We start from the raw sequence: 112,522 nt of genomic DNA on the forward strand, positions 1-112,522 counted from the left end.
GCGGCGCAGGCCGCAAGCCGCCGGCGCGCGGGGCCGCCGGCTTCCCAAGAAAAAGCCCCGGCACGCGGCGCGTAGCGGGGCTGAACGGCCCAGGAGGCCAGGAGACAAACGTGGATCAGGCGGCGCGCAGCAGCGGCTGGCGCAGGCCGGCGTCGAACAGCGGCACGGCGCGCTCGGCCGCCAGCTGCAGCCGGGCCTGGAGCGCCGGGCTCGTCACGCGGTAGTTGTCGAAATCGCTGTTGGCGCCGTACACAGCGATCGGCAGCGTGAGCGCCTGGAAGAAGCTGAACAGCGGGCGCAACTGATGGTCCAGCACCAGCGCGTGGCGGTCGCTGCCGCCCGTGGCGGCCAGCAGCACGGGCTTGTCGATCAGCGCCTCCATGCCGACCAGGTCGAACAGGTGCTTGAAATGGCCCGGGTAGGCGCCGCGGTACACCGGCGCGGCCGCGATCAGCAGGTCGGCCGACTCGATGCTCTGCAGGTGCGCCTCGATCTCCGCGGGCAGTTCCTCGCGCGACAGGGCCTGGCCCAGCGGGCGGGCGAAGTCGCCGATCTGCAGGATGCGCGTGCGCGCCACCAGGCGCTGCTCCAGCTCGGCGGCCAGCGCCTCCACCAGTGCGCGGGTGCGTGAGGGCTGGTAGGTGCTGCCGACGACGGCGACGATGTCCAGGGGCTTGGTCATGGAAGAGGGGCTCAAATGGGACAGGAGCGGCCGACTCTAGGCCGGGGCCGCCGCGGGGCCAACGAACGAAAACCGATATGCATAGAAGCTTTTCGCGCCCAGTGCCAGCGTTGCGCTTCTGCGCAAACCGCATAAGCAGCGCCCGATTTGTTCGTTCACAGGCGGCCCGTGCCTGCCCACACTGGGCGCCCCTTGTCGTCCCTGCACGCCCCGCCCATGTCCCAACCCACCGCCGCGCCGCCCCTGATCCGTCTGGAAGGCGTGCGCAAGTCCTTCCGCCTGCCCAATGGCGAAGCCTTCGATGCCGTGCGCCGCACCACGCTGGAGGTGTCCGAGGGCGACGTGTTCGGCCTGGTCGGCCAGAGCGGGGCCGGCAAGTCCACGCTGCTGCGCCTGATCAACCTGCTCGAGCGGCCCGACGCCGGCCGCGTGTTCGTGGCCGGGCGCGAGCTGACCGCGCTGTCGCGCACCGAACTGCGCGCCGCCCGCCAGCAGATCGGCATGATCTTCCAGCAATTCAACCTGGTGCAGAACGCCACGGTGTTCGACAACGTGGCCTTCCCGCTGCGCATCCATGGCCGGCACGGCCGCGCCGAGATCGATGCGCGCGTGCGCGAGTGCCTGGACCTCGTGGGCCTGTCCGAGAAGGTCGACAGCTACCCGGCCCAGCTCTCGGGCGGGCAGAAGCAGCGCGTGGCCATCGCGCGGGCGCTGGCGCCGCGGCCGCAGGTGCTGCTGTGCGACGAGCCGACCTCGGCGCTGGACAGCGAGACCACGCGCGCGCTGTTGCAGCAGCTGCGCGAGATCAACCAGAAGATCGGCGTGACCATCGTGATCGTCACGCACGAGCTGCCCGTGGTGCAGGCGCTGTGCCGCCACGTCGCCATCCTGGAGAAGGGCCAGGTGGTCGAGCAGTTCGCCGTCGATGGACCGGTGGCTTCGCGCAAGACCGTGCTGGGCCAGGAGATCGACGCGCTGGTGCGCCAGCGCAGCCGCGAAACCCACCAGCAGCAGGCCGCTGCCCCCGTCCAGCTGCGCGGGGTGGCCCATGCCTGAGAACATTGCCGCCATCCTGCCCGAGCTGTGGCTGGCCACGGGCCAGACCTTCCTGATGCTGGCCATCGGCCTGTCGGCCGCCGTGCTGCTGGGCGGTCCGCTCGGCGTGCTGCTGTTCCTGCTGGGACCGGGCCAGTCGCTGGAGAACCGGCCGCTGTTCCTGGTGCTGAACTGGATCGTCAACACCGTGCGCTCCTTCCCGTTCATCATCCTGCTGGTGGCGCTGGTGCCGTTCACGCGGGCCATTGCCGGCACCTCCATCGGGCCGCTGGCCGCGGCCGTGCCGCTGTCGTTCGCCGCCATCCCGTACTTCGCGCGCCTGGTCGACCAGTCGCTGCGCGAGGTGCCGCGCGGCGTGATCGAGGCGGCCCACGCCATGGGCGCGTCGGAGCTGCAGATCGTGCTGCGCGTGCTGCTGGTCGAGGCCCGCTCGGGCCTGGTGCTGGCGCTGACCGTGCTGGCCGTGAGCTTCCTGTCGTACTCGGCCGTGGCCGGTGTGGTGGGCGGCGGCGGCATCGGCGACCTGGCGATCCGCTACGGCTACTACCGCTTCCAGACCGACGTGATGGTGCTGACCGTGGCACTGCTCGTGGTGCTCGTGCAGATCCTGCAGTTCGCCGGCAATGGCCTGGCCAGCAAGCTCGACAAACGTTGACCCTTCTTCTCATCCACACACCATGTCCATGATCCGCCGCACCACGCTGACTGCGCTGGCCAGCCTCGCCCTGGTGGCCGCACCCGTCGCCTTCGCCCAGTCCGCCGCCAAGAAGGAGCTGGTCATCGGCGCCACCGCCGGCTCCAACGTCGACGTGCTCAAGCTTGGCATCCAGCCGCAGCTCGAGAAGAAGGGCTACAAGGTCCGGCTCGTCGAGTTCAACGACTACGTGCAGCCCAACCTCGCGCTCGCCCAGGGCGCGCTCGACGTCAACTACTTCCAGCACATCATCTACCTGAAGAAGTTCGCGCAGGACCAGAAGCTGGACCTCGCGGAGATCGTGCAGGGCCCCATCGCACCGCTGGGCATCTACTCGAGCAAGCGCAAGGCGATTGCCGAGGTGAAGGAGGGCGACCGCGTCTCGCTGCCCAACGACCCGAGCAACCTGGCGCGCGCGCTGGTGCTGCTGCAGAGCCAGGGCCTGCTGACCGTGCGCGCCGACGTGGATCCGCTGCGCGTGACCGAGAAGGACATCACGGCCAACCCCAGGAAGCTCAAGCTCGTGCCGCTGGAGGCCGCGCAGCTGCCGCGTTCGCTGGGCGACGTGGAGTGGGCCATCGTGAACGGCAACTTCGCGATCTCCTCGGGCCTGAAGCTGACCGAGGCCGTGGTGCTCGAGAAGACACCCGACCACTACCTGCTGGTAGCCGCCGTCAAGAGCGCCGACAAGGCCCAGCCCTGGGCCCGGGACGTGGCCGAGGCCTTCAAGACGCCGGAGTTCAAGGCGGTGCTGGACAAGCACTTCGCCGGCTACGCGCGGCCGAGCTTCCTGCAGTAGACCGACGGAGGCCACCATGGTCGCGCTCGCACGCTTCGACACCGAGGGCCAGTGGGAAGAGACCTGGGTCTGCGATGGTCTGGTGCGCCAGAACCTCGCAGCGGCGGGCGTGCAGTTCGGCCGCTGGCCGCTGCGCCCGCTGCAGCTGCCGGCCGGCGATGGCCTGGCGGCCGTGCAGGCCGCCTACGGCGAAGAACTGGCCGCTCTGGGCGAGCACTTCACGCTGCGCAGCGCCGACCGCGTGGCCGTGTCGCCGGGCGACGCGCGCTGGCCCGCGCTGCGCGCGCAATACCTGGCCGAGCACCGCCATGGCGATGCCGAGATCCGCTTCTTCCTGTCCGGCACCGGCCTGTTCTACCTGCGCAGCGGCGCGGGCTTCCTGGGGCTGCTGTGCGAGGCCGGGGAATGGGTGGCGCTGCCCGCGGGCCTGGCGCACTGCTTCGACGCGGGCGAGGCGCCGGCCTTCGAGGCCCTGCGCCTGTTCGGCCAGCCCCAGGGCTGGGTGGCCGAGCCCACGGGCGCGGCGCTGCCGGCGCTGCCGCGGTACGACGACTTCGTCGCGCAGCTGCTGGAGCAGGTGGGCGAGGTGGCGGAGGAGTAGGGCGGGGGCACCGGCAACTCAGACCGACAGCAGCATCTGCATCAGGTTGGGAATGCCGCGGCCCTGGTGGTAGCGGTCGCGGTGGATGTCCACGCAAGCATCCAGCAAGATTTTCTTGACTTCGTCGGGACGGCCGCGGAACTCCCGGCGCACCGAGAGAAATGCCGCCAGCAGCCCCGAGACATGGGGCGCCGCCATGCTGGTGCCACTTTCCGGGTAGTAGAGGTCCTCGTCGCTGCGGAACCGCGAATTGCACGAGCGGATGCGTTCGCCCGGGGCGACGACGTCCGGCTTGGCGCGGCCGTCGGCGGTGGGTCCACGCGAAGAGAACGAGGACACGCCATACAGGTGCGGCTTGTCGGCGTTGACCGCACCGACCGCGATGCAGTCCTCCAGGTTCGCGGGGTCGCCGATGGACATGTAGTTGTTGATTTCGTTGTCGCCGTCCGAGGTGTTCACCTGGACCTGGCCTTCATTGCCGGACGCCACGACCACCAGCACGCCATCACGCCACAGTCGGCGCAGTTCCACGCAGACCGGCGAGAAGCCGCAGCCGTACACGGTGTTGTCGAAGGGGCCGCCCAGGCTCAGGTTGATGCCATGGATCGCCAGCCCCTCGGCGATGTTGGCGTTCTGCTCGGCGATGTGGTCCAACGCCTTGATGATCCAGGCGTCTTCGCCCTGGCCCTTGTCGTTCAGCACCTTGTAGACGACCAGCTTGGCCCGCGGCGCAACGCCTCGCTCCTTGGGCATGGAGCCGTCCTTGCGCGGGCGCTTGGGAGCCATGCCGGCGATGATGCCGCAGACATGGGTGCCGTGGCCATCCGGGTCCTGGTGGCCTTCCAGAAGGACCGGGCGCCCGCGCTTGGTGCAGTCCCATACCTCTTTGATGACCTGGTTGTCGAAGTGCGGATGGTCGGCTCGGGCGCCGGTGTCCAGCACCGCCCAGGTGATGTCGCTGCCATCGGCCGAGAAGCTGGTCAGTGCCGCGTCCGCCTTCAGCACGCTCATGGAGCGCCCTGTCAGCTTGGCCTTGCGCGAACTGCGCCAAACGGCGTAGATGCGCATCTTCTGGTGCTCACGGCCGATGGCGCGCAGTTCACCCGCTGTCAACCTGGCCGAGACGAAGCGGCGCAAGGGGTCGATGCAGGCCGCTGTCTCGGCCTCCTTGCCGACGAGTTGGCGCAGCTGCACGACCAGTTCGTCGATTCGGTGCTCCAGCCGCAATGGCGGCAGGTCATCGACGTCCTTGCGCTTCAATCTGGACTGTTCGCCCTTCTCCAGCTCCCGGGTCGTGGTGCGCTTTTCGTTCAAGGCTGGGTACCCTGGCTCAAGCACCTCGATCAGGACCGAATGCCGTGTCTGCGGTTCAGCGCCCAGCCGCTCCGCCACGTCGCGCGCGAGGACGAAGCGCGCCATCACGTCCATGCGCATGGCCTCGTTGACGACCCTGCGCACCTTGGGATGTGCCAGATAGCCCACAGCGGAGTGCGGGTTGAAGTTCCAGTCCAGGCGCGTCCTGTTGTTCAGCAGCGTGACGTCCTCAATGGCTCCCAATGGTGTGAAATCGCTTGCCAGCCCTTTGTCCAGGGCAACGGGGTCCAGCGGGTCTGCGAAGTTGTGCCATCGCTGAACGACCCCTGGTACCTGGAGCGGGTCGCCAGGGTCCAGGTGGTCCTGGACCTCGCGGACCCCGAGCGGTGAACCCAGCGTGACCAGGGCGTCCAGCTTGATCGCGTCCTTCTGCAACGCCGCCAGCACCTCGTACGCGATGACCGTGCCTTGGCTGTGCGCGACGATGGTGACCGGCCGCTTGCCGGCCGCGTTGATCTCTGCGGTCAACCGGTCCTGGATCTTCTTGCGCGCTCCCGGCTTGAAGAAGTAGGCCGCGGTGTCGGTCACCAGGCGTTCGATGAAGAAGCGGCTGATCGGCTTGCGCAGGGATGCCGGCAGGGGAAGGAACTTGGCGCCAACAGCTGACGCTTCGGCCTGCGCCTCGATGCCCATCTCGCGCAGCAGCTCGAGCGCCAACTGCTCGGCATCGGCCTTCTTCGATTTCGGCACGCTCGCGCCGTCCAGCACGGCGTTCAGATCCACCGTGCTGGCCTCGGCAACGGACACCTTTTGTGCGCCGACACGCTTGGCTTGCAACACCTCCGGCCGCACCACATCGGCCCAGTAGGCCATGCGGCTGCTCTCTCCCATGTCGCGACCGAACAGCGCCAGATCCCAGCCGAGCTTGAGTTCGCCGGGCGGGTCTTCCTGGGCAACGCCGTGGACGTAGATGACCAGCGAGTCCTGTGGGTCTGCTTTGGGCGAGGTGTCCGTCGGCGTGGCAGCTGCTGTGTCTTCCCCACGGTTCGACGATTTGCGCTTTCTTAGTCGGGCTGCTGGCACGCGGTTCTCCTTTGGTTTCGTTCGCGCTGAACAGATTGGGTGCAGCCGCCGCTACACCTCGCCGCCGGTGTGCTCGGGCTGCCCCATGTAGCAGGTCAGCATGTCTGGATCGCAGCCCACCGCATAGACCTGGCGCGGGTACTCGCTCGCCTGGATGTCGGCTTCGGAACGGAAGATGCGGTTGAACAGGGTCCGGTGCCGTTTGTCCATCTTCTCCAGCGCGAAGTAGCGGTGCCCGCCCAGGCCGGCCTGCGAATTGGTGAAGCTGACGTAGCGCATGTGGGGTGCGCGGTGGCGGTCCACGCCGGGCTCGGCGCCGAGCTTGGTCTGCATGCCATCGGCCACGCTCGCGCCGAACAGCACCGAATCGCCCTTGTTGTAGGCGATGAAGAACTGCCCCTTCGGCTTGACCGCGGCCACCCAGTCCTTGTGGCCGCTGGCGCGCACGCAGGCCGCCAGCAACGCGATGTTGTGCGCCGTGCCGGCCGCTTCGTTCGCGCCGGGCAGCGCCAGGGTGTACTGGAACAGGTGCGCGCCGAGGCTGTGCGCGGCCAGCGAGAACGGCTGCCGGTTGGCCAGCAGCCGCACGCCACCGACCATGCGCAGGAACCGTGCGAAGGCGTCCGTGGAGTCCAGTGCGTTGGTCTTCGCCTGGTGGTAGCGGGCGATCTTGCCCTGCACCGATGCGGTCTTGCGGTTGCTGCCCGTGACCGACTTCAGGTCCGACTCGTCGCCGTCGGCGGCGTCGCCGGCGTGCGGCAGCGGCTTGCCGTCCGGCAGGTAGCCCTCGGATGGCCAGGAGAAGGCGACCACGTTGACGTCGTACAGCTGCTCGAGCAGCGCGCAACGCCGGACCGCGTCGAGCGGCGTGTTGTTGTTGCCATGGACGTAGACGAGCACCGGCTTGTCGGCCGTGAACAGCGGGTGCAGTGCATGGGCTGCGTCGTTGTCGTCGACGTCGTCGTCCACGTTGCCGAAGGCCCAGCCCTTGCCCTTCTTCTGCACGGAGGCCAGGCTGAGCCGCTCGCTGCCGGGGGAGAAGGATGTCAGGAACACCTCGTTCGTCTGCGCGTCGGTACGGCGGTTGGAGAAGAGCAGCATGGCGGATCCTTTGCGGAGGGCCTGCGGATTGTGGTGGCCGCGCGCGCCGTCCGCGTCCTCAGTACAGGGGATGCAGCGCATCCTCGTTTTCCGAGCAAGCAACTGACGATCGCTTCGTTCCACCGGCCGGCCCGCGCCTGAAGAATGGGCTGCACCAACAACGCATTCGTCCTCCAGGAACCCTTTGCACATGTCTTCCATCCGTCCCCTGCACGACCGCCTGATCGTCCAACGCAGCGACCCCGAAACCCGAACCGCCAGCGGCATCGTGATCCCCGACTCGGCCGGCGAGAAGCCCGAGCAGGGCGTGGTGCTGGCCGTGGGTCCGGGCAAGCGCGACGAGCAGGGCCAGCGGATCGCGCCCGACGTGAAGGCCGGCGACCGCGTGCTGTTCGGCAAGTACGGCGGCCAGACCGTCAAGCTGGACGGCAAGGAAGTGCTGGTGCTGCGCGAGGACGAAGTTCTCGGCGTCATCGACAACTGATTCACAAGAACCAAGGAAACCAACATGGCAGCCAAACACGTCCTGTTTGCCGACGACGCCCGCGCCAAGATCGTGCGCGGCGTGAACATCCTGGCCGACGCGGTCAAGGTCACGCTGGGCCCCAAGGGCCGCAACGTGGTGCTCGAGCGCAGCTTCGGCGCGCCCACCGTCACCAAGGACGGCGTCTCCGTCGCCAAGGAGATCGAGCTCAAGGACAAGTACGAGAACATCGGCGCCCAGCTGGTCAAGGAAGTGGCCTCGCGCACCAGCGACAACGCCGGCGACGGCACCACCACCGCCACCGTGCTGGCCCAGGCCATCGTGCGCGAGGGCTTCAAGTACGTGGCCGCCGGCCTGAACCCGGCCGACCTCAAGCGCGGCATCGACAAGGCCGTCACGGCCCTGGTGGCCGAGGTCAAGACCCTGTCCAAGCCCACCACCACGAGCAAGGAGATCGCCCAGGTCGGTGCCATCTCGGCCAACGCCGACTGGGACGTGGGCCAGATCATCGCCGACGCCATCGACAAGGTCGGCAAGGAAGGCGTGATCACGGTCGAGGACGGCAAGAGCCTCGCCAACGAACTCGACGTGGTCGAGGGCCTGCAGTTCGACCGCGGCTACCTCTCGCCCTACTTCATCAACAACGCCGACCGCCAGGTCGCCGCGCTGGACAACCCCTTCATCCTGCTGTTCGACAAGAAGATCAGCAACATCCGCGAACTGCTGCCCACGCTGGAAGCCGTGGCCAAGGCCGGCCGTCCGCTGCTGATCATTGCCGAAGAGGTCGAGGGCGAGGCCCTGGCCACGCTGGTGGTCAACTCCATCCGCGGCATCTTGAAGGTCGTGGCCGTCAAGGCGCCGGGCTTCGGCGACCGCCGCAAGGCCATCCTGGAGGACATCGCCATCCTGACGGGCGGCAAGGTCATCGCCGAGGAGGTGGGCCTCACGCTGGAGAAGGTCACGCTGGCCGACCTCGGCCAGGCCAAGCGCGCCGAGGTCGGCAAGGAGAACACCACCGTCATCGACGGCGCCGGCACGGCGGCCGACATCGAGGCGCGCGTCAAGCAGATCCGCGTGCAGATCGATGAGGCGACCAGCGACTACGACCGCGAGAAGCTGCAGGAACGCGTGGCCAAGCTGGCCGGCGGCGTGGCCGTGATCAAGGTCGGCGCGGCCACCGAGGTCGAGCTCAAGGAGAAGAAGGCCCGTGTCGAGGACGCGCTGCACGCCACGCGCGCGGCCGTCGAAGAGGGCGTGGTGCCCGGCGGCGGCGTGGCCCTGCTGCGTGCCAAGCAGGCCGTCAGGAAGGCCGGCGTGCTCAAGGGCGACAACGCCGACCAGGACGCCGGCATCGCGCTGGTGCTGCGCGCCATCGAGGAGCCGCTGCGCCAGATCGTCGGCAACGCTGGCGAGGAGGCCAGCGTGGTCGTGGCCCGCGTGCTCGAACTGTCGGGCAACCAGGGCTACAACGCGGCCAACGGCACCTATGGCGACCTCGTGGAGCAGGGCGTGCTGGACCCGGCCAAGGTCACGCGCACGGCGCTGCAGAACGCGGCCTCGGTGGCCAGCCTGATCCTCACGACCGAGGCCATCGTGGCCGAGCTGCCCAAGGAAGAGACGCCGCTGCCCGCTGGGGGCGGTGCGCCGGGCGGCTTCGGCGGCGCGGACTTCTAGAAACCACGGCCCGCCGCGAGGGCGGGCCGGCGCGGTGTTCAGGCTGTGGCCGGTGTCGCGGCGGGCGTGGGGCTCGCGGGGACCGCGCCACCGGCCACGGCCCTGGACCTGCGCTGCCGGGAGACCCCATGCCATCGACCCGCCAACTGCACCTGGGCGCCTTCATGCGCCCGGTCAGCATCCATACCGGCGCCTGGCGCTACCCCGGCGCCTGGCGCGACGCCAACTTCAACTTCGAGCGGCTGAAGACCCTGGCCCAGGCGCTGGAGCGCGCCTGCTTCGACGCCTTCTTCATGGCCGACCACCTGGCGGTGCTGAACATGCCGATCGAGGCGCTGCAGCGCAGCCACACGGTCAGCTCCTTCGAACCATTCACGCTGCTGTCGGCGCTGGCCCAGCACACCACGCACCTGGGCCTGGTGGCCACGGCCTCGACCACCTTCGACGAGCCCTTCCACATCGCGCGGCGCTTCGCCTCGCTGGACCACCTGAGCGGCGGCCGCGCGGGCTGGAACATCGTCACCACCTCCAACCCCGACGCGGCGCTGAACTTCGGCCGCACGGACCACATGGAGCACGATGAGCGCTATGCGCGTGCCCGCGAGTTCCAGAGCGTGGTCACGGGCCTGTGGGACAGCTGGGCCGACGACGCCTTCGTGCGCGATGCCGAGAGCGGCCGCTTCTTCGACCCGGCGCGCCTGCACACGCTGAACCACCGCGGCACCTACCTCAACGTCAAGGGCCCGCTGCACATCGCACGGCCCGTGCAGGGCTGGCCCGTGATCGTGCAGGCCGGCGCCTCCGAACCCGGCCGCCAGCTCGCGGCCGAGACCGCCGAGGTGGTCTTCGCCGCGCCCGGAACGCTGGACAACGCGCAGCGCTTCTATGCCGATGTGAAGGGCCGCATGCGCGCCGTCGGGCGCGATCCGGACCACCTCAAGATCCTGCCGGGCGCCTTCGTGGTCGTCGGCCGGACGGTGGAGGAGGCGCGCGCCATCCGCGCCCGGCTCGACAGCCTGGTGCACGCAGACAGCGCCATCGCTTCGCTGTCGATCGCGCTGGGGCACGACGTGTCGGGCTTCGACCTCGATGCGCCGCTGCCCGAGATCCCGCCCACCAACGCAAGCCAGACCAGCCGCGAACGCGCCATCGAACTGGGCCGGCGCGAGAACCTCACGGTGCGCCAGCTCGCGCAGCGCCTGGGCGGCTATGCGGGCCTGGCCTTCGTGGGCACGCCGCAGACGATCGCCGACGAGATGCAGCACTGGCTGGAAAGCGGTGGCAGCGACGGCTTCAACATCATGTTCCCGTGGCTGCCGGGCGGCCTGCTGGACTTCGTCGAGCAGGTCGTGCCCGAGCTGCAGCGCCGCGGCATCTTTCGCCGCGCCTACAGCGGCCGCACGCTGCGCGAACACCTGGGCCTGCCACGGCCCGCCAACCGCTTCTTTCCCAACTGAACCACACCATGCCTTCTACCGACACGCGCCCCCATGTCCTCATCGTCGGCGGCGGGCTGGCCGGCACCGCCGTCGCGCTGCGCCTGCTCAAGGACGTGGAGCAGCCGACCCGGCTGTCCATCGTCGAGTCGCGCGCCACGCTGGGCCTGGGCACGGCCTACGGCACCACGCACCCCGAGCACCTGGTCAACGGTCTGGCCAAGCTGTTCAGCCTGTACAACGACGAACCCGATCACCTCGTGCGCTGGCTGCGCGCGGGCGCAGCCGCGGGCGGCTGGCAGCCGCCGGCCGGCGTGGCGATCGAAGACAGCATGCCGCCGCGCCAGGTCTATGGCGCCTACATCTTGGCCAGCCTGACGGCGGCCATCTCCGGCGCGGGCCGGCGCGTGGAGTTTCGCCACCTGCAGGCGCGCGCGGTCGACGTGGTGGCGCAGTACGACACCGGCCGCCCGCGTTACCGCGTGGTGCTGGACGATGGCCGCGAGGAGCTGGCCGACGAACTCGTGCTGGCCACCGGCATCTTCACCAAGCCGCTGGCGCGCCAGGCCTTCGCGGTCGGCGCGGGCGTGGCGGCTTCGCCGCGCTATGTGGGCGACATCTGGCATCCGCGGGCCTGGGACGGCGCGGCGCAGGATGCGCAGATCGTCTACCTGGGCGCGGGCCTGAGCGCAGTGGACAGCCTGATCATGGCCGAGAAGGCCGGCTTTGGCGGCCAGCACCTGGTGCTGAGCCGGCGCGGCCAGGGCGTGCGCGTGCGCGAGGACGTGCAGCCCTGGCCCGACTTCCTGCGTTACCAGCCCGAAGCCGTGTCGCTGCGCGCGCTGCTCGCGCAGATCCGCGTGCAGCGCCGTGCAGCCCTTGCCCAGGGCGAATCCTGGCAGCGCCTGGTGCCTGTGATCCGTGCCCATGTGCCGCAGCTGTGGTCGCTGGCCAGCGCGCGCGAGCGCCGGCGCTTCCTGGGCCGGCTGCGGGCCTACTGGGAGGCCTCGCTGCACCGCAGCGCCGCCGCACCGCTGGCCTGGCAGGCGCGCGTGCAGGCCGAAGGCCGGCACCGCCACGAAGCCGGCCGCGTGCAATCCATCGCCGTGCAGCCAGACGGCCGCCTGGCCGTGGCCTGGCAGCCGCGCGACGGCGGGCCGGTGCAGACCGTGATGGCCGACCGCGTCGTCAACTGCCTGGGCTTCGATTTCGACTGGCGTCACATCGACGATCCGCTGGTGCGCCAGCTCGTCGCGCGCGGTCTGGCCCAGCCCGACCCGCTGGGCTTTGGCGTGCAGGCCACGCGCGAGACGCACGCGCTGCGCGACGCGGCCGGCCAGCCGCAGCCCGGGCTGTACGCCGTGGGCCATGCGCTGCGCGGCCTGGTCTGGGAATCCAATGCGATCGGCGAGCAGGTGCCCCAGGCTGGCACCGTGGGGCGCGCGATCCTGCAGCGGCTCGCCCCTGCCGCGGCGGCCGAGGCGCTGGCGCGGGCCGCGGCCTCGTCGGACGAGGCGGTGCGGCGCCAGCGCGCCGACGCAAAGGCGCGCACGCCGCAGGGCTGAGAACGTGTGAACGAACCGCTCACACCCACGCGAGGCCCCGGATGAGCAGCCGTTTCCATCATGTTCGTTGCGCTCGGGGCCTCGCCCTTCGGGCCGGGGCGCGCCAGGCCGCATGCGGGCGTTGCGGTCCTTGCCCGGGCACAAGCCCGGGCTGCGGCCCGCGCCTACGCCTGCGGCCCGCCGCGCCCCGTCGTGGGCGCGATCGGTTCATTCACACGTTCTGAGTCAGTCGGTGTTGACGATGGTCTCGCCCCGAAGCGCGCCCATGTCGCGGATGTTGAAGCGGTGCCGCTTCCAGCCCGCGTAGGTGCGGCGCCAGTTCAGCACCGACACGAAGTAGTAGACCGCCTTGAACATGAACAGCGAGAAGCGGTAGGGCAGGCCATGCTGCAGGTCGGCGGCCAGCAGCGACATCAGGCCCTGCTTGACCTTGAACATGTTCTTGGGGTGCATGAACATGTCGCGGATGGTCGGGTTGGTCACGCGGTAGATGAACCACGAGTAGTCGCGCGGGCCCGCGCGCATCTGCTGCTCGAGCTTGCGGCGCGCGGCCGGGTAGTCGGCCGGGCGGTCCAGCGCCGTGGCCACGAGCTCGGCGCCGTTGAAGGCGCTGCGCATGGCCAGGTACACGCCCGAGGAGAACATCGGGTCGATGAAGGTGAAGGCGTCGCCGAGCATCACGTAGCGCTCGCCCGTGGCGTGCGTGCTGGAGTAGGCGAAGTTGCCGGTGGCGTGCACCTGGTCGTCCACCAGCGTCGCGTCCCGCAGCCGGTCGTGCAGCTCGGGGCACATGGCGATGGTGTCGAAGAAGTAGTCCTTGAGCGGCTTGTCGCGCGCCTTGAGGTAGTAGGCCCAGCACACGGCGCCCACGCTGGTCGTGCCGTCGGCCAGCGGGATGAACCAGAACCAGCCGTGCTCGAACCAGCAGATGCTGATGTTGCCCTCGCGCTTGCCGGGCAGGCGCCGGGCGTTGCGGAAGTGGCCGAACAGCGCCGTGCTGTTGTGCGCGGGGTTCTTCTGCTTGCTCTTGAACTTGTTGGCCAGCACGGTCTGGCGGCCGCTGGCATCGACCACGAAGCGCGCGCGCCAGCTGCGCTGGCTGCCGTCGTCGAGCCGGGCCTGCACCGTCGCGCCTTCGGCGTCGAAATCGACGGCGCGCACGGTGGCGCCCTCCAGCGTCACGGCGCCCTGGCGGGCCGCATTGCGGAACAGCAGTTCGTCGAGCTCGGAGCGGCGCACCTGCCAGGCCTCGCCCTTGTCCGGATTCCAGCCTTCGCGGAACTCCACGTAGGTGCGCGCATCGCTGTCGGGTGGCACGAACTCGATGCCGAACTTGGGCATGCCGATGCGGTCGACCTCCTCCTTGACGCCGAGCGCCTCGAACAGTTCGCGGTTGCCGGGCAGCAGGGATTCGCCGATGTGAAAGCGCGGGTGGTGGTCTTTCTCGAGCAGCACCACCTGGCGGCCCTGCCGGGCCAGCAGGGTGGCGACGCTGGAGCCCGCCGGGCCGCCGCCGATGACGAGCACATCGCATGCTTGGGGGGATGCCATGGAACCGAATGCCTCCTGAAACTGGATGCGCGGCATTCTGCCCGTGTCGCCGCGTGTTCTGCGCTTCGCGCAGATGCATAGCTGCAAAGCTTCGTAGCGCACGCGGTGCACGCGGGCTAAGTTCCACGGCTCCACAACTCGGGAGCCGCCCCATGGGCACATCCGCTTCGCACGCCGACCTGGCCACGGCGCAACAGATTCCGGCCGACGTGCTGGTCATCGGCGGCGGCCCTGCCGGCACCTGGGCCGCCATCGCCGCCGCGGCGCAGGGCGCGCGCGTGGTGCTGGCCGACAAGGGCTTTTGCGGCACCTCGGGCGCCACCGCGCCGGCCGGCACCGGCCTGTGGCATGTAGACCCGGACGGCGATGCGCGCGCGCACGCCAAGGCCAGCCGCTATGCGCTCGGCGGCGAGCTGGCCGAGCCGGCCTGGATGGACCGCGTGCTGGCCCAGACCTGGGACAACGTGGCGCGGCTGCAGGAGTGGGGCTACCCGTTCCCGACCGATGCGGCCGGCCGGCTGCGCTGCAACTCGCTGCAGGGCCCGGAGTACATGCGGCTCATGCGCAGGCAGGCCAAGGCCGCGGGCGTGCGCATCCTGGACCACAGCCCCGCGCTGGAGCTGCTGCGCGACGCGCAGGGCACGGTCGCGGGCGCGTACGGGCTGCGCCGCGCGCAGGGCGATGCCTGGGCGGTGCAGGCCGGCGCCGTGGTGCTGGCCACGGGCGGCTGCGCCTTCCTGAGCAAGGCGCTGGGCTGCGACCTGCTGACCGGCGACGGTGCCTTGATGGCGGCCGAGGCCGGCGCGCGGCTGTCGGGCATGGAGTTCTCCAACGCCTACGGCCTGGGGCCGGCGTTCTCCTCGGTCACCAAGTCGCTGTTCTACAACTGGGCCAGCTTCTACGACGCGGCCGGCCAGCCCATCGCGGGCGCCGGCTCGGCGCGCGGGCGCGGCATCATCGCGTAGCGCCTGCGCAGCGGCCCGGTCTACGCGCGGCTGGACAAGGCCGACGCGCAGATCCAGGCCTGGATGCGCGCGGCCCAGCCCAACTTCTTCCTCTCCTTCGACCGGCTCGGCATCGACCCGTTCACACGGCTGTTCCCCGTCGCGCTGCGGCTGGAGGGCACGGTGCGCGGCACGGGCGGGCTAGACCTCGTGGACGCCGACTGCGCGACCACGGTGCCAGGCCTCTACGCGGCCGGCGACGTGGCCACGCGCGAGCTGATCTGCGGCGGCTTCACGGGCGGCGGCAGCCACAACGCGGCCTGGGCGCTGTCCTCGGGCTTCTGGGCCGGCGCGGCCGCCGCCGGCTTCGCACGGGCGGCACGGCCGCGCGCCGGTGGCGCCGGGCGCGTCCTGCACCGCGCCGGCGGCATCTTCCTGCAAGGCCCCACGGGCCCGGCCGTGGACAGCCGGGCGCTCGTGCGCGCCGTGCAGGCAGAGATGTTCCCGACCGAACGCAACTGGGTGCGCGAGGCCGGCGCACTGCAGGACTCGCTGGAGCGGCTCGATGCGCTGTGGACGCGCCTGCGGGCCGGCGGCGCCCTGCCGGCGGGCCAGGACGCCGATGCCGTGCTGCGTGCGCGGGAGGCCGCGGCCCTGCTGGCCAACGCACGCTGGATGTACCGCAGCGCCTTGGCGCGCACCGAGACGCGCGGCATGCACCGGCGTGCCGAGCACCCTGCCAGCGATCCGGCGCAGCGCCACCGCGTGCTGAGCGGGGGCCTGGACGCCGTCTGGACCGGCCGCCAGGCCGTGAAGCAGGCCGAGCTGGAGGCCGCATGATCGAAGTCGTCGACGCCACGCGCTGCACCGGCTGCAACATCTGCGTGCAGGCCTGCCCCACGCGCGTGTTCGAGGCCGTGGCCGGCGGCATCCCGCGCATCGCGCGCCAGGACGCCTGCCAGACCTGCTTCATGTGCGAGCTCTACTGCCCGGAGGACGCGCTCTATGTGGCGCCGCTGGCCGACCGTGCGGCCACCGCGGAGGAACTCGAAGGGTTTGCCGCCGCCCAGGCCGGCGCCTACCGGCGCGCGGTCGGCTGGGGCCGCGGGCGCCAGTCCACGGCGCAGGACGACGCGAGCTACGAGCTGCTGGGCCGCACGCACTAGACCTGGATCAGCCCCCAGCGCAGCGCCACCAGCGTGAGCTCGGCCTGGTTGCTGGCGCCCAGCTTCTGCTTGATGCGGTACAGGTGCGATCCCACCGTGCTCAGCGACAGGTTCAGCGTGGCGGCGATCTGCGCCACCGTCATGCCCTGGGCCAGCTGCAGGAACACCGAGAACTCGCGCGCGCTGAGCGTCTCGGCCGGGTTGGCCTGGCCGTCGAACTGCGCGGCGGCCAGGGCCTGGGCGGTGGCGGCGTCGATGTAGCGCTCGCCGCGTGCCACGGCGCGGACCGCGGCGATCAGCGCCTCGGGCGCGCTGCGCTTGGCCAGGTAGCCCAGCGCACCGGCCTGCAGCATGCGGCGCGGATGCACCGAGTCCTCGTGCGCCGACAGCGCCAGCACGCGGGCCCGGGGGTCGTGCGCAAGCAGGCGCCGCATGGCCTCCAGGCCGCCCATGCCGGGCATGGACAGGTCCATCACCACCACGTCCGGCTGCACCTGCGGGTAGCGCTGGCAGGCCTGTTCGCCGGTGTCGGCCTCGGCCGCGACGGTGATCTGCGCGTCGGCCAGCAGCATGCGGAACCCCATGCGCACGAGGGCGTGGTCGTCCACCAGCATCACGCGGATCGGTGGGGTGTCGTGGGTCATGCGTTCTCCGGGGGCGCCGGCAGCGCCAGCTGCACCGTCAGTTGGGCGCCGCGCGGGGCGGCAGCTTCCAGGCGCAGCGTGCCGCCCAGGCTGTCGATGCGTTCGGCCAGCCAGCGCAGGCCGTAGTGGCCGCTGCCTGCGGCTGCGGCCTCGGGGCCGGGCGGGCCGCGCCCGTCGTCGCGCAATGTGAGCGTGAGGTGCTGCGCGTCGCATCGCAGCGCCAGCAGCAGCTGGCGCGCTTCGCCGTGGCGCAGCGCATTGGTCATGCCTTCCTGTGCGGCGCGGTACAGCACGAGCGCGGTGTCGTTGTCCAGGCGCAGGCCCTCGGGCGGCGCGTCCAGCCGCCAGTCGACCTGCAGGCCGGCATGGCTGGCGCGCGTGCGTTCCACGAGGTCCTGCAGCGCGGCCACCAGGCCGAACTCGTCGAGCACCAGCGGCGTGAGCCGCGGGATCATGCCGTGCATGGCCGTGTACAGCCGGCCCGACTCCTCGGCGATCAGCCGCGCGGCCTGCTCGGCCTGTGGATCCAGCGCCTGCACGCGCTGCGCGATCGACAAGGCCATGCTGCGCATGGCCGTGACCGACTGGCCCAGCTCGTCGTGCAGCTCGCGCGCGATGAGGCGGCGCTCCTGCTCGATCTTCTGGTCGACCCAGCGGCCCAGCGCACGGCTTTCGGACAACCGGTGCTCGGCCCGCACGGCGCGGCGCTCGGTGGCGATGTGCTGGCGCAGCATGCCGACCATGCGGTTGAAGGCCGCGCCGATGGCGCCGGCCTCGGTGCCGGGCAGGGCCGGCAGCGCGACATCGAAGCGGCCGTTCTCCAGCTGGTTCAGCGCGCCGACGATGTCGGCGAACGGGCGCGTGGCACGGCCCACGGCCCAGAACACGCCGGCATTGACGACGGCCAGCAGGCCGAGCGCACTGAGCGCGAGCCGCACGGCGTCGTCCCAGGCGTCCAGCACGGCGCGCGAGGCGTTGGCATGCACGACCAGCTTGCCGTCCGGAAAGTCGATCGACATCTGCGAAGGCTCCGGCGAGACGATGCGCGCGAACCAGTCGGGCGCATCGCGGTCGGCCTTGTAGGCCGAGGCCGGCGAGCGGTACAGCACCTGGCCGCCGGCATCGAGCAGCGTGATGTCGTTGGAACGCACGCGGCCCACGCCCTGCAGGAAGGCCTGCATGACCTGCATGCCCTGGGATTCCTGCAGCATGGCCGTGCGGTACAGCAGCTGCGCCGCCACGCGGTTGGCGGCCACCACCTCCTCGTGCACGGACTCGCGCATGGCGCGCAGCGTGAGCGCGAGCATGGCGCCCACGAACAGCAGCGTGAGCAGGCTCACGATGGCGTTGATCTTCAGGCGCAGCGTCATGGAATGGCGCCATCGAAGCGGGCCGTGCGCGCATAGCCGTCGAGCGCGGCCACCATGGCCGCCGCCATGGCCGGCGCGGCCGGGTCGTGGCCGCCGGTGGCGACCCAGTGCAGCCGGCTGTGCGCGATGCGGGCCTGCACGTCCTGCGCGGCCTGCGGCGGGCAGATGCGGTCGTCGCGCGCGTGCAGCAGCAACGTGGGCACGCGGGGCAGGGCGGCCAGGCGGTCCAGCAGCGGCGGCCGGTCCAGCCAGCAGGCGTGCCGCAGGTAGTGGCTCTGCACGCGGTAGCGGTCGACGAGCGCATCCAGCGCCGAGCCGTCGGGGCTGTCGGCCGCGCCGGTCGCCCCACCCAGTGCGCGTTCCCAATGCCACCAGGCCAGGGCGAGCTGGCGCTGCCGGGCGCCGCCGTCCGCGGCGTCGGCCTGCAGGCTGCGGGCCAAAAAGCCCAGCATGTCGTGGCGTTCGTGCGCGGGCGCCAGCGCGGCGAAGCGGGCCCAGGCGTCCGGTGCCCGGCCGGCAGGGTCCTGGAAGAAGGCGGCGATGGTGTCGGCGCGCGGCACGAACACCGCGCGCAGCAGCAGCCCCGCCACGGCCTGCGGTGTGTGCAGCGCATGGGCCAGGGCCAGCGTGGCGCCCCAGGAGCCACCCACGACCAGCCAGCGCGCGATGCCCAGGTGCTCGCGCACGCGCTGCAGATCGTCCAGCAGATCGGCCGTGCGGTTGTGCGCCGTGGCGCCACGCGGGCGGCTGCGGCCGGCGCCGCGCTGGTCGATGGCGACCACCCGGAAGCGCTCCGGATCGAAGAAGCGCCGCAGCAGCGGCGAGCCGCCCGAGCCCGGACCGCCGTGCAGCACCACGGCGCAGATGCCGTCGGCCGCGCCGCAGTCGTCCACCTGCAGCACATGGCCGTGCCCCACCTCCAGCGCGAAGCTGTGGCGCGGGGCGGTGGCGGGGTACAGGGGGCTGGCGGGCACGCGGCATGGTAATGGGCGTCCGCGGCCGTCCGGCCTGCAGGCGGCTCATGAAAATCATGAACTGCGAATCAAGATTTCAAGCCTGGGCGGGCGCCCGCCAGGCCGGCACCATGCGGCGCGGAACCCCATGGTTCCCGCAGCCGCCACCCGGTGCTGCGCCACGTCTTGAGGAGACACGACATGCAATGGCAACCCCCGACGGCCACGGATCTGCGCTTCGGCTTCGAGATCACGATGTACGTCACGGCGCGCTGAGAGCCCGGCGCCCGCCCCGGCTTGCCGGGGCGGGCCTTCTTCCTGCTGCATCTCTCCCACCATGCGCATCACCGTCCTCGGTTCGGCGGCAGGCGGCGGCTTCCCGCAATGGAACTGCAACTGCCGCAATTGCGCCGGCGTGCGCGCCGGCACGCTGCGCGCCAGGCCGCGCACGCAGTCCTCGATCTTCGTGCAGCCCGAGCCGGGCAGCGACGGCGTGCTGTTCAACGCCTCGCCCGACATCCTGGAGCAGATCCGCAGCCACCCGGCGCTGCAGCCGGCGCGCGCGCTGCGCGACAGCGCCATCGCCGGCGTGGTGCTGATCGACGGCCAGGTCGACCACGCCACCGGCCTGTTCATGCTGCGCGAGCGCGGCACGCCGCTGTCGCTGTGGTGCACCGAGCCGGTGGCCGAGGACCTCTGTCAGGGCAACCCCGTGCTGCGCGTGCTGTCGCACTACTGCGGGGTCGCGCGCCACACGATCGCGCTGGACGGTGGCGACTTCGCCGTACCCGGCGTGCCAGGCCTGCGCATGCGTGCGATGGCCCTGCAGGGCAAGGCCGCGCCGTACTCGCCGCACCGCGAGCACCCGGTGGAGGGCGACAACATCGGCGTGACCCTCATCGACGAGCGCAGCGGCCGGCGCCTGTTCTACGCGCCGGGCCTCGCGGCCGTCACGCCGCCCGTGTTCGACGCCATGGCCGGCGCCGACGTGGTGATGGTGGACGGCACCTTCTGGAGCGACGACGAGATGCTGCGCCTGGGCGTGGGCAGCAAGCGCGCGCGCGAGATCGGCCACCTGCCGCAGTCGGGCGAGGGCGGCATGCTGGAGTGGCTGGCGCGGCTGCCCGCCACCACGCGGCGGCGCCTGCTGATCCACATCAACAACACCAACCCCATCCTCGACGAGGACTCGGCCGAACACGCGGCGCTGCGCCGCGCCGGCGTCGAGGTCTGCGAGGACGGCATGACCCTCGATCTCTGATCGCACCCCACCATGCACGCCGACCGCATCCAGGACGCAGCGCCGTCCACCCCGCACGAGGCGCCCGCCTGGGACCGCGCGGCCTTCGAGGCCCAGCTGCGCGCACGTGGCCGCAGCTACCACATCCACCACCCGTTCAACGTGATGCTCAACAGCGGCCAGGCCCAGCCGGCGCAGATCCGCGGCTGGGTGGCGAACCGCTTCTACTACCAGATCGCGATCCCGATCAAGGACGCGGCCGTGCTCTCCAACTGCCCCGACCCCGCGGTGCGGCGCGGCTGGGTGCAGCGCATCCTGGACCACGACGGCTTCGAACTCGGCGGCCTGCGCGACGCGGGCGGGCTCGAGGCCTGGCTGCGCCTGGCCGAGGCGGTGGGCCTGGAACGCGCCGAGGTGCTGGACCTGCGCCATGTGGTGCCGGCCGTGCGCTTCGCCGTCGACGCCTATGTGAACTTCGCGCGGCGCGCGCCCTGGCAGGAGGCCGTGTGCTCCTCGCTGACCGAGCTGTTCGCGCCCGAGATCCACCGCCAGCGCCTGGCCAGCTGGCCCGCGCACTACGGCTGGATCGAGCCGGCCGGGCTGGACTACTTCCGCAACCGCGTGGGCCAGGCGCGGCGCGACGTGGAGCAGGGCCTGGCCATCACGCTGGACCACTTCACCACGCGCGCGCAGCAGGAGCGCGCGCTCGAGGTGCTGCAGTTCAAGCTCGACATCCTGTGGGCCATGAACGACGCCATGGCCATGCGCTACGGAGTGACGCCATGACGACACCGAGCCTGGCCAGCCAACCCCGCATCGGCCCCGGCTTCCGCCTGCAATGGGAGCCGGCCCAGGACTGCCATGTGCTGCTGTACCCCGAGGGCATGGTGCGCCTGAACGGCAGTGCCGGCGAGATCATGAAGCGCTGCGACGGCCAGCGCAGCCTGGCCGCCATCGTGGCCGAACTGGAGCAGCTCTTCGCCACCGAGGGCCTGGCGCCGCAGGTGCAGGAGTTCGTGGCGATCGCGGGCCGGCAGCACTGGCTGCGCTGGAGCGCGGAATGAGTGCGGCACCGCCGCGCCCCGGGCCGCCGCTCTGGCTCTTGGCCGAGCTGACCTACCGCTGCCCGCTGCACTGCGTGTTCTGCTACAACCCGGTCGACTTCGCGCAGCAGCAGGACGAACTGCGCACCGAGGACTGGTTGCGCGTGCTGCGCGAGGGCCGTGCACTCGGTGCCGTGCAGTGCGGCCTGTCGGGCGGCGAGCCGCTGCTGCGCGACGACCTGGAAGTCATCGTCGCCGAGGCCGCGCGGCTGGGCTACTACACCAACCTCCTGACCTCGGGCGTGGGCCTGACGGCCGAGCGCGCCGCAGCACTCAAGGCCGCCGGGCTGGACCACGTGCAGCTGTCGTTCCAGGATTCCACGCGCGAGATGAACGACTTCCTCTCGCACACCAAGACCTTCGGTCTCAAGAGCCGGGTGGCCGCGATCATCAAGGACCAGGGCTGGCCCATGGTGCTCAACGTGGTCGTGCACCGCCTCAACATCGCCCACATCGACCGCATCATCGCCATGGCCCACGCCATGGGCGCCGAGTACCTGGAACTGGCCAACACGCAGTACTACTCGTGGGCGCTGCTCAACCGCGACCAGCTGCTGCCCACGGCCGCGCAGCTGCGCGAAGCCGAGGCCGTGACCGCCGCCTGGCGCGAGCGCCTGGGCGATGCCATGCGCATCTTCTTCGTGGCGCCCGACTACCACGAGGGCCAGGCCAAGAAGTGCGTGAACGGCTGGGGCAGCATGTTCCTGACGGTGGCGCCGGACGGCACGGCGCTGCCCTGCCACACCGCGAAGATGCTGCCGGGCCTGGCCTTTCCGAACGTCAGGGAGCAGGGCCTGCGCGAGATCTGGTTCGACTCCGAGGGCTTCAACCGCTACCGCGGCACCGGCTGGATGCAGGAACCCTGTGCCAGCTGCGACCAGCGCGAGCAGGACCTGGGCGGCTGCCGTTGCCAGGCCTTTCTGCTGGCGCAGGACCCGGCCGCGACCGACCCGGTCTGCCGCAAGAGCCCGCAGCACGCGCGCGTGGCCGAGGCCGTGGCGCGGGCCGGCGCGCCCGTCGCACAGCCGCTGGTGTTCCGCGCGCCGGAGAACTCGCGCCGGCTGGGCGCGCAGGGCACCGCGCCCGCCTGAAGCACGGTGCCGGCTCGACTACGATGCCGGCTCCCATGACCTGTTCCACCGCCCCGCATGGCGATTGACGCGCTGGACCGCGTGCTCGACGCGCTCGACGGCGGCGACGCCGACCTGGCCCACCGACTGGGCATGCAGGCGCTGCAGGCCAGGCCCGACGACGCCCGGCTGTGGAGCGCTTGCGGCATCGCCGCCCGGCTCGGCGGCCATGCCAGCGAGGCCGAACGCTGCTGGCGCCGCGCGCTGGCCCTGCAGCCCGATGCGCTGGCCACCCACCATCTGGCCAGCCTGTTGCGCACGCAGGGCCGCGACGCCGAGGCCCTGGCCTGCTACCAGGCCGCCGCCGACGACGGCAGTGCCGACGTGCGCTGCTGGCTCGGCCTGGGCGTGCTGTGCGCAGCCAGCCGGCGCCCGGCCGACGCCGAGGCCGCCTACCGCCGTGCGCTGGCGCTGCAGCCCGACGACGTGGCCGCGCTGACCAACCTGGGCCTGGTGCTCGAGGCGCTGCGCCAGCTCGACGAAGCCGAGGCCTGCCAGCGCCGCGCGCTGGCGCTGGCGCCGGACCTGGCCGACCTGCACAACCACCTGGCCGGCGTGCTGGCGCGCCGGCCGGATGCGGGCCACGAGGCCGAGGCCGAACAGCACTACCGCGAGGCGCTGCGCCTGGCGCCGCAGGATGCGCGGCACGGTTCCAACCTGGGCACGCTGCTGTACGACCTGGGCCGCGTGCAGGAGGCCGAGCAGGTGCTGCGCACGGCCGTGGCGCAGGCGCCCGGCCTGGCCTCCGCGCAGATCAACCTGGGCCACCTGCTGCTGTCGGTGGGCCGCCTGCCCGAAGGCTTCGGCCATGCCGCGCGGAGCTATGCCCTGCTGCCGCCCCAGGCCGTGGTGCCGGGCTTTCCCGAACCGCCGCCACCCGGCGCCGCGCAGCAATGGATCGGCCAGCCGCTGCAGGGGAAACGCCTGCTGGTCTGGCCCGAGCAGGGCCATGGCGACCAGCTGCAGTTCTGTCGCTTCCTCCAGGAGGTGCGCGCGCAGCACCGGCCTGCGCACCTCACCTATGCAAGCACGCCATCCTTGCTGGGCCTCATGCGCGGCGTGGCCGGTGCCGATGCGCACATCGCTCTGCCCGACGCGCCGGCCGCCCTGGCCACGCACGACTTCTGGGTGCCGCTGCAGAACCTGCCGCTGTTCTGCGGCACGCGCGTTGAGTCCATTCCTGCGGAGACGCCCTACCTGTGGCCCGACCCCGCCAGCGTGGCGCGCTGGGCGCCGCGCATCCCGCCGGCCCCGCTCAAGGTCGGCCTGGTCTGGCGCGGCAACCCGCGGCACGACAACGACGCCGAGCGCTCGCTGCCCGGCCTGGCCACGCTGGCGCCGCTCTGGCAGGTGCCGGGCGTGGCCTTCGTGAGCCTGCAGAAATGGGCCGGCGAGGACGAGGGCCGGCGGCCGCCGGCCGGCCAGCCGCTCGTGCACCTGGGCAGCGCCATCGCCGACTTCGCCGACACGGCCGCCATCCTGGCCCAGCTCGACCTGCTGATCTCGGTGGACACGGCGGCCTGCCACCTGGCCGGCGCGCTCGATAGGCCGTGCTGGGTGCTGCTGCCGGCCTACCGCGTCGACTGGCGCTGGCTGCGCGGGCGCGACGACACGCCCTGGTACCCGCGCACGCGGCTGTTCCGCCAGCGCCGGCGCGGCGACTGGGCGGGCGTGGTGGACCAGGTGCGGCAGGCGCTGGGCGCGTTGCGGCAACAGGTGGCCGGGGGGCGGTAGCGGCGCGGCAGAGTCCGGTCGCGCCGCCGTCGACTGCACGGGGATTCAGAACGTGTGAATGAACCGATCGCGCCCACGACGGGGTGCGGCGGGCCGCGGGCGTAGGCGCGGGCCGCAGCCCGGGCTCGTGCCCGGGCAAGGACCGCAACGCCCGCATGCGGCCTGGCGCGCCCCGGCCCGAAGGGCGAGGCCCCGAGCGCAACGATCACGATGGAAACGGGTGCTCATCGAGGGCCTCGCGTGGGTGTGAGCGGTTCGTTCACACGTTCTCGTCCGCGCGTCGGTAGTGCAGGGCGACCGCGCCATTGCGCAGCGGCTGTGCCGAGACCAGCGCGAGCCGCCGCGTACTGGGCAGCCCGCCGGCGTACATGGTCGGGCCGTGGCCGGCGATCCTGGGGTGCACGAGGAATTGGTAGGCGTCGATCAGGTCGAGCCGGTCCAGCGCAGCCGCGAGCCGGCCGCTGCCGAGCAGCACGCCGGCCGGGGTCGCGTCCTTGAGCTGTTGCACGCCCGCGCGCAGGTCGCCGGCCACCAGGTGGCTGTGGGTCCACGGGAATTCCGTCCGGGTTGTCGAGACCACGTACTTCGGCTTGGTCTCCAGCTTGCATGCCCACGCGCACACGGCCGGGGACGCCTGCACCTCGCCACGCGCGACCGCCGGCCAGTAGCCCTCCATCAGCTCGTAGGTGGTGCGGCCCCACAGCATCGCCCCGTGCGCGTCCATGAGGCGGGTGAAGAAGGCGTGCGTCTCCTCGTCGGCGATGCCCTCCTGGTGGTCGACGCAGCCGTCCAGGATGAGGTTGAGGCTGAAGGTCAGACGTCCCATCGAAGGCTCCTTCCGCTGCGCGTCGTGCGGGCCTGCGATTTTGCGTCGGCCAGCTGGCCGGCTGGATGGCGCGCCGCATAGCCATTGCCTGACACGCGCTCACGTCCGCGTCGCGCACGGTGGGGCACCGCGTCCATGGGATCGTCCCCGTTCCTGAAATCAACCCACAAGGACTCCACCATGGACGCACAAGCACTTCAGCAAGCCATCGACGGCATCGAATCCGCAGCCGACAAGGCCATCGCCGCGCTCAAGAACGGCCAGGCCGACGCCAAGCTGCAGCAGGCCGTGCAGGACCTGCACCAGCAGGCCCGCACCAAGCGCTCGCTGACCGACAAGGCCGAACTCACCCAGGCTGTCAAGGACATCGAGCAGACCGCCGACCGCGCGATGGAAGCATGCCGCAATGCCGGCCAGGTCGACGCCGCCCTGAAGCAGGCCGTGCAGGACGCGCACCAGAAGGCTTCGCAGCTCAAGCACAGCGTGGAAGGCCAGACCGCCTGAGCGCGCGCCGATGACCGCCCGGCCCGGGTCTGTCCTGGAGGATGCGCCGGCCGGCACCGGGCCCGACACCGTCGCCAGCGCCCTGCGTGCGCTGCTGGCCTCGGGCGCCGACCGCCTGCCCTTGCCCGGCAGCGGCCGGACGTTGGCGCGGTGGCGCCGCCTGGCTGCGGTGGCCGAGCGCGATCTTGCCCTCGCCAAGCTCTACGAGGGCCACACCGATGCGCTGGCCATCCAGCAGGAACTCGGCTGCGCGCCAGCCCAAGCCGGTGCCTGGGGCACCTGGTGTGCCGAGCCGCCGCAGGCCCGACTGGCGCTGCTGCCGCAACGCGACGGCCGGCTGCGCCTGCAGGGCCGCAAGGCCTGGTGCTCGGGGGCGGCCTTTCTCGACCATGCCCTGGTCAGCGGCTGGAACCCCGACGGGGCGCCCTGCCTGGCCGCGGTGACCCTGCGCCAGCCCGGCGTGCAGGTGCTCGACGAGGGCTGGTCCGCCGTGGGCATGGCCGCTACCGCCAGCGTCGATGTGCTGTTCGACGGCGCGCTCGCGGAGCCGGTCGGCGCGCCCCATGCCTACGTCGGACGCCCCGGCTTCTGGCATGGCGGTGCCGGCATCGCCGCCTGCTGGTGGGGTGGTGCCGTGGGCATCGCCCGCGCCGTGCGGGCGGCGCTGGCGCCGCGTGCACCCGATGCGCACCAGCTGGCGCACCTGGGTGCGATCGATGTGGCACTGGCGGGCTGCGCGGCGCTGCTGCGCGAGGCGGCCGCCTGGATCGACCGCCACCCTGCGCAGGACGCGCAGGCCTGGGCCTTGCGCGTGCGGCTCGCCGTCGAGCAGGGCGCAGAAGCCGTGCTGCACCATGCAGGCCGTGCGCTGGGCGCCGGCCCGCTGTGCAAGCAGCCGGCCCTGGCACGCGCCATGGCCGACCTGCCGGTCTTCATGCGCCAGAGCCATGCGGAACGCGACCTCGCGGCGCTGGGCCGCGCCCTCGGACGCGAGGCCCAACCTTGGACGCTCTGAGCAGCCGCCGCATCGAGGCCGGCGACGGCACGCCCGAACCGCAATGGCAGTGCTGGCTGCAGGCGCGCGCATTGCCGCACCTGGCGCCGCAGGACCTGCTGCCACCGGGCGCGCGCGCCGTGGTCGTGGCGCCGCACCCGGACGACGAGGTGCTGGCCGTCGGCGGCCTGCTGGCCCATGCGGCCACGCTGCGCCGCCGCGCGCTGCTCATCGCCGTGACCGACGGCGAGGCCAGCCATGCCGGATCCATGCGCTGGCCGCCGGGACGCCTCGCATCCCGCCGGCGCGCCGAGACCCGCTTGGCACTGGCGCGGCTGGGCAGCGATGCAGCGGTGCTGCGCGCCGGGCTCGCCGACGGGCGCGTGGCCGCGCGGGAGGGCGTGCTGCACGCCTTGCTGCTGCGCACGCTGCGGCCTTCGGACCGCGTGTTCACCACCTGGTCGCTCGATGGCCATCCCGACCACGAGGCCACGGGCCGCACCACGCGCGCGGCCGCCGAGCAGGTGGGCGCGCAGGTCTACGAGGTGCCGGTCTGGGGCTGGCACTGGGCCGCCTGCGGCGATGCGCGCATGCCCTGGGAACAGGCCCGGCTGGTCACGCTGTCGCCGCAGGCCGTGGCGCGCAAGTGTGCGGCCCTGCAGGCCTTCGCTTCGCAATGGGAGCACGACCCCGACTGCCCGCACACGCCGGTGCTGCGCGACGCGATGCGCGTGCGCGCGCAGCGCCCCTTCGAACTGGTGTTCGCATGAGCACCGCCGGGCCGCCCCAAGGTGCTCAGCACCGCAGCGCGAAGGTACTCCAATGAGCACCGCCGGGCCGCCCCAAGGTGCTCTCCCAGCAGGCGAAACCGAGGGGCCGCTGTGAACATGCGCAGCTACTTCGACGCCCTGTACGCCGGCGCGGACGATCCCTACGGCACCCGCGCGCGCTGGTACGAGCGGCGCAAGCGCGCGCTGCTGCTGGCCAGCCTGCCGCGCCGGCGCTTTCGGCGCTGCTACGAGCCTGGCTGCGGCAGCGGCGAGCTGACGGTCGGCCTGGCCGCGCGCTGCGACAGCGTGCTGGCCGCGGACTTCTCGGCGCACGCGCTGCGATCCGCACACCAGCGCACGGCGGCGCTGCCGCAGGTGCGCCTGGCGCAGCACCGCCTGCCGCAGGACTGGCCCGTGGCCGAGCGCTTCGATCTCGTGGTGCTGTCCGAGGTCGGCTACTTCCTGCCTGCGGCGCAGGTGCAGCAGCTGGCGCAGCACTGCGCCGCCACGCTGGATGCCGACGGCGTGCTCGTGGCGTGCGACTGGTTGGCGCCGTTCGCAGAGCGCGCCTGTGCGACGCAGGAGGTGCACGCGCTGCTGGATGCCATCGGCCTGGCGCCGCTGGTGGTCCACCGCGAGGACGATTTCTGCCTGCGCGTGTGGGCGCGCGATGGGCGTTCGGTGGCGCAGCGCGAGGGCATCCGGTGATCGGCGTGGCGATTCCCGCGCACGACGAAGGCGCGCACATCGCTGCGGCCGTGGCTGCGGTGCAGGCCGCGGCGCGGCATCCGGCGCTGCAGGGCGAGGCCGTGGAGATCGCCGTCGTCGCCGACGCATGCAGCGATGCCACCGCCGCCAACGCCGCCGCCCAGGGCGCGCACACGTTGTCGCTGGCGTACCGCAACGTGGGCCAGGCACGCCAGGCCGGCGCCGAACTGCTGCTCGCGCGCGGGGCGCGCTGGCTGGCCTTCACCGACGCCGATTCGCTGGTCGCACCGGACTGGCTCGCCGCACAACTGGCGCTGGGCGCACGGGCCGTCTGCGGCTGCGTCTGGGTGCGCGACTGGAGCGCCCACGGCGCGCTGGCCGAGCGGCTGGCGCGGGCGTTCGACAGCCAGTACTTCCCGGTCGAAGGCCACCGCCACATCCATGGCGCCAACCTGGGCATGACGGCCGAGGCCTATCGCCTCGCGGGCGGTTTCGCGCCCCTGCCCAGCAGCGAGGACGTGGCGCTGGTGGCGTCCTTGCAGGCGGCCGGCGTGGACGTGGTGTTCAGCGCGCAGCCGCGCGTGTGGACCAGCGCGCGTGTGGACGCGCGGGCGCCGGGAGGTTTCGGCCAGGCCCTGCGCAGCATGTCGCAGGCGCTGGTGCGGCCCGGTCTGGAGCCGCGCACCGTCTGACGCGCAGGCGTGTCGCCGTCGGACACCGGCGGCGCGGCAGCGCGCCAGACTGGAACCAGTGCGGACATGGTGTCCGCGCAGCGAGCAAGGAGAGCACCATGCCAAGAGGCGACAAGTCGGCCTACACGGACAAGCAGAAGCGGCAGGCCGAGCACATCGAGAAGGGTTACGAGCAGCGCGGCGTGGCCGAGGGCGAGGCCGAGCGGCGCGCCTGGGCCACCGTCAACAAGGAAACCGGCGGCGGCAAGAAGAGCGGGTCGGGCCGCGGCAAGGCGGTCGACAAGTCGCCCTCGCGCAAGGGCGGGCAGGCCGGTGGCCGGGCATCGGCTTCGCGCTCGGCCGAGGAGCGGTCCGCGTCGGCGAAGAAGGCCGCCGCCACCCGCAAGCGCAACGCCGAGCGCTGAGCGCACGCGGGGCAGCGCGGGCCGGCGCACCTTCGGGTGCCCTTCCTACGCGCCCGGCGACGCGGCCGCGCCAAGCTTGCCGCATCGTCGATGCCGCCCAAGGAAGCGCATGCTGCAAGCCACTCTCCACCCCGAGCCCGTCCCGGTCTCCGCGCCCCTGCTGACGCCGCCGGCCGAGCCCGAGCCGCGCCGCAGGACCCGCACGCGGCGCGCACCCGCTGCCACACCGCTGCCCGCGCGCAGCGCGCGCCAGATCGAGCGCCTGCTGCAGGGGCTGTTCGGCCTGCAGGCGCTGCGTCCTGGCCAGCAGCAGGTGATCGCGCGCGTGCTGGCCGGCCAGTCCACGCTGGCGATCATGCCCACGGGCGCCGGCAAGTCGCTGTGCTACCAGCTGCCGGCGCTGATGCTGCCCGGCTGCACGCTGGTGGTCTCGCCGCTGATCGCGCTCATGAAGGACCAGTGCGAGAAGCTGCGCGCGCACGGCCTGGCGGCCGTGGAGTTCAACAGCAGCCTGGACGCCGAAGCCCTGGCCGCGGCCGAGGCGGCGCTGGCCGACGGCAGCGCCCGCATCGTCCTGGTCACGCCCGAGCGGCTGGCCGATCCGGCCTTCCTCGCCCTGGTGCGGCGCTGCCGCATCGCGCTCGTCGTCGTCGACGAGGCCCATTGCATCGTCGAATGGGGACACGACTTCCGGCCAGCCTTCCTGGAGATCGGCCCGGCGCTGCGCGCACTCGGCCAGCCGCCGCTGCTGGCGCTGACCGCGACCGCGCCCCCGGAGACGGCGGACGAGATCGGCCGGCTGCTCGGCATCGCGCGCAGCGGCACCATCGACGCCGGCACCTGGCGCGGCAACCTGCACTACGCCGTGCTGCCGCTGACCGAGGCCGACGACAAGCTGCAGGCGCTGCAGGACACCCTGCAGGGCTGCGAGGAGCCGGGCATCGTCTACACCGCCACCGTGCGCGCGGCCGAGGAGGTGCATGCCGCGCTCGCGGCGCGCGGCCTGTCCGTGGGCCTGTACCACGGCAAGCTGCGCGCGGCCGAGCGCCACGCGGCGCAAGAGGCCTTCATGGAGGGCCGCACGCGCGTGATGGTGGCCACCAGCGCCTTCGGCATGGGCATCGACAAGGCCGACCTGCGCTTCGTCGTGCACTACCAGATGCCCGCCAGCCTGGACGCCTACTACCAGGAGTCCGGACGCGCCGGCCGCGACGGGCTGCCCGCGCGCTGCGTTCTGCTGTACCAGCGGCGCGACCGTGCCGTGCAGCACTTCTTCGCGGGAGGCCGCGCCACCACGCAGGCCGAGCTGGCGCGGGTGCTGGCCGCGCTGTCGCCCGACACGCCCGCCGACCTTGCGCAGCTGCAGGCGTCCACCGGGCTGCCCCGGGCCCGTCTGGCCGCCCTGCTCGCGCTGCTGGCGCAGGCCGGCCACTGCCGCAAGGCGCGCGCTGCCAGAGGGCGTGCGGGCTGGCTGGCGGCGACGGCGCCGCGCGGCGCCCCGGCGCTGGAGGCGCTGGTGCAGACCGAGCAGGCGCGGCGCCAGGAGAAGCAGCGCAAGCTGCAGGCCATGGTGGACTACGCCGAAAGCGGCGCCTGCCGCTGGCAGGTGCTGCAGGATGCGCTGGAAGGCGAGCGGCGTGCCGAGGGTTGCGGCCACTGCGACAACTGCGCCCGCATGCTGCGGCTGGCCGCGCCGGACGTGCTGGTGCCGGCCATGGCCGGGGGCGCGCCGCCGCTGCGCCACTGAGGGGCGCCCGGGCCTGCTCTCAACATGGGCCCAGAAAGGGCGCCACATCCACCTCGTCGATGAGCTCGGGGCTCATGAAGCGACGGGCGTAGCGCAGATGGGTTCCGCTGGACAGGAACAGGTCGAACACGTCGGGGTCGATGTGCCCGCGGCGCTTGAAGCCCCACAGGATGCGCACGGCTTCGGACAGCGGCTTGGACTTCTTGTAAGGGCGGTCGGTCGCCGTCAGCGCCTCGAAGACATCGGCGATGGCCATGATGCGGGCGGGCACGCTGAGCTGGTCGTGGGCCAGGCCTTTCGGATAGCCCGTCCCCTTGAGGTTTTCGTGGTGCGTGCCCGCGATCTCGGGCACCCGGCGCAGGTTCTTGGGGAAGTGCATGGCCTCCAGCATCTCGATCGTCTGGATGATGTGTTCGTTGATCTTGTAGCGCTCTTCCGGCGTCAGGGTGCCGCTGCGGATGCACAGGTTGTACAGCTCGCCCCGGTTGTAGAGCAGCTCCGGCGGCTGCAGGTTGAAGCGGTCGCACGGGGCGTCCGGGTTCTTCGCCGGCCGCGGCACCATGTGCTGCGGTTTGTCGTCGAGCAGGAATTCCATGGCCGGTAGCCGGGCGGGCGGCGATGCCGCGGCGGCCTGCGCCGCCTGCGGCCCCAGGCCGAGCCGGTCGTCGAAATGCCGCAGCCAGGTGCGCTGCGCGATCTCGCGCAGGCGGGCCACGGCGCCTTCTTCCATCGATTCCGCGCCCAGGTTGCAGCGTGCGACGAACGCGAACTCTTCTTCGAGGACCGCGCATTGCTGCTCGAAGCGTTCGCATGCCTTGGCCGCATTGCCGCCGGCAATGAAGTTTCTGAGCAGATCGATCTCGGCATCGCGCCGGAGCACCTCGAAACGGGTGCGGATCTCGTGGATCCGGTCGTGGATCGTTTCGAGCTTGGTCGCCTTGTCGACCACGTACTCGGGCGTCGTGATCTTGCCGCAGTCGTGCAGCCAGGCACCGATGCGGAACTCGCGCCATTGCTCGGCGGTGTCGAAGCGGAAGTCGGCCAGCGGCCCGGTGTCCACGCGCACCGCCTCTTCGGCGATCATGACGGCCAGCTCCGGCACCCGGTCGCAGTGGCCACCGGTGTAGGGGCTCTTGGCGTCGATCGCCCCGGCCAGCAGCTTGACCATGGAATCCACGAGTTCGGCCTGCGCCTGCACCAGCTGGTGGTTGTCCAGCGAGACCGCGGCCTGGGCCGCCACGGCCGAGGCGATCCGCACGTCCTCCTCGCTGAAGGGCACGGCCTTGCCGCTGATCGGGTCCAGCGCGTTCATGAGCTGCAGCACGCCGATGACCTCGCCCTCGCGCGGCGCCAGCGGCAGCGCCAGCATGGACACCGTCCTGTAGCCCGTGCGCTCGTCGAAGCGCCGCGTGCCGCTCAGGTCGAACCGCGTTTCGGCGTAGACATCGTCGATGACGACATGGGTGTTGCGCAAGGCGACGTGGGTGGAGACGAACTGGTCGTTGTCCGAGCCGTCGGGGCGGACCAGCGGGATCTCCTCCTGCGGCAGCGAGTCGTCGCGCGTGCGCAGGGCAAAGCGCAGCGTCCTGTTCTCCGTCACCACGTACAGCGTGGCCGCGTCGCAGCGCGTCAGGCGCTTGGCGCCCCACAGGATCTGCTGGAGCAGGCTGATGCGGTCGCGCTCGCGCGACATCGCCAGCCCGGCAGCGATCAGCTCCTCCAGCCGCTGGCGCGAGCCGCGCAGCTCCTCCGTCCTGGAACGGATGGATTCGCGCATGACCGCATGCGCATCGGCCAGCGCGCTGAACTCCTTGAGGCGCGACTTGATGCGTGGCGACGGACCGAAGTCCAGGGTGCAGATCCGGATGGCATCGCGGGTCAGTTCGTCCAGCGCACCGACGATCCTCCGGGTGACCCACAAGGCCATCAGCAACGCGACCATGAGCACCAGCACGCCGATCAGCGCCATGCGGTCGCGCGCGGCGACCATGGAGCTGGAGAACGCCAGCAGCGGCGCATAGGCGACCACGCGCCAGGGCGCACCCGGGCCGAACTCCACGCTGGATTGCGCGAGCACGAATTTCTCACCGTGGACCGCCACGGTCGCCACCTGCGGGTGCAGCCCCCTGCCGGTCCATTGCGCGAGTTCGCGCAGCACCGAGAGCGTCTGCGCGTCCGCCGTGGCGGGGCCGTGCCCGCCGGGTGGCGCGAGCGCGCCCTGGCCAGCGCCGGAGACCAGCATGTCGCCCGTGGGGGCGACCAGGCCGCCGGCGACGTGCGGCGGATAGGACAGTGCCTGGAACAGCCGGTCCAGGCCGTTGGTGGCGATCTCGGCGAGCACGACGCCCGATCCGTCGCGCAGCCGCGCAGCGACCGTGATGCCCGCGTCACGCGTGCTGAAGAAGGGCGCAGGTCCGCTGACCAGGGGGCCGGCCAGTGCGGCGGCCGCGCTGGCGGGCCGGTCCTGCCAGGGGTCGAAGCGGGTGGCATCGCGGCGCTCGGCCAGCAGCTGACCGGCTTCGTCGAGCAGGCGCCAGCTCTGCGCGCGTGGCGCATCGCCGCGGCCCGCTTCGACCGACCGCGCCGCGAACCGCGCCGCAGCAGGCGCCTGCAGCGATGCAGCCAGTCCCGCGGCGTCGCGCAGCGCCACGACCTCGAAGTACCTGCCGTCGTTCAGCACCGCGCGCAGCGCGTGCAGGCTGGGCTCCACCGCCAGGGCCGCGACCCACTGCCGCTGCAAGGCTTCGCGCTGCGCCGGTGCCAGCGACAGCCCGGCCGACGCCTCCAGGCCCACCAGGGTCTGCGCGCGGTCGACCAGCCCGCGCAGCAATGCGGTGCCGCGTTGCACGTGCTGCGAGAAGATGACCTGGGCGTTGTCCTGCGCCATCTGCTCGAACTTGACCGAAGCGATCGAGGTGAACGCGATGGTCACCAGCAGCATGAGGACGGCCAGCGGCAGGCCGAGCGCGAGCTGCACGCGCCAACGCTGCGGTTGGCCCGCGCCGAGACGCTCTGCCAGACGGTCGGACGCCCGGCGGCCGAAGACCGTCTCGCGTGACGAAGGGGGAGGGGATGGGGCTTGCACGTGGTGTGTCCAGGGTGGGCCTGCATGGCAGCGCGGCCGGCGAGGGGGCGATGGCGGGACGGGTCCTCTGCTGCGCCGGCTACTTGGCGGTGAAGGTGACGATGTCGCCACCCTCGCCCTTGCGCAGCCGCTCCAGGTGGAAGCGGACCAGCGGCTCGTCGCCCTGCGTCTGCGCCAGCCGCTCGAACGCCGCGAGGGCCTGCGGATCGCGCGCCGCCATCAGCGCGTAGGCATGTTCATAGTCCGCGATGGCCTGCAGGTCGACCGCCAGGTCCAGCCCGTCGTTGGCCGGCTGGAAGACCAGCAGGGGTTTCGTCTTGCCTTTGAACACCAGCTGGCCCACGCGTCGCACAGCCGGCGCGGCCGGGGCGCGGCCCAGCACGGCCTCGGAAATGCACGTGCGCGTGCCCAGCAGCGCGTTGGCGCTCTCCAGGCGCGAGGCGGTGTTGACGGGGTCGCCCAGCGCGCGGTAGTCGAAGATCGTCTCGCCGCCGAAGTTGCCGACGATCACCTCGCCCGCATGCACGCCGATCCGCGTGTGGCCGAAGCGCACGCCGGTGCTCTGCTGCGCCTGCGCGAAGGCGGTGGCGAAGCGCTGCAGCTCCAGCGCACAGGCGACCGCGCGCTCCCTGTGGTCGGCCTGCGCGATGGGGGCGGAGAACATGATGGCGATGCTGTCGCCGACGATCCGGTCCAGCGTGCCCTGGTGCCGGAACGCGATCTCGATCATGCCGTCCAGATAGCGGTTGAGCAGCAGCACGGCTTCGGCCGGGTCGATGGCCTCCATGAGCGCCGTGAACCCGGCCAGGTCGGTGAAGATGAAGCTGCAGGTCTGCCGCTTGCCGCCCAGCACCAGCTGCTCGGGGTTCTGCACGATGTGGCTGACCAGGTTGGGCGAGACGTAGCGCGAGAACGCCTGCGACACCCAGCGGCGGCGCTGGTCGCTCGTGTGGTGGCGCTGCACGCTCGGAGCCAGGAAGGCGAGCGCGATGCCGATGCCCGGCGTCAGCGGGTCGAACAGCATCTGCTGGCGCGAGAACAGCCACCAGGACGCGCCGGCGACGGCCAGCAGTGCCACGGCCGAGGCGGCTGCGGCCAGCGCAGGGCGCAGGCACAGGGCCGCGGCGCAGGCCAGCGCGGCGCCGGCCAGCAGCACCAGCGCCTCCACCATGGGCGCCCATGCAGGCCGTTGCAGGAAGTGCCGGGCCAGGATCTGCTCGAGCGCCTGGGCATGGATTTCCACCCCCGGCACCAGGTGGCCCTGCGTGCCGAAGCGCAGGTCCAGCAGGCCCTGGGCGGAACTGCCCACCAGCAGGATCTTTCCCTGCAGCTCGCTGGCGGCGACCTGTCCGGCCAGCAGCTGCCACGCCGGCAGCGACCGGCGCGCGGACGCGGGCGCGTAGTGCAGCCACATCTCGCCGTCGCGCGTGGTCGGAATGGACACCGCGCCGATCCGCAGCTGCTCGATGCCTTCCTCGGTGCTGCGCACCAGGAGATTCTTTTCGTCCAGGCTGGCGCGCAGCAGCTCCGAGACCAGGCTGGGCACGGTGCGGTCGGCCACGCGCAGCAGCAAGGGCACCCGGCGCACGACGCCATCCGAGTCGGGCAGGAATGCGAGCGCCCCGTGCCCGAAGGCGTGCGCTGCGAGCGCGGGCACGGCCGCCACCGCCGCGGCGAAAGGCTGCAGGTGCGGCGCTGCGCCGGAACCGAGCTCGACCAGGCCGGCCGGGATGGGGGGCAGGGCCGCCGCCCCCGGCTGCGGCGGGGCCTGGCGGATCGCGAAGCCGAGCACGACCTTGCCTGCGTCCATCGCTTGCGCGAACACGGCGTCGTGGTCCGGCATCGCCGCGAAGGCCGTTTGTTGTTCGGGCGTCAGGTCCCAGTGCCTGGCCAGCTCCCGCGGCGAGCTGCGGTCAGCTTCCGCGAAGACGATGTCGAAGCCCAGCGCGGCGGCGCCGCCTGCGGCCGCCGCGGCGACCAGATCCGCCATGGCGGTGCGCGGCCACGGCCATTGCCCGATGCGCGCGAGGCTCTCCTCGTCGATGTCCACGATGCGCACGGCGGCGTCTTCGTACGGGCGCGGCTGCCAGCGCTGGTACTGGTCGAACACGGCGTTGCGCAGGGTCTGGAGCCAGAGCGGCTGCTGCAACAGCAGGCCGACGAGCAGCAGCAGACCGGCCGCCCATCCGAGGACGTGGGCAGCCCGGTCGCTGCGCGAGGCAGTGGGGGCGGGGCTGAACGCGGCGCGGCTCAAGGCTTGAAGACGACCGCTCCGGTGACCGTTCCCAGCCCGCTGTGGAAGCCGTACAAGAGGCCGGCCCGTGCGCTGTTGGCGCCACCCACCATGCCGCGCACGGCCGCGCCGTTGCCCAAGGCGCCGGTGCAGCCGGTGGCGCAGCCGCTGCCCGTGCTCGAGATCCTGGCGGGGCCGGCGAAACCGAAGCCGCCGGTCTGTGCAGCAGTGCCGCTCAACGAGAAGGTCTGGTCGGCGACGGGCACCGACAGGCTGAAGGTCGCGAAGCCTCCGGTCGCACCGGGGAAGGTGACGCGCAGGCTGCCGGTCGCCGCGTTCTCGCTGCCGGTGGCCACCAGCTGCCCGCGCGCCGAGGTGACGGTCGGCGCTGTCGAGGCGAACGCGCCGAACGAACGCAGCACGGGCAGCGTGGGCGTCCCGGCGAACGTGAAGTAATGCAGCGCGCGGGTGCGGCCCCCGCCGTCGCCGTCGTCGTCGTCGTCGCGGCCAGCCCCCGCCCGGTACCGGCCGTCGGTCCATCGGCCCCAGGCCACCTGGCCGTCCGCATGGGCCTGGACCGGGATGCCCGCATGCAACAGCCGCTTGCCCGAGCCATCGTGCTCGCGCACCTCGGCCAGTGCGCTTCCCGCGTAGGTGCGGTGGCCGGACACGGACACCGCCTGCGTGCCGCCCTCGCGGTCGGAGCTGACCGCCATGACGGTGCCCGGCCCGGCCCGCAGTGGCGATTCGACGAAGGGGGCCGCGGCAGGGGCCGGCGCGGGGGCGGGGCTCGGGGCCGCAGGCGTTCCGGGACCGGGGTCGGGAGCAGGCGCAGGAGCAGGAGCAGGCGCAGGAGCAGGAGCAGGAGCAGGAGGATCGACGAGATCCGGGGCGGGCGTGCCCGGTGGCGGAGCGAAGTTGCCTGGCGGCTTGGCAACGACCGTGTCGTCGGGCGCAGGAAGCGCCGTTTGCCCATCGCCCGGGCTCGGTGCGACCAGTGCGCGCAGGTAGGTTTGCACCTGTTCGCCGGAGGTCCGCTGCGCCGTGCTTGCGCTGGCGACCTGGGTGGCGCCGCCAGCGGCCGCGTCGGTGGCCTCGGCCATGCGGCTCGCGCTCGTACCGCCGCTGGGGGAGACGACCGCGGAGACCAGTTTGGACACGACGGGGGCCGCCGACCTGGTGGCGGCGAACGCCGTCATGCCGCGCGCCACGTCGGTGCAGCCCGTGTCGTTGCACAGCGCGATGCGGCCGCCGATGACGTTCACGGTCAGGCCGTCGCGCAGCGCCGCGGTGTACTCCGTGCCGCGGATGCCGATCAGCCCGGCCGGCGTGTCGAGCCGGTAGTCCTCCGGCCTCGCCTTGCCGATGAAGCCGCTGATGGTGCGCAAGCTGCCTTTGACCAGGCTCATGAAGCCCTTGGCGCCTTCGGCCCCCCCGTTCTGGCCCAGGTGGTAGGCATCGAGCCGCAGCACGGATCCGGGCTGCAGCGCCACCATGCCGCCGTCCACCATCTTGAGCTGCAGCGTGCCGTTGCCGGTCTCCACCGTGTCGCCCGAGGCGACGGCCATGCCGCGTGCGGCGGGCCGCCGTTGGCCACTGGCGTCGATGAGCGTGGCGCCGTCCGCCGCGAACACGATGGTGGCGGCGGGCGGCGACTGTGCATGGCCGAGGCCTGCGGCAAGCAGCGCGCCGCACAGGAGGGTCAGGCGCGCGCGTCGGGCCCAGGCGAGGTCGTGGGAGCGGTGGAATCGTGGCATGCGAACAGCTTCAGTTGAATTCCCGGCGCACGGCGAGTTGCCATACCACGCGGCGATAGTCGTACAGCACGACGGACGAGTCGGCGCGCACATAGGCGACCTGCGGCGATAGCCGCCACGGCGCAGAAGGCGTGATGTGCATGCCCAACGATGCGTCGAGCTGGCGGTCGACGCGCCGCGTGTCGAAGAAGGGCTCCGTGCCGCCGTACCGGCGCTTCTCGTACTGCACGGCGGCGAACGCGACGATGTTCTCGTGCAGCGCGCGCTCGCCGCCCAGGCGCAGTCCCAGGGCGTGGTGGCCGTAGTTGTCCACGCCATCGCGGCGCGGCTTCTCCTCGGCACGGTAGACGCTGGCATACGCCAGCTGCACATCGGACAGCGCGCGCGCGTAGCCTGCGCCGAACACGACGCGGTCCGCGTCGCGCGCACGGTCGTGCGCATAGTGCAAACGGCTGAGCTGCGTGAACGCGCTCAGCTGGGAGCGCGGGTCCAGCGTGCGTAGCCACTGTGCGCTGAGCCCCGACGCGCTGCGGTAGCCGCGGTCGTCGATGTCGTACTGCAGCGTCTGCAGCGCGGCGGAGAACCGGTTCGCGCCGCTGGTATAGGCCGCGCCGACGCTGCCGTCGTACTGGCGGTTGTTCATGGCCTGCACGCTGCGGTGCCACGTGCCGCGCAGGTTCGCTGCCGCCTCGAGTTCCCAGGCGGCTGCCAGCGGCTTTCTCCAGGCCAGGCCGGCACCCAGGCCTGCGAACGCATCGCCGCGCTTGCGGTTGTCGCGGTCCAGGTTGAAGACGATGCCGCCGAACGCCGGAAGCGCGAACTGGCCTGCCGCCGTGGCGCTGTTGACATTGCTGTCATGGCCCGCGACGCCCTCGACGTAGGCGCGCCAGGCTGCGGATGCGGTACTGGCCGGGGCAACGTCGAGCCCGCCGAGCACCCGATCGATCGCGGCGGCGGCCTCTTGCGGCATCTCCCCGCGTCTGGCGGCCTGCAGTTCGGTGCGTGCGCGCTCTGGCTCGCCCGCCAGCAGATAGGCGCGAGCGAGTTCCGCCCGCGCCAGGCTGTCGCCGGGCGCGATCGCCACCGCGCGCTCCAATGCAAAGACGGCGCGCGTGGCATGCCCCGCGTCCAGGGCCGCGATGCCGAGCAGGTAGCTGTACGACGCGTCGTCGGCGCGTTCGAGTTCCAGGGGCTCTAGCAGGCGGTAGGCTGCCTCGGGCTGGTGGCTGGCCATCAGGCGACGGGCCTCGACCACCACGGGGTCGGCCGGCTGGGCTGCGGCGGACAGCGCCAGCAGGGCGCAGGCGAGGAGCAGGGCCTTGCGGATCGGCACGCAGCTTGCAGAGAGAGTTCGTTGGGGCACGGCGGTGGGCACGCGGTTCTTGGAAGGGGGCCACCCAGGGGTGAGTGCTGACTCGCTCGTTTTTTAGAGCAAAATATTAGATTTTTACGCTCTTCATTCGATCGAATGAGGCCGATGGTTGGCCAAGCGGGCGGGCTGCGCATTAACCTGGGTTAAAGCCGGGCGCGTTTTCCGGCCAAGCGGGACTTCGGGCCTGGCGAACGGTGCCCGCCTGCGGCGAGGACACCACAGAGAACTGGATGATCCCGGGTCAATACCAAGTGGCGGCGCAGCCTGCCCTGGTGCGCCCGGTGTCGGCGCGCGGCGCTTCGGCCGGCTTCCTAGTGCAGCCGCGGATCGCTGCGCAGGGTCTCGACCGCCATGTCGATGAAGGCCCTGACCTTGTGCGGCGCATTGCGGCCTTCGCGGTGCACCACATGGATGGGCAGGGCAGGGCGTTCGAATTCCTCCAGCACCAGCGCGAGCTGGCCGTCCTGCACGGCCTGGGCGATCTGGTAGAGCGGCAGGCGTGTGATGCCCATGCCGGCTGCGGCCGAGGCGGCGGCGGCCTCGTTGGTCGACAGCGTGAGCCGCGGCTGCACGCGCACGGGCAGCGGGCGCCCCTGGTCGTCGAAGCGCCATTCCGAGGTGGCCGTGACGCCCGTGGCCGCGACGATGGCGTGCTGCGCGAGGTCCTCGGGCCGCTGCGGAGCGCCGTGGCGCGCGAGGTAATCGGGCGCGGCACACAGCACCTGGCGCACCTGGCCCACGCGCACGGCCTGCAGTGACGAATCGGGCAGTTCGCCCAGGCGCACGCCGAGGTCCACGCCCTCGTCGACGAGGTTGACCACGCGGTCCACGAACCAGCAGTGCACGTCCACGAGCGCGAGCTGCGCGAGGTAGCGGTGCACGATGGGCAGCACGTACATGCGGCCGAAGTTGACGGGCGCCGTGACCGTGAGCTGGCCGCGCGGCGCGGCATGGGTGCCGGCCGCCGCGCCGTCGGCGGCCTCGATCTCGGCCAGGATGCGGCGGCAGTCGTCGGCGTAGCCCTGGCCGGCTTCGGTCACGCGCACGAAGCGCGTGGTGCGCACGAGCAGGCGCACGCCCAGCCGGGCCTCGAGCTCGGAGACGGCGCGCGTGGCGACCGAGGGCGAGACGCCGAGCCGCCGCGCGGCCGAGGCGAAGCCGCCGGTGTCGACCACCGCGAGGAACGCCGCCATTGCCGAAAGCCGATCCATGGTGTCTTGCCGGGCTTGTTGCAGATCCGGCAAGAATGACTTGCCGCCGCCGCGGATTCTAGGAAGCGGCCGAAACCCGGACCATGCGTGCCGTGGCGCCGAGTTCCGGCGCCCTTGCAAAAGGAAGCACCATGAAGCTCTACCACCACCCGCTGTCCGGCCACGCGCACCGCGCGCGCCTCTTTCTCAACCTGCTCGGCATCGACCACGAACTGGTCCATGTGGACCTGGCCCAGGGCGCGCACAAGCAGCCGGCCTTCCTCGCGTTGAACCCTTTCGGCCAGGTGCCGGTGTTGGACGACGCGGGCACCATCGTGGCCGACTCCAACGCCATCCTGGTCTACCTGGCGGCCAAGCTGGGCCGGCGCGACTGGCTGCCCGACGCGCCCGCGGCCGCGGCCCAGGTGCAGCGGTGGCTCAGCGTGGCGGCCGGCCAGATCGCCTACGGACCGGCCGCGGCGCGCCTGGTCACGGTGTTCGGCGCGCCGTTCCGGCCCGAGGAGGTGATCCAGCGCGCCCACGGCATCCTGGCCCAGATGGAAGCGGCGCTGGCCGGGCGCGATTTCCTGCTGGGGGCCACGCCCACGGTGGCCGATGTGGCGCTGTACAGCTACACCGCCCGGGCCCCCGAAGGCAATGTGGACCTCGCGGCCTATCCGCAGGTGCGGGCCTGGCTGGGCCGCATCGAGGCGCTGCCTGGCTTCGTCGCGTTCGAACGCACGCCCGTGGGCCTGGCGGCCTGAGAACGTGTGAACGAACCGCTCACACCCATGCGAGGCCCCCAATGAGCTCCTGTTTCCATCATCATCGTCGCGCCCGGGGCCTCGCCCTTCGGGCCGGGGCGCGCCAGGCCGCATGCGGGCGTTGCAGTCCTTGCCCGGGCATCAGCCCGGGCTGCGGCCTGCGCCTTCGCCTGCGGCCCGCCGCACCCCGTCGTGGGCGCGATCGGTTCATTCACACCTTCTGAGCGCAGGAGCCGCCCCATGTCCGACCCCACCACCGTTCCCGCCTCGCCCTGGCACCGTGGCGAGCTGGCGCTGCAGCACAGCGTCGGCGCCGCCGAGCACATGGACCGGCCCGGCCGGCTGTACGTGCGCAACTTCCTGCTCGACCAGCACCGGGAGTTCTACCCGCTGCTGCACTACGTGGCGCTGGGCAGCGTGGACGCCGCGGGCGACGCCTGGGCCACGCTGCGGGCTGGCCGGCCCGGCTTCATGCACGCGCCCGACGCGCAGACCCTGCACGTCGGCGTGGGCCGCGATGCGGCCGACCCGGCGGAGGCCGGACTGGGCGACGGCCAGGCCATCGGCCTGGTCGGCATCGAGCCCATGACGCGCCGGCGCAACCGGCTCAATGGTCAGGTGCGGCGCCAGGGCGGGCACGGCTTCGACATCCAGGTGGTGCAGAGCTTCGGCAACTGCCCGCGCTACATCCAGAACCGGCATGTGGCCTTCGTGCGCGACCCGGCCGAACCCAGCCGCGCGCCGGCCGTGGAGAGCGACCGGCTGGATGCGCGCGCCCAGGCTCTGATCGCGGGCGCGGACAGCTTCTACGTGGCCTCCTACATCGAGGGCGAGGACGGCACGCGCCAGGTGGACGTCTCGCACCGCGGCGGCAAGCCCGGCTTCGTGCGCGTGGACGCGGACGGCGTGCTGACCATCCCCGATTTCTCGGGCAACCTGTTCTTCATGACGCTGGGCAACCTGCTCGTCAACCCCCGGGCCGGGCTGGTGTTCGCCGACCCCGCCACGGGCGACCTGCTGCAGATGACGGGCGAGGCCCGCGTGCTGCTCGATGCGCCGGAGACCGCGGCCTTCGCGGGCGCGGAGCGGCTGTGGACCTTCCGGCCGCGCCGCGTGGTGTTCCGACCCGACGCTCTGCCGCTGCGCTGGCAGATGGCGGAGAACGGCTGGTCGCCCAACCTCGCGATGACGGGCAGCTGGCCCGAGGCCGGGCAGCGCCTGGCGGCGCAGGCGCTGGCCGGGCAGTGGCGCCCGTTCCGCGTGGCGCGTGCGGTGGACGAGAGCACGACGGTGCGCTCGCTGGTCCTGGAGCCCGCCGACGGCATGGCCGCCGTGCCGCCGCAGGCCGGGCAGCACCTGCCGCTGCGGCTCACGCTGGCCGACGGCACGCAGCTGCTGCGCAGCTACACGCTGTCGCTCGCGCCCGCCGACGGGGCCTACCGCATCAGCGTCAAGAAGGAAGGCCAGGCCTCGCAGCATCTGCACCAGCTGGCCGAAGGCGACCTGGTCGACGTGCGTGCGCCGGCCGGCAGCTTCACGATCGATGCGGCCCAGCGCCGGCCGGCCGTGCTGCTGGCGGCCGGCATCGGCATCACGCCGCTGCTGGCCATGCTGCGCCATGTGGTGCACGAGGGCCGGCGCACACGCAACTTCCGGCCGACCTGGCTGTTCCAGGCCGCACGCACGCGTGCGGAGCGGCCCTTCGATGCCGAGATCGCCGCACTCGTCGATGCCGCCCAGGGCGCGGTGCGCTGGGTGCGCGTGCTGAGCGCGCCCGGCGATGCGCCACCCGGCCGCGACCACGACCACGCCGGCCGCATCGACATGGCGCTGCTGAAGGCCACGCTGCCCTTCGGCGACCACGACTTCTACCTGTGCGGGCCCGCGGCCTTCATGCAGCAGACCTACGACGGCCTGCGCGCCTTGCAGGTGCCCGACGCGCGCATCCATGCCGAGGCGTTCGGGCCCTCGGCGCTGCGGCGCACGGGCGCGGCCGAAGGGCGCGCCATGCCACCGGCGGCCACGCAGCCGGTGCGCATCGTCTTCGCCGCATCGGGCAAGGAGGCGAGGTGGAAGCCTGGCGACGGCAGCCTGCTCGAGGTGGCCGAAGCGCGCGGCCTGGCGCCGGCCTTCGGTTGTCGCGGGGGAAGTTGCGGCAGCTGCCGCACGCGGGTGCTCACTGGGGCGGTCACCTATGCCGAGCCGCCGGCCTTTGCCGTGCCGGCTGGCGAGGCGCTTCTGTGCTGCGCAGTGCCGGCGGAGTCGGCGCAGGCCGTGCACCTGGCCGCATGACGGCGCGGCCCGGGGCCGCGCGTGCGTTCAGCGTCGGCTGCAGAGCAGGCCGACCAGCAGGCCGACGCCTGCGGCGACCGCGATGGTGCCCAGCGGGTTCTTGACGGCCGATTCGCGCACATGGTCGAGCGCGTCGCCGTACACCTGTTGGGCCTTGCCCATGGTCTCGCGCGCCTGGCCTTCCAGGTGCGTTGCGGTGTCGTTGGTGGCGCGTCCGAATGCGCCTTGCACCTTGCCGGCGATCTCGTTGACGGTGCCTTGTGCCTGTTCCAGCATGCTATGTCCTTTGAAGTGGGGCCGCCGCGGGCTGCGGCAGGCCAGCAGCCGTCCGACAGCGGACGACCTGCCACCATCATGCGCGGCGGGCGCGCGCAGTCTGTCAGGCAGCGCCGCGACTGCAGGCCAGCCGAACCCAGGCCAGGCCCGCTTGCGTGAGGGCGTGGGCGCGACGGCCCTGGAGGCCAGGGCGCGCCGCAACGCCACGGTGCCGGCCTGCGTCAGCACGGCCGCAGCTGCTGCAGCGAGCCCGGCGGCCAGGACCGGGCGCTCGGCGATGGCGCGGCGCAGCCGCAGGTCCAGGGCCTGCAGCCGCTGCCGCAGCGTGGCCGGGGCGGCGGCAGCAGGGTGTTCGGAACGGTCCGGAAGGGGGGCGGGGTCTTCGTGCATCGTGCCGGCAGCATAGGCCGCGCCACGCCTGCGCGGCGTCGGACGTGGCCGCATCGTCGCAGCGCGCGCCCGGCTCAGGCCGGCGTGGCTGCGCCGCGGCGCCGGCCCGCGCCGGCCCAGCCGGCCGCGCCCAGCCCTGCCAGCAGCAGCAGGATGCTGGCCGGCTCGGGCACCACCGAGGCCGTGAACGTGACGGGCACTTCGGCGTAGGTCGCGGCCGTGGTGAACACTTCCATGTAGATGGCGGGATCGAAGAAGTCCGCGTAGAAGGGATTGGCGTAGCCGCCCGCCGCGGTGGTGAAGCCGAAGCCGTGCACAGTGATCTGGCCCTGCGGACCGAAGCGGATCAGGTTGTCCAGTGCGAACGGCTCATTGCCGGGGATGGCCGCACCCGTGGGGTACAGGCCCGTGATCGGGTCGCCGTTGCGGCTGCCGCTGATGGCCGTGATCAGACGGAAGCCGTCGGCATCGGCGGCGTCCTCGGTCGTGAGGGTGCCGCCGGCCTGGATGCCCGCGCCGCTGTAGCTCCAGTTCCAGACGATGTCGGCCCAGGCCTGGGGGGCGGCGAATGCGCCAGCGACGGCGATGGCGGCGAGCGCCTGCTTTGCTTTCATGGGTTCTCCGAAGGGTGGGTGGTGCAAGCCGCGCAGCATACCGAGCACGGCGGCATCGGGCGTGCGCACGGTCCTCCACACGGAGGAAGAAGCGGATGCCCGTCAGGGCGCGGCCGGCAGCTGTACCGGTACCGCAGGCAGCCCCAGAGCCTGGATGCGCTCGCTGGCGCGCAGCGCCTGTTCGCGCGTGGCGAAGGGGCCGGCGCGCACGCGTTGCCGGCCCGTCTCCAACGCATCGCTGCGCGCAGGCAGGCCCGCTGCCCGCAGGCGGTCCAGCGCGGCCTGGGCGTTGGCGGGATCGGCGAACACGCCGATCTGCACGGCATGGCGGCCGGCCGCGGCCGACGCCGGGGCCTTCGCGCGCGCAGGCCGGGCCGCGGAGGACGCCGTGCCGGCCTCTGGTGCGGGCAGTGCGGGCGGCGCAGGCGCTGAGGCCGGCGTCGTGCTGGCGCCGGGCGCGGGGTCGGCCGGCGCAGGTTGGCTGGCCAGGGGCGCCGGGTCGGGCGCTGCCGGGGTCTCTGGGCGGGGACTTGTCGTCGGCAGCGGGGCCGCGGCCTGCACGGCCACGGCGGGCGCGACCGGGGCGGACCGCAGGCCCGGCGCCAGCCGCTCGGGCGGTGGCTGCGGCGGCAGCGGCCGCATGGCCAGTACCAGCCCCGCCAGGGCCAGCAGCACCAAGCCCTGCAGTGCCAGCAACGCGGCCCAGCGCGCCGCCCGGCCGGGCTGGCTACGCTGCAGCGCGGCGCAGGCCGCGCCGATGCTGGCGTGCGCAGCCACCGCGGCCAGGATGCGCCGGTTGCACAGGCGGTGGTACAGGCGCTCTGCGCCCAGGCCCCAGGCCAGCGAGGCCGCCAGCGTGAGCCCCGCCAGCAGCCAGGCCAGCGGCGCGGCGCCGGCCCCGAACAGCAGGCGCGCCAGGCCCAGGGCCAGCACGCTGCCCAGCAGCGCGGCGCCGGCCCACAGCGCGGCCGCGCCGATCTGCCCGCGCCAGGCCAGCCAGGCCAGCGCCGAGACGAAGCCGCCCCAATGCCAGTGCAGCCGGCCGGGCGCGGGCGTGGCGCCCGCGTCGCGGGCCTGGAAGCGCCGCAGGTAATGGTCACCGCGGTCCGGGCCGATGGCCGCGCGGTACAGCATGGCAGAGACGTCCGCCGCCGCAGGCGGCTCGGGGGTGGGGTGCACGGCGCGACTGTCGCACAACTACACTGTGTTCCCCCCGCCGCGAGCGGCGCCGCCGGAGAACCACCGCTTCCATGAGCCCCGTCCCGCCCCGAGTCGTGCCAGCGGACGCGCGCATCGTGCTCGATGCCGGCGGTGCGGTCCGTGAGGCCAACGGCAAGGCGGTGCGGTTGCTGCGGCGCTCGCTGGCGGCCTTGCGCGGCCAGACCCTGGGGGCCTTGTTCCAGGCCCCGGGCGAGGCGGCTTTCGCGGCCGAGTGCAGCTGGGCGCTGCGCGAGTCCTGCGCCGTGGCCTTCGAGTCGTATTCGACCAGCCTGGGCCGCTGGCTCGAGGTGCGGGCCCAGCCGTTGCCCGAGGGCCGGCTGCAGGTGCTGCTGCGCGACGTGTCCAAGCGCAAGCAGGCCTCCGACGTGCTGCGCGAGGGCGAGGAGCGCTTTCGCCACCTGCTGCGCGCCATGGCCGATGCGGTCTGGGACTGGGACCTGCAGGCCAGCACGGTCTGGTGGAGCGAGGGTGCGCAGCGCCTCATGGGCGCGCAGGCGGCGCGCTGGACCGAGGCCGGCCGCAACTGGCTGGCCGACGTGCACCCCGAAGACGCCGGGCGCATCCATGCCGCGCTGGACGCCGCGCTGGCCGGCGCCGAGGACACCTGGACCGACAGCTTCCGCCTGCAGCGCGAGGACGGCGTGGTCGTGCCCGTCAGCAGCCGCGCCTACCTGATCCGCAACGCCGCCGGTCGCGTGCGCCGCATGGTCGGCGGGCTGGCGGACGTGACGCTGCGCCTGCAGGCCGACCGGGAACTCGCGCGGCTGAGCCGGGCCCAGCACATGCTGAGCGCCTGCAACGAGACGCTGATCCGTGCCGAGTCCGAGGCTGGCCTGCTGCGCGGCGTGTGCCGCATCTCCGTGGACATCGGCGGCTATGCCATGGCCTGGGTCGGCTATGCGCACGACGATGCCGGCAGGACCATCGAGGTGATGGCCCATGCGGGCGACGATGCCGATTTCATGAAGGGCATCCCGATGTCCTGGGCCGAGGACGGGCCCAACGGCCGAGGCCCGGCCGCGCGCACCGTGCGCAGCGGCGAGGTGGTGATCGTGGCGGACATCGCCGAGGACCCGAGCTTCGCGCCCTGGCTGGACGAGGCGCTGGCCAGTGGCTTCCGCGGCGTGGCCTGCCTGCCCCTGCGCGACCGGCAGCGCACCTTCGGCTTTTTCTACCTCTACGCGCCCGACGTGGTGCAGATCGGCCGCGACGAGATCGCGCTGCTGCAGGAGCTGGCCAACAACCTGGCCTTCGGCATCCGTAACCTGCAGACCGAGCAGCGCCAGCGCCGGCTGCATGCGGCCGTGCTGCAGGTGGCGGCGGCGGTCTCGACCTCGACGGGCGATGCCTTCTTCCGCACCATGGCGCAGCACATGGCCCAGGCCGTCGGCGCGCGGGCCGCTTTCGTGGGCCGCCTGCACACACCCGAACGCCAGACGGTGCGCAGCATCGCGGCGGTGGTCGATGGGGCGTTCCGCGAGAACGCCGAATTCGCGCTGATCGGCACGCCGGCCGAGCCGCTGCTGCACCAGCCCAGCTGCTACACCGAGACGCTGCCGCAGCCCTCGCCGGCCATGGCGTGTGCGCTGGGCAGCTGGCGCCCGGCGGCCTATGCCGGCGTGCGGCTGGAGGACTCGGCCGGCGGCCTGCTGGGCATGCTGGTGACGCTGTTCGACCAGCGCCCGCCGGACGTGGAGCTGGTGCTGTCGACCATGCAGATCTTCGCCGCACGCGTGGGCGCCGAGCTCGAGCGCCAGGAGCAGGACCGCCGGCTGCGCCGCCAGGCCTCGCTGCTGGACCTGGCGCAGGACGCCATCGTGGTCTGCGGCATGGACCACCAGGTGCTGTTCTGGAGCCAGGGGGCCGAGCGCCTGTACGGCTGGCGCGGCAGCGAGGTCGGCGCCGACTTCCGCGTGACGCGGCTGCAGCACGACCGCGGCGCCTTCGAACAGGCCCTGCGCGACGTGCACGCGCGCGGCGAGTGGGCCGGCGAGCTGGTGCAGAAGCGGCGCGACGGCAGCACCGTGACCGTGGGCGCGCGCTGGACCCTGGTGCGCGACGAGGAGGGTGCACCCGAATCGGTGCTGGCCATCCACACCGACATCACGGCGCGCAAGGCGGCCGAGCGCGAGATCCAGCAGCTGGCCTTCTACGACCCGCTCACGCAGCTGCCCAACCGCCTGCTGCTGATGGACCGGCTGCAGCACGCGCTGGCCACAGAGCACCGCAGCGGCCGCGGCGGCGCGCTGATGTTCATCGACCTGGACAACTTCAAGACCCTCAACGACACGCTGGGCCATGGCATGGGCGACCTGCTGCTGCAGCAGGTGGCCGGCCGGCTGCAGGACAGCGTGCGCGAGAGCGACACCGTGGCGCGCCTGGGCGGCGACGAGTTCGTCGTGATGCTCGAAGACCTGGGCCAGGACGACCAGGCCGTGGCCCAGCACGCGCGCCAGATCGGCGAGAAGATCCTGGCCGCGCTGAACACGCCGTTCGCGCTGGCCGGCAACGAGCACCTGTCGACCTGCAGCATCGGCATCGCGCCGTTCCACGGCCACAGCGGCGGCGTGCTGGAACTGCTGAAGCAGGCCGACATCGCCATGTACCAGGCCAAGGGCGCGGGCCGCAACACGCTGCGCTTCTTCGACCCCGGGCTGCAGGCCGCCGTGACGGCCCGCGCGGCGCTGGAGGCCGACCTGCGCGTGGCGCTGGCGCAGAACGCGCTGACGCTGCACTACCAGCCCCAGGTGGACGCCGATGGCCGCGTGACCGGCGTCGAAGCGCTGGTGCGTTGGCAGCATGCCGAGCGCGGCGACATCGCGCCGGCCGAATTCATCCCGCTGGCCGAGGACACCGGCCTGATCATGCAGCTGGGCCGCTGGGTACTGCGGCAGGCCTGCTTCCAGCTGGCGCGCTGGGCCCAGCACCCGGCCACGGCGGGGCTCAACATGGCGGTCAACGTGAGCCCGCGCCAGTTCCGCCATCCGGACTTCGTTGCCCAGTGCGCGAGCGTGCTGGCGCGCACGCGGGCCGACGGGCGCCGGCTCAAGTTCGAGCTGACCGAGGGCTTGCTGGTCGAGGACATGGAAGGCACGGCGGCCAAGATGGCGGCGCTCCAGGCCCATGGCGTGGGCTTCGCGCTGGACGACTTCGGCACCGGCTACTCCTCGCTGGCCTACCTGCGCCGGCTGCCGCTGGACCAGATCAAGATCGACCAGTCCTTCGTGCGCGCGCTGGGCTGCGACGCCAACAACGAAGCCATCGTGCGCACCATCATCGGCCTGGCCAAGAGCCTGGGCCTGCAGGTCATGGCCGAGGGCGTGGAGACTGCGGCGCAGCGCGACTTCCTGCTGCGCGAGGGCTGCCGCGACTACCAGGGCTACCTGTTCAGCCGGTCGCTGCCGGCGGCGGCCCTGGCGGACTACCTGGCGACGGCGGCGCTGTCGGCCTCGACCTCGACCAGGCAGTCGTAGAAGGTCGGCGCACGGCCCAGGTCGGTCAGGCGCTGGCTGGTCAGCTCGTTGACGTTGCGCCCGTCCAGGCCCAGCTTGCGCCACCAGATCCCGAGGCCGTTGACCACGCCCTCGCGCGCCCGCGTGCTGACTTCGGCCCGGCAGCGGTAGCTGCCGCGGCCATTGAACACGCGCACCGTGCTGCCATCGGCGATGCCGCGCGCGGCGGCATCGACGGGGTGGATCTCCAGCAGCTGCTCGCCCTCGATGGCGCGCAGGCTGGTCACGTTGACGAAGCTGGAGTTCAGGAAGTTGCGCGCCGGCGGCGAGATCATGGCCAGCGGGTAGTCGGCCGAGCTGCCGATGGCCTCGTAATTGGGCAGGTGGTCGGGCAGGCCGTCCAGGCCCTGGGCCGCGAGCCTGGCGCTGAAGAACTCGCAGCGGCCCGAGGGCGATGGGAAGTTGCCCTGCGCGAACGGCGCATCGGGCAGGGCCAGCGTGGCGAAGCCGTCGCGCAGCAGCGCGTCGAAGTCCACCGCATCGCCGAAGGCCTGGCGGCTGAGCGTCTCGTCGTCGTCCTGCAGGCAGGGATCGATGAGGCCCATGCGCGCGGCCAGCGCGCGGAAGATGGCGGTGTTGGGCCGGGCCTGGCCGAGCGGCGCGATGGCCGGGCGGTTCAGCAGCACGTCGGTGTGGCCGTAGGAGGGATGGATGTCCCAGTGCTCCAGCTGGGTGGTGGCTGGCAGTACGTAGTCGGCATGGTCGGCCGTGTCGGTCTGGAACTGCTCCAGCACCACCGTGAACAGGTCCTCGCGCGCGAAGCCCTGCACCACCTTGGCCGATTCGGGCGCCACGGCCACAGGGTTGCTGTTGTAGACCACCACGGCCTCGATGCGCGGGCCGAAGGCGGCGTCGCCCGGGTGCAGCAGCGCGTCGCCGATGGTGCTCATGTTGACGGTGCGCGGCCGGCGGCCGGCCAGCAGGTCGGGCCGCTGCAGGGCCGCGCGCTGCACCGGGAACTGGCCCGAGCTGCTCAGCAGCATGCCGCCGGCGCGGTGGCGCCAGGCGCCGATCAGCGCGGGCAGGCTGGCGACGGCGCGCACCGCGTTGCCGCCGCCGCGCGTGCGCTGCATGCCGTAGTTCAGGCGGATGGCGGCGGAGCCCCCTTCGCCGCCGCTTCTGCACGCACCGTAGTCGCGCGCCAGGCGCTCGATCTGCTCCTGCGGCACACCGCAGACTTCGGCGGCGCGCGCGGGTGGCCATTGCAGCGCGCGTTCGCGCAGCTGCTCCCAGCCCAGCGTGTGCTCGCGCAGGTAATCATGGTCCAGCCAGTCGTGCACGATGAGCTCGTGCATGAGGGCCAGCGCCAGCGCGGCATCCGTGCCGGGCCGCAGCGCGATGTGCTCATGGCATTTGTCGGCGGTCTCGGTGCGGCGCGGGTCGATGCACACCAGCCGCGCGCCGCGGCGCTTGGCCTCCTGCGCGTAGCGCCAGAAGTGCAGGCTGCTGGCGATCGCGTTGCCGCCCCAGACCAGGATCAGCTTCGCCTCGGCGAAGAACTCCACCTTCATGCCGACCTTGCCGCCCAGGGTCTGCGTGAGGCCCTCGGCACCGGCCGAGGCGCAGATGGTGCGGTCCAGCAGTGAGGCGCCCAGGGCATGGAAGAAGCGCGCCGCGATGCTCTCGCCCTGCACCAGGCCCATGGTGCCGGCGTAGCTGTAGGGCAGGATGGCCTCGGGCGCGCGCGCGGCGATGGCCGACAGGCGCGCGGCGATGTCGTCCAGCGCCTCGTCCCAGCCGACCGGCTCGAAGCGGCCCGAACCCTTGGGGCCGACGCGCCTGAGCGGCTGCAGCAGCCGCTCGGCGTGGTAGCTGCGCTCCACGTAGCGCGAGACCTTGGTGCACAGCACGCCACCCGTGTGCAGGTGATCGGCATTGCCCTGCACGCGCGTGGCCACGCCGTCGGCCACGGTGGTGACGAGCGCGCAGGTGTCGGGGCAGTCGTGCGGGCAGGCGCCGCGCACCTGGCCGTTGCGGGGGAGGTCGAGGGCGAGGGACATCGGTGGGCTCCGTCGTTCTTGTTCAGGCGATTGAGGGTGTGCTGGCCAGGCCGCGCACGAAGGCCTCGGCGCGCGCCAGCTGCTCCAGGCTCACGTACTCGTCGGGCTGGTGGGCCTGGGTGATGCTGCCGGGGCCGCAGACCACGGTGGGAATGCCGGCGCCCTTGAACAGCCCAGCCTCGGTGCCGAAGGCCACGAGCGTGGTCCGGCGCTCGCCCGAGAGCTGCAGCGCCAGCCGCGTGACGGCGTCGTCGGCCGAACCCAGGAAGCTCGGGATCTCGCAGATGGTCTCGAAGCGGAATCCGGCATCGGGCGCCACCTTCTGCATGGCCGGCTCCAGTGCGCGTGCATGGGCCAGCACCTGGGCCTGCATGGCGGCCGCGTCGGCCGTGGGCAGGTCGCGGAACTCGTAGCGGAACTCGGCATCGCGCGGTACCACGTTGTCGGCGATGCCGCCGTGGAACTGGCCCACGCTGGCGGTGGAGAAGGGCACGTCGAAGCCTGCGTAGCGCGGCTCCTCGCGCTCGAAGCCTTCGGCCATGTCACGGACCTTGCCGACCAGCCGCGCCGCCATCTCGATCGCGTTGACCGACAGCGGCGTGAGCGAGGAATGCGCCTCCTTGCCGCGCACGCAGCACTTGTAGCGGTACACGCCCTTGTGGGCGATGGCCGGCACCATGCTGGTGGGCTCGCCGACGATGCAGGCCAGGGGCCGGATGCCGGCTTCGCGCAGGTCGGCGATGAGCTCGCGCACGCCGAAGCAGCCGACCTCCTCGTCGTAGGAAAGCGCCAGGTGCACGGCGAACGGCGCGCTGCCTTCGGCCAGCCGGCGCGCGTTGGCCAGCGCCACGGCGATGAAGCCCTTCATGTCGGCGCTGCCGCGGCCGTAGAGCCGGCCGTCCCGCACGGTGGCCGAGAGCGGGTCGACGGTCCAGTCCTGCCCGTCCCAGGGCACGGTGTCGGTGTGGCCCGACAGGACCACGCCGGCCGGCCGGTGTTCGCCCAGCGTGGCGAACAGGTTGGCCTTGGTCCTGTCGGCGTTGTAGGTCAGCCGGCTCGCGATGCCCAGCGCGGCCAGGTGGTCGCGCACGAAGTGGATCAGCGGCAGGTTGCTGACATGGCTGCGGGTGTCGAGCTGCACCAGGGTCTGGGCCAGCTGCAGGGATTCGGGGGAGAGCATCGGCGCATTGTGCGCGTTGGTAGGAGTGGCCGGCAAAGGCTGCGTGCGGCTGAAGCGCAGCGGTCTCGTCCATGTCATCTGACCGCAGGGCCACTCAGCCTGCCATGCGTGCCGGGTGTTCCAGCACGCCGTTCTCGCTGGAGCGACGCCGCAACGCTAGACTGCAAAGCCCGCCACCCGACATGACGCCAGTCACATGAAGCTCATCGATTCCATCGTCGGCCAGGCCGCCGGCATCGCCGCCATCCGCCGCGACATCCACGCCCATCCCGAGCTGTGCTTCGAGGAGGTCCGCACGGCCGACCTCGTGGCGGCCAAGCTCACGGAATGGGGCATCCCGATCCACCGCGGCATGGGCACGACCGGCGTGGTCGGCATCGTGAAGAACGGCAGCTCGTCCCGTGCGGTCGGCCTGCGCGCCGACATCGACGCCCTGCCCATGCAGGAGTTCAACACCTTCCCCCATGCCAGCCGGCACCAGGGCAAGATGCACGCCTGCGGCCACGACGGCCACACCGCCATGCTGCTCGCGGCGGCCCAGCACCTGGCCAAGAACCGCCATTTCGACGGCACCGTCTACCTGATCTTCCAGCCGGCCGAGGAGGGCGGTGGCGGCGCGCGCGAGATGATCCGGGACGGCCTGTTCGAACAGTTCCCGATGGAGGCCGTGTTCGGCATGCACAACTGGCCCGGCCTGCCGGTGGGCTGCTTCGCGGTCAGCGAAGGCCCGGTCATGGCGTCGAGCAACGAGTTCAAGATCACCATCCGCGGCAAGGGCAGCCATGCGGCGCTGCCGCACATGGGCACCGACCCGGTGCCCATCGCCTGCCAGATGGTGCAGGCCTTCCAAACCATCATCAGCCGCAACAAGAAGCCGGTGGACGCGGGCGTGATCTCGGTCACCATGGTCCATGCCGGCGAGGCCACCAACGTGGTGCCAGACAGCTGCGAGCTGCAGGGCACGGTGCGCACCTTCACGCTGGAGGTGCTGGACCTGATCGAGCAGCGCATGCAGGCCATCGCCGAGAACATCTGCGCGGCCTTCGACGCGCAGTGCGAGTTCGAGTTCGTGCGCAACTACCCGCCCACCGTGAACCACCCGGCCGAGACCGCCTTCGCGCGCGAGGTCATGGCCGGCATCGTCGGTGCCGACAACGTGCGCCTGCAGGAGCCGACGATGGGCGCGGAAGACTTCGCCTACATGCTGCAGGCCAGGCCGGGCGCCTACTGCTTCATCGGCAACGGCGACGGTGCGCACCGCGAGATCGGCCATGGCGCCGGGCCTTGCACCATCCACAACCCCAGCTACGACTTCAACGACGAGCTGATCCCGCTGGGTGCGAGCTACTGGGTGCGGCTGGCCGAAGCGTGGCTGGCGCGCCCGGCACGATGATCGGCGTCGCGCAGGCCTTCTCGTCCAGCTACCGCGACGCGCGCGCCAAGTTCCTCGAGGGCGCGGCGCGCGCCGGGCTGGCCATCGCCTCGCTGGCCCACCCGCTGCCCGGCCGCGAAGGCGAGGCGCTGGCGCTGGACACGGCGCGCGACGGCCCGCCCGATGCCGAGCGGCTGCTGATCGTCACGAGCGCCTGCCACGGCGTCGAAGGCCATTGCGGCAGCGGCGTGCAGGTGTTCGCGCTGCACGACGCCGAATGGCGGGCCAAGGCCCAGGCGGCCGGCGTGGCCGTGCTGTACGTGCATGCGCTCAACCCCTACGGCTTCTCTTGGACGCGCCGCGTCACGCAGGAGAACGTGGACCTGAACCGCAACTTCCAGGACTTCGCGCAGCCGCTGCCCGACAACCCGGCCTATGCCGAGGTGCACGGGCTCATGCTGCCCGCCGAGTGGCCGCCCACGGACGCCAACCGGGCCGCCGTGGCCGCCCATGTGGCCCGGCATGGCGCGGCGGCACTGCAGTCCGCCGTGAGCCGCGGCCAGCACAGCTTTGCCGATGGCCTGTTCTACGGCGGCACGGGGCCGACCTGGAGCAACCGGGCCTGGCGCGAAGTGCTGCGGCGCGAGGCCGGCCGCGCGCGCCTGCTGGCCTGGATCGACCTGCACACGGGCCTGGGGCCCTCGGGCATGGGCGAGCGCATCTTCGCCTGCCGCGACGATGCGGCCGCGCTCGCGCGGGCGCGGGCCTGGTGGGGAACGGGCGTGACCTCGATCTACGACGGCTCCTCGACCTCCGCCTTCCTGACCGGCATGGCCTTCAACGCCGTGTACGACGAGTGCCCGCACGCCGAATACACCGGCCTGGCGCTGGAGTACGGCACGGTGCCTTTCGAGGAGGTCATCGAGGCCCTGCGCGGCGACCACTGGCTGCACCGGCACCCCGACGCGCCGCCGGCGCTGGCCGAACAGATCCGCGCACGTCTGCTCGCGGCCTTCTACACGGACACCGACGCGTGGAAGGGCCAGGTCATCAGCCAGGCGCGCCAGGCCATGTTCCAGGCGGTGGACGGCTTGACATGAAACGAAACAAACCGAAACCCGGTTGAGATTCCATGTCGGTTGTTGCGGCGCACCATGCGCCCATGGACCGACTCAAAGCCCTCGAAATCTTCGCCGCCGTGGCCGAGCGCAACAGCTTCACGCGGGCTGCGGCATCGCTGGACCTGTCCACGCCCGTGGTCACGCGCGCCGTGCAGGAACTGGAGCAGAGCCTGGGCCTGCGCCTGCTGCAGCGCTCCACGCGGCGCGTGGCGCTCACACGCGAGGGCGAGGCCGCGCTGGCCCGTGCGCGCGGCGTGATCGGCGCCTACGAGGCCCTGATGCGCAGCAGCCGCCTGCACGGCGAGGAGGTGGCGGGCGACATCCGCTTCTCGGCGCCGGCCTCGTTCGGCGCAGCGCGGCTGGCGCCGTTGCTGGCCGATTTCATGGCGCAGCATCCGGGGGTGCGCATCGATCTCGTGCTCGGCGATGCACTGGAATCCATGGACGACGGTGGCATGGACCTGGCGTTGCGCATCGCCCAGGCGCTGCCCGAGCACCTCGTGGCGCGCCGCATCGGCGAGGTGCCCATGGGTGTCTACGCGGCGCCGGCCTACCTGCGCGCGCGCGGCGTGCCGCGCGACCCGGACGAGCTGGCCGGCCACGACTGTGTGGTGCACAGCGGCCCGGGCGCGAGCCGGGCCTGGCAGTTCAGCCACCCGGTCACGCAGGAGCGCACCCAGCCCCAGCTGCGCCAGGCACTGCGTGCCAACCATGTGGAAGCGCTGATGGCCGCCGCGCTGCTGGGCCAGGGCCTGGCCGTGCTGCCCCGCGTGCTGGCCGACCCGGCCGTGGAGCGCGGCGAACTGCAGCCCGTGCTGGCCGCCTGGGCCTGCCCGGCGCCCGGCATCTTCCTGGTCTACCGCGAGCGCCAGCACCAGCCGCTGCGCGTGCGCAAGCTGATCGAACACCTGGCCCGCGCCTTCGACGCCGCCGACGGCCTGCCGCGCATCGTGACCCGGCCACCGGTGGTGCAGGCGCGAAGCCTGCTGCACTGAGCGCCTAGCGCGCGAAGCGTGCCTGCGCGAGTTCCAGCAGTCCGTCGAAGATCAGGTTGTCGACGAGCTCGAACGGCCGGGTCATGTGCGGCGCCATCTTCCAGCCGGCACCGCCGGTCATGATGCAGGCCGGCTCCTCGCCGGCGTGCTGCTGCAGGTGCTGCACCATGCGCTCGACCGCGCCCGCGATGGCGTAGGTGCCGCCGCTGGTCAGCGCGTCGCTGGTGTTGGTGGGGAAGTCGCGCACGTCGCCCGTGGGCACGTGCAGGCCGGCCGTGCCGGACTCCAGCGCGCGCAGCATGATGCCGTGGCCGGGCAGGATCAGGCCACCCAGGAAGGTGCCCTCGATGTCCACGGCTTCCACGGTCACGGCCGTGCCCACCATCACCACCACCATGGGGCGCGGCCCGTCGCGGCGCAGCACACGGTGGCGCGCGCCGACCATGGCGACCCAGCGGTCCGTGCCCAGGCGCGTGGGGTGGTCGTAGCCGTTGCGCAGGCCGGCTTCCTCGCTGCTCGAGACCACCCATTGCGGCGTGACGTCCCACAGCTCCATCTGCTCCTCGGTGCGGCGCTTGAGCGCATCGCCGGCCACCTGGCAGCCCAGCATGTGCTGCGGCTCGCTGAGCGCAGCCCAGGGGCCGTCGCCGAGCTTGTCGATGTTCTCGAGGAATTCCGCGCCGTGCGCCAGCAGCCGTGCGCCCGGTGCCGGGGCGTCGTACTGCGCCCACTTGAGCCGGGTGTTGCCGATGTCGATCGCGAGAAATGTCATGTGCCGTCCCCTCCCTGCCGCGCGCCGTGCGCGTGCACGGGGCGCATTATCAGCGCGTGTCTACAGCAGCGGGTTCAGGTCCGGCCGGGGGATCGGGTGCATGCTCTCGTAGGCGCGCGCGGCCCGCAGCACCATGGCGTCACCGAACATGGGGCCCACGATCTGCAGGCCGATCGGCAGGCCGCCCTCGGTCAGGCCGCAGGGGATGGAGCAGGCCGGCTGCTGCGTGAGGTTGAACGGGTAGCTGAACGGCGACCAGCCCAGCATGCTCTGCGCGTCCATGGGGCGGTGGCCAGCCGGCAGCGCGTCGAAGGCGGGGATGGAGACGGCCGGCGTCAGCAGCAGGTCGTAGCCGCCCATGAACTGGCGCATGTGCGAACCCAGCGCGCCGCGGCGCAGGTGCAGCTCCTGCACGTCCAGCGTGGACAGGCGCGCACCGAGTTGCGCCTGGGCCGCGAAGTCCGGATCGGTCAGCGCCTGCTGGTCCGGTGTGAGGCCGTTCCAGACCTGCCAAGCGCCCAGGAACCACAGGCCGGTGGAGATGTCCAGCGGGTCGGCGAAGCCGGGGTCGACCTGCTCGACCAGCGCGCCCATGGCGACGAAGGCCTCGGCCGCGCGCAGCGTGGCGGCCGCCACCTCGGGGTGCACGTCCTTGGCGAAGCATAGCGTGGGCGACCAGGCTACGCGCAGGCCGCGCACGCCGTCGTTGAGGCCGACCAGGTAGTCGCGCGGGTCGAAGGGCAGCGAAGTCCAGTCGCGCGCATCGGGCTGCTTGATCACGTTCATGACCATGGCCGCGTCGAGCACGCTCATGGTGTGCGGGCCCAGGTGCGCGACCGTGCCGAACGGCGACAGCGGCCAGGCCGGCACGCGGCCGAAGCTGGGCTTGAACCCGAAGTTGCCGCACAGCGCGGCCGGGTTGCGGATGGAGCCCGCGCCATCGGTGCCGATGGCGATCGGCGCCATGCCGGCCGCCACGGCCGCGGCGGCGCCGCCCGAGGAGCCGCCCGTGGTCTTGGCGGGATTCCAGGGGTTGCGCGTGAGGCCGGTCAGCGGCGAATTGGTCTCGCACTTGCAGCCGAACTCGGGCGTGGCGGTCTTGCCCACGATCACGGCGCCGGCCGCGCGCAGCCGGGCCGTGACGGGGGCATCCACCTCCCAGGGCTGTTCGGCGGCGATGGTGGCGCTGCCGCGCCGGGTCGGCATGCCCCGGGTCAGGATCAGGTCCTTGATCGACACGGGCACACCGTCCAGCGGGCCGATCGGCGTGCCCTGCTGCCAGCGCTGGGTGCTGGCGCGGGCGGCCTGGGCCGCGCCCTCGGGGTCCAGGTGGCAGAAGGCATTCAGCGTGCCGTCCACGCGGTCCATGCGGCCGAACACGGCGCTGGCGGCCTCCAGCGGCGAGGCCTGGCCGGTGCGGTAGAGCTGGACCAGCTCGTGGGCCGTGCAGTCGGCGAGGGCGTACTGGTCGGTGCGGTGCGAGGACATGTGGAGCTCCGGTGAAAGGGACACGCGGTTCAGCGCAGCAGCGCGACCGCCGCCGAGAAACTGAAGAAGGCTGCGGCCGTGGACCACAGGATGATGCGCGCGATGCGGCCGTTGTTCGCGCCGAAGCGCTCGGCCAGCAGCGAGACGTTGCTGGCGCTGGGCAGTGCCGCGGCCAGCACCATGGCCGACAGCGCGAACGGCGTGATCGGCAGGCCCAGGGCCATGGCGCCCATGCCGGCGCCCCACACCAGCAGCGGATGCGCGAACAGCTTGAGCACGACGACCGGCAGCACCTCGCGCCAGGGCACGGGGCGGTGCTCGTCGCGGTGGGCCAGCATCTGCGAGCGTGCCAGCACGGCGCCGATGGTGAACAGCGCCACCGGCGAGGCCGCGGCGGCCAGCAGCGCGATAGTGGCGTCCAGCGGCTGCCACAGCCGCACGCCCAGGGCCTGGCTGGCCATGCCCAGCACGATGGACCAGGGCATGGGGTTGCGCGCCACGCCCTGCAGCGCCCGCGCCAGCGCCTGGCGGGCGCCCGCAGCGCCCGCGGTGTCCAGCCGCGACAGAGCCACGCACAGCGAGGTGGTCAGCAGAAGGTCGACCACCAGCGTCAGCATCACCGGGCCCGCGGCGCTGGCGCCCAGCAGGGCCACCAGCAGCGGCACGCCCATGAAGCCGCTGTTGGGGAAGGCGGCCACCAGGGCGCCGAGGGCGGCGTCGTTCCAGCCCAGGCGGCGCCGGTCGGCCGCCACCACGCCGATGACCAACACCGCCGCGCACAGCGTGTAGACCGCAGCCAGCACCGGATCGAGCAGCAGCGCGAGCGGCGTGCTGGCGCCGAAGCGGTACAGCATGCAGGGCAGGGCGAAGAACAGCACGAAGCCGTTCAGGCCCGGGATCGCCTCCAGCGGCAGCATCCGCCGCCGCGCCGCGACGTAGCCGGCCAGGATCAGTGCGAAGAACGGGAAGGTGGCGGACAGGATGGCGAGCACGGGGCGCGATTGTGACCGGCCCGCGCGGCCTCAATCCAACCGTGCACCCGACTCCTGCACGAGCTTCTGCCAGATCGGCAGGTCCTTCTTGTAGACGGCCTCGAAGTCGCGCACGCCGTTGGCGGCGGTCTCGAAGCCCATGGACGTGATGCGCGCGCGCACGTCCTCCATCTGGCCGATGGCCTGGACCTCGCGCGCCACGCGTTCGACGATCTCGCGCGGCGTGCCGGCCGGCGCGGCCATGCCGATGAAGCCGACCACGCCGTACACGTCGTCGGTCATGCCCTGCTCGAGCAGCGTGGGCACCTCGGGCAGCACGCTCATGCGGCGCGGGCCGGTCACACCGACGATGCGCAGCCGGCCCGTCTCGGCGTGCGGCTTGACGCCGAGTGCGCTGGCATAGGCCATCTGCACCTGGCCGCCGATCAGGTCCTGCAGCATGGGCGCCTCGCCCTTGTAGGCCACGTGCACCATGTCGGCGTTCTGCACGCGGCTCATGTGCGCACCGGCCAGGTGGGCATGCGAGCCGATGCCGTAGGAGCCGTACGAGACCTTGCCCTTGTGGGCGGCCATGTAGGCCAGCAGCTCGGGGCCGGTCTTCACGGGCACGCTGGGGTGCACGGCCAGCGTGATCGGCGCGGCCGCCAGCTGCGAGACCAGCGCCAGTTCCTTCTGCGGGTTGTAGGGCAGCTTGGTGTAGAGGAACTGGTTGATCAGGATGGAGGTGCTCAGCGTCACCAGCAGCGTGTAGCCGTCCGGCGCGGCCTTGGCCACCGTGTCCGTACCCAGGATGCCGCCGGCGCCGGCCTTGTTGTCGATGACCACGGGCTGGCCGAGACGCGCGGCCAGCTTGTCGCCGAACACCCGCGCGATCACGTCGGTCGCCCCGCCGGCCTGGTAGGGCACCACCACGCGGATGGGCTTGTTCGGGTACGCCTGGGCGTGCACGGACGGCAGGAAGGCGGCGCTGGCGCACAAGGCCAGCAGATGGCGGCGGTGGAACGCGGAACGGGGCATGCGGTGGGGTCTCCTGGAAGAGGTGATGGTGCGGCGCATTCTTGATGCAGGGGCGGTGCCGGTGCATCCGGGTTTGCGGGGAGCCGCGTCCCGCCGGCGACACCCCTGCGGCCGGCGGGCCCGTTGCCGGGCTTTGTATGATCCGGCGCCCGCCGGCCGCCGCCGGGCGGCGCCCCTCCCCACGCTCCCATGGTTTCCGGTCTCAACGTCGCCCAGCAAGAAGCAGTCAACTACATGCACGGCCCCTGCCTGGTGCTGGCAGGGGCGGGCTCGGGCAAGACGCGCGTGATCACGGCCAAGATCGCGCGGCTGATCCAGGCCGGCGTGCCGGCCAAGAGCGTGGCCGCCATCACCTTCACGAACAAGGCCGCGGCCGAGATGCGCGAGCGTGCCAAGGGCCTGATCGGCAAGCCGGCCAAGGACGTGGTGATCTGCACCTTCCACGCGCTGGGCGTGCGCATCGTGCGCGAGGACGGCCACCGCGTGGGGCTGAAGGCGCAGTTCAGCATCCTGGACAGCGACGACGTGACCTCCATCCTCAAGGACGCCGGCGGCACCACCGACGCGGCCACCGCGCGCCAGTGGCAGTGGACGATCAGCAAGTGGAAGAACATGGGCCTGTCGTCCGCCCAGGCCGAGGAGGTGGCCGCGGACGACAACGAGCGCATCATCGCGCGCATCATGGCGCGCTACGAGGAGCGGCTCACGGCCTATCAGAGCGTGGACTTCGACGACCTGATCGGCCTGCCGCTGCGCCTCTTGCGCGACCATGAAGAGGTGCGCGAGAAATGGCAGCGCGTGCTGGGCCATGTGCTGGTCGACGAATACCAGGACACCAACGCCACGCAGTACGAGGTGCTGAAGCTGCTGGTCGGGCAGCGCGCGCGCTTCACGGCCGTGGGCGACGACGACCAGTCCATCTACGGCTGGCGCGGCGCCACGCTGGACAACTTGAAGCGCCTGCCGGTCGACTACCCGAACCTCAAGGTCATCAAGCTCGAGCAGAACTACCGCTCCACGAGCGCCATCCTGCGCGCGGCCAACAACGTGATCGGGCCCAACCCCAAGCTGTTCCCCAAGACGCTGTTCTCCGAACTGGGCGAGGGCGAGCCCGTGCGCATCGTCGACGCGGACAGCGAGGAGCACGAGGCCGAGCGCGTGGTGGCGCGCATCCAGTCGCTGCGCGCCAACTCGGTGCACAAGGACTTTCGCCATTTCGCCGTGCTGTACCGCGCCAACCACCAGGCCAAGCCCTTCGAGAAGGCGCTGCGCAAGGCGCAGATTCCCTACAAGGTCTCGGGCGGCACGAGCTTCTTCGACCGCGCCGAGATCAAGGACCTGTGCGCCTGGTTCCGGCTGTGGATCAACAACAACGACGACCCGGCCTTCCTGCGCGCCGTGACCGTGCCCAAGCGCGGCATCGGCCACCAGACGCTGGGCCAGCTCGGCGTGTACGCCACGCAGTACAAGCTTTCGCTGTTCGAGTCGCTGTTCTCGTCCTCGCTGGCCAGCCTGTTGCCGCGCCGCGGCTACGAGAGCCTGGTGGAGTTCGGCCGCTACGTGAACGACCTGGAGTACCGCGCGCGCCAGACCATGGGGGCCGAGGCCGCACGCGCCTTCATGATGGAGTGGCTCAAGGAGATCGGCTACGAACAGCACCTCTACGACAACGAGGAGAGCGAGGCTGCCGCCGCGACGCGCTGGTCCAACGTGATGGACTTCGTGGACTGGATGTCGGGCCGCTGCGGCGGGCAGATCGACGACGCGGCCGGCGTCACCACGCAGTCGGAGGTGAAGTCGCTCATGGAGGTCGCGCAGACCATCTCGCTGCTCTCCACCATGAGCGAGCGCGAGCAGGACCAGGACCTCGTCACGCTGTCCACGCTGCACGCTTCCAAGGGCCTGGAGTGGCCGCACGTGGTGCTGGTGGGGGTGAACGAGGGCATGCTGCCGTTCAAGCTCGACGACGACGACGGCCGCCAGCAGAAGGTCAGCGACGAGACCGCGCAGCGCCTGCAGGAGGAGCGCCGCCTCATGTACGTGGGCATCACGCGCGCGCAGCGCACGCTGGCCGTGAGCTGGACGCGCAAGCGCAAGAAGGGCCGCGACCTGGTGCCGGCCCAGCCCAGCCGCTTCATCGCCGAAATGGGGCTGGACAAGGCCACGGTGAAGGAAGACCCGCGCGAGAAGCTGCGCCAGCTGCGCGCGGAGTTCGCGGCCAAGAAGGCGGCCGGCGCCGCGCCGGAGAAGAGCGCATGAAACCGGCGGGGATGGGCGGCCTGTGCGGCCTTGTGTTGTTGCTGGCCGCCTCGGCCCAGGCCCAGACCACCGATTCCACGCCCGCCTGCCCCGCGCCGCACGAAATGCGCGCGCTCCACCTCTATGGCACCTGGCAGGCGCAGTGGCAGGGCGAGGACGCGCCCGGCGCCACGCTGCAGCTCGAACGCCATCCGGAGCTGGGCGACAGCGTGCGCGGCCGCGTCGAGCGCGACGGCACCACGGCGCTGCTGGCCGGCGATGTGGACGATGGCGACCTCACGCTGGAGGAGTCGCGCGACGGCAAGCGCATCTCGGCCACCTGGATCGGTCGTGTCGATGCGGACTCCTGTGGCAAGCTGATCCGCGGCACCTGGACCGATGCCGACACCGAGGCCAGGCGCGAATTCGTGCTGCGCCGTGCCGCGGGTTGGTGATGAACGCTCTTTCTTTCCCGCTCTGCAAAGGACTTTCCATGGCTGGTCTTTCCCCGCTGCTGCGCCCCGCGCCGCTCGCCGCCTTGCTGCTCGGTGTGGGCGCACTGCCTGCCGCGCAGGCCCAGACCGGCCCTGTGCCGAGCTGGCAGACCTGCGCGGCCCAGGCCGGCGACGATGCCGCGCGGCTGCGCTGCTTCGACGCCTGGGCGCGCCAGCAGCAGGCCGAGGCCGCGGCCGTCAACGCCAGGGCGGCTGCCAACGTCCCCAAGGACGGCCCCACCATCAACAAGCCCGACAGCACGGGCGCGACGGCCACCACGGCCGTGGCCAGCACCGCGGTGCCGACGGCAGCGCCCGAGGCGCCCGTGGTGCCGCGTTGCCACGACACGCGCTATTCCACGCTCTCGCGGATCTGGGAACTGGAGTCCGGCACCGACTGCGGCGAGTTCGGCCTGCGCGGTTACCGGCCCATCACGCTGTCGCTCGCGCAGTCCAGCAGCGTGAACCGCACGCCCGGCACGCCCAACCCCGAGAACCAGTCCGACGAGACCAACGAATACCGTCGCACCGAGGCGCGCATCCAGCTGTCGGTGCGGACCAAGGTGGCGCAGGGCCTGCTGACGCCGCGCGAGGGCAGTGCCGTGGACTCGCTGTGGTTCGCCTACTCGCAGCAGTCGTTCTGGCAGGTGTTCACGCCGCAGCTGTCGCGCCCTTTCCGCGCCACCGACCACGAGCCCGAGCTGATCTACGCCTACCCGAGCTATGCCGAGTTCGGCAACTGGCGCCTGCGCTACACGGGCCTGGGCCTGGTCCACCAGTCCAACGGCCAGAGCCTGCCGCTGTCGCGCAGCTGGAACCGCGTCTACCTGATGGCCGGCATGGAAAGCAAGGACGAGCGCTTCCGCCTGACGGGCCGCGTCTGGCACCGCTTCCACGAGAAGGCCGAGAGCGACGACAACCCGGACATCACCGACTACATCGGCCGTGCCGAGATCACGGGCGGCTGGACGCTGTCCAGCCGCGACAACTTCTCGCTCACGGTGCGCCACCCGCTCAAGTCCAACGGCAAGGGGTCGGCGCGCTTGGAGTGGTCGCATGCCCTGGGCCCGCAGGGCGAAGGCGGCTGGCTGCGCAGCGGGCTGCGCCTGCACACCCAGGTCTTCCACGGCTACGGCGACAGCCTGATCGACTACAACGTGCGCAAGACCGTGTTCAGCGTGGGTCTGAGCCTGATGGACTTCTGAGGCCGTCGGCCTCCGCGCAGCGCCGCTGCAGCTGCTGCAGCAGCGAGCGGGTCTGCACCCAGTCGACCCAGCGGCCGCCTTGCTGGACGACGGCCGGCACATCGTCGCCGCGGCTCTGGCCGCGGGCGTAGACCAGCACCTCGTGGTCGGGCGCGTCCTCGTCGGTCAGGCGGGTCGTGATGTCGGCGCCGTCCAGCGGCACCTGCAGGGAGGCCTCTCCTTCGGCTTCCACGCGCAGCACGCAGCCGGGCAACAGTGCATGGCGGTAGCGCGTGCGCAGGTGCGGCCGGGCGCCGACCCCATCCAGCGTCTGCAGCAGCTGCGCCGTGCTCATCGCCGATTCGTCGAGCAGGGCCGCGTCTTCGGTCGGGTAGCCGTCGCAGCCGCCCAGCAGCCCCGCGGCAGCCAGCACCGCGAGGACTGGCTTCAAGCCTGGGTCTCCGCGTCGCCATCGACCTGCACCGGATCGGGCAGGCGCTGGGCCAGCACCTTGTCGATGGTGCGGCCGTCCATGTCCACGATCTCCAGCTTCCAGCCCTCCCATTCGGCCGTGTCGGCCACGCGCGGCAGCCGGCCCGACAGCAGCATCAGCATGCCGGCCAGCGTGTGGTAGCGGCCGCGCTCCTCCTCGGGCACGGTGTCCAATCCCAGGCGGTCCTTGAGTTCGGGCACCGGGATGTGGCCGTCCAGCAGCCAGCTGCCATCGTCGCGCTGCACGGCCCAGGAGGTCTGCGGATCGCGCGGCTGGAATTCGCCCGTGATGGCCTCGATCAGGTCCTGCAGCGTGACGATGCCCTGCACCTCGCCGTATTCGTCGATGACGAAGGCCATCTGCATGTCGCTGGAGCGGAAGTTGTCCAGCAGCTCCATGCCGGTCAGCGTCTCGGGCACGTACAGCGGTTGCGTGAGCAGCTGCTTGGCAAGGTCGCGCTGGTCCTCGCGCAGCGCGCGCGACAACCACTGGCGCGCGTTCAGGATGCCCAGCACGTTGTCCAGGCCGCCGCGCACGACCGGAAAGCGCGCATGGTCGCTCTCCTCGATGCGGCGCAGGTTCTCCTCGAAGGGCAGGTCGGCGTCCAGCGTGACCACGTCGCTGCGCGGCACCATGAGCGAGACGATCTGGCGGTCGTCCAGCCGGAACACGTTGCGCACCATGTCGTGCTCGTGCGACTCGATCACACCAGCGGTCGTGCCTTCGGCCAGCATGGCGTGGATCTCGTCGGCCGTGATCGGGTTCGGGTTGCCGTCCTTCACGCCCAGCAGGCGCAGCAGCGCCTGGGTGGAGACGGTCAGCAGCTTGACGAAGGGCTTGGTGGCCGTGGCCAGCCAGTTGATGGGCCGCGCCACCAGCCGGGCCAGGGCCTCGGGGTGGGTCTGCCCCAGGCGCTTGGGCACCAGCTCGCCGGCCACGATGGAGACGTAGGTGATCAGCACCACGACCAGCGCCGTCGCGGCATAGCCGCTGGAGGAGGCCGGCACGCCCATCTCGGTCAGCCAGTCGGCCAGCGGCGCGGCCAGCGCGGCCTCGCCGACGATGCCGTTCAGCACGCCGATGGAGGTGATGCCGATCTGGATGGTGGACAGGAAACGCGTCGGGTCTTCGCCGAGCTTGATCGCGGCGCTGGCGGCCGGATCGCCTTCATCGACGAGTTTTTGCAGGCGCGCGCGGCGCGCCGTGACGAGCGCGATTTCCGACATCGCGAACAGGCCGTTGAGCAGGACCAAGGCCAATAAAACAAAGATTTCCACAGGGCACCCGAAGGGGAAGACGAGAGGTTGGCACCGCCGCGGCAGCGACGGGCTTGGCCAGGTTGGCCGGTAGCAGGGGAGGCAGGACGCGCCGCGGCGCTAGGCGCGCACGATCGGGGCGATGGCGGCGATGGACGCGGCGATGGGCGGGCGCTGCAGGCGCGCCAGATCGGGCGCCAGCCAGCCGCCGGGCGCGGGCGCATCGGGCCGCACGGGCAGGCCGGCCGCCACGCCGGTGTCGCCCGGGCCGAGCAGCCCGAGCAGGTCGGCCAGCAGCTGGAACGGCAGGTTGTCGAGGTGGTGGTCGTCCAGGGAACCTTCCGCGGCGCTGGACGGGCCGGGCTGGGCCTGTTCGGTGAGGGCGTCGGAGCAGACCTCGGCGGCCAGCTCCTGGGCGGAGAGGCCCATCCACGCCATGGCCAGGGCAAGGAAGAAGGCGAGGGCCCGGGAACGCATGATGGGCCGGATTTTACGGGGACCGCCACAGCGGCCCGCGGCGAGGACCGTCTCAGGCGTGTGCGCGGGCGGCGCCGAACTTGCCGTGCGGCAGGCTGGCCAGGCGCGAGAACATGCGCCGGCAGTAGCCCGCGACCGACAGGCACTTGTTGATCTCGTCCACCGGCAGCGGACCGGAAACGACCACGATGTCGTTGGCGCTGTCCTGCGCGCCGGCGGCCCGCAGGCGGCGCCGCGCACCGTTGGCCCAGGAATGGATGCGCGCGGGGTTGCCGTGCTGGTGCAGGTGGCCGGTGCTGGCGTCGAAGGCGATGGCGACCGTATCGGTCTTGAGCTTGAGCTTGTGCTCCCCGGTGGCCACGCTGGGCGGCGTGGCGAGGTCGTACAGGTAGTAGCTGCCGGCTTTCAACTGGTACTGCAGATCCATACGGTGTCCTTTTTGGGGGCATTGTGGTGGGCGGCTCGGCCAGCCAAACGCCGGTGCAACAAGGGGAATCGGTGCCAGTTCGCGATTTTGCGCCGCAATCTGTGCAATTCCTGGCTTGACGAGCGCGGACAATCGCAACATGTCTGAAACGAATTTGGCGGACCGCGCGTTCGCACGGCTCCCGCTGCCGCCGGCGCAGCTGGACAACCTGGCCAGCCTGGGCTTCACGCAGATGACGCCGATCCAGGCCGCCAGCCTGCCGCTGGCGCTGGCCGGGCGCGACCTGATCGCCCAGGCCGAGACCGGCAGTGGCAAGACCGCGGCCTTCGGCCTGGCGCTGCTGGCGGGGCTGAACCCGCGCTTCTTCGGCGCCCAGGCGCTGGTGCTGTGCCCCACGCGGGAGCTGGCCGACCAGGTGGCCCAGGAGCTGCGGCGGCTGGCGCGCGCGCAGGACAACATCAAGACCGTGGTGCTGTGCGGCGGCGTGCCGCTGCGCAACCAGGCCGCCAGCCTGGAGCACGGCGCCCACATCGTGGTCGGCACGCCGGGCCGCGTGCTGGACCACCTGGAGCGCGGCAACCTGGTGCTGGACGGGCTGCGCACGCTGGTGCTGGACGAAGCCGACCGCATGCTGGACATGGGCTTCATGGACGACATCGCCGCCGTGGCCCGGCGTTGCCCGGCCGACCGCCAGACCTTGCTGTTCTCGGCCACCTACCCCGAGGGCATCGCCCAGCTGGCGCGCCAGTTCCTGCGCGATCCGCAGCGCATCACGGTCGAGAAGAAGCAGGACGTCAGCCACATCGTGCAGCATTGGTACGAGGTGGAAGAGGGCCAGCGGCTGGACGCCGTGGTGCGCCTGCTGCGGCACCACCGACCCGACAACGCGCTGGCCTTTTGCAACACCAAGCAGCAGTGCCGCGACCTGCTGGCCGTGCTGCGCGGCCATGGCTTCGCGGCGCTGGCGCTCTACGGCGAGCTGGAGCAGGTCGAGCGCGACCAGGTGCTGGTGCGCTTCGCCAACCGCAGCGCCAACGTGCTGGTGGCGACCGATGTGGCCGCGCGCGGGCTGGACATCGCGCGCCTGGGCGCCGTGGTCAACGTCGACGTGACGCCGGATCCCGAGGTGCACGTGCACCGCGTGGGCCGCACCGGCCGCGCGGGCGAGAAGGGCCTGGCGCTGAACCTCGCCAGCATGGACGAGATGGGGCGCGTGGGCCGCATCGAGCAGCTGCAGGGCCAGCCTGCGCGCTTCGAGCCGCTGGCGTCGCTGCAGGACCAGGGCATGCCGCCGCCCCCGCCCATGGCCACGCTGCAGATCCAGGGCGGACGCAAGGAGAAGATCCGCGCCGGCGACGTGCTGGGCGCGCTGACCGGCGAGGCTGGCTACACGCGCGAGCAGATCGGCAAGATCGACGTGAACGAGTTCTCCACCTATGTGGCGGTGGCGCGCGGCATCGCGCAGCAGGCCGCCAGCCGGCTCGACCGCGGCCGCATCAAGGGCAAGAGCGTGCGCGTGCGCCTGCTCGACGATTGAACGTTTCCCTTCCTATACTGCCGGAATGAACCAGACGGTACATTCCCGGCGCCGTGCGGCCAGTGCCAGGCCCGCCGCCAAGGATGGCAAGGAGACAAGCCGCACCAACGATCCCGCGCGCACCATGGCCAACATCCTGGACGTGGCGCTGACCGAGTTCGCGGAGAAGGGCCTGGACGGCGCGCGCATCGACGAGATCGCGGCCGCCACGCAGACCTCCAAGCGCATGATCTACTACTACTTCGGTAGCAAGGAGGGACTGTACCTGGCCGTGCTGGAGGCCAGCTACCGGGCCATGCGCGAGACCGAGGCCGACCTGCACTTGGGTGACCTGGCGCCCGAGGCTGCGCTGCGCCGCCTCGTGGAATTCACGTTCGACCACCACCTGGCCAGCGAGCCCTACATCCGCCTGGTGATGGCCGAGAACATGCAGCGCGGCCACTACATGGCGCAGAGCCAGAGCATCGAGCAGCTCAACGTGCCGGCGATCTCGGCCATCGAGGACTTGTATGCGCGCGGCCTGGCCGCCGGGGTCTTCCGCGCTGGCGTGGACGCGATCGACCTGCATGCCACCATCTCGGCGCTGTGCTTCTTCAACGTGGCGAACCGCCACACCTTCGGCCTGATCTTCAAGCGCGACTACACCGAGCCGGCGGTCGCGGCCGCGCGGCGCGAGTCCATCGTCCAGACCGTGCTGCGCTTCGTGCAAGGGTAAGCCCCTAGAGTGAAAAACTAACCAGTTCGTACATTACTGGGTTCGCAAGGAGACACGGCGTGGTTCAGAAACTCATCCAAGGCTATTGCCGGCTGCTGGGCTGGCTCATGGTCGCCAGCCTCGCGCTGATGGTGGTCATGGTGTTCGGCAACGTGGTCATGCGCTACGCGTTCAACTCCGGGCTCACGCTCTCCGAGGAACTGTCGCGCTGGCTGTTCGTCTGGCTGACCTTCCTGGGCGCCGTGGTGGCGCTCAACGAGCGCGGCCACCTGGGCACCGATTCGCTGATCGCGCGGCTGCCGCGCGCGGGCCAGAAGGTCTGCCTGTTCCTGAGCCTCGTGCTGATGTGCTGGCTGTGCTGGCTGGTCTTCGACGGTTCCTGGCAGCAGGTGAAGATCAACTGGGATTCCACGAGCGCCGTGATGGAGGCGCGCATGGGCTACTTCTACGCCAGCGGCATGGTGTTCGCACTGCTGGCCGCGCCGGTCTTGCTGCTGAACCTGGTGCGCCTGCTGACGGGCCGCATGTCGGACGACGAACTGATCGGCGTGCGCGAGAACGAAGACCAACATCCGGAGCAGGCATGACCATCGCCATCTTCCTGGGCTCTTTGCTGGTGGCCATGGCCATCGGCGTGCCGATCTCGTTCGCACTGCTGGCCAGCGGCGCTGCGCTGATGGTGCAGATGGACATGTTCGACGCGCAGATCCTGGCGCAGAACCTGATCGAAGGTTCCAACAGCTTCCCGCTGCTGGCCGTGCCCTTCTTCATGCTGGCCGGCGAGATCATGAACGCGGGCGGTCTGTCGCGCCGCATCGTGCAATTCGCGATGGCGCTGGTCGGGCACGTGCGCGGTGGCCTGGGCTATGTGGCGATCGGCGCGGCCGTGATGATGGCGGCGCTGTCGGGCTCGGCCGTGGCCGACGCGGCGGCGCTGTCGGCCCTGCTGCTGCCGATGATGGTGAGGGCCGGGCACGACAAGGCGCGCTCGGCCGGCCTGCTGTCGGCGGCCAGCATCATCGCGCCCGTGATTCCGCCGTCCATCGGCTTCGTGATCTTCGGCGTGGCCGCCAACGTGTCGATCTCCAAGCTGTTCCTGGCCGGCATCGTGCCCGGCGTGCTGCTGGGCACGGCGCTGTGCTTCACCTGGTGGTGGCTGGGCCGGCGCGAGAACGTGCCGCCGCAGCCGCGCCGCAGCCGCGCGGAAATCCTCGGCGCGCTCAAGGATGCGACCTTCGCACTGGGCCTTCCGGTCATCGTCATCGTGGGCCTGAAGTTCGGCGTGTTCACGCCGACCGAGGCCGCGGTCGTCGCGGCGGTCTACGCCCTGCTGATCTCGGTGTTCGTCTACCGCGAGCTCCGCTTCAACCAGCTGTTCGGCCTGTTCCTCGCTGCGGCCAAGACCACGGCCGTGATCATGTTCCTGGTGGCCGCCGCGATGGTCAGCGCCTGGCTGATCACGGTGGCCCAGTTGCCCGACCAGATCGTGAGCCTGCTGCAGCCGCTGCTGGACAGCCCGCGCCTGCTGATGGCCGCCATCATGGTGCTGGTGATCGTCGTCGGCACGGCCATGGACATGACGCCCACGGTGCTGATCCTCACGCCGGTGCTGATGCCCATCGTCAAGGCCGCCGGCATCGACCCGGTGTACTTCGGCGTGCTGTTCATCATGAACAACGCCATCGGTCTGATCACACCGCCCGTGGGCACCGTGCTCAACACCGTGGCCGGCGTCGGCAAGATCAGCATGGACCAGGTCACCAAGGGCGTCTGGCCCTTCATGGTCGCGCAGTTCGCGCTGATGTTCCTGATGGTCCTGTTCCCCGCCATCGTCACCGTGCCGGCGCGCTGGCTGGCCGGCTGACCCGTTCCCGTCACCACTGGAGACACCCCATGAAACGCCTCATGCTCAAGACCCTGGTAGCAGCAGCTGCCTTCGCCGCGCTCGGTGCCCAGGCCCAGGACACGCGCACCATCAAGTTCGCCACGCAGAACCCCAAGGGCCATCCGCTCGTGATGGGCATGGAGAAGTTCGCCGAGATCGTCACCGCCAAATCCGGCGGCAAGCTCAAGGTCAACCTGTTCCCGGGCGGCACGCTGGGCAGCGACCAGGCCAACGTCTCGGCCATCCAGGGCGGCACGCTGGAGATGGCGAGCATGAACTCGGGCATCCTCGCCAGCCAGGTCAAGGAGTTCGCGGTCTACGACTTCCCGTTCATGTTCGGCAGCAATGCCGAGGCCGAGGCCATCGTCGACGGCCCCTTCGGCAAGAAGCTGCACGACAAGCTCAAGGACAAGGGCATGATCGGCCTGTCCTACTTCGAGCTGGGCTTTCGCGACATCACCAACAGCAAGCGCCCGATCACCAAGGTGGAGGACCTGGCCGGCCTGAAGCTGCGCGTGATCCCCAACCCGATCAACGTGGACTGGGTCAAGGCGCTGGACGCCAATCCCACGCCGCTGCCCTTCCCCGAGGTCTACGCCGCGCTCGAGCAAAAGGCCATCGACGGCCAGGAGAACCCGGTCACCGTCATCAACGCCAACAAGTTCTACGAGGTGCAAAAGCATGTGGTGCTGAGCCACCACCAGTACAACCCGCAGTCCGTGCTGATCAGCAAGAAGTTCTGGGACAGCCTGCAGCCCGCGCAGCAAAAGATCATCGCCGACGCGGCGGTCGAGGCCACGAAATTCCAGCGCCAGGCCGCGCGCGAGCAGGTCGCCATCGCGCTCGAAAACATGAAGAAGAACGGCATGCAGGTGACCGAGCTGCCGCCCGCCGAACTGGCCAAGCTGCGCGACAAGATGCGCCCCGTGACGGCCAAGCATGCCGTGACCGTGGGCCAGGACGTGGTGGCCGAACTGCAGGCCGAGCTGGCGAAGGTGCGCAAGTAAGGAGCCGGCATGAAGATCCTCACGCTGCACGGCATCAACCTCAACATGTTCGGCAAGCGCGACCCCAAGACCTACGGCACGGCCACGCTGGCGGACATCGACGCGCAGCTGGCCGCGCTCGGCCGCGAACTCGGCGTCGAGGTCGAGTGCTTCCAGACCAATTTCGAAGGCGCGATGGTCGAACGCATCCACGCCGCCCACACCGAGGGCGTGGACGCCATCGTCATCAACGCCGGCGCCTGGACGCACTACAGCTACGGCATCCGCGACGCGCTGGCCATCCTGGCGTGCCCCATCGTCGAGGTGCACATGTCCAACGTGCACGCGCGCGAAGCCTTCCGCCACCATTCGGTGCTGGCCGAGATCGTCCAGGGCCAGATCGCCGGCTTCGGCGTGGACAGCTACCTGCTGGGCCTGCGCACGGCCGTCACGCACGCCCGGGCCCGGGCCGTCTGAGGTCCGGACGGGCCGGGCTTGCGCATCGCCGGGCGCGGTGCGCAAGCGGCGGCGAACCGCTTCACGACCCGGCGCCCAGCGCCGCGGCACCCACGGCGTACGACAAGCCCAGCACCAGGCAGATGCCCGAAGACAGGTACCAGAAGGTGCTCGAGTTGTCCGGGAACATGGGCTTCAACAGCGGAAAGGCCAGCGCCCTGGCGAGGTAGACGGCGCCGACGAGGGCGAGCACTGGCCGCGTGAATGGCAAGGACGGTGCCAGGCCCGCGCCCGAGAAGGCATAGACGGCCCACACCAGCAGCACGCCGGCGATGGCGGCGGTGACCAGGGCCGGTGCGGTCTTGCCGGCCTCGGCTGCGCGCGCCATGCGCTCGCCCGCGCCCATGAGCCGGTAGGCCGGGCCGCCCAGCACGATGCAGACCACATGCGCCAGCGCAGCGATGGCGCTCAGGGTGCCGCCGAACAGCAGGGCGTTGGTACCGAGGTCGTGCATGGAGGGGACTGCAAATGTCTTGGAAACAGGACGCTGCCGATCCGGCCGGGCATCCGCGCCGCGCTCATCCCGCCATCGCCTTCAGGCGCATCTGGCCCGGCAGCGGCACCGAGCGCTTGAGCACGTCCTCGGCCAGCCACAGCGCCGACTTGCGCGCCCGCTCGGCCACCGTGGGCAGCGGCAGGTTCAGGAAGTCGTCGTTGAAGACCTCGAAGCTGTAGTCGCCGCGGTAGCCCAGCTTGTCCAGCCGCAGCACGAGTTCGACCACCTGCTCGCTGTGCACGCCCTCGCCCGGGAACACGCGCATGGTGCGCGCGGTGGTCATGCGTTCCTCGAAGGTCGGCGTGTCCTGCCACAGGAAGTCGGCCAACTGCACGAGGAAGATCTTGCTCGGGTCCAGGTAGTCGATTTCCGAGAGCGGGGTCTTGGCCGCCAGCACGTGGAAGGAGTCGATGCCCACGCCCAGGTTGGGGCAGTCGGCACGGCAGACCACGTCCCAGGCCGTCGTGAACTCGTTGACCGTGTGGCCCCAGGACAGGCCTTCGTAGGCGATCTTGATGCCCAGCGGCACGGCCAGCATGGCCAGCTTGCGCAGGTCGCGCGCGATCAGGTCCAGGTCCTGCGTGGCATGGCGCGAGGTCGACGAGCAGGCCAGCAGCACCGTGCAGCCCAGCGCGGCGCACATCTCCAGCATGCTCTTGGCGATGTCCACCTTGTAGTGGTGCAGGTGGCCGGACAGGCCCTCGAAGTCGCGCAGCACCTGGAAGCCCGTGCCGCGCAGGCCGCTGTCCTTGACGGCCTGCACGGCCGCCGAGAGGCCGCCCGGGTGGCCGACCAGGTCGTTGGCCTTGAGCATGACCTGCGTGAAGCCGGCCTCACGCATGGCGGACAGCTTGGCTTCCAGCGGCCCGGCCAGCGTGATCGTGTCCATGCCGAAGCCTTCGAAGTTGCCCTCGGTGTGCAGCCGCATGCCGTTCACTCCTGCGCGCTGTGCACGAGCTCGAACACCACCGAGCCCAGGTAGGTCTTGGTGATGGCGCCGCGCCGCTCGGTGTGGGCGGCGGCGGTTTCGACGAATTCCACGCCCAGCGCGCGCAGCGCCTGCACGGCGGCCAGCACGTCGGGCACGCCCAGGCCGATGCGCTGCAGCTTCTCGCCGGTGTCCAGCACATGCGGCTCGGGCTCGACCAGCTGCAGCATGAAGCGCTGCGTGGCATCCAGCGCCGGCGTGCGCAGCAAGGTGCCCTTGGGCATGATGCCGAAGCGCAGGTCGTCGGGGATCAGCTCGGTGCCGAACAGCTCGCGGTAGAACTCGATCCAGTCGTTGCTGCGGCCCGGGCCGATGTACTGCACCACGCCGAAGAAGTGGATGCCGGCCGTGGCGGCCGGGTGCTGCTCGACCGAGGGAATCGGCACGAAGTCCACGTCGTAGATCGAGAACTCCTTGTAGCGGTCGACGAAGTAGATGCGGCTGCCGCCCGCGCCGTGGATGGCCGGGATGTTCAGCTCCATCACCTCCGCATGGCCTGGCACGGCCCAGGCGCCGCGCTCCAGCACGTAGCGGTAGGCCGCCCGCGCATCGCGCGCACGCAGCGCGATGGCCGAGATGGTCGGCACCTCCTGGCTGGCGCCCGGCGCGTCGGCTGCGTGGGCGTTGACCACGATGTTGAGCCCGCCCTGGCGGTACAGCAGGATCTCGCGCGAACGGTGCCGCGCGATGGGCCGAAAGCCCATCATCTCCAGCACCTGGCCCAGGGCCTGGGGCTTGGAGGTGGCGTACTCGATGAACTCGATGCCGTCCAGGCCCAGCGGGTTGGCGGCGTCGCTGAACGAAGCCTGCAGGGGCTCGCGCGGGTCGGGGGTATTCAGCAGCAGATCACTCATGCGCGCATTCTGCGCCAGCCGACGCTGTTTTTCGTCTAGCGCACGAGCAGCACGCCGCCATCCACGGTCAGTGTGGTGCCGACCACATAGTCCCCCGCGCGCGAGGCCAGGTAGATGGCCGCCGCCGCCATGTCCTCGGGCTGGCCGATGCGCCTGGCGGGGATGCGCCGTGCGACCTCTTCGCCCTGGTCGCGCGCGGCGCGGTTCATCTCCGAGGCGAAGGCGCCGGGCGCGATCGCGCTGACCACGATGTTGTCCTCGATCAGCCGCAACGCCATGCGTTTGGTGAGGTGGATCAGCCCGGCCTTGCTCGCCGCATAGGAGTAGGTCTCCAGCGGGCTCACGCCCTGGCCGTCGATGGAGGCGATGTTGATGACCTTGGCCGGCCGGCTCTGCGCCGCCAGCCGCAGCGGCGCGGCCAGGGCCTGGGTCAGGAAGAAGGGGGCCTTGAGGTTCAGGTTGACGACCTTGTCCCACCCGGATTCGGGAAAGTCGTCGAAGGGCTCGCCCCAGGCCGCGCCCGCGTTGTTGACGAGGATGTCCAGCTGCGGCTCCAGCGCGACGAAGGCATCGGCCAGCGCGCGGGCGCCGGCCACGCTGGAGACATCGGCCGGCAGCGCGATGCAGTGCCCCAGCGCAGCCATCTCGTGCGCGGCCTGGGTGCAGGCCTCGCCCTTGCGCGCCGAGATGTACACGCGCGCGCCCTGGGCCAGGAAACCCTCGGCGATCATGCGGCCGATGCCGCGCGAGCCGCCGGTGACGAGGGCCGTGCGGCCGGCCAGGGAGAACAGGTCTTGGGTCTGCATGGGATGTCGCGCTCCGTGTAGGGGGAAAGCCGATCAGCTTAGCGGCCCTACACTTGCCCGTCGCCACTTTGGCGACACCGCCCCACCCCCCCAGCATGAAACAGATCCACCGCCAGCAGTTGGCCGAGCGCCTGCTGGCCCTGGCAGAGTCCGGTGCATTGCAGCAGAGCGACGCACGCGCGCGCATCGCCGACGTGATCGACAGCGTGGAGCATGCCGACGCCGCGGCCGACCTGCGCCGCGTGACCATCCTGCTGTCGGACCTGCGCGGTTTCACGGCGCTGGCGGAGCAGCACTCGGCGCTGGCCATGGTCGAGGCGCTGAACCGCTACCTCGCGCGCATGACCGAGATCATCCTGCGCTGGGGCGGTGCCATCGACAAGTTCATGGGCGACGCGATCATGGTGCTGTTCGGCGCGCCCGAGGCACTGGAGGACGACATCGTCTCGGCGATCGCCTGCGCCATCGAGATGCAGATCGCGATGGACGAGATCAACGCCGACAACCGCCAGCACGGCATGGCGCCCTGGTTCATGGGCATCGGCATCAACACCGGCGAGGTGGTGGCCGGCCAGCTGGGCTCGCGCCTGCACAGCGAATACACGGTGATCGGCGACCAGGTCAACCTGGCCTCGCGCATCGAGGCGCACAGCCTGCGCGGGCAGATTCTGCTGTCCGAGGCCACCTGGCGCCAGGCGCAGGGCTTCATCGAGACCGGCGATGTCAACGAGGTCAGCGTCAAGGGCAAGCGCGAGACCGTGCGCATGTACGAGCTGCAGGCCACGCATCGCCCGCACCGGCTCGTGGCGCCCAAGCGCGAGATCCGCAACAGCCCGCGCGTGGAGGTCGACATGCCGCTGGTGTTCCGCCGGCTCAAGGGCAAGGCCGTGGGCACGCGCAAGCTGGACGGCCGCATCACCGATCTCAGCTACGGTGGCATGTTCGTGCGCAGCGCGGTGGCGCTGCAGGCCTTCGACGACATCTGCTTCGCGCTGTCGCTGTCGCTGATGGGCCGCGAGCTGACCGAGATCTACGCCAAGGTGCTGCGCGTGGTGCCGCTGCCCGACGGGCAGTTCGGCTACCCGGTGGAGTTCACGGCCATCGAGGCCAAGGCCCAGCAGTCGATCAAGGAGTTCGTCGACGGCATCGTCGAACTCGGCCGACCCTAGGCCGCAGCCTGGCGCGCGGCCGCTTGCCGCACGAAGATCGGCGAGGCCGTGCTGGCCATGGCCAGTTCGCCGGCCGCCTGGTTCAGGGCCGCGCCGAGTTCCAGCATGCGCGGCGCAGTCAGGCGGATCGCCGGGCCGGCGATCGTGATCACGCCGATGGTGTCCTCGCCGCGCCGCTGAACGGGCGCGGCCATGGCGTTCATGCCGGGCGCGTAGACCTCCTCGATCAGCGAGAAGCCGCGCGCGCGGTCTTCCTGCAGCATCTGCTCCAGCGCCTTCCAGGTGGTGGGCGCGCGCGGCCCGTAGGCGGCCGGCTCGCCGAAGCCCTGCTTGACCACGAGCTCCAGCGCGCGTTCTTCGGACAGCGTCATGAGCCAGGCGTGGCCGCCGGCGCTGCACGACAGGCGCAGGTCGATGCCCATGTCGGGGTCGTAGCGCAGGCCGAAGCGCGCGCCCTGGGCCTTGGCCACGAAGGTCAGCCGGTCGCCGTCGACGATGGCCAGGCGCACCAGCTCGCCCGACACGTCGGCCAGCCGGTCGATGATGGGCTGGGCGATGTCCACGATGCCCGAGCCACCCAGGTAGGACAGGCCCAGCGCCGCCAGCTTGGTGGTCAGCGCGTAGTCGCCGTGGTCGCGCATCTGGCGCACGTAGCCGCAGCGCACGAGCTCGGTCAGCACCCGGTGGCAGGCCGACAGCGGCAATTCCAGGTCCGCCGCGACGGCCGACAAGGCCTTGCCTTCGGGGCGCGCGGCCAGGTATTCGAGGACGGACAGGGAACGTTCCAGGGGGCTGCTCATGGCCGGGATTGTCACCCGAAGCCGGACCGCTCCCGGCGGGCACCGCCCTGCATCCAGCCGGCCGTTCGACCGAACTGCGTACAGGTTTACCCCAGGTGCCAAAGCCTAGCCTGCACGTAATATGGAAACTAATTCCACATGGAAACTATTTCTAAATCTCGTGGCGCGCATTTCCGCGCGCCCCGGGAAACGGCGCCCCTGCGCAGGCGCGCCGTGCCGACCGCCCATTTCCACAACCACCGGAGACCTCGCATGCGCCTTGCGCTCATCCCTTCCCTGATCATGACGCTGGGCGTCCTGGCGGCCGCGCCGCCGGCCCTGGCCGAGCCCGCCAGCCAGTCTCCCGGCTGCTGCACGGCCACCACGCGCGACGTGGAGAAGGTCGGCGGCAACCTGGGCAACCAGAACTACTCGGCGCTGCGCCAGATCAACAAGTCCAACGTCCGGCAGCTCGGCGCCATCTGGCTCAACGAGATCGAGGGCGGCATCACCACCGGCACCAACCAGAGCACGACCATCGTCAAGGACGGCGTGATCTACATCGAGTCGGCGCTGGGCCGGCTGCATGCGGTCGACGGCGTGACGGGCCAGACCAAGTGGGTCTACCCCGGCAAGGGCACGATCACGCGGCGCGGCCCGGCCATCGGCCAGGGCATGGTGTTCACCATCGCCACCGGCAACACCGTGGTGGCGCTGAACAAGGACACCGGCCAGGTCGTCTGGGAAAAGCAGATCAACGGCTATGGCAACGTGGCCAAGGTCGGCGTGGTCTACCACGACGGCATGCTCTACCTGGGCACCAACGACGGCACGCGCGGCGCCGCCCTGGCCGTGGACGCGGGCACCGGCGAGCTCAAGTGGTACTTCTTCGGCATCCCCGGCCCGGGCGAGTTCGGCTACGACACCTGGGGCGGCGGCCCGCAGAGCGGCGCCACGCCCTGGATCCACCCGGCCGTGGACCCGGAGCTGAACCTCGTCTACTGGACCTTCGGCAACGCGCGCGGCGGTTCCTCGCAGGACGGCTCGCAGCGGCCCGGCCAGAACCTGTTCGCCAATTCCATCGTCGCCACGGACGCCAAGACCGGCGCCTACAGGTGGCACTTCCAGTCCGTGCACCATGACATCTGGGACATGGACAACGTCAACGCGCCCGTGCTGGCGGACGTGACCGTCAAGGGCAAGCCGCGCAAGGCCTTGATCTACGGCAGCAAGACGGCCATGTGGTACATCCTGGACCGCACCGACGGCACGCCGCTGGTCGGCATCGACGAGAAGCCCGTGCCGCAGGACGCGCGCCAGAACACCTGGCCCACGCAGCCCTATCCGCGCGGCGACGCCTGGATGCCGCTGTGCGTGACCGACAGCGGCCCGGCCCGCGCCGTGCCCAACTTCAAGCGCGGCTGCCTGTACTCGGCGCACTGGGACGAGCCCGTGCTGTCCATCCCCGGCCAGGGCGGCGGCGGCGACTGGAGCCATGTCTCCTTCAGCCACAGCACCAAGCTCGTCTACACGGGCTTCGGCTACGTGAGCTCGGCCCACTCGCTGACCGAGGCCAGCAACGGCCTGCGTCCGCTGGGCACGGAGATGACGGGCGGCATCGTGGCCATCGACCCGGCCACCAACAAGATCCGCTGGAAGAAGGACATGCCGTACTCGCTGGCCCACGGCAACGGCATCCTGACCACGGCCGCCGACCTGCTGTTCATCGGCCAGCCCGATGGCAACCTGCTCGGCATGGACGCGCTGAACGGCCGCGAGCTGTGGCGTTTCCAGACCGGTGCGGCGATCAGCGCCAGCCCCATCACCTACGAGGTCAACGGCGAGCAGTACATGGCCATCTATGCCGGCGGCACCGGCATTCCCTACGGTGATTCGGCCCAGCGCGGCGACCACCTGTGGGCCTTCAAGATCGGCGGCACCGTGCCACAGGCGGCCGAGCCGACCAAGCCCGTCATCCGCCGTCCCATCAGCGCCGCGGCGGTCGAGGGCAGCGTCGTCAACAACACCGTCACGCTGGCACGGCAGTGGAGCGGCGGCCAGGTCGGCGCGGCCGAAGCCGGCGGCGTGAACGCGATGGCACCGCAGCACCTGCGTGTGCCGGTGGGCACCACGGTGACCTTCCTGAATCCGGCCACCAACACCAAGCAGCACTGCGCCACGCAGTTCTTCGAAGGCTTGTTCAATGCCGGCCCGCTGGCACCGGGCCAGGCCTTCCAGTACACGTTCAGCGAACGCGGCGAGTACTTCTACAACGACTGCACCGACCCGCGCTCGACCGGCAAGGTCGTCGTGTACTGACAGCTCCCACGGCCTCGCCGCCGTACGGCGGCGGGGCCATCTTCCCGATCCCACCGGAGACATGACTTGAACCACCGCATCACCTCGTTCGGCCTGGCCCTGGCCCTCACGCTCGGCGCGGCCGCCAGCCAGGCCGCCGTCGCCCGCTTCGACACCACCAGCTTCAGCTACAGCGTCTCCAGCGGCGCGCTGAACTGGTCCACCGCCGACCAGTACCAGCGCCTGGACACCGAAGCCGCATCCGGCGGCGGCGCGCTGGGCTACGACAGCGCGTCCAACGACTGGAGCAGCTGGGCCAGCCAGGCCCTGGCGGCCTCCAGCCCCTACGCCGGCGCCTCGGCGGCCACGGCGGGCCAGACCCTGCAGGGCAACGCCCAGGCCACCCGCACGAACCTGCTGCCCATCGACGTGCCCGCACACACCAGCCGCGCCTATGCCAACCAGGCCGGCGTGTTCAGCCTGACCGAGGACGGCACCGTCACCTTCACGATCGGCTGGCGCATCGAAGTGCAGGGCGATGCGTCCGATCCGCTGGCCGACTACGGCCATGCGCTGATGGCGCTGATGGCGGGGGCCTACGACGGCAGCACCGGCACCTCGCTGAACGAGGAGTTGTTCTCGTTCGACGCGGTGAGCGGCCTGGCCGTGGCCAGCGGCACCTGGGTCTTCGATGTCACGCTGGCGGCCGGCCAGCTCGGCTATTACGACCTGACCGGCACGGCCAGTGCCGAGGCCAGCGCCCAGGGCGCGGCCGAGGTGCCCGAACCCGCCAGCCTGGCACTGTTCGGCGCTGGCTTGGCGGCGCTGCTCGGCCTGCGCCGCCGCCGCGGCTGAAGTGCAAACGGCCCCCGTGCCTGCGGGCGCGGGGCCGTTGCGCGAAGAGGGCCCGGCATCGCCGGGCCTTGTGCTTCAGGCCTGGGGGCGGCGGGCGCGGCGCGACCAGCCCAGGCCGGCCAGACCGGCCAGCAGCAGGGCGGCGCTCGCAGGCTCGGGCACGTCGTTGACCAGGGTCAGCGTCAGGCTGCCCAGGTTCACGTAGCCGTCGTACTCCTTGCTGATCGACAGGTTCAGCGCACCGTCCTGCAGCAAGGCCAGCTCGGCGCCCGTGAAGGTGTAACTGAAGGCCGTGGGCGGGCTGACCTCGCTGTTGGTCGCGCAGTCGTCCCACAGCGAGCAGTAGGCCACCTCTACGCCGTCGCCGTAGACGAAGACCTCGGTGGTCGTGCTGGAGAACCCATTGCCGAATGTGCCGCTCAGCGTGGCCGACACGATATTGCCCTGGGACGAGAAATTGAATTGGCCCACATTCAGAGCCAAAGGCCAGGAACTCCAGACACTGTCACCGGTGCTGAAATCGGCCAGGGTGCTCGTGACCACACCAGCCTGCGCCATGGCGGCGCATGCCGCCAGCAATGCCGCCGCGGCGGACTTTTTCATTCTGGAAAAACGCATAAACACTCCAATCCGTTGAATCGAGGGCGCCCCCGCAGCCCCAACCGACTGTCGGGACACAAAAAAATGGCGGCATGCGAGTCTAGCGAGTCGATGTGGAAGATGTTTCCATGTTTCCCCTCTTGACGTTCATGTGCTTTTGCAACAGGATTGGAAAACTATTCCACATGCTTTGATTCCCTGAAATCAGGCGAATAACGAAAGGGGGAGACATATTCAACCAGTCCCAATGCGCAGCACCTGAGCGCCCAGCCCGGTGCTGAAGATTCGCCGATCCGAAAAAGGCGCAGCTTCGTTTTCTCATTTCTCCTGAAGGATTAACTCCATGCATCGAAAAATCGATGGCAGTGGCGGCCGCCGCATGCGCGCCTGCGCACTGGCGCTGGCCGGCGCGGGCCTGTCGTCCGCGGCCCTGGCGCAGATGGGGGCGCCCGCGCCGGGCAGCCTCGACACCCAGTACAACGCCTGCCGCGGCACCAATCCCAACTGCTACAACGACTGGGGCGCGTTCGCCAACACGCCCAACAAGGTGCTGATCTACTCGCGCACGGCCGGCCCGCGCCATGCCAACCTGGGACCGGCGCTGGCCCCCGGTCTGAACCCGCCGCTGGTGGCGGCCAACGCCGTGCAGAACGGGCTGATCCGCCTGCTGGCCGCCGAAGGCATCCAGGCCGACTGGACCGAGGACGTGGCCCGCATGACCAGCCTGAACGGCTACAAGGCCATCATCTTCGCCAGCCCCACGCGCGATGCGCTCTGGGACCACGCCAAGAGCGCCGCCGGCGGCACGCAACTGGACGCGGCGCGCCACGCGCTGCGCCAATACATGCGCCGCGGCGGCGGCTTCGTGGGCATCCACAACGCCTTCGGCACCGAATACAACTGGCCCTACTACGAAGGCCTGCTGGGCAACGCGAACTTCTACGACCACGGCGCCAACCAGAACGGCACCGTGCGCGTGGTCAACAAGAAGGACAGCTCCACGGAGATGCTGCCGGCCAGCTTCGCGTTCAAGGACGAGTGGTACACGCTGATGCCGTACCCGACCAACGTGAAGTTCCTGATGGTGGTGGACACCAACTCGCTGGCCACCAAGCGCAGCACGCACCCGGGCCACGGCAAGTTCCATCCCGTGTCCTGGTGCCAGTACTACGACGGCGGCCGCTCCTGGGTAACCACGCTGGGCCACGACGCCGGCGCGTTCGCGCAGGACACCTCCACCTTCCCTGGCGCTGCGGAATTCCAGAAGCACATCGTGGCCGGCATCAAGTCGGCCATGGGCCTGGTGCCCTTCTGCAAATGAGCCCGCCCCGTCCGGCCTTCCCCTCTTCGATCCAAGGAAACACCATGTCCCGTACCACCCGCGCCCTCGGCGCCGCCGCCGCCCTGTTCCTGGCCGGCTTCGCACAGGCCCAGACCGGCGCGCCCGCACCCGGCAGCCTGGACCCCTACTACAAGGTCTGCCGCGGCACCAACCCCAATTGCTACAACGACTGGGGCGCCTTCGCCAGCACGCCCAACAAGGTGCTGATCTACTCGCGCACGGCCGGCCCGCGCCATGCCAACCTGGGGCCGGCGCTGGCCCCCGGCCTGAACCCGCCGCTGGCGCCCGCCAACGTCGTGCAGAACGCCCTCGTGCGCCTGCTGGCCGCCGAAGGCATCCAGGCCGACTGGACCGAGGACGTGGCCCGCATGACCAGCCTGAACGGCTACAAGGCCGTCATCTTCGCCAGCCCCACGCGCGACGCGCTGTGGGACCACGCCAAGACCGCGGCCGGCGGCACGCAACTGGATGCGGCGCGCCATGCGCTGCGCCAGTACATGCGCCGCGGCGGCGGCTTCGTGGGCATCCACAACGCCTTCGGCACCGAATACAACTGGCCTTACTACGAGGGCCTGCTGGGCAATGCCAACTTCTACGACCACGGCGCCAACCAGAACGGCACCGTGCAGGTGGTCAACAAGAACGACGCTTCGACCGAGATGCTGCCCGACAGCTTCGGCTTCAAGGACGAGTGGTACACGCTGGTGCCGTTTCCGACCAACGTGAAGTTCCTGCTGACGGTGGACACCAACTCGCTGGCCACCAAGCGCGGCACGCACCCCGGCCATGGCAACTTCCATCCCGTGTCCTGGTGCCAGTACTACGACGGCGGCCGTTCGTGGGTGACCACGCTGGGCCACGACGGCGCGGCCTTCGCCGAGGACACCTCGGCCTTCCCGGGCGCGGCCGAGTTCCAGAAGCACATCGTGGCCGGCATCAAGTCGGCCATGGGCCTGGTGCCGTTCTGCCGTTGAGCATGGCGGTGCGGGCTTCCCTCTGGTGCCGTCGGCTCGCCGCGCTGGCGGCGGGCGCCGCCGTGCTGCATGCCGCGGCGCAGGCCGGGCCGGCGCTGCACCATCCGGGCGGCATGGCCACGCTGCCCGATGGCACGCTGCTGCTGGCCGCCGATGCCGGCGACGGGCATGGCACGGAGCTGTGGGCCGTCGATGCCCGTGACGGCAGTCGCCGCCTCGTGCGCGACATCCGGCCGGGGCCGCTGGGCGCGCACCCGAGCGGGCTCACGCTGTGGCGCGGCCAGGCCTACTTCGCGGCCGACGACGGCCAGCACGGCCTGGAACTGTGGCGCAGCGACGGCACCGAGGCCGGCACCACGCGTGTGGCCGATCTGCGGCCGGGCCCGGAGGGCTCGCTGCCCAACGGCTTCGTGGCCTTCGGCGACGCGCTGTACTTCTCCGCCGACGATGGGCGCCACGGCTTCGAACTGTGGCGCACCCAGGGCACGGCCGAGACCACCAGCCTGGTGGCCGACATCCATCCCGGCGCGCCGGGCGGGTTGCCGCGCCAGCTCACGGTGCTGGGCGGCGCCCTGCTGTTCAGCGCCAGCGACGCCGAGGGCGGCACCGAACTGTGGCGCAGCGACGGCACGGCCGCCGGCACCCGGCGCGTGCGGGACATCCGGGCCGACGGCGATGCCAACCCCGAGCAGCTCACGCGCGTGGGCGACACGCTGTTCTTCACGGCCGACGACGGCCGCCACGGCCGCGAGCTCTGGCGCAGCGACGGCACGGCCGCCGGTACGCAACTGGTGCGCGACATCCGGCCCGGCCGCGACAGCGCGCAGCCGCGCCACCTGGTGCAGGCCGGCCGCTGGCTCTGGTTCGCCGCCGACGACGGCCGCCACGGCATCGAGCTGTGGCGCAGCGATGGCAGCGCCGAGGGCACGGCGCTGGTGGCCGACATCCGGCCCGGTCCGGCCAATGCGCTGCCCAGCCACCTCACTGCGCTGGGCGAGCAGGTGGTGTTCGCGGCCTACGACGGCGTGCACGGCGTGGAGCCCTGGATCAGCGACGGCACGGTGGCCGGCACGCGGCTGCTGGCCGACATCCACGCCGGCCCCGGCCATTCCAACGCCTGGGCCTTCACGCGGCTGGGCGAGCGCATCGTGTTCGCCGCCGACGACGGCCGCCTGGGCATGGAGGTCTGGCAGACACGCGGTGCACCGGGCGACGCGCAACTGCTGCGCGACGAGCGTGCCGGCGCGGCCGGTGCCTTCCCGCGCGGCTTCGTCGCGGTGGACGGGCGCCTCGCCTTCGTGGCCGAGGCGGCCGACGGCGCGACCTACCTCGCGCTCGACGGCGTGCCGGCGCGGAACTGCGGCAGCGCCGACAGCGGCACGGTGGGCAAGGCGCCGGGCGCGGCCGGCTGCGTGGCCTCGGCGCCGTCCTCCTGGGCCACGCGGTAGACGAAGCGCCAGTCGGAGAGCTGGGCGGCGTCCTCGAAGGCGGTGTCCAGGCGGCCGAAGCCCTGGCGCTTGAGCGGCGCCGCGGTCGAGCGGCTGTGCACGCCCAGGATGCCGCCGCCGGGCGCCGGCACCAGCACCCAGTCGCTGCCCGTCATGGGGTCCAGGTAGACGCGGCGCAGGTGTCGGCGGACGGTGGGCCAGCGCCGGTCCAGCAGCAGTTCGTCCAGGCGCTGCGGAAAGCGGTGCTGCTGGCCCAGCGGCACCTCCTCGTAGTAGCGCTTGATCGCCGCGCGGATCTGGTCGCCCGCGAACAGCAGCTCGGCCTCGCGCTCGCGCTGGGCGTGCACGCTCCACAGGCTGCCCGTGGCGGCCAGGCCCGCGCCCAGCAGGGCCACGGCGAGCAGCAGGCCCACGTAGGTGAAGCCGCGCTGCCGCCTCATAGCGCCGACAGTTCGGTGCCACCGCGCGTCTTGCCCGGCGCGCCGCTGCGCACGTCGTAGACGCGGCCCGGCGCGGCGCGGCCGTCGGCGGCGGCCGGCGGCGGCACGAAGATCCAGCTCTCGCTGCTGTCGGTGTAGGGGTCCACCGGCGGCGCGCGCAGGTAGCGCCGGCGCACCAGTTCCGCGAGGTCGTCCGGGTAGCGCCCGGTGTCGGCGTAGAACTTGTCGATGTTGTCGCGCATGACCGCCAGCGACTGGCGCAGCGCGTTCTCGCGCGCGTGCTCCACCGCGCCGAAGTAGCGCGGCGCGGCGATCGACAGCAGCGTGGCCAGGATGGCCATGACCACCAGCAGTTCGACCAGCGTGAAGCCACGCAGAACGTGGCGATATGCACGCGCACGGTGCGCCGTTTGCTCCGTATGAACCCGATCCGCAAGCCGCTGTTCGAGCGGCCCCAGCAGACGCCGCGGAACGGGCTCTGCCCGGCCGCTGGCGGTGCCCCTGGAGGGGGATGGAATGGCTACACGAAGTGAGCCATTCAAACGGAGTGGCGTCATGTCACCACTCCCGGTACGGGCGGCCGTTCAGGCCGGTGCGGTCCGACAGCGAATGCACGTCGTACACGTCCTTGCCGGGCTGCGGCTGGTCGGCCGGCGAGGCGTAGCTGCGCAGGCCCCAGGTCTGGGCCGCCGGCACGCTGCCCTCGCCCGTGAAGAAGGGATCGGGTGGCACGCGGCGCAGGAAGCGCACGGGCCGGCCCTGCGGGTCGCGCGCGTTCGTGGCGCCGTCCACCAGCGCCTGCAGCGTGGGCGGGTAGCCGGTGGCATCGCTCGCGCGCGGCACGCTGCCGGCCTCGGCGGCGCGCTTGTAGTCGTCGATGGCCTGGCGGATCTGGCGCAGCGCACTGCGCAGCTCGGCCTCCTTGCTGCGCTGCACGGCCAGTTCGGCCAGCGGCAGGGCCATGGCCGCGAGCACGCCGACGATGGCCACGGTGACCGTCAGCTCGACCAGCGTGAAGCCGCGGTGGAATGTGGCCCCCACGCTCCCCGCTGCGCGAGGTTCGCTGCCCCCCGAGGGGGCGCGCGCTTGCTTGGGGCGGCCCGGCGCGGCGCTCATCGCTGCACGATCCCGATCTGCACAGGCGGCGGCGCCTGCACCGGCAGGTTGGCGCTGGCCACGTCGAAGCCGATCTCGGCCTGCCCCGGCGCCTTGGCCAGCACGCGCAGGCGCACCGTGGCCGGTGGTGCGGCCACGCCGGCCATGCCCGAGGAGGACAGCTCCACGCCGGCATCGCCCGCACCGCCCACGGGCGCCAGCAGGGCCGGGTCGTAGCGCAGCTGCACGCGCGCCGTGATGGCCTGGTTGCCGTCGGGCAGCGCGAGCTGCACGCTGAACTCCTCGCCGATGCCGACCTGCGCCGGCACCTGCGCGCCGAGGGCGGCCAGCGCCTCGGGCACCGGCGCGCCGGCGGCCGCGCGGCCGGCCGGCGTGGCCGTGGTGGCTGCGCCCGGCGGCGTCAGCGCCATGGCCGTGCCATCGCGAAAGCGCAGCGGCACGCGGCCCGGCACGGACTCGGTGCCCGAGGCGAACTGGCTCTCCACGGTCTCGGGCCGGCGCACGTTGCGCAGCACGCGCGGCGTGACCAGCAGCACGATCTCGGTCTTGGCCACGGTCTGGTCGTTGTTGCGGAACAGCCGGCCCAGCACCGGCAGCTCGGCCGCGCCGGGCAGCTTGGCCATGCTCTGGCGGTCCTCGTTGTTGATGAGGCCGGCCAGCACCTGGGTCTCGCCGTCGCGCAGGCGCAGCGTGGTGGTGGCGTTGCGCGTGCCCAGCCGGTAGGCCACCGTGCCCGAGATGTTGAGCTGCGAGAGGATGTTGGAGACCTCCAGCTGCACCTTGATGGCGACCTCGTCCTCCAGGTAGACGTTGGGCTCCACGTCCAGCTTCAGTCCCGTCTCCAGGTAGCTCACGGCCGAGGACACGCCCACGTTGGCGGTGGAGGTGGTGGTGATCACGGGCACCTTCTCGCCGATGTGGACCTTGGCCTTCTCGCGGTTGCGCACGCGGATGCGCGGGTTGGCCAGCAGGTTGGCGCCGCCGTCGGTCTGGCGCAGGTTCAGGATCAGGAGCGGGTTGGCGGTGTAGGCGCGCAGGCCGCCGCTGCCCAGCTGCACCAGGCCGTCCGAGGTCGTGCCGCCGGTACCAGGGATGCGGCCGACGATCTGCTCCGGAAAGCGCAGGCCGATCTCCTGCGCCACGCTGGAGGCGATTTCCAGCACCTCCAGCTCCAGCATGACCTCGGGCTCGCCCAGGTCCTGCGTGGCCACCAGTTGCTCGGCCAGGCGGATGGCCTCGGGCGTGTCGCGCATGATCACGAGGTTGAGCCGCTCGTCCACGAACAGGTCGCGCGTCTTGACCAGCGCGCGGATCATCGCGGCGGTCTGCTTGGCGTCGGCATTGGCGAGGTAGAAGCTGCGCATCACGAGCTCCTGGTACTCGCGCTGCTTGGCCTGGGTGTTGGGGTAGACGATCAGCGTGTTGTCGTTGAGCAGTTTGCGCTCGAGCTGGTTGGTCTGCAGCAGCACGCCCAGCACGTCCGCCAGGCTGGTGTCGCGCACGAAGATGGTGGTGCGCTGGTCGCCCTTGATGTCCTTGTCGAGCACGAAGTTGAGCCCGCCGTGGTTGGACAGGATCTCGAAGATCGTGGCCAGCGGCACGTCGCGCAGCTCCAGCGTGAGGCGCCGCGCCATGGCCTGGCGCAGTTGCGGCTCCTTCTGTTCCAGCAGCCGGCGGCGCTCGGCCACGCTGCGCACCACGGCCTCGGCGCCGCGCTGGCGCGAGTTGCGCGCGAGCACGCTGCGGGCGATGCGGTCGGCGCCGTCCAGGTCGCCCGCGGCCAGCAGGCGCTCGGCCTCGGCCACGGACAGACGGTGCGCGCGGTCGGCCTGCACGGCCTGGATGCCGCCCTGCGCCACCACCGAGGCCGGGTCCATGCGCAGCGCACTGCGGTAGCGGTCCTCGGCCACGTCCAGCAGGCCGGCCGCGCGGGCGGCGTCGCCGTCGCGCAGGTAGACGCCGGCCACCGCGTCGCGCTGCAGCATGTAGGCGTTGTAGGCGCTGGGGTCCAGCGGCGGCGTGCGGGCGGCGCGTTCCAGCTGCGCCAGGCCCGCCTCCACCTGGCCGGCCGCGATGAGTTGCTGCGCCGACTGCACGGAGGCCTCGCGCGGCGAGGCACAGGCCGCCAGCAGCGCCAGCACCACCAGGGCGGGCCAGCGCCAGTGCGGCGGGAAGGCGTGCGCGCGGCGGGCGCGGTGTGGCGATGTCACTAGTTCTGCTCCTCGGTGTCGGGTGCGGCGGGCGCCTGTCCGGCCGCTGGCGCGCCGGCGCCCTGGCTGGCCACCAGGGCCAGCACGTGGCGGGTGCCGGTCGGCACGTGCAGCAGGCGCAGCTCGCGCGTGCCGATGTGCTCGACCAGGTAGTCGGGGGTGAGAGGGCGGCCGGCCACGGCGGCCAGCTGGCGTGGGCCGTGCGCGAGGAACACGGTGCTCGTGCCGTCTTCGGTCCAGCGGCCCAGGAAGCGGAAGGGCAGTGCCGGTGCGGCGGCGGCCTGGTCGGGCGCCGGCACCGGCGCCGCGGGCCGTGCGGCGGCAGCGCCCTGCGCTGCGGCAGCAGCGGCCACCGCTTCCTGCGCCGGGTCGCCGAAGGGGTTGCGACCGGCGCCGCCATAGGGGCGCTGCGGCACGGCCAGCGCGGCGGCAGGCAGGGCCTGGGCGGCACGGGCCGGCCGTGCCGCCGGCGCGCTGGCAGCGGGCGGGTCGGCCGCGTCCTGTGGCGGCGCGGCCAGCATGGCCGCGCCCGTGAGCAGGGCGGCCACACCGTAGAGCATCCAGCGCTGGCGGGTGGACAAGGCCATGGCTCAGCGGCGCAGGTAGAGCGACAGCCGCAGATCGGCCTCGAGCCGCGCATCGGCCGTGCGGCGGAACTGCACGTCGTCGAGCGCGACGAAGGCGTTGTGCTCCAGCAGACCGCCCAGGAGGCCGCGGATCTGCGCGTAGTCGCCCGCGGTGCGCAGCGCGATGCGGTAGCGCGCCAGGCGCGGGTCGTCGGCGCGTTGCTCCAGCCGGTACTCGGCCGCGCGCAGCGGCACGCCGGCCTGGCGCGCCGCGATGTCCATGGCGGCCAGCGCCTCGGCCAGCGCATCCAGCGGCGGGAAGGCCGCATGGAATTGCGCCAGCTGCGCGGCCGGCGCCGCCTGCGCGGCATCGGCGCGCGGCGCTGGCGGTACCACGGCCGCGAGCGCGGCCTGCTCGGCGCGCAGCGGGGCGACCAGTGTGAACTCGGCGGCCACGGCCAGCGCGAGCAGCAACAGGCCGATCGCAGCCAGGCGGCCGGCCGTCATGGCCCCTCCCATTCGGCGGTCAGCGTGAAGCGCAGCGCCGGCGTGGCCGCATCCTCCTGCAGCGCATGCTCCACCAGCAGCACCTGGCGGAAGCCGGGTTGCCGTTCGAGCCGGGCCATGTAGGCCAGCACCTGGGCCAGGTCCGCGGCGTGGCCGCCCAGCCGCGCGCGCCGGCTGCCGCCCTCGGGCTGCAGCGCCGTGAGGAACACACCGGGCACCTCGACGGCCTCGAGCGCGCGGAACCAGGCATCCCAGGGCACGGCCAGCGTGGCCGCGACGGCCTGCGCCGCCGCGGTCTCGGCCGCCAGCGCGGGCGGCACGGCCCTGGCGGCGCTGCCGGTCTGCGGCTGCAGGCGCGCGCGTGCAACGGCCTGCGCATCCAGGGCCTGGCCGTGGCGCAGGCCGACCAGCGCGCAGGCCGCCAGGCCCAGCGCCAGCACGCCGTGGCCCCACCAGCGGGCCCAGGGCGAGGGCGGCAGGAACTCGAGTTCGGGTGCGCGCAAGGCCATCTCAAATGTCTTGCGCGCTCAGCGCAAGGTGCTCGGCCTGCCACCCGGGAAGGTCGGGCGACGTGACCGGCCCCGCCGCTGCCAGGCCCTGCCAGGCCACGTGCACCAGCGGCTGCTCGGCGGGCTCCAGGCCCTCCAGCAGCGCGCAGCGCGCGAGCCAGGGCGCCAGCGCGGCCTGGCCCTGCACGGCATCGAAGGGCAGGCTGCGCAGGCTCTGCCAGCCCTGCGCCGGATCGATGCGCGCCAGCAGCGCGCCGTCGACCTCGGTCACCAGCAGCCAGGCCGCGCGGCCGGCCAGGCGCGGCCAGGCGTGGGCGGCCGCCAGCGCCAGCAGCGGGCGCACGGACACGGCATGCAGGCCGGCCTGCAATGCCTGCTGCCGCAGGCGCGCGAGCCAGCCCGCATCGAGCGCAGCGGCGGGCATGCCGGCACCGGCGGCAGCGTCCACGGCCAGGTCCCAGCCCTCGACCGCGTCGCCATGCACGCCGCGCAGCAGTTCGCGCGCGGCCACGCGGCGTTCGGTCCCGCCACGCAGCGCACGGCCGTCGGGCAACAGCGCCATGTGGACCAGGCGGTTGGACACCACGATGCGCGCCCGCGCGCGGCGCGGCGCGGCCTGGGCCGCCACGGCGCCCAGCGCCAGCAGCAGCGCATCGGCGCCGTCCGCAGCCACGGCGTGCCGGTGCTGCTGCGGCGCCTGCCAGCCGCGCCGGCGCAGCACCAGCCCCACCTGCGAAGGTGCCAGCCAGACGGCGGCCTGCTCACGCCACGGCAGTCGTGACACGTTGCACCTCCTCCAGGCTGGTCGCGCCTGCGCGCAACAGGTCCAGCGCGGCCTCGCGCAGCAGCCGCGTGCCGTTGCGGCGCGCGGTGTCCTTGAGCACACGCACGGGCTGGCGCGTGATGATGAGCTCGGCCAGTTCGTCCGTCATCACGAGGATCTCGGCGATGGCCACGCGGCCCAGGTAGCCGGTGGCGCGGCACTGGCCGCAGCCGCGTCCGGCCATGAAGTGCACGGCCGAGAGGTCCGCGCCGGCCAGGCCGGCATCGGCCAGCGCTTCCGCGCCCGGCTGCACCGGCACGCTGCAGTGCGGGCAATTGCGCCGCACCAGCCGCTGCGCCACGATGCCGTTCAGCGCGGCCGTGAAGCTGTAGGCGTCGATGCCCATGTGTGCGAAGCGGCCCAGCACGTCGAAAACGTTGTTGGCGTGCACGGTGGTGAACACCAGGTGGCCCGTCAGCGCGGCCTGGATCGCGATCTGCGCGGTCTCCGCGTCGCGGATCTCGCCCACCATCACGCGGTCGGGGTCGTGCCGCAGGATGGAGCGCAGGCCGCGCGCGAAGGTCAGGCCCTTCTTCTCGTTGACGGGGATCTGCAGCACGCCGGGCAGCTGGTACTCCACCGGGTCCTCGATGGTCACGATCTTCTCGTGGCCGTGGTGGATCTCCGAGATCGCGGCGTACAGCGTGGTGGTCTTGCCGCTGCCGGTGGGGCCGGTCACGAGCAGCATGCCGTGCGGCTCGCCGGCCAGGCGGCGGATGGTGCGGCGCTCCGGCGCACCGAAGCCCAGACTGTCCAGCGTGAGGCCGCGCGCGGCGTCGGCCAGCTGCTGCTTGTCCAGGATGCGCAGCACCGCGTCCTCGCCGAAGATGGACGGCATGATGGACACCCGCAGATCGATCTCGCGGCCGCGCACGGCCACCGTGAAGCGCCCGTCCTGCGGGATGCGGCGCTCGGCGATGTCCAGCTGCGCCATCACCTTGATGCGCGAGATCACCTGCTCGGCCAGTTCCTGGCCCGCGTCGCTGCGCACGGCCACCAGCACGCCGTCGATGCGGTACTTGATGGCCAGGCCGCCGGCGCCGGTTTCCAGGTGGATGTCCGAGGCATTGGCCTTGAGCGCGTCGTACAGCGTGGAGCGCACCAGGCGCACCACGGCGCTGCTGCCCTCGGCGATGCTCTGGAACGAGAGGTCCTCGGCCTCGCTGCCGGCGCTGGCGCTGGCGCCCCCGGCGATCTGCAACTGCTCCAGCGCCGAGAGGCCTTCCTCGTGCCGCGCCAGCCAGGCCGCGATGTCGCCACCGTGCGCGAGCACCCAGCGCGCCGGCTGACCCAGCGCCTGCTCGGCCCGTGCGCAGCGCTGGTCGTCGAAGGGGTCGCCCAGCACGAGCTGCAGCGCGCCATCGCCATCGCGCAGCGCCAGCATCTGCAGCGCGTGGCAGGCAGCGAAGGGCAGGGCGTCGAAGGCCGGTTGCCAGGCGTGCAGGTCGGCGATGCGCGCCAGCGGGTAGTGCAGGCTTTGCGCGAGCCGCGCGGTGAAGCGCTCGGGCGCGTCGCCGGACAGTTCTTCCAGCATGCGCACGACCGGGGCGCCGCGTTCGTTGGCCAGCCGGCGCGCCTGGGCGATGGCGCGCGCCGTGAAGGAGGGCAGGGCCGCGTTCATCCCAGGCTTCCGGCCAGCTCGAAGATCGGCAGGTACATCAGGATCACGATGGCGCCGATGACCACGCCGATCACGGCCATCAGCACGGGCTCGAACAGCTTGGTGAACCATTCGATCCAGCGCGCGAGCTCCTCGTCGTGGAAGCCGGCGATGCGCTCCATCATGGCCGCCATGTCGCCGCTGTTCTCGCCCACGCGCAGCATGCGCGTGGCCACGGGCGTGGTCAGGCCCGCGGCGGCCATGGCGTCGGACAGCACGATGCCCTCGCGCACCTGCTGCGTCGCGTGCACCAGGCCCTGGCGCATGTGCAGCGGCAGCAGGTCTGCGACCATGGCCAGGGCCGGCACGATGGGCGTGCCGCCGCGCAGCAGCATGCCCAGCGAGCGGTAAAAGCGCGCCAGATGGTAGGTGGCCAGCCGCGTGCCGATGGCCGGGATGCGCGTGAGCAGCGCGACGCCACGCGGCAGCAGCCGGCGCGCGCTGGCGGCGGCCAGCACCGCGAGCACGAGCAGCGCGGCGCCGATGGCCGCGCCATGCGCCTGCACGCCCTGGCCCCAGCGCAGCAGCAGCATCGACATCCAGGGCAGGTCGGGGCCCGATTCGGCGTAGATGCCGGAAAAGCGCGGCACCACGTAGCCGAGCAGGAACAGCACCACGAGGCCGCCCAGCGCCAGCAGCGCGACCGGGTAGATCGAGGCCGACACCACCTTCTTGCGCACCAGGTCCAGCCGCTCGTGGTAGTCCACATAGCGGGCCAGCGACTCGACCAGGTCGCCGCTGCGCTCGGAGGCCTGCACCGTGGTCACGTACAGCGGCGGGAAGGCCTGGGGCAGCGCGGCCAGCACGCGCGAGAAGGACTGGCCTTCGAACAGCCGGGCGCGCATCGCGGCCAGCACGGGGCGCACGTCGCTGCGCGTTTCCTTCTCCAGCAGCGTGTCCAGCGTCTCGGGCAAGGAGAGGCCGGCCTGCAGCAGGGCCATGAGCTCCAGCGTGAACTGCAGCAGCGGAAAGCGCGGCCTGCGCTGCAGGCGCAGCGAGGGCAGGCCGGGCCGGGCGAACAGGGCGCGCCGGGGCGCGGCCGACAGCACGGCCAGGCCCTGGGCGCGGGCGCGCTGCGTGGCCGTGGCCAGGTCGTCGGCCTCGACCGCCAGCCGCACCACGCCTTCGCCCGGGCGGAAGCCGCGCACATCGAACTGCATCGCGTGGGGCTCCTCTACCAGCTGGTCACGTCCGCCGCGTCGCCGCTGCCGCCGGCCTGGCCGTCCTTGCCCAGCGAGTACAGGTCGAACTCGCCGTGCTGGCCGGGCGACTTGTAGAGGTAGGGCCGGCCCCAGGGATCGGGCGGCACGCCTTTTTGCAGGTAGGGGCCGTCCCAGCGGGCCACGCCGGTGGGGCGCGCGGTCAGCGCGGCCAGGCCCTGCTCGTCGCTGGGGTACTGGCCCACGTCGAGCCGGTAGGTGTTGAGCGCGCTGGTCAGCGCGGCGATCTGCGCCTGCGCGGCGCGCACCTCGGACTTGCCGACCTGCGAGAAGTAGCGCGGCGCCACGTAGGCGGCCAGGAGGCCGATGATGACCATGACGACGAGCAGCTCGAGCAACGTGAAGCCGCGGGGCCGGCGGTGGGCGGGCATGGGGTTGGGTCTCCAGGTGGTGCGGCCTGCGGTGCCGCGCAGGGGCAGCGCGCTCACCGCGCTGCTCCCGGGCGGCGCGCAAGGATGGGCGAGGCGGCCGTGGCCAGCGCCAATTCCTCGGCCGCGGCCAGCAGCGGCGCGGCCAGTTCCTCCATGCGCCGCGCGTCCAGGCGGATGGACGGCCCGGCGATGGTGATCACGCCCGTGGCCGCCTCGCCGCGCCGGCGCACCGGCGCGGCCATGGCGCTCATGCCGGGCGCATACATCTCGTGCATCTGCGAGACGCCGCGCACGCGGTCCTGCGCCAGCAGGTCGACCACGGCCTTCCAGCCGGTCGGCGCGTGCGGCCCGTAGTCGCGCGGCTCGCCGAAACCCTGGCGGACGATGAGTTCCAGCGCGCGCTCCTCGGACAGCGTCATGAGCCAGGCGTGGCCGGCCGCGCTGCACGACAGACGCACGTCGATGCCCATGTCGGGGTCGTAGCGCAGGCCGAAGCGCGCGCCCTGGGCCTTGGCCACGAAGGTCAGCCGGTCGCCGTCGACGATGGCCAGGCGCACGAGTTCGCCGCTGGTCTCGGCGAGCCGGTCGATGATGGGCTGGGCCAGCTCGACAATGCCCGAGCCGCCCAGGTAGGACAGGCCCAGCGCCGCCAGCTTGGTGGTCAATGCGTAATCGCCATGCTCGCGTGTCTGGCGCACGTAGCCGCAGCGCACCAGGTCGCTGAGCAGGCGGTGGCAGGCCGACAGCGGCAGCGCCAGCTCCTCGGCCATGGTCGACAGGGTCTTGCCTGTCGGGCGCATGGCCAGGTATTCCAGGATGGTCAGGGAACGTTCCAGCGTGCTTGCCATGCGCCGGATTGTTGTTCGGAAGCGCCTTCTTGTTTGGAAGGGTTTTCCTTAATGGAAAAGATTTCCTAGAAATTTAGCATTGCCGCATTCCACCACCCATCCCCGAGAGGAGCACCCGTGAATCCCTTGTTCCGCAGCGTCCTGGCCACGGCCGCGAGCGCCGTGCTGGCTTTGTCCGCCACCGCCCCCCTGGCCCAGGACTTCCAGGAGCGCACCATCAAGTTCGGCCACCTGAACAACACCGACCACCCGGTGAGCTTCGGCGTCAAGCGCTTCTCCGAACTGCTGGCGGCCAAGACGGGCGGCAAGTTCAAGGTGCAGGAGTTTCCGTCCAACCAGCTCGGCAACGAGATGCAGCAGCAGTCCGCGCTGCAGGGCGGCGTGCAGGAAATGTCGGCCCCGGCCACGACCTCGCTGGCCGGCATCGTCAAGGAGTTCGGCCTGGTGGACTTCCCGTTCGCGGTGTCCACCTTCGAGCAAGCCGATGCGCTGCTGGACGGCCCGCTGGGCCTGGCGCTGATCGCGCGGCTGCCGGAGAAGGGCCTGGTCGCGCTGGGCTACTGGGACCTGGGCTTTCGCAACGTCACCAACAGCAAGCGGCCCATCGCCAAGGCCGAGGACCTGGAAGGCCTCAAGCTGCGCGTGATCCCGAACCCGGTGTTCCTCGAATCGTTCAAGGCCTTCAAGGCCAACCCCGTGCCCATGCCCTTCGCCGAGCTGTACGGCGCGCTGGAGGCCAAGGCCGTGGACGGCCAGGAGAACCCCTTCGCCGTGATCCTGTCGAACAAGTTCTTCGAGGTGAACAAGTTCGTCAGCGCCACCAACCACGTCTACGCCGCCAACATCGTGCTGGTCAGCAAGCGCTTCTGGGACAAGCTCTCGCCGGCCGAGCAGAAGGCCATGCACGAAGCGGCCGACGAGGCCCGCCGCTACCAGCGCCAGGTCAGCCGCGCCGCCGCGCAGAAGGCCGTGGGCGAGCTGCAGGCCAAGGGCATGCAGTACAACACCATCGCCCCGGCCGAGCAGGCCCGCATGGGCGCCATCGTCAAGCCGGTGCTGGAGAAGTTCGCCAGCAGCTACGACCCCGCCATCGTCAAGCTCTACAACGACGAGCTGGCCAAGGTCCGCAAGTGAAGTCCCCAAGCGCTCCGGAACACAAGAAATGAAGATCCTCGTCCTGCACGGCCCCAACCTGAACCTGTTCGGCCGGCGCGAACCCCACATCTACGGCACCACCACGCTGGCGCAGATCAACGAGCAGTTGGCCACGCTGGCCGGCGAGCTCGGCGTCGAGCTGGCCACGCTGCAGTCCAACCACGAAGGCGCGCTGGTCGACTTCCTGCACGCGCACATCGACACGGCCGCCGGCGCGCTGGTCAACCCGGCCGGGCTGACCCAGCACGGCGTGCCGCTGCACGATGCGATCAAGGCCATGCCGTTCCCGGTGCTGGAAGTGCACATGTCCAACATCGCCGCGCGCGAGACCTGGCGTGCCCATTCCATCATCTCGCCGGCGGTGAAGGCCACGATCCAGGGCCTGGGCCCGATGTCGTACCTTCTGGGCCTGCGCGGCGTCGTGGCGCTGGCGCAGAGCATCCAGAAGGCCTGAGCCCGTGCAGCGCGCGATCGACGGGCTCTTCAAGGGCTTGCAGTGGCTCATGGTGATCTGCATGGCCGTCATGGTGGTGCTGGTGTTCGGCAACGTGGTGATGCGCTACGGCTTCAACTCCGGCCTGCTGCTGTCCGAAGAACTGTCGCGTTGGCTGTTCGTGTGGATGACCTTCCTGGGCGCCGTCGTGGCGTTGAACGAACGTGCCCACCTGGGCACCGATTCCTTGATCTCCAGGCTGCCGCCCGGCGGCAAGAAGCTGTGCCTGCTGCTCACGCTGCTGCTGATGCTCTTTCTGACATGGCTGGTCTTTCGCGGCTCGTACGAGCAGGTGAAGATCAACTGGGCCTCGACCAGCGCCGTCATGGAAGCCTCCATGGGTTACTTCTATGCCAGCGGCCTGGTGTTCTCGGTGCTGTCCGTCCCGGTGCTGCTGTTGCAGCTGTTCCGGCTCGTGACGGGCCGCATGAGCGAGGCTGAGCTCGTGAACATCACCGAAAACGAAGACGTGCCGCACGGCGACGCAAAGGCTTGAGAAGCTGTGAACGAACCCCTCACGACCACGCGAGGCCCGATGGCCAGTGGTGTTCAGCACCATCGCCGCGCCCAGGGCCTCGCCCTTCGGGCCGGGGCGCGCCAGGCCACATGCGGGCGTTGCAGGCCTTGCCCGGGCACGAGCCCGGGCGGCGGCCTGCGCCTACGCCTGCGGCCCGGCGCACCCCGTCGTGGCCGCGATCGGTTCATTCACAGCTTCTGAGGACTCGCCGACATGACCATCTTCATTTTCGTGGGCGCACTGCTGGCCGCCATGGCCATCGGCGTGCCGATCTCCTATGCGCTGCTGGCCAGCGGTGCCGCATTGATGTGGCATCTGGACATGTTCGATGCCCAGATCCTGGCGCAGAACCTGCTCGAGGGGGCCAACAGCTTCCCGCTGCTGGCCGTGCCCTTCTTCATGCTGGCCGGCGAGATCATGAACGCGGGCGGCCTGTCGCGCCGCATCGTGCAGTTCGCGATGACCATGGTCGGCCACGTGCGGGGCGGCCTGGGCTACGTGTCCATCGCCGCAGCCATCATGATGGCCGCACTGTCCGGCTCGGCCGTGGCCGATGCCGCTGCGCTGGCGGCGCTGCTGCTGCCCATGATGGTGGCTGCCGGGCACGACAAGGCGCGCTCGGCCGGCCTGCTGTCGGCCGCCAGCATCATCGCGCCCGTGATCCCGCCGTCCATCGGCTTCGTGATCTTCGGCGTGGCGGCCAACGTGTCCATCTCCAAGCTGTTCCTGGCCGGCATCGTGCCCGGTGTGTTGCTGGGCGTAGCGCTGTGCGTGACCTGGTGGATCCTGAGCCGGCGCGAGAACGTGCAGCCGCAGCCGCGCCGCAGCAGGGCAGAGATCTTCCTGGCATTCAAGGACGCGCTGTTCGCGCTCGGCCTGCCGGTGATCGTGATCGTCGGCCTGAAGTTCGGCGTGTTCACGCCGACCGAGGCCGCCGTGGTGGCCGCGGTGTACGCGCTGGTGGTGTCGGTCTGCGTCTACGGGGAACTCAAGCTGAACCAGTTGTTCGGCCTGTTCCTGGCGGCCTCCAAGACCACGGCGGTGGTCATGTTCCTGGTGGCCGGCGCCATGGTCAGCGCCTGGCTCATCACGGTGGCGCAACTGCCCGACCAGGTGGTTTCCTTGCTGCAGCCGCTGCTGGACAACCCGCGTGTGCTGATGGCCGCCATCATGTTGCTGGTGATGGTCGTGGGCACGGCGCTGGACATGACGCCCACCATCCTGATCCTAACGCCGGTGCTGATGCCCATCGTCAAGGCCGCGGGCATCGATCCGGTCTACTTCGGCGTGCTGTTCATCATGAACAACGCCATCGGGCTGATCACGCCGCCCGTGGGCGTGGTGCTCAACACCGTGGCCGGCGTCGGCAAGATCAGCATGGACCAGGTGACCAAAGGGGTCTGGCCCTTCATGGTCGCGCAGTTCATTCTGATGTTCCTGATGGTCCTGTTCCCCGCGCTCGTGATCGTTCCGGCACGCTGGTTCGCCGGCTGATGGCCGGCTGCGCAGGCGTCGTGCGATGCAGCGCGGCCAGCCATCGCTGAGAACGAAGGGTTGCAGCAGGGCGGTGACGGCGCCAGCGCGCTGGCTGGCGGGGTGACTGCGGTCATGCCGGCGCTCAAAACACATAACTTCCACCATCTTGCAGATGCGATGGGCTCGCAATGGTGGTTTCATCGCGGCATGTCCATCACCCGCCTTGTGTCCCTCTGCTGCCTGCTGCTGTTCGCCAGCGCGACAGCCGCGGTCGTGCTGCTGCCCGAGGTGCCGGCTGCTGCTCTCGGCTGGCGCATGCCGGAGCCCCCGTTCGGCGCACTGCTGTTCGCGCTGGCCTGTGCGCTGGTGCTGACCCTGGGCCGAGCTTCGGTGCCCCCGGCGCGCCGCGAGCCGTCGGGCGACTGACGCCCATCTGCGCTGCGCCTCGTCAAACCTGACGATGCGCCGGGCCTGCCCGCCTGGTGTGATGGCGGCTCCCCATCCAAGGAGTCGCCCATGCCGTCATCTGTCCGCTTCGCCCTCGCGGGCCTGTGCCTTGCGGCCGCCGTGCCGGCGCAGGCCGAGATCGTCATCACCACCCCGTTCATGAACTTCGAGACGCGTGCGCAGAACACGCTGGGCTTTCTCGAAGGCGCCTACGTGCGCTTCGGCGCCAACTCGGTCGTGGACAGCGCCACCGGCAGCCCGGCCGGCATCAGCGGCGTGGCCAGCACCATCGACGTGTTCGGCGGGGGTCTGGTCGAGCGCACGGTCAACGCCAACCCCGGTCCCAGCATTCCCAACTTCTTCTCGCGCTACCTGACGCTGCCGACCAGCGGCGCGCTGCACCCCAACCTGTTCCAGCCCTGGACGCTGCGCTTCAGCAAGGGCAACGAGAGCGCGAGCGCCCAGGTGCAACTGCCGGCCGGCGCGCGGCCCATCGGCTTCGTCAACAGCATCGCGCTGGCCGGCACGGCCGCGGCGCCGACCTTCAGCTGGACGCCGCCCGCGCAGGACCAGGTGCAGGGCTACCGCGTGAACATCTTCGACCGCAGCCTCGTCAACAACGACCCGAGCAAGGGCCCGCTCAGCAACGGCCAGGTCATGAGCCGCGACCTGCAGACGCCCAGCTACACGGTCGATCCGGCGCACTTCACGGTGCCCGGCTATGCCTTCGAATTCGGCAAGCAGTACACCATCGAGATCTCGGCGCTGCAGACGCGCGATGGCAGCACACGCACCAACAACAGCAACCTGCAATCCGTGGCGCGGGTCTATGCGGAGTTCACGCCGACCGAGACCGGCGGCCAACAGGTGCAGCTGCCCGCGGTGCGGGCCGACGGCGCCTTCGAGTTCAATTTCGCCGTGGCGGTCAACACCACCTACTACATCGATCCGCTGGTCGCGGTCGGCTACGACTACCAGATCGGCGCGGGCGACCCGAACTTCCGCAGCGTGGTGCTGCCCAGCGACGTGGGCGACGGTCTGTACGACCTGTGGCTGTGGAACGGTAGCGACTGGTGGCTGGTCGCGCCGGACTGGTTGGGCGGCAGGACCTTCGACTTCGGACTGGCGGGCGTGGACCGCTTCCGCGTCACCGGCATCGAGGCCGGCGCCGGCCTGGACCCTGGCGACACCACGGCCTTCGTCACCGGCGTCGCCTTCACGGGCGACGGCCGCTTCACCGGCACGCAGACGCCGCTCACACAGGAGGTGCCCGAGCCGCCGGCGGCGGCGCTGCTCTTCGCGGGACTGGCGGCGCTGGCGCTGCGGCGACGCCAACTCAACGGTTGACGTCGACCACGAGCCGGCCACGCACGCGGCCGGCCAGGATGTCGGTGCCGGCCTGCACGGCCTCATCCAGACCGATCTCGGTCGTGAGCGCGTCCAGCTTCGCCAGGTCCAGGTCACGCGCGAGCCGTTCCCAGGCCGGCATGCGCACCGAGGGCTTGGCCATCACGCTGTCGATGCCGTACAGCGTGATCCCGCGCAGGATGAAGGGCGCCACGGACGCCGGGAAGTCCAGGCCCTGCGCCAGGCCGCAGGCGGCCACGGCGCCGCCGTAGCGCGTCTGCGCGCAGGCGTTGGCCAGCGTGTGGCTGCCGACCGAGTCGACCACGGCGGCCCAGCGCTCCTTGCCGAGCGGCTTGCCTGGCGCCGAGAGTTCGGCCCGGTCCATCACCTCGGCCGCGCCGAGCGCCTGCAGGTGCGCGGCCTCGCCGGTGCGGCCGGTGGAGGCGACGACGCGGTGACCCAGCCCGGCCAGCAGCGTGATGGCCACGCTGCCCACGCCGCCGTTGGCGCCCGTGACCAGCACGTCGCCCATGCCGGGCGCCAGGCCGTGACGCTCCAGCGCCAGCACGCACAGCATGGCGGTGTAGCCGGCCGTGCCGATGGCCATGGCCTGGCGCGTGGTCAGGCCCTCGGGCAGCGGCACCAGCCAGTCGGCCTTGACGCGCGCCTTCTGCGCCAGGCCGCCCGAGTGCGTCTCGCCCACGCCCCAGCCGTTCAGCACCACGCGGTCGCCGGCCTTGAAGCGCGCGTCTTCGCTGGCCTCGACCGTGCCGGCGAAGTCGATGCCCGCGTGCAGCGGAAACTTGCGCACCACGGGCGACTTGCCCGTGATGGCCAGTCCGTCCTTGTAGTTGATGGTGGAGTACTCCACCCGCACCAGCACCTCGCCGTCGGGCAGCGCGGCCTCGTCGACCTGCTGCACGCCGGCACGGTAGCCGGCGTCGTCCTTCTCGATCACCAGAGCCTTGAACATGGCATGACCTCCTGCGGCGCATTCTGACCGCAGGGCGGCGCCGGCCGTGTCACCGTCCGTACAAGGTCTGGGGCAACCACAGGCCGATCTCGGGCCACAGGTAGAGCAGGAAGATCGCGAGGATCTGGATGCCCATGAACGGGATCATGCCGGCGAAGATCTGGTTCAAGGTCACGTGCGGCGGCGCCACGCCCTTGAGGTAGAAGGCCGACATCGCCACCGGCGGCGACAGGAAGGCGGTCTGCAGGTTCAGCGCCACGAGCAGGCCGAAGAACAGCGGGTCCACGCCGAAGTGGTCCAGCAGCGGGATGAAGATGGGCATGAAGATCACGATGATCTCGGTCCACTCCAGCGGCCAGCCCAGGAGGAAGATCACGATCTGCGAGAGCACCATGAACTCCAGCTTGGAGAGGTTCATGGACAGCACCCATTTCTCGATGAGTTCCTGCCCGCCCAGCAGCGCGAAGGCGGCCGAGAAGATGGCCGAGCCCACGAACAGCCAGCACACCATGGCCGAGGTCTTGGCCGTGAGGTAGACCGATTCCTTGACCACGTCCATGCTCAGGCGCCGGTAGGCCGCAGCCAGCAGGAAGCCGCCCAGCGAGCCCATGGCGGCGGCCTCCGTCGGCGTGGTCAGCCCGAACACGATGGAGCCCAGCACCGCGAGGATCAGCACCACGAGCGGGAAGAACGATGCCAGCAGCATCTTGAAGATTTCCAGCCGCGCGAAGCTCAGGAACAGGTAGAACAGTGCGAGCAGCGCGCCCAGCACCGCGAAGCTGACCCACCACCAGGTGGGCGCAGCCTTGCGCTCGGCGGTGGCCTGCGCCGTGGTGGCCGTCGGTGCGCTGGCCGGCTCGGCGGCCGCGACGGCCGGCGGCTCGGCGCCGGGCGGCTCCTGCACGGCGCCTTCCGTTGGCGGTTCCCGCAGCCCGCCCTCGGACGGCGGCTCCTGCAGCCCGCCGTCCGTCGGCGGCTCCTGCAGTCCGCCCTCGGCGGGCGCGCCACTGCTTTCTGCGCCGATCGGCTGGATGTCGTACTGCGCCTCGGCCTCGACCGTCGTCACGGCGCGCCAGCTGCCGATGGCGAGCAGCGCGAACAGCAGCGCCGGCAGCACGACCAGGGCCAGCTGGCGCAGCACGTAGCCCGTCGGCACGTCGGCGTTGCGCTTGCCCTTGAGCGCCTGCAGCAGGCGGGCCGGGGCATGGCTGGCCGTGTCGGCCGGCAAGGCACGAGTCAGCGCGGGCAGCTCCACGCGCCGCTCCTCGGCCGACAGCGGTGGCGCCCATTGCGGCTTGATCTTGGCCATGAGGATCACGTACACCACGTACAGGCCGGCCAGCATCAGGCCCGGGAAGAAGGCGCCCGCGTACAGCTGCACCACCGACACGCCGGCCGTGGCGCCGTACAGGATCAGCAGCACCGAGGGCGGGATCAGGATGCCCAGGCAGCCGCCGGCCGTGATGGCGCCGGCCGCCATCGAGGTGCTGTAGCCGGCGCGCAGCATGGCCGGCAGCGCCAGCAGGCCCATCAGCGTGACGACGGCGCCGACGATGCCGGTGGCGGTGGCGAAGATGGCGCAGGTGACCAGCGTGGCCACGGCCAGCGAGCCGGGCACGCGCGCCATCGCCAGGTGCATGCTCTTGAACAGCTTCTCGATCAGGTTGGCGCGCTCGACCAGGTAGCCCATGAACACGAACAGCGGGATCGCGATCAGCACGTCGTTGGCCATGCTCTTGTAGGCCGCCTGCACCATGAGGTCCAGCGTGCGCTGGATGTCGCCGTCGTAGGCGAGCCAGGTGAAGATCATGCCCATGCCCATCAGCGTGAAGGCCGTGGGAAAGCCCAGCATGATGGCGATGACCACCAGCGACAGCATCAAGAGGCCCTGGTGGCCGTGCGTGACCCTGTCCACGCCCAGCAGCATCCAGACGATGGCCAGCAGCACCAGGCCCATGATGGAAAAGCCGAACCACAGTTCCTTGCGCATTCAGGTGCTCCCTTGCTTGGCTGCGAGCTCGCGGTCCAGCGCGGCGATGTCGGCGTCCTGCACGTGCACCATCTCCTTGAGCTTGTCGACGTCGACCTCCTGCACGTCGTCGCCGCGCGGCGGCCAGGCGCCGGTCTTCAGGCAGATCACGCAGCGCGCGATCTCCGCCAGGCCCTGCAGCAGCAGCGCCGCCGCGGCCACGGGGATCACGAACTTGAACGGGTACAGCGGCAGCGGCGTGGCCGAGAAGGTCTGCTCGCGGATGGCCAGCGACTCCTGCGCGTAGGTCCAGCCGGCCCAGGCCATCGCGAGGACGCCGGGCAGGAAGAACACGATGTAGAGAACGAGGTCCACGCCGGCCTGGCCGCGCGGGCTGAAGAAGCCGTAGAGCACGTCGCCACGCACGTGGCCGCCCTTGGCCAGCGTGTAGGCGCCCGCCAGCATGAACAAGGTCCCGTACAGCATGATCTGCGCGTCCAGCACCCAGGCGTGCGGGTTGTTCAGCGCGTAGCGGGAGAACACCTCCCAGCTGATCAGGGCCGTGAGCGCGACCACGGCCCAGGCCGCGGTCTTGCCGATGAAGGTGGAGATCGCGTCGACCGCGAGGAGTAGCTTCTGCATGGCACCGTTCTCAAAATCCAGGAACGACAAGGGCGCCGCTCGGGGCGCCCTGTCACGGCAGCATCAGCGACGCATCAGCTCTTCTTCGGTGCGAAGTAGTGGTTGTAGGCCATCTTGAAATCGACCGTGTAGTCGTTGTGCCATTGGCCGGCGCGCTGCGCGAAGGCGCGCTGCGAATCCAGCACCTTCTTGAACATCGGGTTGTCCTTGGCTTTGGCCGCGACCGCCTTGTCCCAGGACGCCAACTGCGCGCGCAGGATCGCATCGGGCGTCTTGTAGAACTTGATGCCCTGCTTCTTGAGTTCCTCGTAGTCCTTGGAGTTGCGCTCGATCGCCTTCCAGCTCATGTCGGCGCTGGCGGCCTGCACGCCGTAGTCGATGATGGACTTGAGCTCGGCCGGCAGCGCGTCGAGCTTGGCCTTGTTGAACAGCACCTCGAACTGCTCGCCGCTCTGGTGGAAGCTTTGCAGCATGCAGTTCTTGGCCACGTCGGGAAAGCCCAGCACGCGGTCGCTGGAGGCGTTGTTGAACTCGGCCGCGTCGATCAGGCCGCGGTCCAGTGCAGGCACGATCTCGCCGCCGGGCAGCGGGTTCACGGCCGCGCCCATGTCGGTGAACACGTCCACCGCCAGGCCCACGGTGCGGAACTTCAGGCCCTTCATGTCCTCGGCCTTGGCCACGGGCTTCTTGAACCAGCCCAGCGGCTGCGTGGGCATGGGGCCGTACATGTAGGAGACCACGTCCAGGTTCAGGCTCTTGTAGATCTCCTCGACGAGCGCCTTGCCGCCGCCGTAGTAGTGCCAGGCCAGCACCATGTTGGCGTCCATGCCGAAGCCCGGGCCCGAGCCCCACAGCGCCAGCGCGGAGTTCTTGCCGTACCAGTAGGCGATCACGCCATGGCCGCCGTCCAGCGTGCCCTTGCTGACCGCGTCGAGCAGCTGGAACGCGGGCACCACCGAGCCGGCCGGCAGCACGTCGATCTTCAGGCGGTTGCCGGCCATGTCGTTGATCTTCTTGGCCAGGTCCTGCGCGTATTCGTGGAAGATGTCCTTGGCCGGCCAGGTGCTCTGAAAGCGCAGCGTGGTGGTCTGCGCCTGGCTGACCATGGGCGCGGACATCGCACCCGCGGCCACGGCGGCGCCCTTGAGCAGGTTGCGGCGGCGCGGCGCAGCAGAGGGTTTGGCTTGGGTCATCGGTGTGTCTCCAGTGGTTGTCGAAGAAGGCGCGTGGATGTTGGGTCATCTGACAACCCGGGCCAACACGGAATGTCCCCGACAGGGAATACCACTACGTACACTGGCGTAGATACAACCACCCTCGCATGCCATGGACCCCATCCAGCTCTTCGACCCCGCCTCCAGCACCTACACCTATGTGCTGGCCGACCCGGCCACGCGTGCGGCCGTGATCATCGACCCGGTGGACGCGCAGCTCGAGCGCGACCTGGCGCTGCTGCGCGAGCGCGGTCTGCAACTGGCCTGGACGCTGGAGACGCATGCCCATGCCGACCACGTGACCAGCGCCGGGCTGCTGGCCGAGCACGCCGGCGCACGCACCGCCGCGCCGGCCGGCTGCGGCATCGCCACCGCGGCCGTGCAGCTGCACGACGGCGAGGAGATCGCCTTCGGCCAGCAGCGCCTGCGCGTGCTGCACACGCCGGGCCACACGGCCGGCAGCATGTGCTACCTGTGGCATGGCCATGTGTTCACGGGGGACACCTTGCTGATCGGCGGCTGCGGCCGCACGGATTTCCAGTCGGGCAGCGCGCAGGCGCTGTACCGCAGCATCACCGGCGTGCTGTTCCAGCTGCCCGATGCCACCATGGTCTGGCCCGGCCACGACTACCAGGGCCGCACGCACACGACCATCGGGGCCGAGAAGCGGTCGAATCCGCGCGTGGCCGGCAAGAGCGAGGCCGAGTTCGTGGCCATCATGGAGGCGCTCAACCTGCCCCGCCCCCAGCGCATGGACGAGGCCGTGCCGGCCAACCTGCAATCGGGCCTGGGCGCCGCGCCGGCGGTGGCCGATGCCGCGCCGCGCCCGGCCGAGGGCTACGCCGGGGATGTCTCACCCGCACTCGCGGCGCAGTGGTTCGCCGATGGCCAGGCCGTGCTGGTGGATGTGCGGACCGACGCCGAGCGCGAGTGGGTGGGCTTCGTGCCCGGCGCCGTGCCCGTGGCCTGGAAGCAGTGGCCCGGCATGGCGCTGAACCCGGACTTCGACAGCGCGCTGCGCGCCGCCGTGCCCCCGGGCGGCAAGGTGCTGCTGCTGTGCCGTAGCGGCGTGCGCTCGGTGGCCGCGGCCAAGCGCGCGACCGAATTGGGCATCGAGGCCTACAACATCCTCGAAGGCTTCGAGGGGGACCCCGATGCCGATGCGCACCGCAACCGCAAGGGCGGCTGGCGCTACCGCGGCCTGCCCTGGCGGCAGAGTTGAGTCAGGGGGAGCGCCATGTGCCGCAGCATCAAGACCCTGTTCAACTTCGAGCCGCCGGCGACAGAACTGGAGATCCGCGCGGCCTCGCTGCAGTTCGTGCGCAAGCTCTCGGGCTTTTCGGTGCCGTCGAAGGCGAACGAGGCCGCCTTCGCGCGGGCGGTGGAGGCCGTGGCGGCCGCGGCCAGCGAACTGCTCGCGGAGCTGGTGACGACGGCCGAGCCGAAGAACCGCGACGACGAGGCCGCCAAGGCCCGCGCGCGCAGCGTGGCCCGCTTCAGCGCCTGACCTGGCGCTCGGGCTGGCGCGCGAGCCAGGCCGCGTAGCTGCTCTCGGCCGGCGGCTGGTGCGCCGCTTCCAGCATGAACAGCGCGCCGATCAGGCTGCCGTCCAGCCCGATCGGGAAGGCCGGCTCCAGCCGCGGCACCGCGCCGCGCCCCAGCGCCTGGCCCAGTTCCAGGTCGACGAGACGGCGGCCGTGCCGGATGTCGTCCAGCGCGCTGGCGTCCAGCCCCGCGGCCTCGGCCAGCTGCTCCAGCTCCTCCAGCCCGGACACCGGTTCGAGCTGCAGCCATCCCACCGCGCCGGCGGCCGTGCGCCCGAGCGCGCCGAACGGGTCGCCCAGCACCACATGCTCAACGAAGCCATGCTGGTCCAGCAGCTGCTGCAGCGCGCGCGCCGTGGAAGGCACGCGCAGCTGCGCGTTCTGCACCGGCGTCAGCGTGCCGCGCCAGATCTGCGAGGCGCGCGTGTTGGCGTTGGAGGGCATGTGGCGCAACACCGTCAGCAGGCGGGCCGCCACGTCGGGATCCTGCTTGGGCAGGAACTGGTCGATCAGCGCGCGGTTGAAGGCATCGACGGCGATCTGCTCGTCGGCCTGGCCGGTCAGCAGCACGCGCAGGCCGGGCCAGTCGCTCAGGGCGGCGAGCGCGTCCAGACCGTTCATCTGCGGCATCGAGTAGTCGACGATGCAGGCGTGCGTGAGCGCGTAGCGCGCGCGCACCGGGCCGGCCCAGTAGGCCAGCACCTGCGGCAGCAGCGGTGTGGCGCCCTGGCGCCAGCGGTCGATGATCTGCTGCTGCGCCCAGGCGTCGTCTTCCCAGACGGCCGATTCCTGCTGCAGCAGGCCCAGGCACTCGTCCACGCTGGTGTGCAGGCGCACATTCCAGTGGCCGGGCAGCATGAGGGCCAGCATCTGAAGGTAGTCCGGGTCGTCGTCCAGGAACGAGAAACTGCCGGGGCAATGGAACAGCGGAAGGCTCATGGAGAGGGGACAGGTGGGTCCTGGAAAGTGCCGGTGGTATTGTCACGGCAAGGTTTTCCCATGTCGTCACGCTCACCTGTCAGAACTGCCAGTCGCTCCTTGATCGAACTCCTGCGGGAGTGGTTGCACGCGCTTTCAGCGCAGGACGTGGGCGCCATCGTGGTGCTGGGGCCGGAACTGCACGGTGAGCCGTCCGAGCGCCGCGTGCTGGCCGTCTACCCGCTCAGCGCCCAGCAGGCCGCCTATGCGCTGGCCCGCAGTCCCGACTTCGGCGAAGGTCCGCGGCGGCATGGCATGCCGGCTGCGGCCTCGCAACGGCTGGCGCAGCCGCACCAGCCCGAGGCCGAGGTGGATGCGCAATGGCGCCGCGCCTGGCTGGCCCTGGGCATGCAGGCGGTGGTGCGCGTGAGCTTCGGACTGCCGGCCGGGCGCAGCTTCGATTGCTTCCTGTTCGTTTCGGGCGAGCTGCACCAGCGCAGCCAGGTTGCCGCGCTGGCCTGGCTGGCCCAGGGCTTCTGGCCCAGTCTGCGCAGTGCGCTGGTGGCGGCCTGGAGCCCGCTGACGCGGCGCGAGGAGGAATGCCTGCGGCTGGCCTTCGACGGCCTGACCGCGCGCGCCAGCGCCGAGCGCATGGAATGCTCCGAGCGCACCGTCAATTTCCACATGGCCAACGCCATGGCCAAGCTCGGCGCGGACAACAAGATGGCGGCGATCCAGCGCGCCTGCTGGCTCGGTGCGATCTAGGTCGATGCGTCAGCGCGGCTCGGCGGCGTGCGGCGCAGCAGGGCCTGCTCGGCCGCCTCGTAGGCGGCGGCCAGGCGCAGCACGCCGGCGTCGTCGCGCGGGCGCCCGATCAGCTGCAGGCCCATGGGCAGGCCCTGCGGGCCGAAGCCGGCCGGGATGCTGATGGCCGGCAGACCCGCGAAGGTGGCGTAGATCACCACCTCCATCCAGCGGTGGTAGGTGTCCATGGCGCGGCCCGCGATCTGCGTGGGCCAGCGCTCGGTGGCCGCGAAGGGCCAGACCTGGGCGCTGGGCAGGGCCAGCACGTCGTGGCGCTCGAACAGGCCCAGCAGGTGCTGGTAGAAGGCCGTGCGCCGGCCGCTGGCGGCCATGAACTGCGCGGCGCTGGTGCCCTGGCCCTGCTCGTATTCCCACAGCGCCTCGGGCTTGATGCGTTCGCGCGCCTGCGGCAGCGCCATCAGCGGCGCGATGCGCGCGCCCACGAGCACGCGGCGCCAGATGAGCCAGGCGTCCCAGACCGGCTCGGGCGCCGTGCCGAGCGCCGTGGGCTCGACCACGCAGCCCAGCGCGGCCAGCCGGCCCAGCGCCTGTTCGCAGCAGTCCAGCACGCCGGCCTCCATGGGCAGGTAGCCGCCCAGGTCGCCGAGCCAGGCGATGCGTGCGGGCCGCGCGGGCTGGCCCAGGGCTTCGGCGAAGCGGGCGCCATCGTCCAGCGACAGCGGCGCGCGCACGTCGTGGCCGGCCTGGGTGTCCAGCATGCGCGCGAGGTCGCGCACGGTGCGCGCCATCGGGCCGGCCGTGCCCAGCTGCGCGAGCCAGGCATCGGTGGCCGGCACCTGCGGCACGCGGCCCTGGCTGGGCCGCATGCCGAAGATGTGGTTCCAGCCGGCCGGGTTGCGCAGGCTGCCCATGAAGTCCGAGCCATCGGCCACGGCCACCATGCGCTGCGCGAGCGCCACGGCCGCGCCGCCGCTGCTGCCGCCGGCCGAGCGCGTGGGGTCCCAGGCGTTGCCGGTGGTGCCGAAGACTTCGTTGAAGGTGTGCGAGCCCAGCCCGAACTCGGGCGTGTTGGTCTTGCCGATCACGATGCCGCCGGCCGCCTTGATGCGCGCGACCATCAACTCATCCTCGCGCGGCACCTGGTGCGCCAGCAGCGGCGAACCGTGCGTGGTGGCGATGCCGGCCGTGGCCGAGAGGTCCTTGATGGCCTGCGGGATGCCGTGCAGCCAGCCCTTGGACTGGCCGCGCGCGAGCAAGGCGTCGTGCGCGTCGGCCTCGGCCAGCAGGGCCTCGGGATCGCGCAGGCTCACGATGGCGTTGAAGCACGGGTTGCGCGCGGCGATGCGGGCCAGCGTGGCCTGCATCAGTTCGAGGCAGGTCAGCTGGCCGGCGTGCAGGGCCTGCGAGAGGGCGGTGGCGTCGAGGTCGTCGAGGATGTTCTGGGGCATGCCCGGTTTATAGGGCATGCCGCGGCGTCAGTTCACCAGCGTGATGCGGTCGACCTCGAACTCGCGCTTGCGCAGGCCCTTGTCGAACTCGCCGACCAGTTCCACGCGCTGCTCGGCGCCGATGGTCTGGCCGGGCGGGAAGCGGTCGTCGTCGATCTCCACCGTGATGCGGCCGCTGTCGTCGGCGAAGGTGTACTTGTCGCCGCCATCGTGCGAGACGATGCGGCCTTGCAGGCGTGCGTGCTGCTCGTCCTTGCCGGTCTCGAGCAACTGCTTGACCGTGACCAGCGGGACCGAACTCGGGCCGCCGTAGCTGCCGTGCTGGCCGGCCCGGGCCGGCTGCGCGGCCGTGCTGGGGCCGGTGTAGCCGGCGGCCGGCTGGGCCTGGGCGGCGCCCACGGCGAGCAGCATGGCGGCGAGGGCGGCGGCGGTGAGGGAATGGCGCATGGTGGTACTCCTTGGTGCTGTGCCGCAGACCCGTTCCGCGGCATGGCTGCATTGGACGCGCCGCAGATGAAGGCAATCTGATGTGCCGCTACCAGCTGGCCGCACCGCCTTCGAGCATGCGCTGCGCGAGCAGAAAGCCCGCCGCGTTCCAGCTCTGGCCCGGCATGCCGCGCGGTGCCAGCGTCCTGCCGTGGAACCACTCGGTGAAGCGCCAGCCGTGCGCGGCATTGGCCTGCGCCAGCCGCAGCAGCGCGCCCTGCGCCTGTTCCGTACGCCCCAGGCGTGCCAGCGCCATCGCCCAGAAGCCGCCCACGAAGGGCCAGATGCCGCCGTTGTGGTACTGGTGCTGGAGGTTCTGCTGGTGCCGCTCCATGTAGCGGCGCCACAGGTCGTGCTGGCGCGTGAGCGGGTGCAGCACCACGCGCACCGGGTAGGGCTGGTCGGCCTGCGCGGCCGTGATGGTGTCGGCGATGCGCGCGGCCATGGTCTCGTCGGCCAGGCCGCAGAGCAGGGCCAGCACGTTGCCGAACACGTCGCCCTCGTCGCCGACCACGGCCAGGTTCACGAACGAAAGGTACAAGCCGGGATCGCGCCGGCCGCGCCGCGCGTAGTGGCGCAGCAGGCGAGCCCGGTGGTAGGTGGGCAGGTCGCGCTGGAACGGGTTGAACAGGTGGTTGAAGTGGTGCGCCGTGGCCTGCGCGTCGGCGAGGCCGAAGCGCCGCTTGACCTCGAACCACAGCGCGTTGGTGTAGAGCACATAGCCCGAGCGCGGCATGATGTCCGCCCAGTCGCTGGCCTCGTTCTGCTGCAGCAGCCGGAAGGTCTGGTGCTCCTGCGCGAGCAGCCAGCCGATGGCACGCTGCACGCCGTCCTGCCAGTGCGTGGCGCCCACCGTGCCGTGCCGGCGCACGTGGTCCACCGCGATCAGCCACCACAGCGTGGCGTCGATGCAGCCCAGGTACCAGAAGTCGGCGTCCAATCCATCGGGGTCCACGTACTTGGGGATCTGGCCGTTGGCCGCCTGCTGCGCGGCCAGGGCATCGAGGCTGGCGACGGCGCCGCGCTCCAGCGCCGGCACGCCGCTGCCGCACATGGCCATCACGCAGATGGCGGCGTCGCGGCCGAAGATGCGCGTGTAGCGGCGGGCCTCGGCCGCCTGGGTGCGGCTGGCCGCGAGGATGCCGTGCGGCGTGCAGTTGGCCTCGAGCAGGGCCAGCGAGGCCCGGGTGCATTCGGCCAGCAGCGTGGTGGGGGCGTGGTGCGGGTCGGTCATGGTCGGGGCATTCTGAAGCAGGGCGCAAAGTCCCGCGGCATGATGCCGGCATGCCGACCGCCCCCACCCTGGAGCAGCTGCGCCGCCACGCGATCGCGCGCACGCTGTTCACACCCACCACGCTGCCGCGCGCCATCGCCCGCCTGGGCTTCGTGCAGGCCGACCCGATCCGCGCGCCCGCGCGCGCCCAGGACC

The 112,522-nt window shown here is 71.3% G+C and carries 104 protein-coding genes and 2 pseudogenes (1 of these 106 only partly in view); 55 read left to right on the forward strand and 51 right to left on the reverse strand.

The window, feature by feature from the left end:
* Positions 1-115: 115 nt before the first annotated feature.
* A complete protein-coding gene (gene msuE, locus IE209_RS09610; RefSeq protein ID WP_189686719.1) occupies positions 116-682 on the reverse strand; it encodes an FMN reductase in 567 nt (188 codons plus the stop codon).
* Between the two features lie 216 nt (positions 683-898).
* On the opposite strand from msuE, the gene IE209_RS09615 reads away from it, so the two are divergent.
* From IE209_RS09615 to IE209_RS09630, 4 genes are read left to right on the forward strand one after another with little or no spacing between them, the layout of a single operon-like run.
* A complete protein-coding gene (locus tag IE209_RS09615; RefSeq protein ID WP_189686720.1) occupies positions 899-1,738 on the forward strand; it encodes a methionine ABC transporter ATP-binding protein in 840 nt (279 codons plus the stop codon).
* Positions 1,731-2,393: a methionine ABC transporter permease gene (locus tag IE209_RS09620; protein ID WP_145548715.1), complete on the forward strand. Its 663-nt coding sequence runs from the start codon at positions 1,731-1,733 to the stop codon at positions 2,391-2,393. Before IE209_RS09615 ends, IE209_RS09620 begins: the two co-directional genes overlap by 8 nt.
* A gap of 22 nt (positions 2,394-2,415) precedes the next feature.
* Positions 2,416-3,231, forward strand: a complete 816-nt coding sequence (locus IE209_RS09625) for a MetQ/NlpA family ABC transporter substrate-binding protein (protein WP_189686721.1) — start codon at positions 2,416-2,418, stop codon at positions 3,229-3,231.
* A gap of 16 nt (positions 3,232-3,247) precedes the next feature.
* Positions 3,248-3,832: a hypothetical protein gene (locus tag IE209_RS09630; RefSeq protein WP_189686722.1), complete on the forward strand. Its 585-nt coding sequence runs from the start codon at positions 3,248-3,250 to the stop codon at positions 3,830-3,832.
* 18 nt (positions 3,833-3,850) lie between these two features.
* Here the strand turns inward: IE209_RS09630 and IE209_RS09635 are convergent, their stop codons facing one another.
* Complete coding sequence (locus IE209_RS09635; protein WP_189686723.1) at positions 3,851-6,229, reverse strand: S8 family serine peptidase; 2,379 nt, start codon at positions 6,227-6,229, stop codon at positions 3,851-3,853.
* Positions 6,230-6,280: 51 nt separating this feature from the next.
* Positions 6,281-7,330 carry an alpha/beta hydrolase gene (locus IE209_RS09640; protein ID WP_189686724.1) on the reverse strand — a complete coding sequence of 350 codons (1,050 nt, stop codon included), beginning with the start codon at positions 7,328-7,330 and terminating at the stop codon, positions 6,281-6,283.
* A gap of 190 nt (positions 7,331-7,520) precedes the next feature.
* Here IE209_RS09640 and IE209_RS09645 point away from each other — a divergent pair, with 190 nt between their 5' ends.
* The 4 genes from IE209_RS09645 to IE209_RS09660 all read left to right on the forward strand — a co-directional run bounded on the left by IE209_RS09645 (position 7,521) and on the right by IE209_RS09660 (position 12,489).
* Positions 7,521-7,814 (forward strand): co-chaperone GroES, encoded by a 294-nt coding sequence (locus IE209_RS09645; protein WP_189686725.1) that lies wholly within the window; start codon positions 7,521-7,523, stop codon positions 7,812-7,814.
* Positions 7,815-7,838: 24 nt separating this feature from the next.
* A complete protein-coding gene (gene groL, locus IE209_RS09650; protein WP_189686726.1) occupies positions 7,839-9,488 on the forward strand; it encodes a chaperonin GroEL in 1,650 nt (549 codons plus the stop codon).
* Positions 9,489-9,616: 128 nt separating this feature from the next.
* On the forward strand, positions 9,617-10,945 hold the full coding sequence (locus IE209_RS09655; protein ID WP_189686727.1) for an LLM class flavin-dependent oxidoreductase: 1,329 nt from the start codon (positions 9,617-9,619) through the stop codon (positions 10,943-10,945).
* 8 nt (positions 10,946-10,953) lie between these two features.
* On the forward strand, positions 10,954-12,489 hold the full coding sequence (locus IE209_RS09660) for an FAD/NAD(P)-binding protein (protein ID WP_189686728.1): 1,536 nt from the start codon (positions 10,954-10,956) through the stop codon (positions 12,487-12,489).
* 225 nt (positions 12,490-12,714) lie between these two features.
* On the opposite strand, the gene IE209_RS09665 is transcribed toward IE209_RS09660, so the two are convergent.
* Positions 12,715-14,040 (reverse strand): NAD(P)/FAD-dependent oxidoreductase, encoded by a 1,326-nt coding sequence (locus IE209_RS09665; protein ID WP_229882774.1) that lies wholly within the window; start codon positions 14,038-14,040, stop codon positions 12,715-12,717.
* 152 nt (positions 14,041-14,192) lie between these two features.
* Between IE209_RS09665 and IE209_RS34425 the strand changes: the two are divergent.
* Positions 14,193-15,824: pseudogene (locus IE209_RS34425) on the forward strand (FAD-dependent oxidoreductase).
* On the forward strand, positions 15,821-16,150 hold the full coding sequence (locus tag IE209_RS09675) for a 4Fe-4S binding protein (protein WP_189686730.1): 330 nt from the start codon (positions 15,821-15,823) through the stop codon (positions 16,148-16,150). The pseudogene IE209_RS34425 and the gene IE209_RS09675 overlap by 4 nt, the downstream one beginning before the upstream one ends.
* Here IE209_RS09675 and IE209_RS09680 read toward each other — a convergent pair.
* Genes IE209_RS09680 through IE209_RS09690 form a run of 3 tightly spaced genes read right to left on the reverse strand, consistent with a single transcriptional unit; the run spans position 16,147 to position 19,138 of the window.
* Positions 16,147-16,794, reverse strand: coding sequence for a response regulator (locus IE209_RS09680; RefSeq protein WP_189686731.1), 648 nt, complete (start codon positions 16,792-16,794; stop codon positions 16,147-16,149). The two genes, IE209_RS09675 and IE209_RS09680, sit on opposite strands and share 4 nt — an antisense overlap.
* Complete coding sequence (locus tag IE209_RS09685; protein WP_189686732.1) at positions 16,791-18,164, reverse strand: histidine kinase; 1,374 nt, start codon at positions 18,162-18,164, stop codon at positions 16,791-16,793. Before IE209_RS09685 ends, IE209_RS09680 begins: the two co-directional genes overlap by 4 nt.
* Entirely contained in the window at positions 18,161-19,138 is a 978-nt protein-coding gene (locus IE209_RS09690) for an alpha/beta fold hydrolase (RefSeq protein WP_189686733.1), read from the reverse strand. The genes IE209_RS09685 and IE209_RS09690 overlap by 4 nt, the downstream gene beginning before the upstream one ends.
* Positions 19,139-19,318: 180 nt before the next feature.
* Here IE209_RS09690 and pqqA point away from each other — a divergent pair, with 180 nt between their 5' ends.
* From pqqA to IE209_RS09720, 6 genes are all read left to right on the forward strand, one after another.
* On the forward strand, positions 19,319-19,393 hold the full coding sequence (gene pqqA / locus IE209_RS09695; protein WP_189686872.1) for a pyrroloquinoline quinone precursor peptide PqqA: 75 nt from the start codon (positions 19,319-19,321) through the stop codon (positions 19,391-19,393).
* 61 nt (positions 19,394-19,454) lie between these two features.
* The gene (pqqB, locus tag IE209_RS09700) at positions 19,455-20,378 is read left to right on the forward strand and encodes a pyrroloquinoline quinone biosynthesis protein PqqB (RefSeq protein ID WP_189686734.1); all 924 of its coding nucleotides are present in this window, start codon (positions 19,455-19,457) and stop codon (positions 20,376-20,378) included.
* A 12-nt stretch (positions 20,379-20,390) separates the two neighbouring features.
* Positions 20,391-21,143 carry a pyrroloquinoline-quinone synthase PqqC gene (pqqC, locus tag IE209_RS09705; protein WP_189686735.1) on the forward strand — a complete coding sequence of 251 codons (753 nt, stop codon included), beginning with the start codon at positions 20,391-20,393 and terminating at the stop codon, positions 21,141-21,143.
* Entirely contained in the window at positions 21,140-21,421 is a 282-nt protein-coding gene (gene pqqD, locus IE209_RS09710) for a pyrroloquinoline quinone biosynthesis peptide chaperone PqqD (RefSeq protein WP_189686736.1), read from the forward strand. The genes pqqC and pqqD overlap by 4 nt, the downstream gene beginning before the upstream one ends.
* On the forward strand, positions 21,418-22,551 hold the full coding sequence (gene pqqE / locus IE209_RS09715) for a pyrroloquinoline quinone biosynthesis protein PqqE (RefSeq protein WP_189686737.1): 1,134 nt from the start codon (positions 21,418-21,420) through the stop codon (positions 22,549-22,551). The genes pqqD and pqqE overlap by 4 nt, the downstream gene beginning before the upstream one ends.
* A 57-nt stretch (positions 22,552-22,608) precedes the next feature.
* A complete protein-coding gene (locus IE209_RS09720; protein ID WP_189686738.1) occupies positions 22,609-24,324 on the forward strand; it encodes a tetratricopeptide repeat-containing glycosyltransferase family protein in 1,716 nt (571 codons plus the stop codon).
* Between the two features lie 259 nt (positions 24,325-24,583).
* Here the strand turns inward: IE209_RS09720 and IE209_RS09725 are convergent, their stop codons facing one another.
* On the reverse strand, positions 24,584-25,150 hold the full coding sequence (locus IE209_RS09725; protein WP_189686739.1) for a dihydrofolate reductase family protein: 567 nt from the start codon (positions 25,148-25,150) through the stop codon (positions 24,584-24,586).
* Between the two features lie 180 nt (positions 25,151-25,330).
* On the opposite strand from IE209_RS09725, the gene IE209_RS09730 reads away from it, so the two are divergent.
* The 7 genes from IE209_RS09730 (at position 25,331) to IE209_RS09760 (ending at position 30,969) form a co-directional block, all read left to right on the forward strand.
* Positions 25,331-25,654, forward strand: a complete 324-nt coding sequence (locus tag IE209_RS09730) for a hypothetical protein (RefSeq protein ID WP_189686740.1) — start codon at positions 25,331-25,333, stop codon at positions 25,652-25,654.
* Positions 25,655-25,664: 10 nt separating this feature from the next.
* Complete coding sequence (locus IE209_RS09735) at positions 25,665-26,669, forward strand: acyl-CoA dehydrogenase family protein (RefSeq protein ID WP_189686741.1); 1,005 nt, start codon at positions 25,665-25,667, stop codon at positions 26,667-26,669.
* Complete coding sequence (locus tag IE209_RS09740; protein WP_189686742.1) at positions 26,657-27,418, forward strand: PIG-L deacetylase family protein; 762 nt, start codon at positions 26,657-26,659, stop codon at positions 27,416-27,418. The genes IE209_RS09735 and IE209_RS09740 overlap by 13 nt, the downstream gene beginning before the upstream one ends.
* A gap of 117 nt (positions 27,419-27,535) precedes the next feature.
* On the forward strand, positions 27,536-28,126 hold the full coding sequence (locus IE209_RS09745; RefSeq protein ID WP_189686873.1) for a class I SAM-dependent methyltransferase: 591 nt from the start codon (positions 27,536-27,538) through the stop codon (positions 28,124-28,126).
* A 5-nt stretch (positions 28,127-28,131) separates the two neighbouring features.
* Positions 28,132-28,818 (forward strand): glycosyltransferase family 2 protein, encoded by a 687-nt coding sequence (locus IE209_RS09750; RefSeq protein WP_308433163.1) that lies wholly within the window; start codon positions 28,132-28,134, stop codon positions 28,816-28,818.
* A 98-nt stretch (positions 28,819-28,916) separates the two neighbouring features.
* Positions 28,917-29,222: a plasmid stabilization protein gene (locus IE209_RS09755; protein WP_145548695.1), complete on the forward strand. Its 306-nt coding sequence runs from the start codon at positions 28,917-28,919 to the stop codon at positions 29,220-29,222.
* Between the two features lie 109 nt (positions 29,223-29,331).
* Positions 29,332-30,969: a RecQ family ATP-dependent DNA helicase gene (locus IE209_RS09760; RefSeq protein ID WP_189686744.1), complete on the forward strand. Its 1,638-nt coding sequence runs from the start codon at positions 29,332-29,334 to the stop codon at positions 30,967-30,969.
* 19 nt (positions 30,970-30,988) lie between these two features.
* On the opposite strand, the gene IE209_RS09765 is transcribed toward IE209_RS09760, so the two are convergent.
* The 5 genes from IE209_RS09765 to IE209_RS09780 all read right to left on the reverse strand — a co-directional run bounded on the left by IE209_RS09765 (position 30,989) and on the right by IE209_RS09780 (position 40,627).
* Positions 30,989-34,054, reverse strand: coding sequence for an HD domain-containing phosphohydrolase (locus IE209_RS09765; protein WP_189686745.1), 3,066 nt, complete (start codon positions 34,052-34,054; stop codon positions 30,989-30,991).
* Between the two features lie 79 nt (positions 34,055-34,133).
* The gene (locus IE209_RS09770) at positions 34,134-36,308 is read right to left on the reverse strand and encodes a CHASE2 domain-containing protein (protein WP_229882775.1); all 2,175 of its coding nucleotides are present in this window, start codon (positions 36,306-36,308) and stop codon (positions 34,134-34,136) included.
* A complete protein-coding gene (locus tag IE209_RS33775; RefSeq protein ID WP_229882776.1) occupies positions 36,305-38,044 on the reverse strand; it encodes a FecR domain-containing protein in 1,740 nt (579 codons plus the stop codon). Before IE209_RS33775 ends, IE209_RS09770 begins: the two co-directional genes overlap by 4 nt.
* 10 nt (positions 38,045-38,054) lie before the next feature.
* The gene (locus tag IE209_RS09775; protein ID WP_189686747.1) at positions 38,055-39,377 is read right to left on the reverse strand and encodes a surface lipoprotein assembly modifier; all 1,323 of its coding nucleotides are present in this window, start codon (positions 39,375-39,377) and stop codon (positions 38,055-38,057) included.
* 350 nt (positions 39,378-39,727) lie between these two features.
* Positions 39,728-40,627: a LysR family transcriptional regulator gene (locus IE209_RS09780; protein ID WP_189686748.1), complete on the reverse strand. Its 900-nt coding sequence runs from the start codon at positions 40,625-40,627 to the stop codon at positions 39,728-39,730.
* 131 nt (positions 40,628-40,758) lie between these two features.
* Between IE209_RS09780 and IE209_RS09785 the strand changes: the two genes are divergently transcribed.
* On the forward strand, positions 40,759-41,370 hold the full coding sequence (locus tag IE209_RS09785; protein ID WP_189686749.1) for a glutathione S-transferase family protein: 612 nt from the start codon (positions 40,759-40,761) through the stop codon (positions 41,368-41,370).
* Positions 41,371-41,610: 240 nt separating this feature from the next.
* The gene (locus IE209_RS09790; protein WP_189686750.1) at positions 41,611-43,662 is read left to right on the forward strand and encodes a 2Fe-2S iron-sulfur cluster-binding protein; all 2,052 of its coding nucleotides are present in this window, start codon (positions 41,611-41,613) and stop codon (positions 43,660-43,662) included.
* Between the two features lie 27 nt (positions 43,663-43,689).
* Here the strand turns inward: IE209_RS09790 and IE209_RS33780 are convergent, their stop codons facing one another.
* The 3 genes from IE209_RS33780 to IE209_RS09805 all read right to left on the reverse strand — a co-directional run bounded on the left by IE209_RS33780 (position 43,690) and on the right by IE209_RS09805 (position 46,121).
* Positions 43,690-44,328 carry a CsbD family protein gene (locus IE209_RS33780; RefSeq protein ID WP_229882777.1) on the reverse strand — a complete coding sequence of 213 codons (639 nt, stop codon included), beginning with the start codon at positions 44,326-44,328 and terminating at the stop codon, positions 43,690-43,692.
* Positions 44,329-44,402: 74 nt separating this feature from the next.
* Positions 44,403-44,942 (reverse strand): PEP-CTERM sorting domain-containing protein, encoded by a 540-nt coding sequence (locus IE209_RS09800; RefSeq protein ID WP_189686751.1) that lies wholly within the window; start codon positions 44,940-44,942, stop codon positions 44,403-44,405.
* A gap of 102 nt (positions 44,943-45,044) precedes the next feature.
* Positions 45,045-46,121 (reverse strand): SPOR domain-containing protein, encoded by a 1,077-nt coding sequence (locus tag IE209_RS09805; RefSeq protein ID WP_189686752.1) that lies wholly within the window; start codon positions 46,119-46,121, stop codon positions 45,045-45,047.
* Between the two features lie 71 nt (positions 46,122-46,192).
* Between IE209_RS09805 and IE209_RS09810 the strand changes: the two genes are divergently transcribed.
* The gene (locus IE209_RS09810; protein WP_189686753.1) at positions 46,193-49,636 is read left to right on the forward strand and encodes a bifunctional diguanylate cyclase/phosphodiesterase; all 3,444 of its coding nucleotides are present in this window, start codon (positions 46,193-46,195) and stop codon (positions 49,634-49,636) included.
* Here the strand turns inward: IE209_RS09810 and IE209_RS09815 are convergent.
* The gene (locus tag IE209_RS09815; RefSeq protein ID WP_189686754.1) at positions 49,585-51,675 is read right to left on the reverse strand and encodes a molybdopterin-containing oxidoreductase family protein; all 2,091 of its coding nucleotides are present in this window, start codon (positions 51,673-51,675) and stop codon (positions 49,585-49,587) included. The genes IE209_RS09810 and IE209_RS09815 overlap by 52 nt on opposite strands.
* Positions 51,676-51,697: 22 nt before the next feature.
* Positions 51,698-52,855 carry an acetylornithine deacetylase gene (argE, locus tag IE209_RS09820; protein WP_189686755.1) on the reverse strand — a complete coding sequence of 386 codons (1,158 nt, stop codon included), beginning with the start codon at positions 52,853-52,855 and terminating at the stop codon, positions 51,698-51,700.
* Positions 52,856-53,051: 196 nt separating this feature from the next.
* Between argE and IE209_RS09825 the strand changes: the two genes are divergently transcribed.
* The 3 genes from IE209_RS09825 to IE209_RS09835 all read left to right on the forward strand — a co-directional run bounded on the left by IE209_RS09825 (position 53,052) and on the right by IE209_RS09835 (position 56,343).
* Positions 53,052-54,248, forward strand: a complete 1,197-nt coding sequence (locus tag IE209_RS09825) for a M20 aminoacylase family protein (protein ID WP_189686756.1) — start codon at positions 53,052-53,054, stop codon at positions 54,246-54,248.
* Entirely contained in the window at positions 54,245-55,327 is a 1,083-nt protein-coding gene (locus tag IE209_RS09830; RefSeq protein WP_189686757.1) for a M14 family metallopeptidase, read from the forward strand. The genes IE209_RS09825 and IE209_RS09830 overlap by 4 nt, the downstream gene beginning before the upstream one ends.
* A gap of 62 nt (positions 55,328-55,389) precedes the next feature.
* A complete protein-coding gene (locus IE209_RS09835; RefSeq protein WP_189686758.1) occupies positions 55,390-56,343 on the forward strand; it encodes a LysR family transcriptional regulator in 954 nt (317 codons plus the stop codon).
* Between the two features lie 4 nt (positions 56,344-56,347).
* On the opposite strand, the gene IE209_RS09840 is transcribed toward IE209_RS09835, so the two are convergent.
* Genes IE209_RS09840 through IE209_RS09855 form a run of 4 tightly spaced genes read right to left on the reverse strand, consistent with a single transcriptional unit; the run spans position 56,348 to position 60,612 of the window.
* Positions 56,348-57,115 (reverse strand): type III pantothenate kinase, encoded by a 768-nt coding sequence (locus IE209_RS09840; protein ID WP_145552447.1) that lies wholly within the window; start codon positions 57,113-57,115, stop codon positions 56,348-56,350.
* A 60-nt stretch (positions 57,116-57,175) separates the two neighbouring features.
* Complete coding sequence (locus IE209_RS09845; protein WP_189686759.1) at positions 57,176-58,603, reverse strand: amidase; 1,428 nt, start codon at positions 58,601-58,603, stop codon at positions 57,176-57,178.
* A 29-nt stretch (positions 58,604-58,632) separates the two neighbouring features.
* On the reverse strand, positions 58,633-59,595 hold the full coding sequence (locus IE209_RS09850; RefSeq protein ID WP_189686760.1) for an AEC family transporter: 963 nt from the start codon (positions 59,593-59,595) through the stop codon (positions 58,633-58,635).
* Between the two features lie 30 nt (positions 59,596-59,625).
* Positions 59,626-60,612: a Bug family tripartite tricarboxylate transporter substrate binding protein gene (locus IE209_RS09855; RefSeq protein WP_189686761.1), complete on the reverse strand. Its 987-nt coding sequence runs from the start codon at positions 60,610-60,612 to the stop codon at positions 59,626-59,628.
* A 189-nt stretch (positions 60,613-60,801) separates the two neighbouring features.
* On the opposite strand from IE209_RS09855, the gene IE209_RS09860 reads away from it, so the two are divergent.
* Genes IE209_RS09860 through IE209_RS09870 form a run of 3 tightly spaced genes read left to right on the forward strand, consistent with a single transcriptional unit; the run spans position 60,802 to position 64,549 of the window.
* Positions 60,802-62,871, forward strand: a complete 2,070-nt coding sequence (locus tag IE209_RS09860) for an ATP-dependent helicase (RefSeq protein WP_189686762.1) — start codon at positions 60,802-60,804, stop codon at positions 62,869-62,871.
* Entirely contained in the window at positions 62,868-63,305 is a 438-nt protein-coding gene (locus tag IE209_RS09865; RefSeq protein ID WP_189686763.1) for a hypothetical protein, read from the forward strand. Before IE209_RS09860 ends, IE209_RS09865 begins: the two co-directional genes overlap by 4 nt.
* Positions 63,306-63,343: 38 nt before the next feature.
* On the forward strand, positions 63,344-64,549 hold the full coding sequence (locus IE209_RS09870) for a phospholipase A (protein WP_229882778.1): 1,206 nt from the start codon (positions 63,344-63,346) through the stop codon (positions 64,547-64,549).
* Here IE209_RS09870 and IE209_RS09875 read toward each other — a convergent pair.
* The 4 genes from IE209_RS09875 to IE209_RS09890 form a co-directional block, all read right to left on the reverse strand.
* Positions 64,518-64,979: a hypothetical protein gene (locus IE209_RS09875; protein WP_189686765.1), complete on the reverse strand. Its 462-nt coding sequence runs from the start codon at positions 64,977-64,979 to the stop codon at positions 64,518-64,520. The genes IE209_RS09870 and IE209_RS09875 overlap by 32 nt on opposite strands.
* Positions 64,976-66,298: a hemolysin family protein gene (locus tag IE209_RS09880; RefSeq protein WP_189686766.1), complete on the reverse strand. Its 1,323-nt coding sequence runs from the start codon at positions 66,296-66,298 to the stop codon at positions 64,976-64,978. Before IE209_RS09880 ends, IE209_RS09875 begins: the two co-directional genes overlap by 4 nt.
* Positions 66,299-66,397: 99 nt before the next feature.
* Complete coding sequence (locus IE209_RS09885; RefSeq protein WP_189686767.1) at positions 66,398-66,754, reverse strand: hypothetical protein; 357 nt, start codon at positions 66,752-66,754, stop codon at positions 66,398-66,400.
* 52 nt (positions 66,755-66,806) lie between these two features.
* On the reverse strand, positions 66,807-67,181 hold the full coding sequence (locus tag IE209_RS09890) for a hypothetical protein (protein WP_189686768.1): 375 nt from the start codon (positions 67,179-67,181) through the stop codon (positions 66,807-66,809).
* Positions 67,182-67,320: 139 nt separating this feature from the next.
* On the opposite strand from IE209_RS09890, the gene dbpA reads away from it, so the two are divergent.
* Genes dbpA through aroQ form a run of 6 tightly spaced genes read left to right on the forward strand, consistent with a single transcriptional unit; the run spans position 67,321 to position 72,781 of the window.
* Complete coding sequence (gene dbpA, locus IE209_RS09895; RefSeq protein ID WP_189686769.1) at positions 67,321-68,718, forward strand: ATP-dependent RNA helicase DbpA; 1,398 nt, start codon at positions 67,321-67,323, stop codon at positions 68,716-68,718.
* A 25-nt stretch (positions 68,719-68,743) separates the two neighbouring features.
* Entirely contained in the window at positions 68,744-69,433 is a 690-nt protein-coding gene (locus IE209_RS09900) for a TetR/AcrR family transcriptional regulator (RefSeq protein WP_189686770.1), read from the forward strand.
* Between the two features lie 59 nt (positions 69,434-69,492).
* On the forward strand, positions 69,493-70,020 hold the full coding sequence (locus tag IE209_RS09905; protein ID WP_189686771.1) for a TRAP transporter small permease: 528 nt from the start codon (positions 69,493-69,495) through the stop codon (positions 70,018-70,020).
* Positions 70,017-71,297 carry a TRAP transporter large permease gene (locus tag IE209_RS09910; RefSeq protein WP_189686772.1) on the forward strand — a complete coding sequence of 427 codons (1,281 nt, stop codon included), beginning with the start codon at positions 70,017-70,019 and terminating at the stop codon, positions 71,295-71,297. The genes IE209_RS09905 and IE209_RS09910 overlap by 4 nt, the downstream gene beginning before the upstream one ends.
* Positions 71,298-71,326: 29 nt before the next feature.
* Positions 71,327-72,325: a TRAP transporter substrate-binding protein gene (locus tag IE209_RS09915; RefSeq protein ID WP_189686773.1), complete on the forward strand. Its 999-nt coding sequence runs from the start codon at positions 71,327-71,329 to the stop codon at positions 72,323-72,325.
* Between the two features lie 9 nt (positions 72,326-72,334).
* On the forward strand, positions 72,335-72,781 hold the full coding sequence (gene aroQ / locus IE209_RS09920; RefSeq protein ID WP_189686774.1) for a type II 3-dehydroquinate dehydratase: 447 nt from the start codon (positions 72,335-72,337) through the stop codon (positions 72,779-72,781).
* Between the two features lie 61 nt (positions 72,782-72,842).
* Here the strand turns inward: aroQ and IE209_RS09925 are convergent, their stop codons facing one another.
* The 4 genes from IE209_RS09925 to IE209_RS09940 all read right to left on the reverse strand — a co-directional run bounded on the left by IE209_RS09925 (position 72,843) and on the right by IE209_RS09940 (position 75,964).
* Positions 72,843-73,274, reverse strand: coding sequence for a hypothetical protein (locus tag IE209_RS09925; protein WP_189686775.1), 432 nt, complete (start codon positions 73,272-73,274; stop codon positions 72,843-72,845).
* A 64-nt stretch (positions 73,275-73,338) separates the two neighbouring features.
* Positions 73,339-74,244, reverse strand: coding sequence for a sugar phosphate isomerase/epimerase family protein (locus IE209_RS09930; protein WP_189686776.1), 906 nt, complete (start codon positions 74,242-74,244; stop codon positions 73,339-73,341).
* 5 nt (positions 74,245-74,249) lie between these two features.
* Entirely contained in the window at positions 74,250-75,158 is a 909-nt protein-coding gene (locus IE209_RS09935; protein ID WP_189686777.1) for a VOC family protein, read from the reverse strand.
* 35 nt (positions 75,159-75,193) lie between these two features.
* The gene (locus tag IE209_RS09940) at positions 75,194-75,964 is read right to left on the reverse strand and encodes an SDR family oxidoreductase (protein ID WP_189686778.1); all 771 of its coding nucleotides are present in this window, start codon (positions 75,962-75,964) and stop codon (positions 75,194-75,196) included.
* 95 nt (positions 75,965-76,059) lie between these two features.
* Here IE209_RS09940 and IE209_RS09945 point away from each other — a divergent pair, with 95 nt between their 5' ends.
* Positions 76,060-77,133, forward strand: a complete 1,074-nt coding sequence (locus IE209_RS09945) for an adenylate/guanylate cyclase domain-containing protein (RefSeq protein WP_189686779.1) — start codon at positions 76,060-76,062, stop codon at positions 77,131-77,133.
* Here IE209_RS09945 and IE209_RS09950 read toward each other — a convergent pair.
* A complete protein-coding gene (locus tag IE209_RS09950) occupies positions 77,130-77,933 on the reverse strand; it encodes an IclR family transcriptional regulator (RefSeq protein WP_189686780.1) in 804 nt (267 codons plus the stop codon). The genes IE209_RS09945 and IE209_RS09950 overlap by 4 nt on opposite strands.
* Before the next feature lie 252 nt (positions 77,934-78,185).
* On the opposite strand from IE209_RS09950, the gene IE209_RS09955 reads away from it, so the two are divergent.
* Together IE209_RS09955 and IE209_RS09960 are read left to right on the forward strand one after the other, a co-directional pair.
* On the forward strand, positions 78,186-80,231 hold the full coding sequence (locus tag IE209_RS09955) for an outer membrane protein assembly factor BamB family protein (protein WP_189686781.1): 2,046 nt from the start codon (positions 78,186-78,188) through the stop codon (positions 80,229-80,231).
* 66 nt (positions 80,232-80,297) lie between these two features.
* Positions 80,298-81,065, forward strand: coding sequence for a PEP-CTERM sorting domain-containing protein (locus tag IE209_RS09960; RefSeq protein ID WP_189686782.1), 768 nt, complete (start codon positions 80,298-80,300; stop codon positions 81,063-81,065).
* A 75-nt stretch (positions 81,066-81,140) separates the two neighbouring features.
* On the opposite strand, the gene IE209_RS09965 is transcribed toward IE209_RS09960, so the two are convergent.
* Complete coding sequence (locus tag IE209_RS09965; RefSeq protein WP_229882779.1) at positions 81,141-81,668, reverse strand: PEP-CTERM sorting domain-containing protein; 528 nt, start codon at positions 81,666-81,668, stop codon at positions 81,141-81,143.
* A gap of 340 nt (positions 81,669-82,008) precedes the next feature.
* Between IE209_RS09965 and IE209_RS09970 the strand changes: the two genes are divergently transcribed.
* The 3 genes from IE209_RS09970 to IE209_RS09980 are packed head-to-tail and all read left to right on the forward strand — an operon-like array spanning position 82,009 to position 85,429.
* Positions 82,009-82,986 carry a ThuA domain-containing protein gene (locus tag IE209_RS09970; protein ID WP_189686783.1) on the forward strand — a complete coding sequence of 326 codons (978 nt, stop codon included), beginning with the start codon at positions 82,009-82,011 and terminating at the stop codon, positions 82,984-82,986.
* A 44-nt stretch (positions 82,987-83,030) separates the two neighbouring features.
* On the forward strand, positions 83,031-83,981 hold the full coding sequence (locus IE209_RS09975) for a ThuA domain-containing protein (RefSeq protein WP_189686784.1): 951 nt from the start codon (positions 83,031-83,033) through the stop codon (positions 83,979-83,981).
* Positions 83,982-83,989: 8 nt separating this feature from the next.
* A complete protein-coding gene (locus IE209_RS09980; RefSeq protein WP_189686785.1) occupies positions 83,990-85,429 on the forward strand; it encodes an ELWxxDGT repeat protein in 1,440 nt (479 codons plus the stop codon).
* Between the two features lie 436 nt (positions 85,430-85,865).
* On the opposite strand, the gene IE209_RS09985 is transcribed toward IE209_RS09980, so the two are convergent.
* The 11 genes from IE209_RS09985 to IE209_RS10035 all read right to left on the reverse strand — a co-directional run bounded on the left by IE209_RS09985 (position 85,866) and on the right by IE209_RS10035 (position 95,699).
* On the reverse strand, positions 85,866-86,330 hold the full coding sequence (locus IE209_RS09985; RefSeq protein ID WP_373305317.1) for a type II secretion system protein: 465 nt from the start codon (positions 86,328-86,330) through the stop codon (positions 85,866-85,868).
* A 97-nt stretch (positions 86,331-86,427) separates the two neighbouring features.
* On the reverse strand, positions 86,428-86,910 hold the full coding sequence (locus IE209_RS09990) for a type II secretion system protein (RefSeq protein ID WP_229882781.1): 483 nt from the start codon (positions 86,908-86,910) through the stop codon (positions 86,428-86,430).
* Between the two features lie 71 nt (positions 86,911-86,981).
* On the reverse strand, positions 86,982-89,195 hold the full coding sequence (locus tag IE209_RS09995) for a secretin GspD/PilQ domain-containing protein (protein WP_189686788.1): 2,214 nt from the start codon (positions 89,193-89,195) through the stop codon (positions 86,982-86,984).
* Complete coding sequence (locus IE209_RS10000) at positions 89,195-89,782, reverse strand: hypothetical protein (protein ID WP_189686789.1); 588 nt, start codon at positions 89,780-89,782, stop codon at positions 89,195-89,197. Before IE209_RS10000 ends, IE209_RS09995 begins: the two co-directional genes overlap by 1 nt.
* Before the next feature lie 3 nt (positions 89,783-89,785).
* Positions 89,786-90,268: a hypothetical protein gene (locus IE209_RS10005; RefSeq protein WP_189686790.1), complete on the reverse strand. Its 483-nt coding sequence runs from the start codon at positions 90,266-90,268 to the stop codon at positions 89,786-89,788.
* Positions 90,265-90,777: a PilN domain-containing protein gene (locus tag IE209_RS10010; RefSeq protein WP_189686791.1), complete on the reverse strand. Its 513-nt coding sequence runs from the start codon at positions 90,775-90,777 to the stop codon at positions 90,265-90,267. The genes IE209_RS10005 and IE209_RS10010 overlap by 4 nt, the downstream gene beginning before the upstream one ends.
* A 1-nt stretch (position 90,778) precedes the next feature.
* A complete protein-coding gene (locus tag IE209_RS10015; RefSeq protein WP_189686792.1) occupies positions 90,779-91,561 on the reverse strand; it encodes a hypothetical protein in 783 nt (260 codons plus the stop codon).
* Positions 91,539-93,221 carry a GspE/PulE family protein gene (locus tag IE209_RS10020; RefSeq protein ID WP_189686793.1) on the reverse strand — a complete coding sequence of 561 codons (1,683 nt, stop codon included), beginning with the start codon at positions 93,219-93,221 and terminating at the stop codon, positions 91,539-91,541. Before IE209_RS10020 ends, IE209_RS10015 begins: the two co-directional genes overlap by 23 nt.
* On the reverse strand, positions 93,218-94,420 hold the full coding sequence (locus tag IE209_RS10025; protein WP_189686794.1) for a type II secretion system F family protein: 1,203 nt from the start codon (positions 94,418-94,420) through the stop codon (positions 93,218-93,220). Before IE209_RS10025 ends, IE209_RS10020 begins: the two co-directional genes overlap by 4 nt.
* 14 nt (positions 94,421-94,434) lie before the next feature.
* Positions 94,435-94,851 (reverse strand): type II secretion system major pseudopilin GspG, encoded by a 417-nt coding sequence (gene gspG / locus IE209_RS10030; protein WP_189686875.1) that lies wholly within the window; start codon positions 94,849-94,851, stop codon positions 94,435-94,437.
* A gap of 53 nt (positions 94,852-94,904) precedes the next feature.
* Entirely contained in the window at positions 94,905-95,699 is a 795-nt protein-coding gene (locus IE209_RS10035) for an IclR family transcriptional regulator (protein WP_189686795.1), read from the reverse strand.
* 117 nt (positions 95,700-95,816) lie between these two features.
* On the opposite strand from IE209_RS10035, the gene IE209_RS10040 reads away from it, so the two are divergent.
* The 6 genes from IE209_RS10040 to IE209_RS10065 all read left to right on the forward strand — a co-directional run bounded on the left by IE209_RS10040 (position 95,817) and on the right by IE209_RS10065 (position 101,134).
* Positions 95,817-96,833, forward strand: a complete 1,017-nt coding sequence (locus IE209_RS10040; RefSeq protein ID WP_189686796.1) for a TRAP transporter substrate-binding protein — start codon at positions 95,817-95,819, stop codon at positions 96,831-96,833.
* 28 nt (positions 96,834-96,861) lie between these two features.
* Positions 96,862-97,308 carry a type II 3-dehydroquinate dehydratase gene (locus IE209_RS10045; protein ID WP_189686797.1) on the forward strand — a complete coding sequence of 149 codons (447 nt, stop codon included), beginning with the start codon at positions 96,862-96,864 and terminating at the stop codon, positions 97,306-97,308.
* A 4-nt stretch (positions 97,309-97,312) separates the two neighbouring features.
* Entirely contained in the window at positions 97,313-97,843 is a 531-nt protein-coding gene (locus IE209_RS10050) for a TRAP transporter small permease (RefSeq protein ID WP_308433164.1), read from the forward strand.
* Positions 97,844-98,077: 234 nt separating this feature from the next.
* The gene (locus tag IE209_RS10055; RefSeq protein ID WP_189686798.1) at positions 98,078-99,358 is read left to right on the forward strand and encodes a TRAP transporter large permease subunit; all 1,281 of its coding nucleotides are present in this window, start codon (positions 98,078-98,080) and stop codon (positions 99,356-99,358) included.
* Positions 99,359-99,418: 60 nt separating this feature from the next.
* Positions 99,419-99,766 (forward strand): hypothetical protein, encoded by a 348-nt coding sequence (locus tag IE209_RS10060; protein ID WP_189686799.1) that lies wholly within the window; start codon positions 99,419-99,421, stop codon positions 99,764-99,766.
* 90 nt (positions 99,767-99,856) lie between these two features.
* Positions 99,857-101,134: a PEP-CTERM sorting domain-containing protein gene (locus tag IE209_RS10065; protein ID WP_189686800.1), complete on the forward strand. Its 1,278-nt coding sequence runs from the start codon at positions 99,857-99,859 to the stop codon at positions 101,132-101,134.
* Here the strand turns inward: IE209_RS10065 and acuI are convergent.
* The 4 genes from acuI to IE209_RS10085 all read right to left on the reverse strand — a co-directional run bounded on the left by acuI (position 101,124) and on the right by IE209_RS10085 (position 105,911).
* On the reverse strand, positions 101,124-102,107 hold the full coding sequence (gene acuI / locus IE209_RS10070) for an acrylyl-CoA reductase (NADPH) (RefSeq protein WP_189686801.1): 984 nt from the start codon (positions 102,105-102,107) through the stop codon (positions 101,124-101,126). The genes IE209_RS10065 and acuI overlap by 11 nt on opposite strands.
* 49 nt (positions 102,108-102,156) lie before the next feature.
* On the reverse strand, positions 102,157-104,097 hold the full coding sequence (locus tag IE209_RS10075) for a TRAP transporter large permease (RefSeq protein ID WP_189686802.1): 1,941 nt from the start codon (positions 104,095-104,097) through the stop codon (positions 102,157-102,159).
* Entirely contained in the window at positions 104,098-104,718 is a 621-nt protein-coding gene (locus IE209_RS10080; RefSeq protein WP_189686803.1) for a TRAP transporter small permease subunit, read from the reverse strand. It lies immediately after the preceding gene.
* A 74-nt stretch (positions 104,719-104,792) separates the two neighbouring features.
* On the reverse strand, positions 104,793-105,911 hold the full coding sequence (locus IE209_RS10085; protein WP_189686804.1) for a TRAP transporter substrate-binding protein: 1,119 nt from the start codon (positions 105,909-105,911) through the stop codon (positions 104,793-104,795).
* A gap of 133 nt (positions 105,912-106,044) precedes the next feature.
* Between IE209_RS10085 and IE209_RS33790 the strand changes: the two are divergent.
* From IE209_RS33790 to IE209_RS10095, 3 genes and pseudogenes are all read left to right on the forward strand, one after another.
* Positions 106,045-106,545 (forward strand): annotated as a pseudogene (locus tag IE209_RS33790) (MBL fold metallo-hydrolase); the annotation flags it as partial.
* A gap of 138 nt (positions 106,546-106,683) precedes the next feature.
* Positions 106,684-107,154 (forward strand): rhodanese-like domain-containing protein, encoded by a 471-nt coding sequence (locus IE209_RS33795; RefSeq protein WP_229882796.1) that lies wholly within the window; start codon positions 106,684-106,686, stop codon positions 107,152-107,154.
* A gap of 15 nt (positions 107,155-107,169) precedes the next feature.
* Positions 107,170-107,439, forward strand: coding sequence for a DUF2277 domain-containing protein (locus IE209_RS10095; protein WP_189686806.1), 270 nt, complete (start codon positions 107,170-107,172; stop codon positions 107,437-107,439).
* Here IE209_RS10095 and IE209_RS10100 read toward each other — a convergent pair.
* Positions 107,429-108,415 (reverse strand): response regulator, encoded by a 987-nt coding sequence (locus tag IE209_RS10100; RefSeq protein ID WP_189686807.1) that lies wholly within the window; start codon positions 108,413-108,415, stop codon positions 107,429-107,431. The genes IE209_RS10095 and IE209_RS10100 overlap by 11 nt on opposite strands.
* A 99-nt stretch (positions 108,416-108,514) precedes the next feature.
* Here IE209_RS10100 and IE209_RS10105 point away from each other — a divergent pair, with 99 nt between their 5' ends.
* The gene (locus tag IE209_RS10105) at positions 108,515-109,159 is read left to right on the forward strand and encodes a helix-turn-helix transcriptional regulator (protein WP_229882782.1); all 645 of its coding nucleotides are present in this window, start codon (positions 108,515-108,517) and stop codon (positions 109,157-109,159) included.
* Here the strand turns inward: IE209_RS10105 and IE209_RS10110 are convergent.
* From IE209_RS10110 to IE209_RS10120, 3 genes are all read right to left on the reverse strand, one after another.
* Entirely contained in the window at positions 109,156-110,607 is a 1,452-nt protein-coding gene (locus tag IE209_RS10110) for an amidase (protein WP_229882783.1), read from the reverse strand. The two genes, IE209_RS10105 and IE209_RS10110, sit on opposite strands and share 4 nt — an antisense overlap.
* 27 nt (positions 110,608-110,634) lie before the next feature.
* Complete coding sequence (locus IE209_RS10115) at positions 110,635-111,054, reverse strand: YgiW/YdeI family stress tolerance OB fold protein (RefSeq protein ID WP_189686810.1); 420 nt, start codon at positions 111,052-111,054, stop codon at positions 110,635-110,637.
* Positions 111,055-111,142: 88 nt separating this feature from the next.
* Entirely contained in the window at positions 111,143-112,327 is a 1,185-nt protein-coding gene (locus IE209_RS10120) for a glycoside hydrolase 100 family protein (RefSeq protein WP_189686811.1), read from the reverse strand.
* A 50-nt stretch (positions 112,328-112,377) separates the two neighbouring features.
* Between IE209_RS10120 and IE209_RS10125 the strand changes: the two genes are divergently transcribed.
* Positions 112,378-112,522: the 5' end (the start) of a DNA glycosylase AlkZ-like family protein gene (locus tag IE209_RS10125; protein WP_189686812.1), read on the forward strand. Its footprint extends 953 nt past the window's final position; the window shows 145 of its 1,098 coding nt (coding positions 1-145); it begins with the start codon at positions 112,378-112,380; its stop codon lies off the right edge, out of view.

Source organism: Pseudorhodoferax aquiterrae (genome assembly GCF_014652235.1).
GTDB lineage: Bacteria > Pseudomonadota > Gammaproteobacteria > Burkholderiales > Burkholderiaceae_C > Pseudorhodoferax > Pseudorhodoferax aquiterrae.

Coding starts and splice junctions, on each gene's coding strand:
- IE209_RS10110 (WP_229882783.1), bottom strand. CDS start 110,607: ATGCCCCAGAACATCCTCGACGACCTCGACGCCACCGCCCTCTCGCAG.
- IE209_RS09620 (WP_145548715.1), top strand. CDS start 1,731: ATGCCTGAGAACATTGCCGCCATCCTGCCCGAGCTGTGGCTGGCCACG.
- dbpA (WP_189686769.1), top strand. CDS start 67,321: ATGTCTGAAACGAATTTGGCGGACCGCGCGTTCGCACGGCTCCCGCTG.
- IE209_RS09720 (WP_189686738.1), top strand. CDS start 22,609: ATGGCGATTGACGCGCTGGACCGCGTGCTCGACGCGCTCGACGGCGGC.
- IE209_RS09855 (WP_189686761.1), bottom strand. CDS start 60,612: ATGCCCCGTTCCGCGTTCCACCGCCGCCATCTGCTGGCCTTGTGCGCC.
- IE209_RS09930 (WP_189686776.1), bottom strand. CDS start 74,244: ATGCGGCTGCACACCGAGGGCAACTTCGAAGGCTTCGGCATGGACACG.
- IE209_RS09870 (WP_229882778.1), top strand. CDS start 63,344: ATGGCTGGTCTTTCCCCGCTGCTGCGCCCCGCGCCGCTCGCCGCCTTG.
- pqqB (WP_189686734.1), top strand. CDS start 19,455: ATGCGCATCACCGTCCTCGGTTCGGCGGCAGGCGGCGGCTTCCCGCAA.
- IE209_RS09840 (WP_145552447.1), bottom strand. CDS start 57,115: ATGACATTTCTCGCGATCGACATCGGCAACACCCGGCTCAAGTGGGCG.
- IE209_RS09955 (WP_189686781.1), top strand. CDS start 78,186: ATGCGCCTTGCGCTCATCCCTTCCCTGATCATGACGCTGGGCGTCCTG.
- IE209_RS09760 (WP_189686744.1), top strand. CDS start 29,332: ATGCTGCAAGCCACTCTCCACCCCGAGCCCGTCCCGGTCTCCGCGCCC.
- IE209_RS09730 (WP_189686740.1), top strand. CDS start 25,331: ATGGACGCACAAGCACTTCAGCAAGCCATCGACGGCATCGAATCCGCA.
- IE209_RS09685 (WP_189686732.1), bottom strand. CDS start 18,164: ATGACGCTGCGCCTGAAGATCAACGCCATCGTGAGCCTGCTCACGCTG.
- IE209_RS09615 (WP_189686720.1), top strand. CDS start 899: ATGTCCCAACCCACCGCCGCGCCGCCCCTGATCCGTCTGGAAGGCGTG.
- IE209_RS09790 (WP_189686750.1), top strand. CDS start 41,611: ATGTCCGACCCCACCACCGTTCCCGCCTCGCCCTGGCACCGTGGCGAG.
- IE209_RS33780 (WP_229882777.1), bottom strand. CDS start 44,328: ATGCACGAAGACCCCGCCCCCCTTCCGGACCGTTCCGAACACCCTGCT.
- IE209_RS09625 (WP_189686721.1), top strand. CDS start 2,416: ATGTCCATGATCCGCCGCACCACGCTGACTGCGCTGGCCAGCCTCGCC.
- IE209_RS09800 (WP_189686751.1), bottom strand. CDS start 44,942: ATGAAAGCAAAGCAGGCGCTCGCCGCCATCGCCGTCGCTGGCGCATTC.
- IE209_RS09655 (WP_189686727.1), top strand. CDS start 9,617: ATGCCATCGACCCGCCAACTGCACCTGGGCGCCTTCATGCGCCCGGTC.
- IE209_RS10065 (WP_189686800.1), top strand. CDS start 99,857: ATGCCGTCATCTGTCCGCTTCGCCCTCGCGGGCCTGTGCCTTGCGGCC.
- IE209_RS09950 (WP_189686780.1), bottom strand. CDS start 77,933: ATGAGCAGCCCCCTGGAACGTTCCCTGTCCGTCCTCGAATACCTGGCC.
- IE209_RS10025 (WP_189686794.1), bottom strand. CDS start 94,420: ATGCAGTTCGATGTGCGCGGCTTCCGCCCGGGCGAAGGCGTGGTGCGG.
- IE209_RS09735 (WP_189686741.1), top strand. CDS start 25,665: ATGACCGCCCGGCCCGGGTCTGTCCTGGAGGATGCGCCGGCCGGCACC.
- IE209_RS09675 (WP_189686730.1), top strand. CDS start 15,821: ATGATCGAAGTCGTCGACGCCACGCGCTGCACCGGCTGCAACATCTGC.
- IE209_RS09665 (WP_229882774.1), bottom strand. CDS start 14,040: ATGGCATCCCCCCAAGCATGCGATGTGCTCGTCATCGGCGGCGGCCCG.
- IE209_RS09965 (WP_229882779.1), bottom strand. CDS start 81,668: ATGAAAAAGTCCGCCGCGGCGGCATTGCTGGCGGCATGCGCCGCCATG.
- msuE (WP_189686719.1), bottom strand. CDS start 682: ATGACCAAGCCCCTGGACATCGTCGCCGTCGTCGGCAGCACCTACCAG.
- IE209_RS09745 (WP_189686873.1), top strand. CDS start 27,536: ATGCGCAGCTACTTCGACGCCCTGTACGCCGGCGCGGACGATCCCTAC.
- IE209_RS10115 (WP_189686810.1), bottom strand. CDS start 111,054: ATGCGCCATTCCCTCACCGCCGCCGCCCTCGCCGCCATGCTGCTCGCC.
- pqqE (WP_189686737.1), top strand. CDS start 21,418: ATGAGTGCGGCACCGCCGCGCCCCGGGCCGCCGCTCTGGCTCTTGGCC.
- IE209_RS09810 (WP_189686753.1), top strand. CDS start 46,193: ATGAGCCCCGTCCCGCCCCGAGTCGTGCCAGCGGACGCGCGCATCGTG.
- IE209_RS09910 (WP_189686772.1), top strand. CDS start 70,017: ATGACCATCGCCATCTTCCTGGGCTCTTTGCTGGTGGCCATGGCCATC.
- IE209_RS33795 (WP_229882796.1), top strand. CDS start 106,684: ATGGACGAGGCCGTGCCGGCCAACCTGCAATCGGGCCTGGGCGCCGCG.
- IE209_RS09885 (WP_189686767.1), bottom strand. CDS start 66,754: ATGCGTTCCCGGGCCCTCGCCTTCTTCCTTGCCCTGGCCATGGCGTGG.
- IE209_RS10120 (WP_189686811.1), bottom strand. CDS start 112,327: ATGACCGACCCGCACCACGCCCCCACCACGCTGCTGGCCGAATGCACC.
- IE209_RS09645 (WP_189686725.1), top strand. CDS start 7,521: ATGTCTTCCATCCGTCCCCTGCACGACCGCCTGATCGTCCAACGCAGC.
- IE209_RS09925 (WP_189686775.1), bottom strand. CDS start 73,274: ATGCACGACCTCGGTACCAACGCCCTGCTGTTCGGCGGCACCCTGAGC.
- IE209_RS09640 (WP_189686724.1), bottom strand. CDS start 7,330: ATGCTGCTCTTCTCCAACCGCCGTACCGACGCGCAGACGAACGAGGTG.
- IE209_RS09630 (WP_189686722.1), top strand. CDS start 3,248: ATGGTCGCGCTCGCACGCTTCGACACCGAGGGCCAGTGGGAAGAGACC.
- gspG (WP_189686875.1), bottom strand. CDS start 94,851: ATGCCCGCCCACCGCCGGCCCCGCGGCTTCACGTTGCTCGAGCTGCTC.
- argE (WP_189686755.1), bottom strand. CDS start 52,855: ATGCTCTCCCCCGAATCCCTGCAGCTGGCCCAGACCCTGGTGCAGCTC.
- IE209_RS10035 (WP_189686795.1), bottom strand. CDS start 95,699: ATGGCAAGCACGCTGGAACGTTCCCTGACCATCCTGGAATACCTGGCC.
- IE209_RS09970 (WP_189686783.1), top strand. CDS start 82,009: ATGCATCGAAAAATCGATGGCAGTGGCGGCCGCCGCATGCGCGCCTGC.
- IE209_RS10080 (WP_189686803.1), bottom strand. CDS start 104,718: ATGCAGAAGCTACTCCTCGCGGTCGACGCGATCTCCACCTTCATCGGC.
- IE209_RS09780 (WP_189686748.1), bottom strand. CDS start 40,627: ATGGATCGGCTTTCGGCAATGGCGGCGTTCCTCGCGGTGGTCGACACC.
- IE209_RS09865 (WP_189686763.1), top strand. CDS start 62,868: ATGAAACCGGCGGGGATGGGCGGCCTGTGCGGCCTTGTGTTGTTGCTG.
- IE209_RS09860 (WP_189686762.1), top strand. CDS start 60,802: ATGGTTTCCGGTCTCAACGTCGCCCAGCAAGAAGCAGTCAACTACATG.
- IE209_RS33775 (WP_229882776.1), bottom strand. CDS start 38,044: ATGCCACGATTCCACCGCTCCCACGACCTCGCCTGGGCCCGACGCGCG.
- IE209_RS09940 (WP_189686778.1), bottom strand. CDS start 75,964: ATGCAGACCCAAGACCTGTTCTCCCTGGCCGGCCGCACGGCCCTCGTC.
- pqqC (WP_189686735.1), top strand. CDS start 20,391: ATGCACGCCGACCGCATCCAGGACGCAGCGCCGTCCACCCCGCACGAG.
- pqqD (WP_189686736.1), top strand. CDS start 21,140: ATGACGACACCGAGCCTGGCCAGCCAACCCCGCATCGGCCCCGGCTTC.
- IE209_RS10095 (WP_189686806.1), top strand. CDS start 107,170: ATGTGCCGCAGCATCAAGACCCTGTTCAACTTCGAGCCGCCGGCGACA.
- IE209_RS10000 (WP_189686789.1), bottom strand. CDS start 89,782: ATGGCCTTGTCCACCCGCCAGCGCTGGATGCTCTACGGTGTGGCCGCC.
- IE209_RS09945 (WP_189686779.1), top strand. CDS start 76,060: ATGAAACAGATCCACCGCCAGCAGTTGGCCGAGCGCCTGCTGGCCCTG.
- IE209_RS09660 (WP_189686728.1), top strand. CDS start 10,954: ATGCCTTCTACCGACACGCGCCCCCATGTCCTCATCGTCGGCGGCGGG.
- IE209_RS09835 (WP_189686758.1), top strand. CDS start 55,390: ATGGACCGACTCAAAGCCCTCGAAATCTTCGCCGCCGTGGCCGAGCGC.
- IE209_RS09900 (WP_189686770.1), top strand. CDS start 68,744: ATGAACCAGACGGTACATTCCCGGCGCCGTGCGGCCAGTGCCAGGCCC.
- acuI (WP_189686801.1), bottom strand. CDS start 102,107: ATGTTCAAGGCTCTGGTGATCGAGAAGGACGACGCCGGCTACCGTGCC.
- IE209_RS10045 (WP_189686797.1), top strand. CDS start 96,862: ATGAAGATCCTCGTCCTGCACGGCCCCAACCTGAACCTGTTCGGCCGG.
- IE209_RS09915 (WP_189686773.1), top strand. CDS start 71,327: ATGAAACGCCTCATGCTCAAGACCCTGGTAGCAGCAGCTGCCTTCGCC.
- IE209_RS10010 (WP_189686791.1), bottom strand. CDS start 90,777: ATGGCCTTGCGCGCACCCGAACTCGAGTTCCTGCCGCCCTCGCCCTGG.
- IE209_RS09830 (WP_189686757.1), top strand. CDS start 54,245: ATGATCGGCGTCGCGCAGGCCTTCTCGTCCAGCTACCGCGACGCGCGC.
- IE209_RS09935 (WP_189686777.1), bottom strand. CDS start 75,158: ATGAGTGATCTGCTGCTGAATACCCCCGACCCGCGCGAGCCCCTGCAG.
- IE209_RS09680 (WP_189686731.1), bottom strand. CDS start 16,794: ATGACCCACGACACCCCACCGATCCGCGTGATGCTGGTGGACGACCAC.
- aroQ (WP_189686774.1), top strand. CDS start 72,335: ATGAAGATCCTCACGCTGCACGGCATCAACCTCAACATGTTCGGCAAG.
- IE209_RS09825 (WP_189686756.1), top strand. CDS start 53,052: ATGAAGCTCATCGATTCCATCGTCGGCCAGGCCGCCGGCATCGCCGCC.
- IE209_RS09975 (WP_189686784.1), top strand. CDS start 83,031: ATGTCCCGTACCACCCGCGCCCTCGGCGCCGCCGCCGCCCTGTTCCTG.
- IE209_RS09755 (WP_145548695.1), top strand. CDS start 28,917: ATGCCAAGAGGCGACAAGTCGGCCTACACGGACAAGCAGAAGCGGCAG.
- IE209_RS10005 (WP_189686790.1), bottom strand. CDS start 90,268: ATGACGGCCGGCCGCCTGGCTGCGATCGGCCTGTTGCTGCTCGCGCTG.
- IE209_RS10100 (WP_189686807.1), bottom strand. CDS start 108,415: ATGAGCCTTCCGCTGTTCCATTGCCCCGGCAGTTTCTCGTTCCTGGAC.
- IE209_RS09890 (WP_189686768.1), bottom strand. CDS start 67,181: ATGGATCTGCAGTACCAGTTGAAAGCCGGCAGCTACTACCTGTACGAC.
- IE209_RS10075 (WP_189686802.1), bottom strand. CDS start 104,097: ATGCGCAAGGAACTGTGGTTCGGCTTTTCCATCATGGGCCTGGTGCTG.
- IE209_RS09845 (WP_189686759.1), bottom strand. CDS start 58,603: ATGTCCTCGCACCGCACCGACCAGTACGCCCTCGCCGACTGCACGGCC.
- IE209_RS09785 (WP_189686749.1), top strand. CDS start 40,759: ATGAAGCTCTACCACCACCCGCTGTCCGGCCACGCGCACCGCGCGCGC.
- IE209_RS10085 (WP_189686804.1), bottom strand. CDS start 105,911: ATGACCCAAGCCAAACCCTCTGCTGCGCCGCGCCGCCGCAACCTGCTC.
- IE209_RS10055 (WP_189686798.1), top strand. CDS start 98,078: ATGACCATCTTCATTTTCGTGGGCGCACTGCTGGCCGCCATGGCCATC.
- IE209_RS09815 (WP_189686754.1), bottom strand. CDS start 51,675: ATGTCCCTCGCCCTCGACCTCCCCCGCAACGGCCAGGTGCGCGGCGCC.
- IE209_RS09725 (WP_189686739.1), bottom strand. CDS start 25,150: ATGGGACGTCTGACCTTCAGCCTCAACCTCATCCTGGACGGCTGCGTC.
- groL (WP_189686726.1), top strand. CDS start 7,839: ATGGCAGCCAAACACGTCCTGTTTGCCGACGACGCCCGCGCCAAGATC.
- IE209_RS10020 (WP_189686793.1), bottom strand. CDS start 93,221: ATGAACGCGGCCCTGCCCTCCTTCACGGCGCGCGCCATCGCCCAGGCG.